Origin of the sequence: Nocardia sp. NPDC051750 (genome assembly GCF_044453135.1) — a bacterium.
Taxonomy (GTDB): domain Bacteria; phylum Actinomycetota; class Actinomycetes; order Mycobacteriales; family Mycobacteriaceae; genus Nocardia.
Genome location: NZ_JBITCK010000006.1, coordinates 173,015 through 288,357 on the forward strand (window position 1 = coordinate 173,015; position 115,343 = coordinate 288,357).

A 115,343-nucleotide genomic window follows, 5' to 3' on the forward strand; every position below is an offset into this window, starting at 1 on the left:
GCGCGGTGGGCGCGACCAGCGTGAATGCGGACGGCCGCGGCTATTGCGCCACCCGCGCCGCCACCGGCGGGTTTGCGATCACCTCGATTCGAATGCTCGGCGCAGGCACCGCACCTCGGCCGTCAGGGGTAGCGCACGAGGTGCGAGCCGCGGCAGGTCAGTCGGACAGTCCCTCCACGAGCCGGGCCAGGCCCGGCAGGACCTTGTCACGCCATCCGGGACCCATCCGCCCGTAGGCGTCGCGGCTCTTGTGCTCGTCGAGGTCGAAGCCGGAGTGGTCGAGATGCAGCAGTGTTCCGTCCCCTTCGGGTGTCAGCTGCCAGGCGAGGGTCCAGTTCTCGTTGAAGGTGTAGACGAAACGGCGCTCCGGTTCGACCTCGACGACCTCGCAAGGGATAGAACCCCAACCCGGCATGTCCAGATGGAAGCGGTGGCCGACGGTCGCGGCGATATCACCGGGAGCCCACCACCTGCCATGCAGTTCCGGGTCGGTGAGCGCCCGCCACACCTTCGCGGGCGGGGCGGCGACGAATTGGTCCAGCGAGATGGTCGCGAGATCGGCGTCGGAACTTGTCACGGGGTTCTCCTCCACGAGGTCGGCAAGGGTACGCAACCGGCTGCGCCAGAAACGTTCGAACGGGTGGACCCACGCGCTGACCTCGGCGAGCGGGCCCGCGGTCAGGTGGTAGTGCCGGTGCCGGCCGGACGCTTCGTCCCGCACGAGCCCGGCTCGGCGCAGTACCTGGAGATGCTCGGCCACGGCCGGACGGCTCAGGTCGAACAGGCCGGCCAGGCTCCCGGCGGTCCGCGGCCCGTCGGCGAGGACCTCCAGCAGCCGCCGGCGTACCGGGTTGGACAACGCGAGAAACACCTCATCGTGGGCCACGACCCCAATTATGTCGGAAGTACCCGACATGTCAACTTTCCCCGACGCATTCCCCGATGACGACAGAACACCCGCACGAATGCAGCGGAGCGCGGGGGTCCGGGCCGAACGCACGGTCGACGCGGCAACCCGACCGTGCGTTTCGGCCGGCGCCGGCAGCCCGGATCTCGTGTATCACCGGCACAAGGGCAGCTCGACCACGAATCGCGCACCCCCCGACGCCTCATCCTCGACGCGGATCACGCCACCGTGGCGTTCGACGACATCGCGCACGATGGCCAAGCCCAGGCCGGCACCTCCCTCGTCGCGGCTGCGCGCATCATCGAGCCGCACGAAACGCCGGAATATCCGATCCCGGTCCTCCGCCGGCACGCCGGGGCCGTCGTCCGCGACCACCAGGACGGCCCGGCCGGCCGTCTGCCCGAGTGTCACCCGTACCACCGTCGCCGCGTGGCGCTGTGCATTGTCGACGAGATTGCCCAGCACGCGGGCGATCTGGGTACCGCTACCGGTGATGAGGAGCGGTTCCCCCGCCGGCTCGGATTCGACCGGGACCCGGTCGCCCACACGCCGGGCGAGCTCACCGGCGATCAGGGCCGCGAGGTCCATCCGCTCGGCCCGGGGCTTCTCCCCGGCGTCGAGCCGGGCCAACAGCAGCAGATCGGCCGCCAGATGTTCCAGGCGGACGGTGTCGCCGAGTAATCCGTCCAGCTCCAGCAGTCCCGGATGCGCCTGCGCGACTTCCAGCTGGGTCCGCAGGCTGGCGATGGGGCTGCGCAGCTCGTGCGCGGCGTCGGCGATGAACCGGCGCTGCCGTTCCGACGTTTCCTCCAGCGCCGCCAGCGTGTCGTTGGTCGTCGCGGCGAGTCTGGCGATCTCGTCCCGCGAGGCCGGTTCGGGTACCCGCCGGGACAGATCACCGTGCATGATTTCGGCGAGTTCGCTCCGGATGGCCTCGACCGGCCGCAGTGCGCGGCGGGTGACCAGCCAGGTCACCGCGGCCACCACGACGAGAAGCGGCAGCAGTCCGAGGAGCATGGCCTGCCGGGCGTCGGCGACCGCGCTCTCGGCCGTGTCGAGGGAGGCAGCGGCATAGATGGTGACCGGCCGGCCGTCGGGGGCAGTGCTCGCGAGCGCGGCGACCCGGTAGTTCTCCGGAGTCGACGCATCACCGACGGTCAGCCGCGCATCGCCGAGGATCGCCTCGGTGCTCGACGGTGCCGGGGTGGCGGTGTCACCTGCTGTCGGTGCGGTAGCTGTATGCGCTGTGCCGGCACCGGCCGCGGGCGCGTCCGCGTTGTTCTCACCGGCTTCGACTTCCTCGTCGTCGTCCTCGTCGTCCTCTGCGTCGTCGTCTTCGCCGTCTTCGTCCTCCTCGCCGCTGTCCGCTGCGGTCGAATAGGGTCCGAAGTCCGCTATCGGTTCCCGGCCGAGCAGTTCGCTCTCGGCCGCGAGCACGTGCCCCTCCGTGGCGACGATCTGTACCGGTTCGTCGTCTGGGTCGGGGAAACGCAGTGCCGTGAGGTCGGTGCCGCGTTCCAATTGACCGGCGATCTGACGGGCGGTGTTCTCGGCCTGGACGCCGGCACTGTCGACGAGGTTGTGCCGGAGTGAGGTGAGCACGAGCAGACCCGCGGCGGTCAACGCCACGGCCACCACGGCGGTGGCCGAGGTGGTGGTGCGGGCCCGGACCGAACTCCACCGTGATCGCGCACGGCGGGTTCGGTCAGCCACGATCGCCCGCCAATCGATAGCCCGCTCCGCGAACGGTCAGAATACTGCGCCGGCCGAACGGCGCGTCGATCTTGCGGCGCAAGGTACTGATGTACACCTCGACGATGTTCGGGTCGCCGTCGTAGGCGAAATCCCAGACATGGCGCAGGATATCGGCCTTGGACACCACCTCGCCCGCCCGTACCGCCAAATGTTCGAGCACCGCGAACTCCTTGGCGGTGAGCGGGACATCGCAGTCGCCGCGGCGGCAGGTATGAGTGCCGGGGTCCACGATCAGATCGCCGACGCGCAGCGTCCGGGCACCGCCGCGAGTTCGCCGGCGCAGCAGCGCGTGGATACGGGCCAGCAGCACCACATACGAAAACGGTTTGCGCAGATAGTCGTCCGCGCCGGTGTCCAGTCCCTCGGCCTCGTCGTACTCGCCGTCTTTGGCCGTGAGCATCAGGACCGGGGTCTCGTCGCCCGCCGCGCGCAGGGTGGAGCACACGCGATAGCCGTTCATTCCGGGCAGCATGATGTCGAGAATGATCAGGTCGTAGTCGGAGCTGGTGGCGCGGTGCAGCCCCGTGACCCCGTCGTGCACGACATCGACGGCGAAACCTTCGGCGGACAGGCCTTTTGCCAGGGTGAGAGCGAGACGCTTCTCGTCCTCCACGATCAGCAGACGCATCGTCCCAGAGTGACAGAACTTTGCTGAAACGATCTTCAGGTGGCTTCAGGTCGCCTTCAGTGTCGCCCTGCGACAGTGGTGAACACATCCGGAACACCCACCTACACAGGAGTTTTCACCATGGGAACAATTCTTCGCAATGCGGCAGCCGGGCTGCGCTGGCTTCTCGTCGGCGTCGCGGTCGCGGCCGTCGTGGCCGGCTCCTGCCTCGCGGTCTCGCGCGTCGCCCTCGGTGCGGGAACGCACGAGCGTATCGACGCGGCCGACCGTCCGGCGGTGGAGTGGTCGCTGGTATCGGCTCCCGGAATCGACCGGCAGCGGGCCATGGACGCGGCGGTGGCCGCAGTTCCCGGTAGCCGGGCCGTGTCGGCGGAATTCGATACGGAGCACCGGGGGGCGGTCTGGGAGGTCGAGGTCGTGACACCGGAGGGGATGGAGGTCGACGTGACCATCGACGCCGGCACCGGTGAAGTTCTCGGCACCGTCGACCACGACTGACCGGCACCGGGCCGCCCGGCCCGGGCTCGCCGCTGATCCACCTATCGAGCGCGGACCACCAGCCGGCCGGCTCGAAGGTCGGGTTCGGGCCCGCCGGCGGACCGGAGCGTCGCGGCCACCGGGTTGTAGCGACCGGCACCCGACCGCACCGCTCGGCCCACCGGTCGAGCGGTGCGGCTCCGCCTACCGGCGGGCGTAGCGGGCCGGCTCGCTGCCCGGTACCGGGTCGACCGAGTCGCGTGCGACCAGGTGCCGCAGGTGCGCTGCCGCCTCCGACAGCGCCATGCTCTTCGCCATCGGCGACAGTTCCGCCCATGGCTTGTACCACTGCATGCGCTCGGCCACCTGCCACACGGTGAGCCGATCGTCACCGAAGGCCTTGTACAAGTGTTCCAGTCGCTGTTCATGGTGTTCGATCAATTCGGCGGCGCGACCCGTCACGTCACCGATGGGGAGTCCGTGAGCGCCCAGGCCCCGGGTGACGTTCATCGATTGCACTCGGCGCAGCGAATCCATGAACTGGGCCAGAGGGTCGCGCTCCTCGAGTGGGTAGATGTAATTGCCGATGTGCGGTGTGGTCTTCTGCAGAACGTGGTCGCCGGTGAACATCACATCGGCGTCCTCGAGATAGAAGCACACGTGCCCGGGAGTGTGGCCCGGGGTGTACACCGCACGCAGGTCGCGACCGGTCAACGCGATGCGTTCATCGTCGGTCAGAGTGCGATCCGGGGCCGAGTCCGGTCCTACCGGAATCTCCCCCGTCTCGGCGTGCCGGTATGCCTCCAGGTCGGCCTGGTCGGCGCCGGCGCGGGCCATGTTCGCGACCTGAAGGTCCATCCAGGCGGCGTCCCGGTCGGCCGACATCTGCGCGAACAGTTCGTGATCGGCTTCGTGCATCGCAATCCACGCGCCCGAGGCGTCCCGGACGCGGCCGCACAAACCGCTGTGGTCCGGGTGGAAATGGGTGAGAACCACGCCTTCCACGTCGGCCACCGAATGGCCGATCGCCGCGAGCCCCGAGGTGAGCCCCTCCCAGGCGTTGTCGTCATGCCAGCCCGCATCCACGAGCACCAGACCACCCGGCGACTCCAGCGCATACACCAGGGTGTGCCCGAGGGGGTTGTCCGTGATCGGAACCTGGATCTGGAAGATGCCGTCACCGACAGAAATCGCGCTGTTCACCCCTACCACCTTAGTTCCTTAGGTAGGGCAATCACTTCTCGCATCCGGTAGCCGGGCGCAGCTCACGGGCGCAGCGCTCGACCTCCAGCAGTCCCGGCGACCTGCCGATCCGCCACCGAACGGCCGGGGCCGGCTGCGTTCGGTTCGGGACACTCCACGTCACTCTTGACCTGGAGCGCTCTCCAGGCCGTAGCGTATGAGCGACCGATCACCCACCATCACAAGGGGATGACGTATGGAACTCGGCTTCCATGTACCGATATTCGAGATCGACGGTGGCACCACTGCCATTGCCGGGGAGCTCGCCCGTGTGGGCGCGGCGGCGGAGCAGGCCGGGGCCACCTGGCTGTCGTTCATGGATCATTTCTTCCAGATCGAGCCGACCGGCCTGCCCGCGGAAGCGAACATGCTGGAGGGCTACACCAGTCTCGGGTTCATGGCCGCGCACACGTCCAGTATCGAGCTGGGCCTGCTGGTGACCGGGGTGACCTACCGGCATCCCGGGTTGCTCGCCAAGATCGTCACCACCCTCGACGTGCTGTCCGGAGGGCGCGCGGCACTGGGGATCGGTGCCGCCTGGTTCGAGCGTGAACACCAGGGGCTGGGGGTGCCGTATCCGCCGACCGGAGAACGGTTCGACCGGCTGGAGGAGACACTGCGGATCTGCGCGCAGATGTGGGATCCGGAGAACAACGGGCCGTTCGACGGGAAGTACTACCGGCTCGCCGAGACCCTGTGCTCGCCGCAGCCGCTCCACCGGCCGAAGGTGCTCATCGGCGGCGGGGGTGAGAAGCGGACTCTGCGGCTGGTGGCCCGGTACGGCGATGCCTGCAATCTGTTCGCCTCCACTACCGAGGAAGTCGCGCACAAACTCGATGTGCTGCGCCGCCACTGCGACGAGGTGGGCACCGATTACGAGCGGATCCGCAAAACCGTGCTGGCGGGTAGCCCGGACCCGGCCGGGCTCGACGACTTCGTCCGTCAGATGTCCGGATACGCGGAGCTGGGTGTGCACACCGCGATCGTGATGCCGCCCGGCGGATCCCCGGCCGCCTGGATCGACAGTGTGGCACCTGTCGTGCCCCGGCTCGCGGACCTCTGAAGGTGGTGATGCCGCCTGTGGTCCCGGGCGGCCGCTGAACGACGTCCGGGCGGGTGGGTCAGAATCGGGACCGGCGGAATCCGCCTTCGGAATCGATGACCTGGCCCACCACCCAGCGGCCGTCGTCGGATACGAGCCATTCGATGAGCCGCGCCGGATCATCGGGGGTGCCGGCGCGGCCGCGGGGGAAGGCGGCATGGACCGCGTCGATGAAGTCCGGTTCCAGATCGGTGGCGGCGGGGTCGAGGAAGCCGGTATCGACCGGGCCGGGATTCACGGTGTTGAGGACGATACCGCGTTCGATCAGTTCCGCCGCGACCGTCGCCGTCATCCCGGCCAGTACCGATTTGGCCGAACCGTAGGCGATTTCGGTGCGCATCGGGCCCAGATGCTGGCCGGAGGTCATCCAGATCACCCGGCCGCGGTCGGTGACCTCGCCCCGGTCGGGCCGGTATTGCTTCGCGAACGCCTGGGTGAGCAGGAGTACCGATCGAGCGTCGACCGCCCAGTGCCCGTCCAGGGTGGCCGCGTCGATCTCGAACAGCGTGCCGTCACCGCCGCTGCGGGCGTGGTTGGCGACCAGGATGTCGACGTGGCCGAATTCGGCGATCGCGGCATCGATGGTCTGGTGCCCGGCGGCAGGGTCGGCGAAATCGACACTCCGGTCGGCGAGGCGAGGCGCCGCGGCCAGGCCGCGCCGCACGAGGTCCAGATCGTCGGCGCCCCACGGTTGCGGTTCGTCGTGCGGGACCCAGTGGGTGAGGAACAGCTGCGCGCCGCGTGCGGCCAGCCGGCGGGCGACGGCGTAGCCGATACCTGCGCGGCGGCTGACGCCGGTGACCACTGCGACACGTCCGGTGAGATCACGTGGTGGATTCATCGCCCACCATTGCACCGCCCGTGGCCGGCCGGGAGCAACCGGATATCCCCACACCCCAGCAGGCCCGGCAAAGAGATCGCCGGTGGTCGTCCGGCCGCCCCGGGGGCTGCGCTATCCGCTGCTGACCGGCAACGGCACCGGCTGGGCCGGGGTCGCGTCGGCGGCGAGGTCGCGGAAGATACCGTTACCGGCGCTGGTGCGGGAAAGGGCGTCGGCGGCCAGGATCACCGCGGCACCGGTCCAGGTGGTGCGTTCGACCGGCCAGCGTTTTCCGTCGGCGTAGACCAGCCCGGTCCAATAGGATCCGTCGGTTTCCCGGAGATGCTGCATATTGGCGAACAACTGGTGGGCCCGGTCGCGATCGCCGAGAGCGTCCAGGGACAGCACCAGTTCGCAGGTTTCGGCGCCGGTCACCCAGGGCCGGTCCGAGACACAGCGGATACCGATATTGCCGACCACGAAGGTGTCCCAGCGTTCGGCGATCCGCGCCTGTCCGGCGGGCCCGCGTAACGCGCCGCCCAGGACCGGGTAGTACCAGTCCATCGAGTACCGGTCCTTCTCGGTGAACACCTCGGGATGCGCACGCAACGCGGTGCCGAGCCGGGCCCGGGCCTGTTCCCATTCCGGGTGCGGGTCACCCAGGTGACGCGCCAATTCCAGGGCGGCGCCGATACTGTGATACATGCTGGCCGAACCGGTCACCAGCGCTTCGGGCAGGACATCGGTGCCGTCGCGTAACCAGTAGATCTGACCCTGCTCGCCCTGGCAGTCGAGGACGAGGTCGATCGCCGCGCGGACCACGGGCCACATATCGGCCGCGAACGTGGTGTCACCGGTGACGGCGAGGTAGTGCCATATCCCGGTGGCGATATAGGCGCAGAAGTTGACGTCGGTGGCGGCGTTCTCGATCTCGCCGTCCCGGAACTGCATCGGCCATGACCCGTCGGGCCGCTGGGTGCGGGCCGACCAGGTGTAGGCGGCGACGGCCTCGTCGCGGAGCCCGGCGACGGTGAGCGCCATCGCGGATTCGATGTGATCCCACGGGTCGGTGTGGCCGCCGGAGAACCACGGGATGGCTCCCGAGGGTTCCTGTTCGGCGGCGATGGATTGTGCGGTCTGCAGACACTGGCGGCGGGTGAGAACCGAAGGTACCGACGGTAGATCAACCGGCGGCACGGGTCACCGCCGGTTTGCTGAAGTACAGGGCCACGCTCTTACCGATCAGCGGGTCGAGTGCCTTCTCGGCGGTCCGGGTGAGCAGCGGTTGTTTCATCATGTCCCACACCAGCATCCGATGATAGGCGCGGACCAGCGGATGATCCGGTTTGTGCACGCCGACCGCGCATTTGATCCACCAGTACGGCGAGTGCAGGGCGTGCACATGGGTGCGATGCGTATGCCGCAACCCGTGCGCGGTGATCTTGTCACGCAACTCGTCGGCCTTGTAGATGCGGATATGCCCGCCCTCGTTCGCGTGATACTCGTCCGACAGCGCCCAGCACACCCGTTCGGGCAGCCAGCGCGGCACGGTGACCACCAGCACGCCGCCCGGGCGCAACACCCGGACGAGTTCGGTGATGGCGGCATCGTCGGGCGGCACATGCTCCAGGATCTCCGAGGCGATGACGACATCGAATTCGCCCGCACCGTAGGGCAGGTCCAGGGCGTCGCCGTGCACGGCTTCGGCTTTCGCGCCCGCCGGGGCCTCACCCACCTTCGCCATGGCTTCGAACATGGTGGCGACACCCTCGAGTTCGGGAGCGTCCTGGTCGAAGGCGACCACATCGGCGCCGCGCCGATACGCCTCGAACGAATGCCGGCCGGCGCCGCAGCCCACATCGATCACCCGGGTTCCGGGCCCGATCCCGGCGCGGTCGAAATCGACGGTCAGCACGGTGCGCCTCCTGTGGTGGTGAGCTGGGCGGGTGTGCCCATCCGGCGGCCGGCGAACCGGTCGATCGCGTTCTGGTACACCTGCACGGTCTGCGCGGCCACCGATTCCCAGCTGAACACCGAGACGGCGCGGTCGCGGGCGGCGGCCTGCATCCGCTGCCGGATCTGCGGGGAGTCGAGCAGGCGGCCGATCACCCGGGCCAGTTCCGCGGAGTCGCCGGGCGGGGTCAGTTCCGCGCAGACACCGGCCTCGCCCACCACTTCCGGGAGGGCGCCGGTGCGGCTCACCACCAGCGGTGTCCCCGAGGCCATGGCTTCCACCGCGGGCAGCGAGAACCCCTCGTACAGGGACGGGATGCAGGCGATCTCGGCCGACGCGAGCAGTTCGGCGAGCTCGGTATCGGTCAGCCCGGAGCGGACGGTGACGATATCGGACAGCCCGAGTTCGGCGATCTGCTTCTCCGTGGGCCCGTTCGGTTCCAGTTTCGCGACCAGCTGCAGTTCCACCTTGTGGGTGACGCGCAACCGGGTGAGGGCCTGCAGCAGGTGCGTGATGCCCTTGAGGGGTTTGTCGGCGCTGGCCACGGCGACGATCCGGCCCGGGGCCCGCGGCCCGCGCGGCGCGAACAGGTCGGTGTCCACACCGAGCGGGACCACCTTCAACTGCGCCGGGTCGACACCGAAATCGTCGGCGATATCGGTCGCCGACGACGAGGACACGGTGAGCAGATCGGGGATCCGCCGGGCGATGCGCTGCTGCATGCCGAGGAATCCGTACCAGCGGCGCACCAGCGGTTTGCGCCGCCAGATCGCGGCCGCCAGATCGACCTCACGGTCCTTGGTGATGGGATGGTGCACGGTGGCCACCAGCGGCAGCCGCTGCGCGATATCGAGCAGCCCGCTGCCGAGGCACTGGTTGTCGTGCACCACGTCGAAATCCTGCAGCCGGTCCCGCAGCAGGCGGGCCGCGCGCAGGCTGAACGTGCGCGGTTCGGGGAATCCGGCCGTCCACATGGTGGCCAGTTCCAGGAGATCGATCCGGTCGCGGATTTCGCGCGGCCGGGGGGTGCGGAACGGGTCGTCCTCACGGTAGAGGTCGAGGCTGGGCACCTCGGTCAGAGTCACACGCGGGTCGAGGTCGGCCGGATAGGGCTGGCCGGAGAACACCTCCACCTCGTGGCCGAGTTCGGCCAGTCCGGCGCTGAGCCGGCGCACGTAAACCCCCTGCCCACCGCAATGAGGCTTGCTGCGGTAGGACAACAAGGCAATTCGCACGGCTAGCTGACCTCACGGGTGATCGAATTCATGCCCTGCAGTTTGCCAGCCAGCCGTTCGAGGTAGGCACGCACCTCCGGTTCCGGCTTATCGGGCAATCCGTACAGCACATCGGTCACCCCGTCGGCGGCCCAGGCGGCCAGCCGGTCGGCGTCGGGTTTGAAGTCCAGCGCCACCACCCGGGGGGCGCCGTCGCGGCCGGCGTCGGCCCAAGCCTTCTTCAGCGTCGCCAGACTGGCGGAGATGTCGTTCTCGCCCGGTGTGGTGATCCAGCCGTCGGCATGCTTCGCGATCCACGCGCAGGTGCGTTCGGTGCCCGCCGCGCCGATCAGCACCGGGACGGTGCGGTCGACCGGTTTGGGCCAGGCCCAGCTCGGCCCGAAGGTCACGAAGTCGCCGTCGTAGGAGGCTTCGTCCTCGCGCCACAGGGCGCGCATGGCCTCCAGGTATTCGCGCAGGGCCGTGCGCCGTTTGTTGCCGGGGATGCCGTGGTCGGCGAGTTCGTCGGTGTTCCAGCCGAAGCCGGCGCCGAGGGTGACCCGGCCGCCGGAGAGGTGGTCGAGGGAGGCGATGGTTTTGGCGAGGGTGATCGGATCGTGTTCCACCGGCAGCGCGACCGCGGTCGCGAGTTCGATGCGTTCGGTGACGGCGGCGGCCATGGCGAGCGCGACCCACGGGTCGAGGGTGCGCATATAGCGGTCGTCGGGGAGCGAGGCGTCACCGGTCTGCGGGTGCGCGGCTTCGCGTTTCACCGGGATATGGGTGTGTTCGGGGACGTAGAACGAGGAGAACCCGTGGTCCTCGGCCGCGCGGGCGGCCGCGGCGGGGGTGATCCCGCGATCACTGGTGAACAGAACGATGCCGAAACGCATACCTGTGCCTTGTCTGTGGTGGGTCGATCGGGCCGCGGTGGGGCGTCCCGGCGGATGTGGTGGTCAGCGACCGTTCCGGTCGGCTTTCTTCGCGGCCTTGGCGTGCTGGTCGATCTGGGCGCCGATCACGTGGTCGAGCGAGGTGCCCGCGGGCCAGCCGACGTAGTGGCACAGGAACAGGGAGATCTCGCGCAGCGCGGCGTCGTCGAGTTCGCCGTTTTTCAGCGCGGCGCCGATCTGGATTCCGGCGACGTCGAAGAGGCCCTGCGCGGTGAGCGCGCCGAGCAGCAGCAGCCGCCGGTCCCGCAGGGACAGCCCCGGGCGGGACCAGATATCGGCGAAGAGATGGTCGGCGGTGACGGCGAAATGGTCGCCGGGGCCGTCCTGGAATTCCCAGCCGTAGACTTCCGTCATCTTGGCCAGCCCGCGTTCGCGCACGGTAGGTTCGCTCGCCGCCTGGGGGGTGGGATCGCTCATGGTGCTCCTTCGGGCGCCGCAACAGCCGGCGAATGTGTCTGGACAGGTGTACGGAATATAATTCGGACGGTCTCCGCCACGCAAGAACGTGTTCTCGTCGGCCGGGTCGGATGACGGAAGACGCGCCGCTGGGGGCGCCATTCGCAAAATGCCCCGAACTTCGTGTCGGCTCTGGAAAAATCGCTGAATCGTTGTCGGACACACCTGTCAGTGGTAGCGTCCAGACACATGTCCAGCTATGTGTCTTCCCGAAGGGTTCGCGGTATGCGAACCGGGAAGAACTCGTTCTCGCTACGGGCGGGATCGCGACCGGCCGGAAGCGCGGCGAACCGGTCCCCCGGCGCCCGCCGGGTACTGCCGGATCCGGCGGCGCGGCCGCGGCACGCCCGCCCCGGACCCCGCCGCGACCGCGAGACCGGTACCGCGGCGCGCACCGCACACACGATGCCGAGGGAGCACACACCATGAAGATCGTGGCCGATATGGACCTGTGTCAGGGGCATGCCGTCTGCGCGGCCGAAGCGCCGGACATCTTCTCCGTACCCAAACGCGGTCAGGTCGAAATTCTCGATCCGGACCCGGGACCGGAGCACAAAGCCGACGTCGAGAGCGCCGTCCGCTACTGCCCCACCCAGGCGCTCCTGCTCGTTGCCGACAATTCGACCGACTGAACCACAGCCCACCAGGTTCTTTTCGAAAGGGAACAACACCGATGACAGGTTTCGACCGCGCCGAACTCGACGAGATGGTGCGCCGCTGGATCGCCGAGAACGAGCGCTGCGAAAAGCTGGGTGACTGGAAGCCACTGGCCGAGATGTACACCGAGGACGCCACCTACGGCTGGAACTACGGTCCCAAGGACGAGTTCATGGCGGTCGGCCGCGACGAGATCCGCGATCTGGCCCTCGGCCAGGAAATGGAAGGACTCGAAGGCTGGGAGTACCCCTACCAGCAGTTCGTGATCGATGAGCGCAGCGGCGACTGTATCGGCTTCTGGAAGCAGATGTACACCACCACCCCGCGCGAAGACGGCAGCCTCTACACGGTGAACGGGATCGGCGGCAGCTGGTTCCGGTACGGCGGCAACTACCAGTGGTCGTGGCAGCGCGACTTCTTCGATTTCGGGAACGTCTCGGCACTGTTCCTGGAGATGATGACGAACAAGGCGATGTCGGAGGGAATGAACCAGCGGATCGCGAAATCCACCGCGAGCCGGCTGCCCGGCTGGTACCGGATCGGCACCTCGCCGGCCTCTCTGTGGTGACCCCGATGACCGTACCCACCAGCCGGTTCCACGCACTGAGCCGGGACGCCCTGGCCGCGCTGGTCCCCGAGCTGCTGCTGTGCGGGCAGCTCATCGACCGGTCCGGGATGGCGCACTGTATCTCCGCCTTCGGCCGCGAGGGGATGGGCGAGGTCGCGATCGAGGAATGGCAGCTGGCCAGCCCGGTCTACACCCGCCGCATGCAACAGGCGCTCGGCTACACCGGTGACGATATCGTCACCATCTTCAAGGGCCTGCAGCTCGATATCGGGGCGCCGCCGCAGTTCATGGACTTCCGGTTCCGGGTCGACGACCCGAAACACGGCGAGTTCTGGCTCGACCACTGCGGCGCCCTCGCCGATGTGGAGCCTATGGGCGTGGACTACGTGAAAACCATGTGCCACGACATCGAAGACCCCACCTTCGACGCGACCGCACTGGCCACCAACAAGTACGCCCAGGTACGCCCGATCCACCGGCCGCCCCGCGAACCCGCCGGCCGGAATCCGGCGTGCGCGTGGACGGTGATCATCGACGAATCGCATACACCGCCGCAGGTTCCGCGCAACGCGCCGCTGGTCGCGGAGTCGGTGGCGGCACGGCTTCCGCTCGCCGATATAGATCCCGGCGACGAGGGCCGGGGTGACTACGGGGGGCCGCTGCTCAGCGATCTGCGGTTTCCCGATTTCTCCCACTCGGCACTGGTGCGGATCGCGGAAGAGGTGTGCCTGCAGCAGCATCTGCTGGTTCTCGGGTTCATGGTCGCGGTGCACGACCGCACCGACGACGATGCGGCACTGGAGATCGGGCGTAAACAGTTCACCGGGATCGCGGGGGTCGCCTCCGAACGGATCCGGGCCTGTTTGGGGCTCGGTGACGATATCGAGTCGCTCGCGCAGGTGCTGCGCGTCCATCCGGCGCTCAATCCCCTGCACTACACCGCTGTCGACGTCGAGTCCGGCAGTGGTGTCCTGCGGGTGCGGTTCCCCGGTGCCAGCGGTGCCCTCACCGATCGCAGCTGGATGTCGATGATCGACCCGGATCATCTCGGCCCGCTGGATTCCCTGGTCCGGGGCGTGAACCCGCGCTTCCGGAGCCGGGTCACCCAGAGCGGTCCGGACGGCTGGACCGCCGAGATCACCGCGGCCGACGAGCCCTTCAAGGAGGCCCCCGAGGTCGCGATCACCCGGTTCAGCACCGGGGTCGACTTCCACTTCACCGATCGCGGAATACCGCTTCCCCTCACTGTTCTCTGACTCTCCCGGCCCGGGAGAATCCGCCGGCACCGCAGGATTGATATGGCCAATAATTTCGCCGACCTGTTCGAACACTCCGTCGACGCCATGCCCGACCGAATCGCGCTGATCGAACAGGGCCGGCGCATCACCTACCGGGAACTGGACGAGCGGGCCAACCGGCTCGCTCACCATCTGGCGTCTGCAGGCGTCCGACGGGGCACCCACGTCGGGTTCCAGATGCACAACAGCATCGACACGATGCAGACACTGATCGCCTGCTTCAAACTGGCCGCCGTACCGATCAATATCAACTTCCGGTACGGGCCGAGCGAACTCGCCTACCTCTACGACAATGCCGACCTCGAACATCTCGTGTACCACGCCTGTTACGGGGACGCGGTCCGCGCGGCGGCGCAGCAGTCGCCGCGGCTGAAATACCTGCTGTGCGCGGCAGACGACCGGACCGCGGCGGATCCGGGGGTGGACTGCCTGGCCGAGGTCACCGCCGCCGCTCCCGCGACCCGGCCCGATATCGCCCGCACCGCCGACGATCTCTTCGTCATGTACACCGGCGGCACCACCGGTATGCCGAAAGGCGTGCTGTGGCGGCAGGAGGATATGTGGCGGGTCCTCGGCGGCGGTATCGACTTCTACAGCAACGAACCCGTCGCCGACGAATACCAGCAGTCGCGTACCGGCGCGGCCGGTGAACCGTCCATCTGGATGATCCTGCCGCCGCTGATGCATCTGGCCGCCATGATGCCGACATTCATCGCGCTGTGGTCCGGCAACTGTGTGATCTTCGAACCGCATTTCGACGCGGCCACGGTCTGGCAGACGGTGGCCGCCGAACGCCCAGGGGTCATGGTGATCACCGGTGACGCCATGGCCCGCCCGCTCATCGACTCCTACCGCGCCGACCCGGTCGACGCGACCGGCCTGTTCATGATCGCCTCCGGCGCGGCGCTGCTCACCCAGCCGACCAAGAACGCCCTGCTGGACCTGATGCCGAACCTGTTCGTCTCCGATTCCATCGGCTCCTCCGAAACAGGTTTCGGCGGAATCGGTTTCGCGCAGCGCGACGACGACCCATCCCGGAAGCCCCGGGTGTCGATCGGCCGCGGCGCGGTGGTGGTCGACGACGACGGGCGACCGGTGCAGCCCGGCGACGAGGGCTGGCTGGCGAAAACCGGGTCGGTGCCGCTCGGCTACTACAAGGACGAAGCGAAGACCGCGAAACTGTTCAAAGTGGTCGACGGGCAGCGGATCGTGGTCACCGACGACCGGGCGCGGCTGGAGGACGACGGCACCATCAGCTTGATCGGCCGCGGCAATATGGTGATCAACACCGGCGGGGAGAAGGTGTTCGCCGAGGAGGTCGAAGGCGTCGTGAAATCCCATGCCGCCGTGTACGACGCCACCGTGATCGGAGTGGATCATCCGCGCTGGGGCCAGCAGGTGGCCGCGGTCGTGAGCCTGTCCGCGGATGCGGGCGGGGTGCTGGATCTGCCCGATCTGCAATCCCATATCCGCCGCCACCTCGCGGGGTACAAGGTACCGCGCGCGATCTGGGTCACCGCGACGATCACCCGGTCGCCCAGCGGCAAACCCGACTACACGTGGGCCCGGAAGTACGCCGCGGAACGCGCACCCGACTACCGCGCCGACTGACCGGCCGGCGGCTTCACGGAGCCGGCACATCCGGGGCCGCGGCCGCCCCGGCCGCCCGCAGTCGCCGCGCCAGGATATGACAGCGGGTGGCCAGCTCCGGCGGGTCGAGCACCTCGAAATCGTGTCCCAGCAGGAGCATATGCATGAGTACGGGATCGAGGTCGGCGGCGCCGCTGAGTACCTCGCAGCGTTCAGCGCCGCGCGGCCGGACAACGGCCGCGGTTGCCGGTATCTGGGCGCGGACGGTGTCCGCGGCCGCGTGCACGAGAAAACGGGCACGCTGCGGGTAGACCCGGCTCGCCACCCCCTCCTGCACATACGGCGCCGCGTCCGGCGCCGGGCGCGGGCGGAAACGCCAGGTCCGGGAGGCGACGCCGGTCATCCGGTCGACGCGGAAGGTGCGCCAGTCGTCGCGATCGAGGTCGTAGGCGAGCAGATACCAGCGCCGGTCGGAGGCGACCAGACGGTACGGCTCGACCCGCCGGCGTTGTGTCCGATTCCCGGACGGGTAGTCGAAGCCCGCCTCGACCTCGTCGCGGCACGCCCGGGCCAGCGTCATGAGGGCCTCGGAGTCGACCGGCTGATGGCCGGTGCCGAACGCCTCCACCGAACCGGCCAGTGCGCGCACCTCGTGCCGCAGCCGCGCGGGCAGCACCCGGTCGAGTTTGGTCAGCGCCCGCAGGGCGGCGTCGCCGGTGACCGCGCCCCCCGCACCCATGAGCAGCGAGACCGCGGTGGCGATCGCTTCCTCGTCGTCGAACAGCAGTGGCGGCAGATCCTGTCCCGGACCCAGCCGGTAACCGCCGCCGACGCCCTGACCCGCGTACACCGGATAGCCGAGTGCGCGCAGCCGCTCGACATCACGCCGGATCGTGCGCGGCGTGACCCGGAGCCGGCCGGCGAGCTCGGGTCCGGTCCACACCCGCCGCTGCTGCAGCAGGCCCAGCAGGGTCAGCACCCGTTCGGTCGTACCCCGCTCGTCACCGTCTCCCGCGTCCACATCGCCCAGCCTGCCAGAGATAGCGGACCGATCCTGTCCGCCAGGGATGCCAGGGTGAGGTTATGGATACCGACGAACTCGATTGGAACCGGACCTTGCGCGAGCAGGTCGAGTTCCACTGGAACCATCAGGTCCGCGAGCGGCTGCACGGCCTCACCGACGACGAGTACTTCTGGTCCCCGGTACCGGAGCCGTGGAGCGTGTGGCCGCGCGGCACCTCGACCGCGCCGATACAGGGCGGCGCCGGCGACTTCACAATCGACTTCGCCTTCCCGGAACCGGTGCCCACGCCGTTCACCACGATCGCCTGGCGACTGGGCCATGTGATCGTCGGCGTGCTCGCCATGCGCAACGCGGCGCATTTCGGCGCGCCCGCCGCCTCGTACGAGAGTTGGGAGTACGCCGGCGATGCGGCCACCGCGCTGGACCAGCTCGACACCCAGCTCGGCATCTGGCTGGCGGGGGTGCGCGCCCTCGGCGACGCCGGGCTGCGGGTTCCGGTAGGCCCGAAGGAGCCCTACCCCGAAGCATCCACGGCGGATCTGGTGCTACATATTCACCGCGAACTGATCCACCATCTGTCCGAGGTCTGCCTGCTGCGCGATCTGTACCTGCACACGCACCCCGTCACGAACGGAGAAACCCGATGAGCCGCCCTGTCCAGATCACTTTCGACGCCCACGACCCGAAGGCACTGTCGACCTTCTGGCGCGATGTCCTCGGCTACGTCCATCCCGGTCCGCCCGGAGTCGACCTGCCCGCGGACGCCGACCCGCTGGCCGCGTGGGATGAGTTCCTCGCCGGTATCGGGGTGCCGCCCGAACAGCGGAATACGCGGTCGGCCATCGAGGATCCGGAGGGAAACGGGCCGCGACTGTTCTTCCAGCAGGTGCCGGAGGACAAGATCGCCAAGAACCGCGTCCACCTCGACGTCCGCGCGGCTCCGGGTTTGCAGGGCGATGAGCGGATGGTGGCACTGGAGGAGGAATGTGCCCGGCTGGTTGCGCTGGGAGCGACCCGGGTCCGCCGTTTCGAGCCTGCCCCGCCGATGGAGGCCGGCTTCATCGTGATGACCGATCCCGAGGGCAACGAGTTCTGCCTGGACTGACTCCGGCCGGGCCGGGCGCCGGTATACGCCCCGTCCGGTCCGGTGCCACCGGTCAGTCTTCGGAGGACTCGGCAATCCGTTCGAGTATGCGCAGCGAACTGGTCACCGAGACCTCGCGGAATTCGCCGCTGTCGAGGGCCCGGCGGTAGATGCCGTAGGGCGCCTGGCCGCCGTCGGCGGGGTCGGGGAACACATCGTGGATGGCGAGGCCGCCACCGGGGACGACCCATTTCGCCCAGCCGCGGTAGTCGCGGTCGGCGGCTTCCTCGGTGTGCCCGCCGTCGATGAACAGGAACTCGATCGGGGTGCGCCAGCTGGCGGCGACCTGCGCGGAGGCGCCGACGACGGCGATCACGGTATCGCTGAGTCCGGCGGTGTCGATGGTGTGCCGGAACCGGGGCAGCGTGTCGAACCGGCCGGTGACCGGGTCGACCAGGGTGGTGTCGTGGTACTCCCAGCCGGGCTGGTGTTCCTCGGAGCCGTGGTGGTGATCGACGGTGAACACGACCCCGCCCGTCGCGCGGGCGGCGGCGCCGAGCAGGACGGCAGATTTACCGCAGTAGGTGCCGATCTCGGTGATCACGCCGCCGCGGCAGTACTTCACGGCGGCGGCGTGCAGGGCGCGGCCCTCCTCCTCGGGCATGAATCCGGTGGCGCGGCGGGCATGGTCGAACAACTGCTCGTCGGTCAGCGGCTGAGTGGGGGCTGGCAAGGGCATCGAGCATCCTTCGAAAACAGGTATATGGGGTCCGCGGCGGCCGCAGCGAAGGCGGAGTACCGCATCGTCGCAGTGCGGTACCTCTTCCCGAAATCACCTCCGGCCTGACGGTGATCGACACTACTCGACGGGCCGTGGGCTGCTGGTCGGTTGATCCGGCACGGTACCGACACTACTATCTAGACACATGTCCGAAGGCGATTCCAGAATTCTCGAGGCCACCCGGCGCCGGCTGAGCGGAAAGCAGGCGGACACCGTCGACAAGCTCACCAAGGCCGCCATGGAAGTTCTGGCGCGGGAGGGCTTCGCCGGACTGACGATACGGATGGTCGCCGGCGCGGCCGGCGTCGGCACCGCCACCGCGTACACCTACTTCTCCTCGAAAGAACACCTGGTCGCGGAGATCTTCTGGCGTCGCCTCCGATCCTCGGAAACCCCGGTCAGTGCAGACGCCGACCCCACGGTGCGGGTGCTCGCCGAACTGCGCGGTATCGCGCTGCTGGTCGCCGACGAACAGGAACTGTCCGGGGCGGTCACCAGTGCGCTGCTGGGCCGCGACCCCGACGTTCAGCATCTGCGCACCCGGATAGGGATCGAGATCCGCGAACGCCTCACCCGCGCCCTGGCACCCGAAACCGATCCCGACACCGTCGAATCGCTGGAACTGCTGTACGCGGGGGCGCTGGTGCGCGCCGGGATGGGCTACGAATCCTATGCCGATATCGCCGACCGGCTGGAAAGCGCCGCGTTGCTCGTCCTGAAATAACACCCACTGCCCGGAAACGACGGCGAACTAACCGTCGGTGGCCGGAGGCCGCACATGGGAGTAGACCAGGCGGGCGTATTCGCCGAGCAACTGCTCCAGGCGCACCTGCTGGCCGGCCGCCACCATCTGCTGATATCCGATCAGCATCGCCATCCCCAGTTCCGTATCGACCGCGGCGATCGCCTCGTCCCCGACCACACCCAGGATGGTCCGGTGCACGGTCCGCCGGCGCGATTCGTCGACCCGCTTCAGCGCCACACCCACCGATTCGTCGTTCGCCGCCCACGCCCGGATCGCGGCCTCGGCCCGATGATGCAGGCCCAGCGTCAGCTCCGACAGCGCCCGGATCGCCCGGTCAGGGGTGGACGGGTCGAACCGCAGCGAACGCAGGATCAGCACCTGCCGGTTCTCCCAATGTTCCAGCAGCGCATCCACATACGACTGCCAGCTACCGAAATGGTGGTAGAACGAGCCACTGGTCACCCCCAGCCGGCGGCACAGCACACCGATATTCAGATGCCGGAAACCGAGGTCGGACAGAACCTCCAGGCCGGTGTCGAAATAGTTGTCCTTACTCACGATACGAGACATACGGCGCCGATCTGCTCGATGAACGGGTGAGGATCTCGAGCATCGAACAGTACCCCATCGGCGAAACGGGGCCATCGGTCGTTGTGACGGTTCACGGTTCGGAAGCGGCCGTGAAAGGTACTGCGCCCGAACCGGCATGAGCGAGTCAGGCCCGGAGGCGGCAATGCGATACTCCGCCTGCACTTCGGCCTCCGCCGGGCGATTCCGGTGTCGGTCAACGCCGTCCGGTCGGGTCGGCGGGGACGATCGCGGTCGACACCAGGCGTAGATGAGGACGCCGCCCATCATGATGGGCTCCAGGAAGAGCGGTGGCGCCGACAGCAGGCCGGAGGTGGTGTGTTGACCGGTCACCGGTCTCGTTCATGCTGCATCGACACCGCATGAACGGGTCAGATCAGGCGCACACCGAGCAGGGCGTCGACGGCGGTGGCGATCTCCGCGCCAGCAGCCGGGTCGCTGCCGCCGTATTCGAGGGTGTCGCGCACCCACGCGTCGACCGCGGCGAGCGCGCGCGGCGTATCGAGATCGTCGGCCAGATGGGTGCGCAGCCGGGCAACGGTATCGCCCGCTGCCGGCGCTGCCCGGACCGCGACCGCGCGCCGCCAGCGGTCCAGGCGGGCCTCCGCGTCGGCGAGGACACTGTCGGTCCACATCCGGTCGGCGCGGTAGTGGCCCGCGAACAAGCCCAACCGGATCGCCGCCGGATCCACACCCGCGGCCCGCAGCTTCGACACCAGCACCAGATTGCCCTTGGACTTCGACATCTTCTCGCCGTCCAAACCGATCATCCCGGTGTGCACATAGTGGCGGGCGAACCGGCGGCCGGCCACCAGCGCCTCACCGTGCGCGGCCGAATACTCGTGATGGGGGTAGATCAGATCACTGCCGCCACCCTGGATATCGAACTCGGTACCCAGCCGGTTCACCGCGATCGCCGCGCATTCGATATGCCATCCGGGCCGGCCCGCACCGAACGGCGCCGGCCAGGACGGTTCGCCCTCGCGTTCGGCCCGCCACAGCAGCGCGTCCAGCGGGTCACGTTTACCGGGGCGGTCCGGGTCGCCACCACGTTCGGCGAACAGCCGCGCCATGGTGTCGCGGTCGTAGCCCGATTCGTACCCGAACTGCTCGGTGGCGTCGGTCCGGAAATAGATATCCGGGAACTCCGGATCCTCCACGGTGTAGGCGGCGCCCGACGCCAGCAGTTTGCGCACCAGCTCGACCACCTCGTCCACCGATTCGATGGCGCCCACGTACTCGCGCGGCGGCAACACCCGCAGCGCCGCCATATCCTCCCGGAACAGTTCGATCTCGCCGGTCCCCAGATCCCGCCAGTCGACACCGTCGCGGGCGGCGCGTTCGAACAGCGGATCGTCGACATCGGTGACGTTCTGTACGTAGTGCACCTCGTGCCCGGCATCACGAAGCAGCCGGTTCACCACATCGAAGGTCAGATAGGTGGCGGCGTGGCCGAGATGGGTGGCGTCGTAGGGGGTGATACCGCAGACGTACATGGTCGCCGTCGCACCGGGGGTCACCGGCCGGATACAGGAGTCGGCAGTGTCGTGCAAACGTAACGGTGGCCCTGCTCCGGGGACCGCGGGAATCGGGGTGTCGGACCAGGACTGCATACCTTCGAGAGTAGAGGTCGGTACCGGCCGGGCCCCGCCCGGCCCGGTACCACCGCCCGTACCGCGGGCGGCGGCAGGCTGCGGACCTGCACGAATCGGGCGGTGCGGGGAAGGCAACCGTTGCCGTCAGGCCGAGCGAATCATCGGATGAACCGCTCGGACCGGATTCAGAACGCCGGCCACGGAATGGGGCGCGAGGTGGCCGGTAACGGCATCACCGGATCGTCGAGCAACCGTTTGGCACGACGCAGCAGCGCGTCGATCTCGGTATCGGTCAGGTGCTCCGCCAGCCGGTCGGCCGGATCCCCGGGCAGGGTGTCGGTGAAGGCACCGATATCGGCGAGCAGATCCGCCGGGATCGGTTCACCCGCCCACCCCCACAGGACGGTGCGCAGTTTGTTCTCCCGGTGCAGGCAGATGCCGTGGTCGACGCCGTACACACCGCCGTCGACCCCCTCCAGCGCATGGCCGCCCTTACGGTCGGCATTGTTCAGCAGCACGTCCAGCACCGCCATCCGCAGCAGCCGCGGATCGTCGGCGTGCACCAGCGAGACCTCGTCTCCGGCGCCGTCGTAGGCGCGCAGGATCTCCCGGTAACCGTCCGGCACCAACCCCGCCGGGCACAGATCCACCAGGTCCAGCCGGGTACTGCCCGGTTCGGCGGGCTCGCGGCTGGTGATCCAGCGCTGCACCATCCCGGGACCGTACGGCCCGTCCCGCAACACCGTTTCCGGGATCACCGGCCACCCCAGTGCGGTGGCGATCAGATACGACGCCACCTCCCGGCCCGCCAGCGTGCCGTCGGGAAAATCCCACAGCGGCTGCTCGCCACGCACCGGCTTGTACACCACCCGCACGGCACCGTCACCGGCGTCCAGATCGCACACCAGGGTCACGTTGCTGGCGACACCCACCCGGCCCAGCACCGTCAGTTCACCGGCGGACAGCGCGTCCCCGGGATCGGGCACGCTCACTCCTCCAGGTCATTCGCGCCGAACAGTTCACCGCGCTTGTACCCGTTGGTGCGGACACACATATGCCCGCGCGCGGACAGCGGTTCCCCGCACAGCGGGCACGGCGGCCGGCCGGCGGCGATGACCCGGGTGGACCGCAGCGCGAACTCCCGCGCCTGATCCGGGGTGAGGAACACCCGCACGGCGTCGGGGCCTTCCTCGGTGTCGTCGAGAACCACCGATTCGTCGACCTCGGTCTCGGTGATCGCCAGCAACTCCACCACCACGGCGTTCGCGTCGGCATCCCAGCCCAGGCCCATTGTGCCGACCCGGAATTCGGCGTCGATCGGGGTCACCAGCGGATCGTTGTCGCCGACCTGCTCGGCCTGCGGCGGCACCTCGGCCCCGAACCGGCGCGCCACCTCGTCCAGCAGCAGACCCATCCGGTCGGCGAGCACCTTCACCTGCTGCTTCTCCAGCAGGACGCTCACCACCCGGGGTTCCTCCACTGCCTGCAGGTAGAACGCGCGATCGCCCGGCTCACCGACAGTTCCGGCGACGAAACGTTCGGGGGTGCGGAATACATGGATGGCTCGTGACACATGCACCTCCTGATACGTGACCCTGTTCGGCTGCGGTGCTCCGCTGTACCGGTTCCCGGCACACACGCCGATTCGCCCGACGCCGCCGAGCGGTGGCACATCCGCCGGTATCGGGCATACCCATTATCCGTCTTTCCTTCCCGCCCCGATCTCGCCGCCCGGCACCGGGCCGGAAGTCCCGGATTCGGCGGCCGGCGCGGGCGCCAGACCGGAAAGATCCGAACCGGTGTCGTTCATCCGTGCGACGAACGGCGCGGTCCGGGTATAGCGGACAACACTGAGTGACGCGGGTTCGACCATGATCCGCTGGAACCCGTCGAGATGGATCCCGAGCGCATCGGCCAGCACCGCTTTGATCACATCACCGTGGGTACACGCCACCCACAGCCGATCCCCGTCGTGCAACTCCGCCAGCGCACGATCGTGTTCCCGGATCGCCGATACGGCACGCGCCTGTACCTGCGCCAGCCCCTCCCCGCCGGGGAAAACCGCCGCCGACGCGTGCCGCTGCACGACCTGCCACAGCGGCTCCTGCAGCAGATCCTTGATCTTGCGTGCGGTCCACTCGCCGTAGTCGACTTCCGCGAGCCGGTCGTCGACCACCGCTTCCAGTTCCAGATCGGCTGCCAGCGGCGACACCGTGCGCTGGCAGCGCAGCATCGGCGAGGTCACGATCCGGGTGATCGGCAGACTCCCGAGCCGCGCGGCCACCGCCCGGGCCTGTTCGCTGCCCCGGTCGGTGAGTTCCACCCCCGGACTGCGTCCCGCGAGAGTGCCGGCGGTATTGGACGTCGACACACCGTGTCGCAGCAGGATCACCGTCATGCTGCCAGCCTAATGGCCGCCGCCGGGTACCCGGCGGCGGCGAACCCGCCCGCGATCCCGATCCGGGCCACCCGATCCGCAGCGATCATGTCGCCGACACGACCCCACCGGCGAGCAAACCGATGATCACGAAGCCCAGCACGATCCGATACCCGACGAACCAGTAGAACGAATGTTTCTCCACGAACCGCAGCAGCCATGCCACCGACGCATATCCGACCACGAACGAGATCAGCGTCGCCACCAGCAGTTGCGGGCCCGACGCGTTCAATCCCTCACCGGCCGGCTCGAACGCGTCCGGCAGACTGAACAATCCCGACGCGGTCACCGCGGGAATCGCCAGCAGGAACGAGAACCGCACCGCAGCCTCCCGTTTCAACCCGAGGAACAGGCCCGCGCTGGAGGTCGCGCCCGACCGCGAGACACCCGGAATCAACGCCAGGCACTGCGCGAAACCCATCACCAGACCGTCCCGGGTGGTGAGCTGCTCCAGCGGGCGCTCTTTCGGGCCGAAATGCTCCGCGGCCGCGATCACCAAGGCGAAAACGATCAACATGATCGCCACCAGCCACAAATTGCGTGCGCCCGTGCGGATCTCGTCCTTGAACACGAAACCCAGCACCCCGATCGGGATGGTGGCGATGATCACATACCAGCCCATCCGGTAATCGAGTTCACGCTGAGCCTCGGCCTCGGGGTCGTACCCGAACGGCCCGGATCCCGTAACGACCGGAAGTTTCGTGGTGACCTGCTCACTCACCGGCACCGTCTCCCGGGAACGCGCCGTCAGCTTCTCGAACACCGTCGCGAACCACACGCACACGATGCGCCAGATGTCCTTGGCGAAGAACAACAGCACCGCCGCTTCGGTACCGAGCTGGGTGACCGCAGTGAACGACGCACCCGCATCCTCACCGAAGAACACCGACGACACGATCCGCAGATGCCCCGACGACGAAACCGGCAGGAATTCCGTCAAACCCTGCACCAAACCGAGCACCAATGCCTGCAACCAGGTCATCGCCTCGCCAACCACACATCCTCCTGAACCACGCCGAAAACCCGCTCCGCCTTCGCGCTTACGCCAACCCAGCCCACTGCACGGTCCACCGGCGATCGACCGCAGCGACCCTACAACGCCGGCCCCGGACCGTGCGCGGCGACCGGGCCCGCCGGGGACACGCCGCGCCTACGGTTCGCCGCGAACGGTCACCGAGTGGTCACGCTCTAGGCTGGGCGCCGTGAGGAAATGTCGAAGTCTATCGGGCATGAGCGAGGGCCCTGTGTGGCCATCTACCGCCTCCCGGCCCGACGCGCTCATACCATCCGTACCGGACACGGAGACCCGGTGATGGAACAGCGCACCGTCGGCCGCAGCGGGCTGCGGGTCTCCCGGATCGGCCTGGCCACCCACACCTGGGGCAGCCACACCGACGCCGATACCGCCGCAGCGCAACTGATCGCGTTCGCCGAAGCCGGTGGCACCCTCGTCGACACCTCCCCCGCCTACGGCGGCGGAGCCGCCCAGCGCATACTGGCTGACCTGCTCGGCGATCTGGTGTCCCGCGACGAACTCGTCCTGTGCGCCGGGGCCGGACAGGTACCGCACCTACCGGCCGTCCCCGCCGGCAGCGAGCCCCCGGCGCAGGCGCGGATCACCGTCGACTGCTCGCGCCGCACGCTGCTGCGCCAACTCGACCGCACCCTGCTGGAACTGGGCACCGACCACCTCGACCTGTGGCAGGTCACCGCGTGGGATCCGCGCACACCACTCGACGAGATCGCCGGCACCCTCCAGTACGCGATACGGTCCGGTCGCGTCCGCTACGCCGGGGTGCGCGGCTTCACCGCATGGCAGCTGGCGAGCCTGGCTGCCGTCGCCCCGATCACCTCGGTCCAGGCACCGTATTCGCTGCTCACCCGCAGCGCGGAAGACGATACCGTGCCCGCCGCCACCCACCACGGTGCCGGGATCGTCGCCACCGCGCCGCTGGCCGCCGGCATTCTCACCGGCAAATACCGCGACGGTGTGCCCGCCGATTCCCGCGCCGCCGACGAATCCACCGCCGCCGAAATCCGCGGGCGCCTCGACGACGACCGCGCCACCGCCGTCGTCGACGCCCTCGTCACCGCCGCCGACGGTCTGGCTACCTCGCCGCTGGCGGTGGCGCTGGCCTGGGTGCGCGACCGGCCCGGAGTCGCCAGCATGTTCGTCGGAGCCCGCGATATGGGTCAGCTGACCGGGGTGTTGGCCGCCGAAACACTCGAACTTCCGCGGGCGATCGCCGCCGCCCTCGACGATGTGAGCTCCACCCTGTAGTCGGGGGCGCGCGCGATGCCCGCACACCGGTACGGATTAGCCTTGCCTTCATGAGCTATCCCCGGGCCCGAATCGGACGGGCGCGTGCACTGCTGGCCGGCCTCGCGGCCGGCCTCCTCGTTCTCACCGCCGCCTGTGACAGTCCCGAACCCGCCGGCGCAGCCGGACAGCAGGGCCCGGCCACCGCAGTTCTGGACAATCTGGACCCGGCACCGCTCACTCCGCCACCGACCCCCGCATTACCCGCCACTGTCCGGTCCTTCGACGGTGCCGACGTCACCGTCACCGACGCGAGCCGGATCGTGGCCGCCGACCGCTACGGCACCCTCGCGCAGACCGTGTACGCGCTCGGACTGGGCGAGAACCTGGTCGGCCGCAGTACCGCCGCATCGTTCCCGGCGGTGGCGCACCTGCCGAACGTCACCGGCGGTAACGGCGCATTGAACGTCGAATCCATCCTTGCGCTACGGCCCAGCGTGTTCCTCACCGACACCACCAGCGCCGCACCGGCGGTGCGCGAACAACTCCGGGCCACCGGGATCACCGTCGTCTACTTCGATCCGCAACGCTCCATGGACGGTGTCGTGCCGATGATCGAGGCCGTCGCGGGCGCGCTCGGCGTACCGGAACGCGGACAGCAACTGGCGCAGCGCACCCAGGACGAGATCGCGGCCGCCTCCGCCGCGGTCCCCGCCCAGGAACCGCCGCTGCGCATCGCGTTCCTCTACCTGCGATCCAGTGCCATCACCATGCTCGCCGGACCCGGTTCGGGCGCGGACGCGCTCATCGCCGCTCTCGGCGCCCGCGACGCCGGACAGGAAGCCGGGGTCACCGAACCGTTCACCGCCATCACCAGCGAAGCGATGATCGCGGCCGCCCCCGACGTCCTGCTGGTCATGACCGACGGAATGAAATCGGTCGGCGGGGTCGACGGCATCCTCCAAATCCCCGGTATCGCCCAGACCCCGGCCGGCCGCAACAAACGAATCGTCGATATGTCCGATTCCGTAGTGCTGTCGTTCGGCCCCAACACCGGTCGCGTCATCACTGCACTGTCCGACGCCATCTACGGCCATACCGGCGCATGAGCAAGTCAGGCCCGGAGGCGGTAGCGAAGCGTCACCACGCAGGGCCCTCGTCCATGCGCCATCGACACAGCATGAGCGAGTCAGGCCCGATCGGCACCGGCACGACCGAGCCGGGCATGGGGGCGGTATGACCGCAGACCTGGACGAGAAACCCACCGCCCAGCACCTCGGTCACCCCCGCCGGGCCGTCCTCACGTTCACCGTCGCCGCGCTGGCTCTGCTGGCGCTCGCGATCGCCTCCGCCGCGATCGGGCAGGTCCCCACCAGCCCCGCCGAGGTGGCCGGCAGTATCGCCCACCGGATCGGCCTGGATTGGGGACCACTGCCCGCTCATCCGGCCGGCGAGGTCACCCTGTGGGAGGTCCGGTTCCCGCGTGTCCTGCTCGCAATCCTGGTCGGCGCCGCCCTGGCCACGGCCGGGGCACTGCTGCAGGGCGTATTCGCCAACCCGCTCGCCGAACCCGGTGTGATCGGGGTGTCTTCCGGGGCCGCGGTCGGCGCGGGAACGGTCATCGTGTTCGGGGGCGCGTTCGTGGCCGCCTGGTCGGTGGCCGCCGCCGCCTTCGCGGCGGGTCTGATCACCACCGTCCTGGTATACGTACTGTCCCGGTCCAACGGTCGTACCGAGGTCGTGACCCTGGTCCTCACCGGTGTCGCGATCAACGCGTTTGCCGGCGGCCTCATCGCTTTCCTGCTGTTCATCGCCTCCCCCGCCGCCCGCGATCAGATCGTGTTCTGGCAGCTCGGCAGTCTCAACGGCGCCACCTGGGACGCGGTCGCCGTCGTCGCACCCCTCGCGGCCGCCGGGATCACCGCCGCGATCTTCGTCGCGCCCCGGCTGGACCTGCTGGCCCTCGGCGAATCCGCCGCCCGCCACCTCGGGGTGGATGTGGAGCGACTCCGGCGCTTCGTGATCGTGATCGTCGCCGTCCTCACCACTGCCGGTGTCGCGTTCTCCGGGATCATCCTGTTCGTCGGACTCATCGTCCCGCATGTGGTCCGCATGATCGTCGGCCCCGGGCATCGCGCGCTGATCCCGATCAGCGCCGTCACCGGCGCCGTCGTCCTGCTCGCCGCCGATGTCGCCGCCCGTTCCCTGGTCGACAACGCCGACCTGCCGCTGGGCATGCTCACCTCCCTCATCGGCGGCCCCTTCTTCTTCTGGCTGCTGCGCCGCACGCGCGCCCGCTCGGGAGGCTGGGCATGAGCGAGTCAGGCCCGGAGGCGGCAGCGCAGCGTCACGACGCAGGGCCCTCGTCCGTGCCCCATCGGCGCGGCATGAGCGAACCGGACACGGACGCCCCCGCGGAACATGACCACGCAGGGTCCGCACACCTGCCCGATCAGCACCGGAGTACGGCACTGAAGCGCGGGCTCACCGGTCTGCTGCAGCGCGCCCACAACCTGCCCGGCCCGGCGGAACCGGGCACCGTCACGCTGCGCGCCCGCGGGGTGACCCTCGACCGGCACGGCGGCGGAGGCGGCACCCGCCGTGTCCTCGATTCCATCGATTTCGAAGTCATAGCCGGTGAAGTGGTGGCCCTGGCCGGACCCAACGGCGCCGGTAAATCGACCCTGCTCGCCGTCCTGGCCGGCGAACTCGAACCCGGGCACGGCAGCGTCGACCTCGACGGCCGGCCACTCGCCCACTGGACTCCCATCGATATGGCGCGCCGCCGCGCCGTCCTGCCGCAATCCCACACCGTCGGGTTTCCGTTCACCGCCGCCGAGGTCATCGCGATGGGCCGCGCCCCCTGGCAGCGCACCCCGCGCGCCGACCGGGACCGGGAGGTCATCGCGGCCGCCATGGCCGCGACCGACTGCGCCCATCTGGCCGGGCGGTCGTTCCCCAGCCTCTCCGGCGGCGAACGGGCCCGGGTCGCCCTGGCGCGGGTACTGGCCCAGGACACCGCAACCTTGCTGCTGGACGAGCCGACCGCCGCACTCGACCTCGGACACCAGGAAGCGGTCCTGACCCTGGCCGCCGACCGGGCCGCCGCGGGCGCCGCCGTGGTCGTGGTGCTGCACGATCTGGCGTCCGCCGCCGCCTACGCCGACCGGGTCGCCGTACTCGACGCCGGACGTCTCGCCGCGGTCGGCGCACCCCGCGAAGTCCTCACCGGTGAACTGCTCAGCCGCGTCTACCGCTACCCGGTCGAGGTGCTCGACCATCCGGACACCGGCGCGCAACTGGTCCTGCCCGCCCGCCCCGCGCGCACCTGACGGTCCGGCCTCACGCGCGTGGACCGGTACCGGGCGCCACCGGTTCCGGATCGGGCCGGGCCACGGCCTCGGCGCCGGATCGTTTCGGCCGCCAGATCAGTTTGAGCACCGCGGGGGTGAGCAGCATCCGGATCACCGTGGCGTCCAGGACCAGCGCCGCGATCATCCCGTAGGCGATGTATTTCATCATCACCAGTTCCGAGAAACCGAATGCGCCCGTGACCACGATCAGGATCGCCGCCGCCGAGGTGATCACGCCACCGGTGTGCGCGATGCCGTACCGGATCGACTCCGGCGGGTCCGCGCCGCCCGCCCGCGCCTCCGACACCCGCGACAGCAGGAACACCTCGTAGTCGGTGGACAACCCGAACACCACCGTCACGATCAGCACCAGTACCGCGAACATCAACGGGCCCGGCGTGAAATCGAACAGTTCCGCGCCGTGACCCTCCACGAAGATCCAGGTCAGGATGCCGAGGGTCGCGCCCAGGCTCAGCGCCGACATCGCGACCGCCTTCACCGCCAGGATCAGCGACCGGAACGCCGCGTACATCAGCGCCAGCGCCGCCAGCACCAGCAGCAACGCCAGCAGCGGCAGGCCCTCCAGCAAACCGTGAATGCTGTCGCGTTCCAGCGCGGGCACCCCCGCGACCATCACCCGGACACCGTCCGGTTCGTCGATACCGCGCAGCACCGCGATCGCGGTATCCGCGGCCCGCTCGTCGACCAGGCCCGCCTCCAGCACGTTGATGCCGTCGCGGGTGGGCGCCGCCGGCTCGAACGGACCCGTCAGGCCGGGTGTCACATTCGCCTGCAGCCGGATATCGCTCAACTGCGCGGGATCCGCACCCGTGACCACCAGCCGCAACGGTTCGGTGCGGAACCCGGGGAACAGGGCATCGAACTGCTCCTGGGCCACCCGTGCCGGGTTGTCCTGGGCCAGATATTTCTCGCTCAGCCCACCGAACTCGATATGCCGGAACGGGATCATGAGCACCAGCAGGCCCAGCACCACCGGCACGATCACCGCCCACGGCCGCGCCATCGCCCACACCGCCAGCCGGGAGAAGACCCCCCGATCGATCTCGGCCTCGGTGCTGGCCCGGGCGAAGCGGCGCCACTGCCACAGGTCGATCCGGGGGCCCACGATCGCCAGCATCGCCGGTAGCGCGGTCACCGACAGCACGGCGGCCAGCAACACCGAACTGATCCCGCCGTACGGCACCGAACGCAGCACCCCGTTCGGATAGATGAACAACGCCCCCAGGCTCACCGCGATGATCGCCGCCGAGAACACCACGGTCCGCCCGGCGGTAGCCACTGTCCGCGCGACCGCATCCTCCACGCTGCTGTGTCCATTGCGCCTGAGCGAGGGCCCTGCGTGGTCACGCTGCGCTACCGCCTCCGGGCCTGACTCGCTCAGGCGACCGGCAGCCAGCTCCTCACGGAACCGGGTCACCGTGAACAACCCGTAGTCGATCGCCAAACCCAGGCTCACCAGGGTCACCACCGCGCTGGCGAATACGTTCACCTCGATGAGACCCGTCAGCATCCGCATGATTCCCTGCGTGCCCAGGATCGTCATACCGCCGACCAGCACCGGCAGCAATGCCGCCACCACCCCGCCGAACACGAAATACAGCAGCAGCGCCACCAGCGGCAGCGCGATCATCTCCGCCCGCCGGATATCGTCCTGCATCCCGGTGTTGATGCCCTCCACCACCGGCTGCAATCCGGCCAGCTGCACCGTCGTCCCGGCCGGGCCCGCACCGGGTGTGCCCGCGTCCAGGTCCCCGGCGATCGCCATGTAGTTGTCGACCGTCACCGAACCCTCGCCGCGTAACCCGATACTCGCGAAGGCATGCGTCCGGGAATCGTCGGCGAACTGCCCCGACAGTGCGCTGTCCCAATAACTGTCGATCCGCAGCACCCGGTCCGGATGGTCCCGCAGCAAGCCGTCCAGCTGCGCGGTCACCGCCGCCCGCACCCCGGGATCGTCCACGGTCGTCCCCGCCGGCGCCGTGTACAGGGCGACCACATCGCTGTCGGTATCGCGGCCGAACGTAGCGTCGGCCAGCTTGGACGCCGCCACCGACTCGCTCGACTCGTCGAACCAGCCGTCCTGGGTCAGCCGATCCGCGAGATCCTGTCCGAACAGCCCGGACAATCCGACCACGAACAGCGAAACCACGAGCACCGCGACCCGGTGCCGGTACACGAAACGACCCCACCGATGGGTCCCCGCAGTGAACATCTGTGCGGCCCGCGCCCTATCCGCAGGCCGGGGTGCGGTAGTCGGCCGACCGCAGGATCCCGCACAGATCCGTCCGCGACAGCTTCCACTGACCGTCCAGGTAGATGAAGTGCACCACCGTCGTCCGGACCGCGGTCCCCGAACCGTCCTTGTCCAGCCGCAACGTCGCGGTCACCGTACCGTCGTGGTTGTCGAACACCGGATCGGTCACCCCGTAGACCGCCCGCGGATTGTCCTGCAACGCCTTGTACATATCCGGGATCGCGTCCTGGAACGCTTCCCCGTCCTCGATGAGCGCCGTGCGCTCCGCATCGGGCAGTGCCGGGTCCAGTGCCTGCTTGATCTGCGCGTCCAGCTCCGCCGCGGTCGGCAGCGACCGCGCCGCCAGCTCCCGCGATGTCGCCGCCGCCGACGACGACAACGCCGCCTTCGCCGACGACCGGGCCGCCGACACCGCATCCTCGTCCACACCGGTCCCGCAGCCGGTGATCAGCAGCACCACCGCCGCCACCGCGACCGCCGCGCCGACACGCATCCGCCGGAAAACAGGTGTGCACCGCATCACGTCCTGCATACCACTCACTGCCTACCTTCGATAACCGACCCGATACGCGCCAGCAACGCCCGCACCGTCGGAACATTACGGCCCCCGGGCGGGGGCGCGGCGGTCGGCAGCAGATCCCGCACCAACGCCACCACACTGCGGGCGTCGTCGAGATCGATATCGGTGACCTGGGTTTCGGCCACAGCCACCACGTCCTCCGGCCCCGGCACCACCGAATCCGGGTCGGATCGGTAGATCTCCAATTGCAGGGTCGCCCGGACCGTGCGGAACGCGAACGACCGCCCGTCACCGGTACGGCCGAATCCGTGCGCGAACGGACCCGTGGTCACCTCGTCGGCGGAAAAACCCGGCACCTCGTGCATCGTCAACTCCTGACCTCCGCACCATCCGACCCGTACGGTAACCCGCCCCGCGGGCCTCCCGCCGCAGACACCCCCACACCCCGCTGCCACGCAGGTATACCCGGTCGTGGTCAGATAATCGAATGCAGTATCGGCCGTTTCCGGACCCAGCGAGACGAATCCGACGTCGGCAACCACGCGGTACCGTCGCCGTCGTGCTGCTGGCCGCCGCCCTGCTGGCGGGCTGCTCCGGCGATTCGGAAACCGGTGCCGGAGACGCACCGACCCGCGAACCGGCGACCCCCGCGGCCTCGCCACCGGCGAACACCGCCCCGGCCGGTGAGGTCCACCCGGTCCCCACGCCGCTCACCGCCCTCGTCAGCGACCCCGGCAGCGGAAACCTGGCCGGCCTCGACTCCGCCGGCACCACCCTCACCCTGCTCGATCCCGCCACCCGGCCGCCCACCAGCCACCAGGTGCGACTGCCCGCACCTGCCGTCTCGGTCGCCGCCGGGATCCCGGGCGAATTCCTCGCCGCCGGTGACGGGATGATCCTGCGCGTCGACGCCGGCACTCGCGCCGTCGACGAAATCCCGGTCGACGGCGACCTGCGCAGCGTCCGGTCCCGCCCGGACAGCACCCTGATCGCCGGAACCGCCGACGGCCGTGTCCTCGTCCTCGGCCGAGACGGCGTCGTCCAGCGCACCGTCACCGGGCTCGCCTCCGCAGACGCCCTCGCGCTCACCGGCGACACCCTGGCGGTACTGGACCGCCGCCAGACCCTGCTCACCGAGATAGCCTCCGGCGAGGAAAGCCTGGGGCTGGCACTACGCGCCGGAACCGGCGCCGCGAACCTCGTCGAAGCATCCTTCGACCGGGTCGTCGTCACCGACCCCGACAGCGGTCAGCTCCTGGTGTACACGACCGATCCACTCGTCCTCCGGCAGCGCTACCCGGTAGGATCGTCGCCTTACGCACTTGCCTATGACCGGCGTTCCGACACCGTCTGGGTGACGTGCACGCAGAGCAACGAGATCGTCGGCTACGACCTGTCGACGGGTATACCGCGTGAGGTGGGCCGCTACCCCACCGTCCGGCAGCCGAACGCGGTCACCGTCGACGCGGACACCGGCGATCTCTACATCGGCTCCGCCACCGAACCAGGTCTCCAGCGGATCTCCGCGGACCAGCGCGAGAGAGGGCAGTGATGGCATCCACTCACCGTGGCGCGGCTTCGCGGGCAAAACTTCCGGCCGGCTGGGAAACCACCGGGGACGACTACGAGTACATCCCGCTGCGGCTGCCGCCCGATGTCACCCGGGTCACCGCGTCCATGCGGCTGGCGATCCAGGCCGAATTCGGCGGCTGGGAACTGTCCCGGGTCCGCGCCTACACCGACGGTAGCCGCCGCGTCCTGCTGCGCCGCCGCAAAACCGCGCTGAACAGCCCGGCAGGGCATACCACGGAGCTATGAACGTGCTGTACCGATTACTGCTACGCCTGATGTTCCTGGTGCCGCCGGAACGGATCCACCGCCTCGTCTTCGGTGTCATCCGCGCGGCGACCGCCTTCGCCCCCACCCGGGCGTTGCTGCACCGGTTCTTCGCCACCCCCGACCCGATCCTGCGGACCAGCGTCTTCGGCGTCGACTTCGCCGCGCCGCTCGGCATGGCGGCCGGCTTCGACAAAGACGCCACCGGCGTGAACGCCTGGGGTGCCCTGGGTTTCGGGTTCGCCGAGATCGGTACCGTCACCGCGCAGGCCCAGCCGGGTAATCCGCAACCCCGCCTGTTCCGGCTGCCCGCCGACCGCGCCCTGATCAACCGGATGGGCTTCAACAATCACGGCGCCGCCGCGGCGGCCGCCCGCCTGCACGGCCGGGTTCCCACGGTGCCGATCGGGGCGAATATCGGCAAAACCAAGGTCGTGGCGGCCGATCAGGCCGCCGCCGACTATGCGACCAGCGCGCGCCTGCTCGGCCCGCACGCCGATTTCGTGGTCGTCAACGTCAGTTCCCCCAATACCCCCGGGCTGCGGGATCTGCAGGCCGTGCAGTCGCTGCGGCCTGTCCTCACCGCCGTCCTCGACAGTGTGCGGGTGCCGGTGCTGGTGAAAATCGCGCCGGACCTGTCCGACGAGGACGTCGATGCAGTCGCCGACCTGGCCGTGGAACTCGGCCTGGCCGGAATCGTCGCCACCAACACCACCATCGGACGCGACGGCCTGCGCAGCGACGCCGGGGAAGTATCCGCCCTCGGTGCGGGCGGATTGTCCGGGCCGCCGGTGGCCGACCGATCACTGGAGATACTGCGGCGGCTGTACGCCCGGGTCGGTGAGCGGCTCGTCCTGATCTCGGTCGGCGGTATCGAAACCCCCGACCAAGCCTGGGAACGTATTCTCGCCGGCGCCTCCCTGCTCCAGGGATACACCGGGTTCATCTACGGCGGGCCGCTGTGGACGCGGCGCATACACCGGGAGATCGCCGCGCGATTGCGCGCCGGCGGCTACGGCAGCCTGGCCGACGCCGTGGGCGCCGGCCACGCCGCACACCGCTGAATCACGGCCGCCGGATCATGCGGCCGAGCCGCTCCGGATGGCTCCGGGGTCGTCCCGGTACGGGGCGGGCTCGGTACCCGGGTGGTCCAGCAGGATCTGTGCCTCCATCAATCGCGCCTCGACGCGGTTGGCGAGCAGATAGACCACCTGCTCCCACACCAGTCCCACCAGTTCCACCTGCTGCTGGGCGCGGGTCAGCGCCGCGGTGTCGTGCACCAGTCGCGGATCGGACAGAATCTCGTCGAGTTCCATTGCCGCATAGGCCTGTTCGAACGACAGCGACCGTTGCGGCAACCAGCTCAACAGCCACGACGATCCGTGACGGGTCTGCACACGTTCGGCGAATTCGGGGGAGATACCACTGGTCATCAACCAGTCGGTGATATGGATAGCCACAGCTGCCTCCTCAGGGGGCTCGGCACCGAGACCGAGCCGGGCCAACCGGCCGGCGCGGCATCACTGCCGTCGGGTAAGGGCGGACCGGCGCGCTCGGCGCGCCGTCGCGGAGGACGCCTCCGGATCCGTCCCGGCACAGGCGACGCGTCGACGTGCTGGATAACGGTGTCCGCGGAACCGGGCTGTCGTCATTGTCATCACCAGGCCCTCCCGTTCCTCTGATTCGAGGGAAAACGCTGATTCAAGTGTGTCATTTGACAGTTCCGCGAGTCAATCCAATGTCAAACGCCGTCCTGCACTATGGTTATTGCCGATACTGACCGGGTCGAAACCCCTCGGCGACGGCGAAACACCAAGAAAGGTGTGCGGTATGGCCCCCACCGACGACACCGCCATCGTCGCCATCCGCAATATCCTGACCCGGCTCTGCAAACGCTCCGGACTCAGCCCCGACCGCCTCAGCACCACCGAAATCGATATCACCCCCCTCCTGGACCTCCCGGTCATCCGGCGGTACGCCGCGGCGCACAGCACCACCCCCAGCGCCGCCGTCCTCCCGGTCGTTCGCGAACTCGCGCGCCGGCTTCCACCGACCTACCGCGTGATCACCGACGCCGAACTCTCCCTCGGCCTGCTCCGCGGAACCGAAACCACCGGTATCGACCCCGACGACCTCTACTCCCAGGACCTGGGCGACCGCCGCGAATACCTCTCCGCACACTGGCGCCGGCTCCACGAAATCGCCGATGCCGACTCCATCCCCCCAGCCCCCACCGTGCGCTCCCTGCGCGCCACCCCCGAACGTCGCGCCTTCACCGCCCTGGCCGCACTTCTGGTCACCGGCAACGTCTACACCGACTCCCGATTCGCCCGCGCCACCACGCAGCACCGGACCGGCGGCAGGATCGACGGCAAGGTCGGCACTCTCACCGTCGTAGGCGACGCCGTGATCGACCACGTCTACCAGGTCGACGAAATCCCCGACGCCCGCGGCTTCGCCCGCGGCCGATTCACCGACAACCCCGGCGGCAAAGGACTCGACCGCGCCGTCGCCGCCGCACGCCTCGGTATCGACGTCCGGCTGATCAGCGCGGTCGGCGACGACGAAGCCGGTCACCGCATCCTCGACTACCTCCGCGCCGAGAAGGTCGACACCTCACTCGTCACGGTCGTTCCCGACGTCAGCACCCCCTTGACGGCGCTCATCGTCACCAGAACCGGCGTCGCGGGCACCATCATCTGCCAAGACGACCGCATCCGGTTGACCGCCGCCGAGCTCACCGGCCCGGAGGTCCGCGCCGCACTCACCGAAACCGACGCCGTGCTGGCCACCCTCGAACCACCACTGCCCGCAATCGAATACGTCCTGGCGACCCTGCACACCCTCACGCAACGGCCGACCCTCCTGCTCACCGCGGGCGAAGTCGAGCAACCCCAGATCCTCTACCGCTACCTCTCCACCGTCGACTACCTCATCGGATCCACCCAGGAACTCGACGGCATGGTTCCCGATATCCCCGCCCAATCCGGCGCCCATATCGCCCAGCAACTCCAGATGCTGGGCACCCGCGCCGTCTGCGTCGTCGAAGATTTCGGCTGCACCGTCCGATCCGACCGGCTCGCTCTCGATATCCCCCGCTTTCAAGCGGCGGCCCTCACCGACGTCCCCGGCTCGCGTGGCGCGTTCTCCGCCGCGCTCGTCTACCGGCTGCTCTCCCGCCCACCGGCCGCAGCCGACGACAGTGGTCCCGCCCGCCGGGTGGCGGACGAACAGGACTACACGTGGGCGACCGCAGCCATGGTGGCGACTCAGTCGTTCGCCGGCGACGTCCCGGGGGCCATGCCGACCGCCGGCGAAGTGGACCGGATAATCCGGCTCACCGCCGAAAGGCACTGACCGGTGCCCGGAGCGGCCCGGACACCGGTTCGCGGACCTCACCGACGCGCGGTACACAAAGTGCGTGTCGACGCAGGCAGGCGTAATGTCGACTACCGGCCCGCCATCGCACGGGAACGATGTCCCCGATCGGCGGGCCGAGCTCTGCGGTAGCTCGGCCCCACCCTCATTGCGGTACCGAACACACCACCGAAGGAGCATCGACCTTGACCGCAGCCGCGGAGACCTCCGCCGTCGACACCGGGCACCGATTCACCCGCAACGGCCACGAATCCCAGGTTCGGGTATTCGCCGTCGACGACAATCCGGACCTCGGCCATGTTCTGGTCTTCGGAGACCCGGTCGACGGGTGCCTCGTGCGCATCCACTCCCGGTGCCTCTACGGCGAGGCGCTGGACTCCCAGGACTGCGACTGCGGCCCGGAACTCCGCAAATCCCTCGATCTCATCCAGCAAGCCGGCTCCGGCGTCCTGGTCTACCTCGAACAGGAAGGGCGCGGCGCCGGACTCATCGCCAAGGCGCTCGGCTACCGGGAAGCCGAACGCACCGGCTCCGACACCTTCACCGCCTACCGCAATCTCGGCATCCCGGTGGATTCCCGTGGATACCAGCACGCGGCGAAGAGCCTGCAGGATCTCCGGCTCTCCCGGGTGCGGCTCCTGACCAACAACCCCGACAAGGTCGCCGCTCTCGTTCGCGCCGGGATCGAAGTGAAAGCCGAGCCGCTCTACACACCGCCGCTCAGCGCCCGCGCGGCCGCCTACCTGGAAGCCAAGCGCCGCCGGCGGGGGCACTGGATCCCCACGAGCGAACCCGAGCCGGCGCCGGCGTTCACCGCCGAATGGACCGTGGACCCGCAGATCGCCGCCAGTATCCACTGACCCAGACAGAACCTTCCCACCGTTTCCGTTCTCCGGATACCATGAGTGATCCGCGTCACTAACGTGGCGCCGGTCGTCGGCAGATGACCGGCGCCCGTCACCACCGGTGAGTCCGCGGACCCCCACACCCCGGGAACGGACCATGACAACAGATATCTCCTACACCCACCGCACCGGCACCACCGTCCGCACGGTGCCCGCGGCCTTCCAGCAGACCCTCACCCTCCGGCCCGACGCCGTTGCCCTGCGCACCGTCGGCGGCACCCAGGAGATCACCTGGCGCGAATACGGCGAACGGGTCCGCGGCCTCGCCGCCGGCCTGTCCGCGCTGGGCCTGTCCCGCGGCGACACCGTCGGCATCATGCTCACCAACCGGCCGGAATTCAACTTGCTCGACACCGCCGCACTGCACCTCGGCGCCACCCCGTTCTCTGTCTACAACACCTGCTCCCCCGAACAGATCGCGCACGTCTTCACCAACGCAGGCACCACGATCGTCATCACCGAACAGCAGTTCCTCGACACCATCCGGGCCGCCGGGGTGGCCCTCGAACACCTGATCGTCATCGACGGCACCGCCGAAGGCACCACCACCCTCGCCGAGCTGGAAAGCAACCCGGACCCCGCATTCGACTTCGACGCCGCCTGGCAGGCCGTCGAACCCGGCGACCTCGCCACCCTCATCTACACCTCCGGCACCACCGGGCCCTCCAAAGGCGTGGAACTGACACACAGCAACGTGCTCGCCCAGATCGTCGCCCTCTGCAACGGCCCCCTCGACGTCGGTATGGACGACCGCGCACTGTCCTACCTGCCCGCCGCGCACGTCGCCGACCGGATCTCCGGACACGCCATCAACCTCGTCACCGGCATCCAGATCACCACCGTCCCCGACCCCCGGGAAATCGCCGCCGCCCTGCCTGATGCCCGGCCCACCGTCTTCTTCGGCGTCCCACGGGTCTGGCAGAAGATCAAAGGCGGTGTCGAAGCCCGGCTCGCCGCCGAAACCGGCGCGAAAAAAGCCATCGCCACCTGGGCCGTCGCCACCGGGATCGCCGCCGCGAAAGCCGATCTCGCCGGCACCGGACGCGGACCGCTCCTCACCATCCAGCACCGCCTCGCCGAAAAGCTGCTACTCGGCAAACTGCGCGCCGCACTCGGCCTGGACGCACTGCGCGTGGCCTCCTCCGGCGCGGCCCCCATCCCCCCGGAAACCCTCGAATTCTTCCTCGGACTCGGCTTCTGCGTCTCCGAGGTGTGGGGGATGTCGGAAACCAGCGGGGTCGCCACCTATACCGAACTCGACAAACCCCGCCCCGGATCCGTCGGCCGCCCCGTCGACGGACTCGAACTGCGACTAGCCGACGACGGCGAGGTCCTCGTCCGCGGCCCGATCATCACCCACGGCTACCGGGGCATGCCGGAGAAAACCGCCGAAGCCCTCGACGCGGACAACTGGCTGCACACCGGCGATGTCGGCACTCTCGACGCCGACGGCTACCTGCGGATCATCGATCGCAAGAAAGAGATCATCATCAACGAAGGCGGGAAGAACATCGCCCCGAGCAATATCGAAAACGCCGTCAAAGCAGCCTCGTCCCTGGCCGGACAGGTCGTCGCGCTCGGCGACGCCAAACCGTACATCACCGCCCTGATCATGCTGGACCCCGATATGGCCGCCGTCCGCGCGAAGGATATCGGCGCCACCGACGCCGATATCGCCACCCTCGCCCGCCACCCCCGCATCGTGGCGGACATCCGCGCCGCGGTCCAGGCCGGTAATGCGAAACTGTCCCGGGTCGAACAGATCAAGCGATTCACCATCGTCGACACCGTGTGGGAACCCGGCGGCGACGAACTCACCCCGAAGATGTCGCTCAAGCGCACCCCGATCGCCGAGAAATACGCCGCGCAGATCACCGCGCTGTACGCCGAACAGGTGACCGAAACCGTGATCGACGTACGCGGCTGAACCGGGCGCGGGCACAGTTCGCCACACACCGGAAAGCACTGTGGCCCCGGTATCATGCCGGGGCCACAGTCATCTCACGACAGTTACTTCTGCTCGTAGGTGCCCACCAGGGTCGCCCGTGCCACGGTGTGGGAGAACAGGTTGAACCCGAGGAACGCGGGACTCGCCTCCGGAGGAACCCCCAGCGACTCCACATCCACCGCGTGCACGACGATGAAATACCGGTGCGGGCCGTGTCCCGCGGGCGGCGCGGCACCCACATAACCCGCGAACCCGCCGTCGTTGCGCAACGTCACCGCCCCGGTGGGCAGCGAACCGCCCTCACTACCCGCGCCCGCGGGCAGTTCCGTTACCGAGGCCGGGATATCCGCGACCGCCCAGTGCCAGAACCCGGACGCCGTCGGCGCGTCCGGATCGTAGACCGTCACCGCGAAACTCTTGGTCTCCGCCGGAAAACCCGACCAGCTCAGCTGCGGGGACACATCCTTACCGCCCGCACCGAAAACACCACTGACCTGATCGTTGCCCAACGTCGCACCGTCGGACACATCCGCGGACATCACGGTGAACGACGGCACCGAAGGTAGCGCGTCATAAGGGTTGTCGGCCATGTTCTCCTCTTTCGAATCGGATCAGCTGTGCAACAGGAAGTGTTCCAGGACATCGGTGCCGAATTCGAGCGCGTCCACCGGGACCCGCTCGTCGACCCCGTGGAACAGGGCAGCGAAATCCAGCTCCGGCGGCAACCGGAGCGGCGCGAACCCGAAGCACCGGATACCCAGATGTGCGAAGGCCTTCGCATCGGTACCGCCCGAGAGCATGTACGGCACCGTACGCCCCTGCGGATCGTGCGCCAAGATCGCGTCGTTCATCGCGTCCACCAGATGGCCGTCGAAAGTCGTTTCGTACGAATCGAGTTTGGTGATCCACTCGCGCTCCACATCCGGCCCGATCAGCTCGTCCACTTCACGTTCGAACTCGGCTTGCCGGCCGGGTACCACCCGGCAGTCCACCACCGCCTCCGCGGTCTGCGGAATCACATTCGCCTTGTACCCGGCGTTGAGCATGGTGGGGTTCGCGGTATCCCGCAGGGTGGCGCCGATGATCCGGGAAATGGACCCGAGCTTCGCCAGCGTCCCCTCGATATCTTTACTGCCCGGGTCGAATGCCAGCCCGGTCTCCTCGGACACCGCCGCGAGGAACTCGGCCACCGAATCGGACAGCACCAGCGGAAAGGTGTGGGTCCCCAGCCGGGCCACCGCGGCCGCCAGGATGGTCACCGCGTTGTCCTCATGCAGGAACGAACCGTGCCCCGCACGCGCTTTCGCCCGCAACCGCATCCAGCCGAGCCCCTTCTCGGCGGTCTCCACCAGATACAGCCGCCGCTCCCCACCGTCCGGACGCGGCACCGTCAACGAGAATCCGCCGACCTCCCCCACTGCCTCGGTGACCCCGTCGAACAGATCCGGCCGATTCTCCACCAGCCACTGCGACCCCCACTTGCCGCCGTTCTCCTCGTCGGCAAGGAACGCGAACACCAGGTCCCGCGGCGGCACCGTACCCTCGATCTTGAACTGGCGGGCCACCGCCAGCATCATCCCCACCATATCCTTCATATCGATGGCGCCCCGGCCCCAGACGTATCCGTCCTGCACCGCACCGGAAAAGGGATGCACGCTCCAGTCGGCGGCCTCGGCCGGCACCACATCGAGATGCCCGTGCATCAGCAGGGCCCCCCGGCTGGAATCGGCCCCGGGCAGCCGCGCGAAAATATTTCCCCGTCCCGGCGCCCCGGACTCCACGTACTCCGTCGTGTAGCCGGCGTCCTCCAACTGTTGCGCGACCCACTCGGCACATTCCCGTTCCCCCTTGGTGGTGGCCGGGTCGCCGGTATTCGAGGTGTCGAAGCGGATCAGCGCGCTGACCAGCTCCACCACCTCCGACACGGCACGGGAACGAACGGAGCCAGAGTTATCACCTGTAGCGGCCACGCACCCTTCCTACCATCATGAGTGTCTTTGATTCCTTTTGGTGTTGTAGGCGTGCGGTGCGTCGTCGAAGCACCGCCACGTGGAGTTGGTATACATGTTTAGATGCGCATATCTACGTAGGACCATTTAAGGAAGGAGAATGAAGCTTTGCCCGGTAGGAATCGCCTCGATACGGTGTCACACAGCGTCGAGGAAACTCCACGCACAGACCTGTGGCCCCCGAATACAGTAGACATCACTGTGGCCCAGTGTTTTCCGCCCCTCCCCTACCCCGGCGGATGTCAGGCCCTGCGGCCGGACATCATGAGCCGCCCCGATCACTCGTCGGGCAGCTCGCTCAGCACGGTGCGCAGATAGTCGCGACTCTCGCCGGGCGTGGGAGCGATAACGCTGAGTTTGTTCATCACCGTCATGTACACCTCGACGTCCTGTTGCTTCTCGAGGTAGTGCGAGGTGGTGAGTTGCTCCATGTAGACCATGTCCGGCAGCTCGGGTTCCGGGAAGCGCAGAATGCTGAACGAACCACCGGCCGCGGGATGTCCGCCCACCGCGTACGGCAGGACCTGGATCTTCACATTCGGCCGCTCGGACACGGTGATGAGATGTTCGATCTGCCCGCGCAGGACCGGGTAGCCACCGACCGGGCGACGTAGCGCGTTCTCGTCCACTACCGCCCAGAGGGTCGGTGCCGCGACGCGGCTGAGAATGTCCTGGCGGCGCATCCGCATGCCCACCCGGCGTTCCGTGTCGTCGTCGTTGCCGAGCTTGATCACCGAACGCGCATAGGCCTCGGTCTGCAGCAGGCCCGGAACGAACTGCGCCTCATAGGTACGGATCGTGGTCGCGGCCTGTTCCAGGCCGATATAGACCTCGAACCAGTTGGGAAGCACATCGTTGAACGGATGCCACCATCCCGGATCGTTCGCCTTCTTCATCAGATCCAGGTAGACGGCGAGCTTCTCCGGATCGTCGACACCGTAGAGCTTCAGCAGGTCCAGGAGATCACGCTCACGGAATCTGGTGCGACCCAGCTCCAGCCGGCTGATCTTGGCGTGCGATCCGCGAATATGTTCGCCGGCATCCTCCCTGCTGATCCCGCACGCCTCACGCAGCCGGCGCAGGCGGCTACCGAGCGAAATACGCAATACGGTAGGCCCGCGGTCGGCTTCCGCCTGTTCCGGGATATCGGAATCGTCCTGCTCGTTTGTCATGATCGCCTCTGGCCAGTTCGTGCTGTGCTGCATCGTACGGCGCCCCCACCGACGACCCGCACCGGTCGGCACGCGATCCTACTCTGTGGAAAGCACATGTTTTCGATAACGCGCCCATACCGAGCGTAAGCCGGCATCTTCACGGCAACTCACCACCGCGAGCCCACCGTTCGAATTCTACAGCGCCACTTACACGTAGCATCTTGGGAGTTTGCACGCGCTATCGGGATTCCTTGCGTAAACTCCCCCACGACACGACGGTCCGGCCTCACAACCACGAAGACCTGGGGAGATGACACCGATGAGGGCACCGGAATCAGGAGCGGGTACCTCTGGTTCGGTACCCAGCATACTGGCTGCGCGCCCGAATCGCGAGAACCGGCCGGCCGGTTCGTACGCGTGTCACCCGGACTGCCCCATCGAGCGGTCCGCGAGCCCGGGAACGCCTGCGGAGCGTGAGCTGTCATCACGCACTCATCCCGCCGGAGACCCACCCCGTAGTGTCCGATCGATCCCGGGCGCTTGCGTAAAGGATTGGGCGACAACCCCTTCGCGGCGTTTCCGGACCTCGGGCTTGCCGCGCGCGATACCGGCGCGGACCGCTGGGCCGGCACGTTCCGGATCCTGTTCGAGCGCGGGTCGCGCGAGAGCGACCTGAACCCACCCGTTCCGGTGCGCAAACCATCGGCGTTCCGGAACCGAATCACCACCCGCACAACGAGTACAACTGGAGGGCCGAATGTCCGACGATGTCACCGCCACCGAAATCCGCAAAAAGCTCACCGAGGTCCTGAGCCATTCCAGCATCGATCTGGCGACCTCCAAGGACGGCGTCAACTGGGCCACCAGCGCCTTCTTCGCCAACCTCGACGAGGACCTCTTCCGGCTCACGTTCATTCTGGAGAACAGCGGGCGGACACTGGATCAGCTCCGGGCGAACCCCAACGTGGGTGTGAAGGTGGTGCCCGGTGGTCTCGCGGATCCGTTCGCGCAGGGGCTGGGCACGGTGACCCTGCTCGCGGACAACGACCGGGACGAGACCTTCCAGGCGCTGCGGCGCAAAGAACCACAGATCGAGCCGTTCTTCGCGACTCCGGTCACCGCCATCGTCGTCGATATCGACTGGTGGCGGGTCACCCATCTGGGCGGCGGCTGGCTGCCGGGCAAGGTTCTCGAACGCGGCGACGGAGCCTGAGCGCAGGCACCCGGTCGCGCGGTTCTACCATCGCCCTGTTCGATCGATAACGTAGAGAGAGGTTTTCATGGCCGAACCGGCTCCTCGGGCAGCGGGTCGCGAACCGGTCGGAGTGGACACCACCCGGCCGAGTATCGCGCGTGTGTACGACTACAGCCTCGGCGGCAAGGACAACTACGACGTCGACCGCACCGCCTTCGAACAGATCCTGCGTGTCGCGCCGCGACAGGGCGATGTATCCCGGATGAACCGGCGCTGGCTGCACCGGGTCGTGCGCTATCTGGCCGGTCCGGCCGGTGTCGATCAGTTCCTCGATATCGGCGCGGGCCTGCCGACCGTCGGCAACACCCATCAGATTGCGCAACAGGAGAATCCGGACGCCAGGGTTGTCTATGTCGACAACGACCCGGTGTGCAACGCGCACGGCCGGGTGTTGCTCGAACAGAACGAGAACACCCACTTCGTCTCCGGTGACGTACTCGAACAGGGCACGCTGCTGGAGAACAAGGAGGTTCTGCAGCACCTCGACCCGGACCGGCCGATCGCGATGATCCTGTGCGGGCTGCTGCACCACCTCGACGACGAACTCGACCCGCCCGGTGTGATGCGCGAGTACATCTCCCGCCTGCCGGTGGGGTCGTATGTGGCCATCACCAATTTCTTCGACCCGGGCGACGAGAATCCCGAACTGCACGCGCTGGCGAAGCAGCTGGAACGTGCCTTCACCGAAATGGGTCTCGGCTCCGGCTGGTACCGCACCCGTAAGGAACAGCTCGAGTATTTCGACGGGCTGGAGCTCCTCCCGCCGGGATTCACCGAACTCGAGGACTGGTGGCCCGCGGGGCCTCCCGCACGGGAACGGCTACCGGAAGAGCGGGTCGTGATCGGCGGTGTCGGCGTCAAACGTCCCGCCCCACCGCTGCGCAGCATCCCTGGCGGCGGATAGCCGATAGTCCGCTCACAATCCATTCGTCAGCAGCACCGCGCAGAGAGAGGTCGACATGACCGAACAGGGATCCCGGACCGGCGTTCGTAAACCTGTCGGGGTCGACACCACCCGAGCCAGCATCGCCCGCGTCTACGACTACAGCCTCGGCGGCAAGGACAACTACGACGTCGACCGGGCCGCCTACGAGCAGATCCTGGAAGTCGCACCGCGGCAGGGCGATGTGTCGATCATGAATCGCCGCTGGTTACATCGCGTGATCCGGTATCTGGCCGGTCCCGCCGGAATCGACCAGTTCCTCGATGTCGGTGCCGGCCTGCCCACGGTGGCCAATACGCACGAGGTCGCCCAGCAGCAGAACCCCGAGTCACGCGTCATCTATGTCGACAACGACCCGGTGTGCAACGCGCACGGCCGGGTGTTGCTCGAACAGAACGAGAACACCCACTTCGTTCCCGCCGATCTCCTCGACCCCGGCACACTGCTCGGCAAGGCCGATATCACCCGGTATCTGAATATGGACCGGCCCATCGGGCTCGTCCTGTGCGGGCTCCTCCACCATATCGACGAGGAGTTCGACCCCGTGGGTCTGATGCGCGAGTACGTCGAATTGCTGCCGCACGGGTCATATCTGGCGATCAGCCATTTCCACGATCCGGGGCCGGAGCATCCGGAACTGCATGCACTGGCCAAGGAACTCGAACGACGCTTCACCGAAAAAGGCCTGGGCTCAGGGTGGTACCGCACCTCCGAACAGATCCTCGAATACTTCGGCGGGCTCGAACTCGTTGCGCCGGGCCTGGTTCAGCTCGACGACTGGTGGCCCGCCGGCCCGCCACTGCGCGAGCGGTACCCCGAGGAGTGGGTCATGGTCGGCGGAATCGCCTACAAGCCCTAGGCCGGCGGAAGCCGATAACCCGCATCGGGCACCCCGCTGGGCCGAATTGCCCTGGCCCAGCGGGGTGTACCGCAGCTGGGGGCCACGTACGGCCCCGTTTCCCATAGAGTTCCCGCCGCTGCGGGGCCGAGATACCCGCAGAGCGGCGGCCCCGGCTGTACCCCTAGCCGTTGACCCGCTGGAATTCGGCGAGCACCCCCGCTGGGATACGGCCACGCGCCGAAACCTCGTGTCCGTTACGCTGTGCCCATTCCCGGATCACCCTCGCCGAGGGCGACCGGCCCGGCCGTTCCCGTTTGGTACGCCCCGCTCGCCCGGCCCGGCGGGCGAAGGGGGTCCATTTGCCGAAGACTGCGCGCAACTCCCCCGCGTTGGCTTCGGTCAGGTCGATCTCGTACGTCACGCCCTCTACAGCGAACACCACAGTCTCGGCCGCGGGTGATTCGCCGTCGAGGTCATCGATCAAACTGATGACGACCTTGCGCGCCATGGGCTTGCTCCTCCGATCCCCAAATACATTGCCACATATGACATCAACAACCCCGCGGCTGTGCGACATCGAACCTGTCGGCGGTGCGGAATTCCGAGCCCGCCCGCAGCACCGGCACAGCTACCTCTCCCGGGGGGTGTGAGCATACCGCCCTCGGTGACCGCGCTCACGCCGGGGCGGGGTCCACAGACGAGGGGCTACCGTCTCTGATAGTCGCGAAGGAGGAACCGCCGGATGAGCAGACAGCACACGGAGGAGCCCGAGATCCTCGAGTTCGGGTTGCCGCACCTGACGGTCACAGCCCTGGCCTGGGGTTCGCCGGAGGGCCGGCTCGCACTCTGCCTGCACGGTTTTCCGGACAGTGCGTGGACCTGGCGGCACCTCGGTCCGGCGCTCGCCGACCGGGGTTTCCGGGTGATCGCACCGTTCACTCGCGGGTATGCCCCGACTGCCGTACCCGCGGACGGTGACTACCACCTGGGCGCTCTCGCCTACGATGCCGGTGCGCTCCATCATGCGCTCGGCGCCCCGGACGATGCGGTGCTCATCGGCCACGATTGGGGCGCACTGACGGCCAATACGATTGCCGCCCACCCGGACTGCCCGTTCCGGCGGGTGGTGTCGCTGGCCGTCCCGCCGGTGCCGGCGATGCGACCGCGGCCCGCGACGGCCGCGCGTTCGGTGGGTGCGTATCTGCGGCAGCTCCGATACAGCTGGTACATCACGTTCAATCAGCTGCCCGGGGTCGCCGAACGCGCACTCGACCGTCTGGTCCCCCGGCTCTGGCACGACTGGTCCCCGGGATACCCGGCCGAGACCGATATCGCGTACGCCCTCGCCGCAATGCCGATGGGTGCGCATCGGACCGCCGCCCTGTCCTACTACCGCGCGTTCGTCCGGGTGGCGGGGAAGGTACCCGCGCCCTATGCCGAACCCCATCGATATTGGGATCAGGCCCCGCGAGTGCCGATGCTGTACCTGCACGGTTCGGCGGATACGACTCTTCATCCGATACTCACCGCGCGCGTGCCCGAGGTCATCGCGCCCGCCGGCGGTCGCGCCGAAACGCTGGCCGACGCCGGGCACTTCCTGCATCTGGAACAACCCGGCAGGGTCGCCGGCCTGATCGGCGACTTCCTGGCCGGCGATTCCGCCGGTCGCGACTGAACGGACTTCTTCGAACTCGCGAATGGACACCCGCTCGGATGTTCCGGCTCGCAGCGGTCGTGATGCACAGTTCCGACCTCCTATGGTTCCCATCACATACGCGATAATCCCGCTTCCGCGACTATCCCGGAATCGCATACCATCGCGCGGTGGCAAGTGAGGCGGAGACGAGCACACTGATCGAGCACTTCGTGCTCGCGGTCTGCGATCCAGGACGGTGGGAGGGGGTCGACCGGCTCGCCGAACTGGATCTGACCCTGGCCCAGGCCCGGGTGCTGTTCAGCGTCGTCCGGCACAGTGAGCCGCAGCCGATCCACACCATCGCAGGGGAACTCGGACTGTCGATGACCGCGGCCGGTCGCAATGTCGATCGGCTGGTACGCCTGGGTCTGCTCACCCGGGAGGAGAGCCCCACCGACCGGCGGGTCAAACTCGTCGGCCCCACCGAACACGGGCATCACCTCGCCTGGGATCAGATCGCAATACACCGCGCGACGATCGACCAGGTCGTCCACCGCCTGCCCGACGCATTGCGCGCGGACCTCCGTGAGGTCCTCACCGCCGTGCTCGAGTCCGGGGCCGTACACAACGTCGTGGCGTGCCCTCCAGCATCGTCAGGAGACAATTCGTGAACGCAAGCCCAGCCCCCGCGCCCGCCGCGGGGGCTCCGGAGAGAATCGACGCATCGGTCCTGAAACTGGCCGGTGTCGTGGTTCTCGGATCGATCATGTCCATTCTGGACATCACGGTCGTGAACGTCGCCATGCCGACGTTCCAGACCGAATTCGATGTCGCCAACTACTCCACGGTCGCGTGGACGGTCACCGCGTACACCCTCGCGCTGGCCACCGTGATCCCGCTGACCGGCTGGGCCGCCGACCGATTCGGCACCAAACGCCTCTACATGATGGCGCTGCTGCTGTTCACCGCCGGATCGGTGCTGTGCGCGCTGTCCTGGAACATCGGCGCGCTCATCGGCTTCCGGGTGATCCAGGGGCTCGGCGGCGGTATGCTCATGCCGCTCGGTATGACCATCCTGACCAAAGCCGCGGGACCGGAACGGATGGGCCGGCTCATGGCCATCCTGGGTGTTCCGATGCTGCTGGGCCCGATTCTCGGCCCGATCCTGGGCGGCTGGCTCATCGAGGACGCGTCCTGGCACTGGATCTTCCTGATCAACCTGCCGCTGGGCGCGATCGCCATCGCCTACGCCTGGTGGGCCCTGCCCAGGGACGAGGCACAGCCCACCGAACGGTTCGATTTCGTCGGCATGCTGATGCTCTCGCCGGGTCTGGCGCTGTTCCTGTACGGCATTTCCTCCATCCCGGAGGAGGGCACGATCAACACCCCGAAGGTGTGGGCCACCATGCTGGTGGGTGGCGCCTTGGTCGCCGCGTTCGTCGTCTACTCGTTCAAGCCGAAGAATCCGCTGCTGGATCTGCGGCTGTTCAAGAACCGCGACCTCACTGTCGCCACCATCACCATGTTCCTGTTCTCGGCCTCGTTCTTCGGTGGGCTGTTGCTGATCCCGACCTATTTCCAGCAGGTGCGAGGCGAAAGCGCGCTGATGGCGGGCCTGCTGGTGGCACCGCAGGGTATCGGGTCGCTGCTCACCATGCCGATCGCCGGCATGCTGGTGGACAAGGTCCCGGTGGGCCGGGTCGTACCGGTCGGTTTGGCGATTCTCGCCGCGACCATGTTCGGCCTGACCCAGATCGAGGCGGACAGTTCCTACTTCTATGTGCTCGGCGTGCTGTTCGTCATGGGCCTCGGCATGGGTCTGACCATGATGCCGCTGATGACCGCCGCGCTGCGCACGCTGAAGGAGGCGCAGGTGGCGCGCGGATCCACGCTGCTGAACATCATTCAGCAGATCGCCAGTTCGGTGGGTGTCGCGGTGATCTCGGTGGTGCTGACCAACCGGATGCAGGACTCGCAGGCGGTGTCGGCCGGCCAGGCGATGATGGAAGCAGAACGAACCGGCGGCCAGCCCGACCCCTCGGTGCTGCAGTACATCGCGAGCCTGGGCGACAAGTTCGAGGCCGTGATGCTGGGCGAGATGTCGGACGCCTACGCGAGCAGCTTCTGGGTGGCCTTCGTGCTGTGCCTGGTCACGGTCGGCTTCTCGCTGCTGTTGCCCCGCAAGGCGAGCGCTGTCGCGAAGACCGACTCGGATACACCCGCGCCGGTGCTCATGCACTGATCTCGCGTGAACGCGTCACACCGCCCGCCCGAACCAGCCGGTTCAGGCGGGCGGTGCCGTATTGCGGAACCAGTCGAGAATCTGCGGCAGCGCCGTGTTCACCGTGCTGCCGTGATCGGCGACGCCGAGATCGATGAGTTCGGCGTCCGCACCGAGTTCGGCCTTCAGGCACCGCTGGGAGTTCTCGAACGGAACGCTGCGGTCGGCGGAGGTGCCGTACAGCCGGACCGGTACGCCGGGATCCCAGTCGCAGACCGTATCGCTGTCGGCCATGGCGCGCAGGCCGGGGCCGGTGGGGTTGCGGGCCAGCTCGAGAAACTCGGGGGTCAGCAACTCCTGCGGTGTCCGCGGCAAGCCCGCGGAGATCGACAGCAGATCGTGGTGCCCGTCGAAAAGGTTCTCGACCCGCTGCGCGTACGGCGGCCGGAACGCGTCGGCGGGCCGGTCGTAGAGGTGGTAGATCCGGTTCATCGCGGTGATCCAGTAGGCGAGGAAGACCACCGCCTGCCGCGCCTCCACCCGGCCGTCCAGCGCGGCCGGGGCCTGCACCTCCTGGACCTCATAGGGTCCGCTGACCGCCGCCACGGCACCCGGGCTCAGCCCCTGGGCCCGGCCCGCAGACAGCTCCTTACCGAGCGCGAGGGCAGCCTGGCCGCCCTGGGAGAAGCCGGTGACCAGCGCCTCGGGATGGACTTCTCGCTCCTGTTGGGCGAGCAGAGTGCGCGCGGCCAGGAGCAGATCCACCGAGGCGGTGGCCTCCGACGGCGCGTGCGCATACGGATGTGCACCCGGACCTGTCCCCAGCCCGAGATAGTCCGGCGCCACGGCCAGATAACCCGCCGCGGCGAACATCGCCGTGCGGGCACGGTCGCTCCCGTCGGCGACGGAGGGTGCTTCGTCACGGCGCACCATGGTGCCGTGCGCGTAGGACACTGCGCGCAGTTGCGTGTTTCCGGTATCGGGGACAACGACCAGCCCACTGGCGGTGGTAGGGGCGCCATCGGGGCCGATCGTTCCGTACTCGACCCGGTACCCGCGCACGCCGTTCGCCTGCGCGACAGGGTAGTTCCACTCGGCAAGGTAACCGCTGGTCTGCGGGCCGTTCATCGCCATCACCTGCTCCGCCGTGACGAGTTCGCCACGGGCTGCCGGAGCGGCCGACGGACGCTCGACCGCGGCACCACAGGCAGCGACCGGTGCAACCAACGCGACGGCCAGCAGCATCAGCAGTACCCGGCCCACGTTCACCATTGCCTCCCGGCAGGTAGATCGACTGTGCGGTGGAGGCTACCGATGCCCGGCGGTGCCGGATGATCCGGTGCCGCCGCGCGGTGCCGTTGCCGTTCGCTCGCGTCGTGCTGCAGGGATGGCAGGCAGTACCCGGCCGAGGTTCCCCCGGCGAAACGACTCCCGGACCGCGAGCGATCACACAGTCGTGGACACGGAATTCATCCCGCCGGCCGAGCGGCGGGACATGGTGCGGCGCTTGCTCGCACTGTGTCATATCGCCAACGAACTCGTCGATCTCATCGAGGCCGAATCCGCATCCGGCGGTGCAGCTTCGGCCACCGTGCGCGGGCATTCCCAGCGCATCCAGACTGTCCTGCGCGATACGGTGGTGGACTTGGTGGCCAACGGCCGCGCCGGGCACTCCGACGCCGCCTGATACCGAACCCGCTGGTCGGGAATACCTTCCGACCCGTATTCCCAGTGGTGAACGCAGAAATACACTGGACTGATGGTCAAACCGACCCCGTGGGCCCAGAACACGGGCGCCGACCCGGCCGGTGCGGTATCCACCGCTGTCGCGTCCGCCCCGAGCAGCACAGCGACTACCGGCCGGACCACGTCCGGTGAACGGGCCGAGCGCCGGCTACGGCGGCGGGCGATGGCCGCCGCCCTCCTCCGGCGAACCCGGGACCGGGCCGAAACGATCCGCACATCACCCGCGCTGAGCGGTAAATGGGGTTATGTTTTCGCCGCGCTCGGGGGGATCGTCACCTTCATCCTGATGTTCCGGCACTGGATGGTGGCGCACGGGCCGGACGGGGTGGCGGCGGCCACGCCGTTCGGCCAGATCGACTCGACCACTCGCTACTTGACGGTGTGGTCGTCGCAAGGCCCGACACCCACCGCGAATCTCACCGGTTCGTGGGCGGTGACCGCCAGTGCCGCCATGGCCGTCACTGTTGCCGCGGTGGCGATCTATATCGTCACCGACTCACCGCGCTTCGCCCGGATCGCCACCGGCACATCCGTACTGACCGCGGTCCTCGTCGTGGCGAACCTGCTCTATCTGACCGCGCGCCAGAAAGAGCTCAAGACGATGACGAACCGCCGCTGGGATCTGGGCGGCCAGGTCGGTTCCTGGCTGAACTGGGCGTTCAACGACGGAACGAAGCCGGTCGCGGGTTTGAACGAGGTCGACTACGTCGCCACGAGTACCGTCACCGCGTCGGCGATCGCCGCGGTGATCATCGCCGCGGCCGCGGCCGTCATGGCGGTGGCGACGATGCCGCGCAGCCCGGAGGGTTCGACGTGGATTCCGTGGCGGATCAGCGTATCCCGCGCGACAACGGCGAATTATGTGGCCACGGGCAGCGAACGTACACCGGAGGCCGCCACTGCTCCCGCACCCGATGTTCCGGACACCGGACCGCAGGTCGAATCACGGACAGCAGAGCCCGGGCCGCCCGATAGCGGTGACCGGCCCGCGGACGGTCCGGAGTCGCCGCCGCGTTAGCACCGCACCTCTCGAGCCGCAGCGCTGAGTGGAAGCATGCCGCGTACCTCCGGGCAGTGTAGTGTCGCGCGCGTGCCGGATCAGTTGCGGCACAGGGAAGGTTCCGAAATTCCATCCAGCGGCCCGAGCGATCGCGAGGCATATGTTCCCGAACCAGATGTCCACCGACTATCCGATAGCCCCGATCCCCGACGAGGCCTACGGCCGCGGCGGGCCGATGCCGGTGCCCCGCCAGCACGATCTGGTGATCACCGCGCTGCTGTGGTTCCTGCTGGCGGCCCTGGCGATCGTCTCGGTCGTCATCTCCCCGTGGTTCCTGCTGGCAATGGGTGTCTGCGAAGGACGCACCGGGTGCACGACCGATCCCAGTACCGGTAACTGGGTCATCGTCCTGGGTGGCTGCTTCGGATTCCTGCTCGGCGCGGCCACCTCGATCAATGCGGCGCGCAGCGGCCGCGCGCTGTATCCGGGCGCGATCATCGGCGTGGCACTGGTACTCGCCGCATGGCTGGCCGGTTCGCTGTTGATGGGCTGAGCCGGCGGGCCGCGGGCCCGCCGGCAGCACCGGTCAGGACGTGGTCACCGCGAAACGGCGGTCGGTATAGCGGCGCAGGTTCGCCAGGAATCGGCGGAATGCCATGTTCATGAACGGTTTCGCCGCGAACGCGGTGAAACGGGCGGGTCCGGCCAGACGCTGCGCGAGGGTCCAGGTGAGCCGGCATCCCTCGGACGTGGCCACCACCCGATAGTCCTCCGCGAAGGCCGCGACGGCACCGGTGGAGCAACTGTTGAACCGGAAGGCCATCCGGGTGTTCGGCTCCCAGACGAGGAATTCCTCATCACCGGTCAGCCCGCCGCGCATATCGACCAGCCGGGTGGTACCGACTCCGCGTGGTTCGGGACTGGTCCAGGTGACCTTGGTGATGACGGTCGCCCAGTTCGGCCAGGATTCGGCGTCGGCCAGGACCTCGAACAGCTGCTCGGGGGTGATGGCCAGGTCCACGCTGTTGCTGAACCGCACAGGCGCGTTGTCGACGAATTCGACCCCGACCCGTTCACACGGACGCATCGCGCTCATCGCCGGCCACCACCGATCCCGCGCTCCGGCCCCCGGTCCGCACAGGTGTCCATGCTCATGTTCCTCTCGTCGCCCGGCACAGCCGCGAACTACCGGCTGTTCACCGATGGTGACACCTGTCCAGTCGGATGTCCATATCCGGCGGGGAGCGGCCGGGCACCGGAACGTGAGGGCCCGGGTTGGGACCGGTGGGAGGGAAATCCGGGCCGGGCTGGCCCGGATCACAGACTTCGGCGGAATACCGCTCGATACCCCACTGCGCGGAATAGCTTCCGGCGATGCGACACCTACGCCGCACGCACCGCACCCTGGTCGTCACCGTGGCCGCGCTCGCCCTCGCTTCCGCCACGCTCACGCCCGGATCCGCCGCGCCGCAGCCGGCGCCCCCGGGTGCTCCTGCACCACCGGCCCCGGGTCCGCAGGAGGCACGGACGACCGGCATCCGCGGCCTCGGGGGACGCGCACTGGAACTCGCGGTGTACTCGCCCGCGATGGGCCGGGTGATTCCCGTCCGGGTCCTGCCGGCGGCGGACCCCGGGACCGAGGCTCCGGTGTTGTATCTGCTCAACGGGATCACCGGGGGTGGCGACGGCGGGAATTGGTTCGACCGCACCGATATCGCCGATTTCTTCGCTGCGGAGCAGGTCACCGTCGTCAATCCGATCGGCGGCGCGGGCAGTTATTTCACCGACTGGCGGACCGACGACCCGATCCTCGGACGTCAGCGGTGGACGACATTCCTGACCGAGGAACTCCCGCCGCTGATCGACTCCACCTTCCGGGGCAGCGGCGCCGATGCGCTCGCGGGGGTGTCGATGGCCGCCGCCTCGGTGTTCCAGCTCGCACTCGCCGCGCCCGGCCGTTACCGGGCGCTGGGTTCCTACAGCGGCTGTGTGCGGACCAGTGATCCGCAGGGCCGGGCGGTCGTCGAGATGGTGGTGCGCAGCAACGGGGGCAATCCGGCGAATATGTGGGGGCCGCCGCAGGATCGGGCGTGGCACGACAACGATCCGTTCCTGCACGCCGAGGCCTTGCGCGGCCTCGTGCTGTACGTTTCCGCAGGCACCGGCGCTCCTGGCGCCCTGGACACCTTGGACGGCCCCGGAATTCGGCGCAATCCGGGCAAGCTGATCGACCAGCTGCTGGTCGGTGGCCTCCTGGAGACGGTGTCCGCGGGCTGCACCACCCGGCTGGGTGAGCGCTTGCAGGAACTCGGGATTCCGGCCACCGTGGCGTTGCGTCCCGACGGCACCCATTCCTGGGGGTACTGGCAACAGGAGTTACACGATTCGTGGCCGGTATTCGCAGCGGCGCTGCGGGACTGAGCGTGTAGCCCAGCGCGGGACGCAACCCTACTGGGCTACTTCACAATTGAGATCCTGACCGCTTGTGCGGTGACGGAAGGTTGTCCGGAAGCCATTCCAGACACCAGTTTTCGATCGGTAGCATCGGGCACATTGTCGTAGCGGCACCGGATATTTGCGACCCTTTGGCATCTCAGCCGGATATTCATCGCAACAGATGGTCCGGCGTGCGCGGCAAGCCCGCTGTCGGATCTTCGGCGGGAAAACCGCAGCTCACCCCGGATTCGGGAGGACACATAGATGTCGGACATTGCCATAGTCGGAATCGGCTGCCGATTCGGCGGGGGTATCGACTCCCCGGAATCGTTCTGGGAGTTCGTGGTCGACAAACGCGATGCCGTCGTCGAGATTCCCCCGGACCGCTGGGATTATCGCCGCTACTACGATCCCGAAAAACGCACCCCCGGCCGGAGTTACACCAAGCACGGCGCATTCCTGACCATCGATCCCTGGGAATTCGACCCCGATTTCTTCGGGATATCCCCGCGTGAGGCCACCGGCCTCGACCCGCAGCAGCGGCTACTCCTGGAAGTGACCTGGGAGGCCCTCGACGACGCCGGGGTTGCCGGTAAGGCCGCCGGGGAATCGGTCGGCGTCTATATCGGCGGTTTCGTGGTCGATCAGTCCGTGGTCGGTGTGGTGGGTCCCGCGCTGGCGCATGTCGATATGCACACCGCGGCGTCCGCCTCCTACACCATGCTCTCGAACCGGATCGCCTATGCGCTCAACCTGGTCGGGCCGGCGATCACCGTGGATACCGCCTGTTCCTCGTCGCTGGTGGCATTCCACCTGGCCTGCCAGGCGATCGAGAACGGCGACTGCACGACCGCGCTGGCCGGCGGGGTGAATGTGATGCTGCAGCCGGAAACCTTCGTCATGATGTGCAAGGGCGGATTCCTCGCGGTCGACGGGCGCTGTAAATCCTTCGACGCCGCCGGCGACGGGTACGGCCGCGGCGAGGGCGGCGGCATCGTCGTCCTGAAGAAACTCGACGACGCCCTGCGCGACGGCGACCGGGTGTACGCGGTGGTCAAGGCGACCGGGTCCAACCAGGACGGGCGTACCGCGGCCATCACCGTACCGAACGCCGATTCGCAGGAAGCCCTGGCCCGGACGGTATGCGAACGGTCGGGCCTGTCGCCCGAGCAGATCACCTATGTCGAGGCGCACGGAACCGGAACCCCGGTCGGCGACCCGATCGAACTGCGCGCCCTCGGCACGGTCTACGGCGCGGCCGCGACGCGGGCGACCTCGCTCGGTGTGGGCTCGCTGAAGGCCACCCTCGGGCACACCGAAGCGGCGTCGGGTATCGCCGGTGTCATCAAATCCGCGCTCGCCCTGCAGCATCGCACCATTCCGCCGCAGGGCTGGCTCGACGAACCCAACCCCGATATTCCCTTCGCCGATCTCAACCTGCATATCCAGCTCGAGGCCGAGCCGCTGCCCGCGGACGCGGGCCCGATGTCGATCGCGGTGAACGGATTCGGGTACGGCGGTACCAATGCGCACACCATCCTGCAGGAGTTCCGGCCCCCGGTGGCAGCACCGGATGAGCGGGAACGCGACCATCTCGGGGTGCTGCCGGTCTCGGCCCGCAGCGCCCCCGCGGTGCGGGCCATGGCCGGCCGGTTCGCCGACCTCCTCGCGGCCGGCGCGGACCCCGACCATCTCGCCGAAGCCGCCTGGACCCGGCTCGCCCACCACCAGTTCCGCACCGGGGTACCGCTGCGCGAACGCGGCGAGCTGATCGAGGAACTGCGGCAGTACGCGGTCGGCGAGGGTCGCGACGCCGTGCGCACCGTCGCCCAGCGCACTGACGAGCCGGTATTCGTGTTCTCCGGGATGGGACCCCAGTGGTGGGGTATGGCCCGCGAACTACTCACCGCCGACGGCGTATTCGCCGCCACCGCACGTACCGTCGACGCCGCGTTCCAGGAGGTGGCCGGCTGGTCGATCATCGCGGAACTCCTGCGCCCGGAAGAGGAGTCCCGGGTGGCCGCGACCGAGGTCGCCCAGCCGGCAAACTTCCTGGTCCAGGTCGGATTGGTGGCCGAACTGGCACAGTTCGGAATCACTCCGGCCCGGATCGTGGGCCACAGCGTGGGCGAGGTATCGGCCGCCTATGTCACCGGCATGCTGACCCTGCGCGAAGCCGTCACCGTGGCCTACCACCGGTCCCGGCTGCAGGCGACCACCGCGGGGATGGGCGGGATGCTCGCCGTCGGCACCGGCGCGGACAAGGTCCGCGAATATCTCGGTGCCGGCGACGCCGTGGATATCGCCGCGGTGAACAGCCCCGGATCGCTCACCCTGGCCGGCGATGTGGACCGGCTCGACGAGATCGCCGAGAAGCTCACCGAGGACGGTGCGTTCGCCCGGGCCCTGCGGGTCGAGGTGCCCTACCACAGCCGGTACATGGACCCGATCCTCGACGAATTGCGCACCGCCCTGGCTGATCTGGCGCCGCGGGCCCCGCGGATCCCGCTGGTCTCCACGGTGACCGCGCAGGCGGTGGTGGAAGCCGAGGACGGTTTCGACGCCGAGTACTGGTGCGCGAACGTCCGGCAACCGGTGCGTTTCGCCGACGCTGTCGCCGGTCTCGTCGCCGCCGGTCACCGCGTGTTCCTCGAGGTCGGACCGCATCCCGTCCTGTCCGGCAACATCCGCGAGATTCTGCTCGCCGCCGGCGAGAACGGGGCGACCGTCGCGACGCTGAACCGGAAGGAGCACGACGCCGAGAGCATCCGCCGCACGGTCGCCGGTGTGTACGCGGCCGGGGTCCTCGATATCGCGACCCTATTCCCCGCGGACCGGCCGGCCACCGAACATCTGCCGCTGCCCCGCTATCCGTGGCAGAACACCCGGCTGCACAATCCGCTGCCACTGTTCGAGCAGCTGCGGCTGGGCAGCCCCGATACCTACACGATGCTCGGGGACCCGGATATGGAAGGCCGGCCGGGCTGGATGCTGCAGGTCGGTACCGAGCTGCTGCCGTGGCTGCCCGATCATGTGGTGGGCGGGATGCGGATCATGCCGGGCGCGGCGTACCTGGACGCGGCCCTCAGCGCCGCCGCCACCCGCTCCGGTGACAGCCGGGTCGCGCTCGAGGATGTGCGGTTCGTAGCGCCGCTGGTAATGGCCCAGCCCGATGTGCCGTTCCTGGAACTCGGTATCGAGGACACCAGCGGGCGGTTCCTGATCCGGTCCCGCAGCGCCACCGGTTCGGTGTGGACGGTGCACTCCACCGGCCGCATCCTCAACGGCGCCTACGAGACCATCGTGAACACGGTGCCCGAACCGGAATCCGCGGTCGATTTCGAACCCGGATTGTTCTACGCCGCGCTGGCCTCCCGCGGCCTGCAGTACGGTCCCGCGTTCCGGCGGGTCACTTCGGTGCGGGCGGGCCGCGACGCCGTGGTGGCCACCGTCGATGGGACCGTCGCGGCCGATTCCGGGCATCTCGCGCATCCGGCCGTCGTCGACGCCGCCATGCAGACCGTGGCTCTGCTGTTCGCGCAGGACGGGCTCGGCGAGGGCGCCATGGTCCCGGTCGGGGTGTCCGCGGTCCGGTTGTACCGGCCGCTGCCCGCGGAGGTGACCGTGGTGGCGCGACGCGACCCGGAATCCGGTCATCTCGCGGATGTGCGCCTGCTCGGGTACGACGGCACTTTGTGCCTGCATCTGCTCGGGGTCCGGCTGGGTTCGCTCACGCCGGGCGGCAGCCCACTGCAGCGGATGGCCGATTTCTACTACGCGGACACCATGGAACAGGCCGATCCGATCGACCCGGCGGCGCTCGGAGATACCGGCACCGCCGCGACCGTGGTCCTCGCACTGGGCGAGAGCGATCGGGCCCGTGCCCTCGCCGACGCCCTCCCGCGCGCCCGGTACCGGCTCACCACCGGCGACGACCCCGAGCTCGAGGCCGAGCTCACCGAGCTCCTGCGCGCCGGAAGGGACAACACCGAGACGACCCGGGTGCATCTGGTGGTCGTCGCGGGCGGTATCGAGGACGATCTGGCCGACCTGTGGACGTTCAAACGGATCGCGGTCGCCGCCCACGAGTTCGTGGCACCCGGCGAGGGCGATACCCCGATGGTCGGGATCGGGGACGGTTCCTGCCATGTCACTGTGGTCACCGAACACGCTTTCACCCTGCCGGACACCGCGACCGCGCCGGATTCGCGCCAGGCCGCGCTGGCGGGCGCCCGGCGGGTGCTGCTCAACGAGCAACCCGCGCTGCGCTGGCGGCTGATCGATACCGAACCCGCTACCCCGATCGACGATCTCGTCACCGAGCTGTCGGTCCCCGGTGCGTTCCAGTACGACAACTCCGACGAAGTACTGCTCCGGGGCGGCGCCCGCTGGCTGCCGCGGATCACCGCACCGTTGCAGGAGCGGATCGACACGCTGGAGACGGCCGAACCGCTGACCGACCCGGACGCCGATTTCGCGCTCGAGATACCGAAATCCAAGTTGCTGTCCGCGCTGGCGTGGCGCCGGGCGCCGCGGCGTGACCCAGGACCGGGCGAAGTGGAGGTCGGGATGCGCATCATCGGCCTCAACTACAAGGACCCGCTCAAAGTCATGGGCATTCTCGGCGAACGCGAACTCGCCGACACGTTCTTCGGAACCAGCCCCGGTATGGAAGGTGTCGGTGCCGTCACCCGGATCGGGGACGGTATCACCGATCTCGCGGTCGGTGACGTGGTCGCACTCGCCGCGAAGGGCATGATGCGGCGCTACCACGTCGTGGACCGTGCCGCGGTCATCCCGCTGCCCGCCGGCACCGACCCCGCGGTGTGCACCAGCACCACCGCCTTCGGCACCGCCGAGTACTCCCTGCTCGATCTGGCGCGGCTGGAACCGGGTGAGACGGTCCTGATCCACGGCGCCGCCGGCGGTGTCGGGTCCGCGGCGATCCAGGTGGCGAAGGCCCGGGGAGCACGGATCATCGGCACCGCGAGTACGGCGGAGCGGCGCGCGCATATCCTCGAACTCGGTGCCGATCACGCCCTGAATTCCCGTTCGCTCAACTTCGCCGACGAGGTCCTGGGCCTCACCGGCGGCGCCGGGGTGGACGTGATCGTGAGCTCCGCGCCCGGCGAGGCCCTGCGCCAGAACTTCAAGGCGATCCGCGAATTCGGCCGCATCGTCGAGGTCGGCAAGGCTGATATCTACACCGGTGGCCTGCTCGAACTCGCCAACTTCGACAAGAACCTGTCCTACTTCTCCATGGACCTCGATCGGATGTGCCGGTATCGGCCGCTGCAGCTCGCGGATCTGCTGCGCCGGGTGGTGGAGAAAATCCGATCCGGTGAATACGAGCCGCTGCCCTACGAGCTCTACGGCACGCACGAAGTCGCCAAGGCATTCGACGACACCATCCGCTCGACCAAGATCGGCCGCATTGCCCTGTCGATGACCGATGCGGCACCGCCGGTCCGGCCGACGCTGCCCGACCTCGCCATCGACCCGGCCGGCACCTATCTCATCACCGGTGGATTCGGCGGCTTCGGCATGGCCACGGGCACCTGGCTCGTCGCCGAGGGTGCGCGCCGGCTCGTGCTGGTGGGCCGCAGCGGGGCCTCGACACCCGCCGCCAGGCAGCAGCTCGCCGCCTGGCGGGCCGCCGACGTCACCGTAATCGAGGAACGTGCCGATATTGCCGAGCCGGAAGCCGTCGCCGCGCTGGTCAGCCGGGCGCACGACCCGGACCATCCGCTGCGGGGTGTCTTCCACGCCGCGGGTGCGGTGGCCGACAACCGGGTCGAGCAGATGGACGCCGAACAGCTGGCCCGGGTCTACCGATCCAAGGTCCACGGTGCGCGGGTGCTGCACGACGCCGTCACCGGCGCCGGAGCCGAACTCGATATGTTCGTCCTGTACTCCTCCGGTGGCTCCATGTTCGGGATCTTCGGCCAGTACAACTACACCGCCGCGAATCTCGCGGTGGAAGCGCTCGCCGAGGAATGGGCCCGGGCCGGGGAGCGGGTGCTGTGTGTGGGCTGGGGACATATGTCCGGTGCGGCCGGCGGTATGGCCGCCGACGACAAGGTCGCGAAGTACCTGGAACTGGCCGGCTTCGGTCCCATCGATATGGCCGACGGCACGGTCTACCTGGAACAGGCCCTGCGGCTCGGTGTGACTCGCGCCTCCGTTATTCCCACCGACTGGTCGAAACTCACCGCCGCGTTCCCGCAGATGAGCCGCACGGGACGGCTCACCGCGCTCGTCGCGGCCTCGGTGCAGGACAACTCGATGCTGGCCAAGCTGAAAGCCGACCTGGCCGCACTGGACGAGGGCAAACGCGGGCAGGTCATGGCCCGCATGCTCGCCGACCAGCTCGCGGTCGTCATGGGGGTGCAACCCGACACCATCGACCTGACCGTGCCGGTCACCGAGCTGGGCCTGGATTCGCTGATGGCCGTCGAATTCGGTTCCCGGGTCAGCAAACAACTCGGTATCGAGCTCATGTCGCTGCAGATGGGCCGATCGTTCACCCTGGAGCAGGCGGGACCGAAAGTGGCCGAATTGATCCTGGCCACCGACCCGGCCGCGGGCTTCGCGGCCGCCCTGCCCGCCGCGGCAACCGGGGCCACAGCAACGGGGGGCGCAGGAGGGACGACCGGGACCGATGGCGCCGGAGGGACGACAGCGGCCGGCGGGGACGGATCCTCCGGTGATGTACCGCCCACCGCGGCCGATGGCAACGGTGCCGCCCACGAAGCCGACGACGATCGACAGGAGCCGAGCTCGACGGCGGAGTCCACCGCCCCGGCGGGAAACGGTAGCGAGCGGGCCGCGCGTCCCGCCGACGCCGTGCTACTCGGCGGCAAGGCGCATTCGTGATACCGGGTGTGATCGCCACCGCCCGGGCCGTTGCCGGCCCGGGCGCCTGGGTGGCCTTCGCCGGGTGCCTGCTCTCGGTGTTCATGCAGATGATCGATGTGACGATTGTCAACACCGCGCTACCCGAGATCACCACCGACCTGCAGGCAAGTTCCGCGCAGCAGTTGCTCATCGTCTCCGGGTATTCCCTGGCCTTCGCGTGCACCCTCCTGCCCGCCGCCCGGCTCGGCGCCCGGATCGGCCGGCGGCGGATGTTCCTGCTCGCGGTGGTCGCCTTCACCGCCGCCTCGGTGTGGTGCGGGACCGCGGACAGCGGGAACGAACTGGTGCTCGCCCGTATCGTGCAGGGCGTCGCCGGGGCGGGGATGGCGGCGCAGACCATCGCGATTCTCACCGCCCTGTTCCCGCGCGAGCTGCACACCCATGTCTTCGCTCTCTACGGCGCCACGTCGGGTTTCGCGGGTCTGCTCGGTCCGATCCTGGGCGGGGCCCTGGTCACCGCGGATATCGGCGGGTTCGGCTGGCACAGCATCTTCCTGATGAACCTGCCGCTCGGTATGGTCACGTTTGCTCTGGCCTGGCGATTCCTCCGGCTCGAGGTGCCGCCGCAGCGGGCGCCGATGGATTTCACCGGCGTATTCCTCTCCGTCGCAACGCTGTTCGCTCTGCTCTATGCGCTCTCGGAGATCCACCTGCGCGGCTGGCGTCCCATGCCGTGCCTGATCATCGCCGTGGCACTCGCGCTGGGCGCGCTCACCCTGCTGCACGAGCGACGCGCGACCCGGCGCGGCACCGGGCCGCTGCTGCGGCTGGACCTGTTCGCCGACCGCGGTTTCGCGGTCGGCTCCGTGGTGATCACCGGATTCTTCGGCCTGTTCACGGCGTTCGTCTTCGCCATCTCCATCACCCTGCAGGATGTCCTGCAATTCTCCCCGCTGCGCACCGGGATCGCGATGACCCCGTTCGCCCTCGGTGCCGGCGCGGGCGCGCTGCTGTCGCCGCTGCTGGTGAAGCGGTGGGGTGCGCGGGTACTCGCCGGCGGTCTCGTACTGTATGCGGCCTGTGTACTGACGGGCGTCGCGTATATCAACATCACCGACGGCCGGGTGAACATGCTGCTGTGCGCCGTACCGGTTTTCCTGTGCGGGTTCGGCGCCGGTGTCTTCGCGGTGCCGCTGCAACCCATCATGCTCGCCGGCCTGGACGACTCTCAGATGGCGGAGGCGTCGGGTCTGCTGCCCACGATCGAGCAGATCGGCAACGGTGTCGGTCTCGCGCTGCTGGCGACCGCGTTCTTCCGCGCCCATACGCTCGGCGGCAGCACCGTCATGCTGTCCGCGATCGCGGTGGTCGCGCTCGTCCTGGCCACCGTCACCCTGGCCCTTCCCGACCCGGCCACGCCGGACAACTCCGCTCCGGCGCCCGCGCCGGCGGTGAACTGAGGAACGAGAGATGGTCGATTTCGGACTCATCGATGAATGGAATCCGGCACCCGGACGGGTGATCAGCTGGGAGGCGACGCCCGCCGCCCGTGAGGCAGCCGCCGGGGCGCCTGTGCACAGCGCGCCCCCGTCGCATCAGCAGGAGCATTATCTGCGGCAGGTTCACCGCGCTGCCGGCGCCGGCTACCGGACCTCCGGACTGTGCCTGGTCAGTGCGGAAGTCCCGGCCGTTCTCGACCGGGCGGCGATGACCCGGGCGGTCAACGAATTCCTCGTCCGGCACGACACCTTCCGCAGCTGGTTCGCCCTGGAGCCCGACGGCACGCTCCGGCGCCACCTCCTCGAACCCGGCGATATCGAGTTCGCGCCCGTCGACCACGGCCCGGTCGGTGACGCCACGGCGATCCGTGATCTCGCGCAATCGCGCACCCCGGCGCCCACCCAGTGGAACTGCTTCACCTTCTGGGCGATCGAACACGACGAATCGACCACCGTGTTCATGGCGATCGACCATCTGCACACCGACGGTGTGGGGCAGCACATCTCCTCCTTCGAACTGGCCTGCCTGTACGCGAAACACGCCTGGGATCAGACACCGCCCATCCCCCAGCCGGCCAGCTACACCGAGTACTGCGCCCGGGAACGCGCGGCCTCGGCCCGGCTGTCGCTCGCTTCCCCCGAGGTCGGCACCTGGTTGCGGCTGCTGCGCGGCAACGACGGCGAGCTGCCTTCCTTCCCCCTGGATCTCGGTCTTCGCGGTGGCGACACGCACCGCAGTGCGCATCGCACGGTCACATTGTTCGACGAAGACGCGGCGGCACGTTTCGAGAAGGTCTGCCGGGACAACGGCGGCGAATTCGCCGGCGGGGTGTTCGCGGCCGCGGCCTTGGCCGAACGCGAACTCGTCGACAGCGATTACTACTTCGGCATCACACCGCTCAACACTCGCGGCACCTTCGAGGAGATGACCTCGATCGGCTGGTACGTAGCCCTCGTCCCGGTGGCTTTCCCGATCGGGATCCGTGCCTCGTTCGAACGGACGGTGGCGCGGGCCCAGCGCGCGTACGAGAACGGTATGCGGCTGAAAACCACCACCATCCACCGCGTGCTCGAACTGGCACCACCCGACAGCGGTATCGCGGTCGGCCCGAACTGGTCCAATCCGATGATCTCCTATGTCGACGCCCGTGATTTCGCCGGTAGCGAGTTCTTCGATATCGCCCGTGGCGGCCTGTACGGGAATCGGGCGGCCAGCGAGGAAGCTCTCGTCTGGATCAACAGGTTGCCGAACGAGACGGCGATCAGCGTGATCTACCCGGACAACCCGATCGCCCACGAATCGGTGCAGCGCTACCTCGACACCCTGGGGCGGATCATCCGGACCGCCGCGGCCGAACACGACTGAGCCCCGCCGGTCAGTCGACCGCGAGCGCCTCGACGATCGGCATCCGTGCCGCGCGCAGTGCCGGCGGTACGGAACCGAGCAGCGCCAATGCCAGCGCCACCGCTCCGTACACCACCAGCAGCGGGCTCGGCGCGTAGACGACGTCGATGGTCATCGCATGACCGATGGCGGCCGCGGACAGGTACTGCACCGCGGCGCCGGCGAGCAACCCGAGCACGGCACCGACCAGCCCGATTCCTGCGGCCTCGGCAAGTACCGAGCGCAGCAGGAAGCGGCGGCTGGTGCCCATCGCGCGCAGCACCCCGATCTCGCGACGGCGATACAGCACCGACAGCATCAGGGTGTTCAGCAGGGCGATCGTCGCGACCAGCACCACGATCCACAGAATGTTCGTGGACAGTGCGGTGCCCTGGCGCAAGCTCCCGGCGGTGGCGGCGACAGCTTCCCGGCCGGAATCGATGAAGAGATCCGCGGGTACCACTCGCCGCAATTCGCTCCGTACGGTCTCCGGATCCGCGCCGGGGGCGAGGTCCACGGCCAGCGTGGTTTCGCCCGGGCGCTGGTACCAGCCGCGCATCCGGTCGAGGTCCATCATGATGACGCCGGCTATCGCCGAGAAGTACGGGATCACCTGCAGAACGCGCACCTCGTGCCGGCCGGTCGGGGTCGGCAGGGTGAGCGTATCCCCCGCCGACACCCGCAGCGAACGGGCTACGTCGCGGGAGATCACGACGCCCTGACCGGTGACCAGTAGCCGCCCGACCTCCGGGCTCATCGCCGAACTCAGCCGGGAACCATCGGAATTCGCCGGAAACCCCTGCAGCAGTACCCGCCCGGCACCGACACTGGCGAACGCCAGTTGCGCCGGGTTCACCGCCGCCACCCCCGGTACCGCCGCCAGCTGTTCCGCCAGACCGTCGGGTAGCAGCGGGCCGGTGGGGAACTGCGCCATGGACCCCGGGGTGACCCAGAAATCGGTGGCCGCCAAATGCTCGAAGCTCGCACTCGCCGAATCGACCACATTGCGGGTCGCGCTGCCGGTGGACACCACGGCGGCCACACCGATGAGCACCGTCATCGCGGTGGCCCACACCCGTCGGGGCGCCCGTTCCAAGGTGGTGGCGCCCAGCGCCCCGGGACCACCGAACCAGCGGGCGATCGCACCGGCAGTGCGCACGATCGGCCCGGTCGCCGCGAAACACAGCACGATCGCCGCGCCGAAGGACAGCGAGATCGATGCCAGGGACCACAATCCGAAATCCGTTTCCGCGAGGTAGATCGCCGCACCCGCCATGGCGATTCCCAGGACGACCGCCGCCCAGCGCGCCACCGGACGCACCGTATCGGTGACCGTCGCGCCCACCGGTACCAGCGCCTCGATCGGCTCGACCCGGTACACCGCGCGCGCCGCGAATGCGCAGGCCGCGACACTGGCCAGCACGCACAGCGCGATCGCAACCGGTATTGCACAGCCCGGCACCTGGTATTCGGTGCGCGCCTCCACCGATTGCAGGATGGCGGCGGGCAACTGGCCGATGGCGATCCGGCCCATCAGGATTCCGGCGCCCGCGCCGAGGAATCCGCCGAGCACCCCGACCAGCACCGCTTCGGCCAGTAGATCGCGCACCATCGGCGCGCGGCGGCCGCCGATCGCCCGCAGCAGGGACAGGACCGGGCGACGCTGGGTTATCGCCATGGCCATGGCGTTGTAGATCAGGAAGGCCGAGACCACCAGGGCCGCGGCGGCCGCCATCAGGGTGGAGTAGCGGATGATGGTCACGGCACCGCCCGCCTGGGCGGCCCGGAATCCGGGGTCGGCGACGACCGCCCGCCCGGCCACGGTGTCGGTCAGCGCCGAGCGCAGGCTGCCGATATCGGTACCGGGTTCGGCGATGACCTGGATCGAATCCAGTTGCCCCGGCCGGCCGGTGAGCTTCTGCGCGGTCGCCAGGGTGGTGGCGATCAGATGGCCGCCGTTGAGTTGTCCGGCGTCGTCGGCATCGAGCACACCCGCCACGGTCGCGGTACCGGTGCCGAGGGGGAACGTGTCCCCCTCCCGGTATCCCAGGGCGGCACCGGTCAGCACACCATTGGGCACCATCAATACCTTCGCCGCCTCGGGGCCCAGCGATCCGGTGAGCGAACTGCCCAGTTCGGCGATCCGGGCGTCCGCGCCCACCAGCAGGGCCCGGTCGGCATCGGCACTCGTTTGTGCGCGCACCATCGGCACAGCCGTCCGCACGCCGGGGGTGGCAGCGGCCGGGCCCAGCAGGTCCTGGCCGAATCCGGAATCGGTGATACCGCTGATCTCGAGCTGGGCGTTGCCGCCGAGGCCGGTGACCAGTGTGTCCACCGACCCGGTGACCGATCCGGAAATACTGAACACCGCCACCAGCAGGGCCGCCGACACCGCCATCACGGTCAGCGACATCAGCGTCCGGCCACGGTGGATCAGCAGGTCACCAATATTGAAGAGCCGGAACCGATCCCATCCGGCGGTCATCGGGGACTCCGCTCACCGCGCGATAATGCCGCCCGCACAGCCCTGTTCCGCATTGGGTCCACCATCACAGCCCCCGATCCCGCCCCGCCTCGGCGTTTCCTGATTCCGTCCATCCTGGTGTATCTGCCCGGATCGCGCCATCCCTCGCCGGATCATCCGGCAACCGGGGCCACGGTAGGTCCGCGGAGACTCAGCCGACGCGGGCCCAGAGCCAGGAGTCACCGCGCGGCGCGCCGCTATTCGAGTTCGGGCCGGGCGAACATCTCCAGGTGGCCGCACCGGTTGCACCGGAACGCGTCGACCGCGCGCCGCGGCCGGCCGAATCGTTTGGCGCCACCGAAGATTCCCCGTTCGAGCGCACCTTCGATCCAGCGCACATGCCCTCTCGAACCTTCGCCGCGATCTTCCAGAAAACCCGGTTCCAGCCCCGTTCCGGCGCAGTAGGTGCACCGCAGTTCCGTCATGCCACCATGATCGCTGATCCGGCCCGGGTTCCGCAGCGTCAGGCGCCGATGGCGCGCGCGAGGTGGGGCCAGGAATCGTGCAGGTCGTATTCGAACTGACCCCATGTATGCGCACCGGCCGGTCGATCGATATGTACGGCGCCGATACCCAGTTGCGCCAGGCGACCGGCGAATGCCGAGGTACAGGCACTGGCGATGGCCTCGACGGGCGGGAAACCCCAGCCCCGGTCGATGGCGCCGGGGATACCCGAGGCCGCGGACAGATACACCGTTTTACCCGCCAGCCGCGGCGCCTGCGCGAAGGCATCGTGTGCCTGCCAGCCGGCGCCGCCGGGGACGCCCCACATATTGCCCGGATTCGCCCCGCCCCGCAGTACTTGGGCGCTCACCATCGCGACCCCGGCGGAGTCCGCCGACCACGGGCACCCGCTGTAGGACGCGACCGCCTGATAGCGCCCGGGCGCCTGGATCGCCAGATCCACCGCCGAACCTCCGCTCATGGACACTCCGGCGACGGCGTTGCGCCCGGTGGTCGCGAACCGTGCGTCCACCACCGTCGGCAGCTCGGTGGTCAGGTAGGTCTGCCAGCGCGCACGGCCGAGGGCCGGGTCATCGGCCTGCCAGTCGGTGTACATGGTGTACGCGCCACCGATCGGCATCACCACGTTCACGTTCTTGTCGGCGAAGAACCGGCGGACATCGGTATCGTCCCACCAGGAGATACCGTCGGTCCCGCCGCCGATACCGGTCAGCAGGTACACCGTGGGAGCGGGGCCACCACCGGCCGCCGGAATGACCCGGTTGGTGACCACCTTGTTCATTGCCGGCGAGAAGACATCCAGCTGGACGGCCCGGCCCCCGAGCGACCTTTCCGCGTCCACCCGGGGTCCCGGCGCGGCGACGGCGGGGACCGGGGCGAACAGTGCCATCGCGGCGAAGATCGCCGCGCTCGAAACCACGAACAGATATTTGAACCGCACTTCTCCCTTGTACCCGTCCGCCCAGCCGGCCCGCATCGCCGCAGCTGACCGCTTCCGTTGTGCGCGAAGTGTTCTCGGTCCCACCAGAGGGCACCGGTACCCCGGTCACGGCTCCGCCGGTGCGTCGCAGGGGAGGCTCCCGCCCCGTCCGGCAGGAGCCGGGCCGGGACCGCGGGGCGGATCGCCGGCAACGGGTACCGGCCGGCGGGCGCGCAGGCCGCGTAAGCGGGCGCCACGCGCGGCATCGGCGGGTCCGCGCACACGGCGCGGAGGCCACCCGGTAGAAAAGAACATAGGCCTCACCTGTGTTCGTGAGCGAACCGCACCTGCTCGCGGCATCAGTGCGACGGCCGTAACTGTTGGAACCGTCGAAGGAAAGAGCAGGTTCATGGCGTCCTCCACAGCGCGTGCCCAGATCGGGGTCACCGGCCTGGCGGTGATGGGCAGCAATATCGCCCGTAACTTCGCCAAGCACGGCTACACCGTGGCCCTGCACAATCGCAGCGTCGCCAAAACCGACGCCCTGCTCGCCGCGCACAGCGGCGACGGCGATTTCGTCCGCACCGAGACCATCGCCGAGTTCGTCGCGGCGCTGGAGAAACCCCGCCGGGTCCTCATCATGGTGAAGGCCGGTGACGCCACCGACGCGGTGATCTCCGAACTGGCCGATGCCATGGAACCCGGCGATATCATCATCGACGGCGGTAACGCCCTCTACACCGACACCATCCGCCGCGAGGCGGCGATGCGGGAGCGCGGCCTGAACTTCGTCGGCGCCGGTATCTCCGGCGGTGAGGAAGGCGCGCTCAACGGGCCCTCCATCATGCCCGGTGGACCCGTTGAGTCCTACGCATCGCTGGGACCGCTGCTGGAGTCGATCGCCGCCCAGGTGGACGGAACCCCCTGCTGCACCCATATCGGACCCGACGGTTCCGGGCATTTCGTGAAAATGGTCCACAACGGGATCGAATACGCGGATATGCAGCTGATCGGCGAGGCCTATCACCTGTTCCGGGCCGCGCTGGACCTGGACCCGAAGCAGATCGCCGATATCTTCACCCAGTGGAACTCCGGTGATCTGGAGAGCTATCTGGTGGAGATCACCGCCGAGGTGCTCGGGCAGGTGGACGCCAAGACCGGTAAACCCCTGGTCGACGTGATCGTCGATGCGGCCGAGCAGAAGGGCACCGGGCGCTGGACGGTGAAGTCGGCGCTCGATCTCGGCATCCCGGTCACCGGTATCGCCGAGGCGGTTTTCGCTCGGGCGCTCTCGGGGTCGCGCGGGCAGCGCGCGGCCGCCAAGGACCTGGCCTCCGGCCGGCTGGCGGCGAAGCCCACCGATATCGCACAGTTCACCGAGGATATCCGGCAGGCGCTCTACGCATCCAAGGTTGTCGCCTATGCCCAGGGCTTCGATCAGATCGCCGCGGGCAGCGCGGAATACGGGTGGGATCTCACGCCCGGCGATATGGCCACCATCTGGCGCGGCGGCTGCATCATCCGGGCGCGCTTCCTGAACCGGATCAAAGAGGCCTACGAAACCGATCCGGCGCTGCCGAGCCTGATCCTGGACCCGTATTTCCGCACCGCGATCGAAACCGCGATCGACAGCTGGCGCCGCGTGGTCGCCACCGCGACGCTGCTGGGTATCCCGGTGCCGGCGTTCGCGTCCTCGCTGTCGTACTACGACGCCCTGCGCGCCGAGCGGCTGCCGGCCGCGCTTACCCAGGCCCAGCGCGATTTCTTCGGCGCGCACACCTACGAGCGGGTGGACGCCGAAGGCAAGTACCACACGCTGTGGAGCGAGGACCGGTCCGAGGTCCGGACCAGCTGAACCACCGGCGCCGGGCGGGGTGCCCGCCCGGCGCCGCCCTCCCCTTGACTCCGGTCACGTGACCAGTTGCAATGGGGTTGTGAGCTACGACACGATCATCAGAGGCGGCCGCTGGTTCGACGGGACCGGGGCGCCCTCCGCGGTGCGGCATCTGGGACTGCGCGGCGACCGGGTCGTGACCGTCTCGGAAACGCCGCTCGACGAGACCGGCTGCCCTGATGTGGTGGACGCCCACGGCAAATGGGTACTGCCGGGGATGATCGATATCCACACCCACTACGACATCGAAGTGCTGAAAACGCCCTCGCTGTCGGAATCGGTACGGCACGGAATCACCACCGTGTTGCTCGGCTCGTGTTCGCTGTCCACCGTCCATATCGACCCCACGGGCGCGGGCGATATCTTCGGCCGGGTGGAGGCGATCCCCCGCAGCCACGTCATCGACACCCTCGAGGACACCAAGACCTGGAGTTCGGCGCGCGAATACATCACCGCACTCGAACACCTACCACTGGGCCCGAATATCGCGGCCATGCTGGGCCATTCCGATATCCGCACCGCACGGATGGGCCTGGATCGCGCCACCCGCGCGGATGTGCGGCCCACCCGCGCGGAGCTGGCGGATATGGAAGCAGCGCTGACCGAGGCGCTCGATGCCGGGTTCGTCGGCCTGTCGGCCCAGCAACTGCTGTTCGACAAGGTCGACGGCGAGACCTGCCGCTCCCGCACCCTGCCCTCGACCTACGCGAAGGCCCGCGAACGCCGCCGGCTCAACGCCATCCTGCGCCGGCGCGGGCGGATCCTGCAGGGCGGTCCGGATATCACCTCGCCACGCAGTCTCGGTGCCATGATCTTCAGCAGCCTCGGCATCGTGCGCAAACGGTTGAAGACCACGCTGCTCTCCGCGGCCGATATCAAGGCCAACCCGTTCGCGGTGGTTCTCATCGGCTCGCTCGCGCGCCTGGTCAACGCGCTCGGTGCGGATTTCCGGTGGCAACATCTGCCGGTGCCGTTCGAGGTGTACGCCGACGGCATCGACCTGGTGATATTCGAGGAGTTCGGGTCCGGTGCCGCGGCGCTGCACCTGGCCGAACAGGTGGAACGCGACGCCCTGCTCGCCGATGAGGGCTACCGGCGCCGGTTCCGTAAGGACTACGACGCGAAGTTCGGCCTGCGGGTCTGGCATCGCGATTTCTTCGACGCCGAGATCGTCGATTGCCCCGACGCCGCGGTCATCGGGAAAACCTTCGGTCAGGCCGGGGTCGACCGGGGCGGCGTGCATCCCGTCGACGCCTTCCTCGACCTGGTCCTCGAGCACGGGACGAAACTGCGCTGGCGCACCACCATTTCCAATCACCGCCCCGAGATTCTGAACCGTTTCGCCGCACATCCCGGAATCCAGCTCGGCTTCTCCGACGCGGGCGCGCACCTGCGGAACATGGCCTTCTACAACTTCGGCCTGCGGTTCCTGCGCCGCATGTACACGGCCGAACAGGCAGGAGCGCCGGTGATTCCGCTCGAACGGGCAGTGCACCGGCTCACCGGAGAACTCGCCGACTGGTACGACATCGATGCCGGGCACCTCCGAGAGGGCGACCGCGCCGATCTGGTGATCATCGACCCCGCCGGACTCGACGATTCGGTGGACGCCTACGCCGAGAGCCCGGTCGCCCAGTACGGGAACCTGTCGCGGATGGTGAACCGCAACGACGCCGCGGTCACCGCCGTGTACATCGGTGGTCGTTTCGTTTTCGGCGACGGCACCGCGGACCCCGCCCTCGGCACCGAACGCACCGGCCGGTTCCTGCGGGTCCGGCAACACTGAGCGGCCCGGCTCAGCGCCGGTCCGCGGGGACCGCGAAGGATTCGAGCCCGAAACCGCGCAAGGCGCGAATCAGCTTCTCGTACCGGAATCGGTTGTAGGCCAAGGGCTGCAGCAGGAGCCGGTCGGGCAGATTCCGCCAGGCCCACTGCAGCAACCAGATATAGAGCGCGAATTCCTGATCGTGGCGCGGTTTCAGTTCGAAACCCGTCAGTTCCTGCACCCGCGGATGCAGCGCCTTGGACGAGCACACCTGGATCACATGGCCCGCGATCGGCCGGACCACCAGCCACAGCGGCGTCAGCGCGCGCCGCGCCGGCTGGGGCAGGCCCAGGGTGGGCAGGGGCAGTTTCGTGAGCCCGGCGAATTTCTCCACGAGGAAGGGATTGGCGTGCAGCTCCTCGTTCGCCATGGTGTCGTAATACTCGCGGGCCTCGGCGAGATCGACCGGCAGCCTCCCCGCGGCGCTGGGCAGTTCGAGATCGGCGAAGGCCTCGCACAGCTGCCGGTAGGCCGCTTCTTCCTCCTCCGGCCGCAATTCGGTGCCGGTGCAGTAGGTGAAGGTGTTGAGTACCACGAAGATTCCGCTCACCGCGATCCACTTCCAGGCGGCCGGGTTCAGCGCGCTGTACTTGACGTCCTGGAAATCCGCGGTGCCGGTGCCGCGCACGTCACGGTGGCGCAATTTGAGCCATTCGGACTCGGCGCGGCGATCGTCGGAATCACCCCACAGCGCGATCATCGCCGAGGCTCCGCTGCGTACCCCGCGGTCGGCGAAGTTGGCCTCGAATCGGCCGGTGCGGTCGACGGCGGCCGCCACCGGCACCAGGGCGACCTGATCGAAGGCCGCGCCGGCGAAGACTCCGGCCAGGATGCTGCCGGAGTGTTTGCGGAATTCGCGCAGGACTTCCGGCCGGATCCGCTGGTCGGCGGACTGGTCGGCGGTGCGCACCGTTGCGTTGTTCGCCATCTCGTCACCTCGGACTGAACGGAGAAATGATAGTTTGACCACCCTTAGACTATCACCGATTGAATTCCGAGCACCACGGGGCACATCCGCGCCGCCGCGTCATCTTTGCCGGCCAACGGGCCGGTAGGCTGGTGCGAATGGAGACCGCCGCTGCGCCCTGGGCCGAACTGCAGCAGCTGGACACCAGATCCCGCGGTATCGTCGACGCCGCCCGCGAATGTTTCGCCGCCCACGGATTCGACGACACCACCATGGTCCGGATCGCCGAAACGGCCGGCGTCGGGGTCGCGACGGTGTATCGGCGCTTCGGGACCAAATCCGCGATCCTGCGCTACGCGCTGATGGCCGAATCCCAGCGGGTGTCCATGATCGTCGGCGACGCCATGCACCGCTCGGCCGGGCCGGTGGGTGCCCTCGCCGATATGTTCGCCGTCTTCGTCAGCGAGGCCACCGCCCCGCGCCTGCTCACCCGCAGCCTGCGCGCCACGGGCGCGTCCGGGCAGCTCGCCGATTTCCTCACCGGCGACGATGCCGTCGCCCAGGGCCGGGAGCTGGTGGCGCGGTTCCTCGCCTACTGGCAGCAACGCGGCGAGCTGGGCAGTTTCGACCCCGAGGTGGTGGCCGAACTGTTCGTCCGGCTCACCATCTCCTTCATCGCCAACCCGCGCGGTGTGCTGCCGCTCGGTGACGCCGAGGCCGCCCGCGAATTCGCCCGCCGCTACCTCGCGCCGCTCATGTTCCCCCACCCCGTCGGCGGCTGATCCGGCGGCAGACGGGCGTCGGGCCCGCGGGTGGATCAGGCAGGTGTCAGCGAGACCGGGACTCCGTTGAAAACGGCATTGCCCGAGGGGATGTCGAGCACCGAATCATCGGTCAGCGTATTGGCGTTCACGCCGGGGTGTTCGGCCGCCACCTGCTGGGCGCTTCCGGAATGTCCCCACCCGTGCGGCAGACTCACCACCCCGGGCATGATCGAATCGGTGGGCTCCAGCGGGACGGTCAGTGAACCGGCGGCGGATTTTACGATCGCGTAGTCACCGAGACCGAGGCGGGAGATATCGTCGGGGTGGATCTGCAGGGTGCAGCGGTTGGTACCGCCGACGAGGCGTTCCATATTGTGCATCCAGCTGTTGTTGGAACGCAGGTGACGTCGCCCGATGAGCACCAGATCCGCCGGTTCGGTAGCCGAACCCGCCCGCAGACGTTCGATATCGGTCATCAGTAGTTCGGGCGCCAGCTCGACCTTTCCGGAGGCGGTCCGCAACACCTCGGGCAGCCGGGGCCGCAGCGGACCGAGATCGATGCCGTGCGGATTGTCCAGCAGGGTCTGCAGGCTCAGCTCGCCACCGTTCCACGCACCGTAGGGACCGAGCCGCAGCATCAGATCCACCCGCTGTTCGGTGGTGGTGCTGCCGAGCAGTTCCGGACGGCGCTGCGCAAGTCCCGCGCGCTGCAGCGTATCGCCGATGACGAATTCGTCGAACGCCGTCAGCGGGTCGAAATCCCCACGGGGATTGTGCGGTTGCCCGCTCACGGCCGCGCCCAGCCGGACATAGAGCGCGGCTTCGGAGGGCCGATCCCCCAGCGGTACCAGCGGCGGCGAATACCGTGCGTAATTGCGGACCGCGAACTGCAGCAGCGCGAAATCGTAGTGCGGGGATTGCACCGGGCGGGGCGGCGGGAGGATCACATCGGCGTGCCGGGTGGTCTCGTTGAGGTAGCGATCGATGCTCACCATGAAGTCGAGACCGGCGAACGCTCCGTCCAACCGGGGTCCACTGGGCGCCGACAGCACCGGATTACCCGCCACCGTGATCAGAGCGCGGACCTGCCCCTCGCCCGGAGTGGTGATCTCGTCGACGAGCGTGGCGACAGGCAGCTCCCCCATCGCCTCCGGCAGCTGCCGTACCCGGCTGCGCCAGCGGCCCGGGCGGAACGGTTTGGTGCGGACGATCCCGCGGGCCGCGGCGGTGGCGAACATGACCCCACCCGGCCGGTCGAGATTGCCGGTGAGGATATTGAGCACATCGACCAGCCATTGCGTCAAAGTCCCGAACTCGGCCGTGCAGGTCCCGATCCGGGCGTACACCGCGGCAGTGGGGGCCGCGGCGAGCTCACGCGCGAGGCGGCGGACGGTATCGGCGGGTACGCCGGTGCGTTCGGCGACCAGCTCCGGAGTGAAGTCCGACGCCGCGGCACGGACCTCCTCCAGCCCGGCGGTCTCGATGCCGATGCGGGTGAGCCCCTCGGCGAAGAGCGTGTGCACCATCCCGAAGAGCAGGTAGGCGTCGGTGCCGGGCCGGACGAAGAGATGTTCGTCGGCGAGGGCGGCGGTCCGGGTCCGCCGCGGGTCGACCACCACCAGCCGGCCCCCACGCTCCCGCAGTGCCCGCAGCCGGCCGGGGAAATCCGGGGCCGTACAGACCGAACCGTTGGATTCGAGCGGATTGGCGCCCAGCATCAGCAGGAAATCGGTGCGATCGAGGTCGGGAACCGGAACGGCCAGCGGGTCACCGTAGAGCAGCCCGCAGGCCAGCTGTTTGGGCATCTGGTCGGCGGTGCTCGCGGAGTAGAGGTTCTTGGTACCGAGGGCGCGGATCAACGCCGACGCGTACAGGGTGCCCGCGACGGTATGCGCGTTCGGATTTCCCAGATAGAGCGCGACCGATTGATTACCGTGCGCGGACTTGATCGCCGGGATGCGCTCGGCGATCAGATCGAAGGCCTCGTCCCAGCCCGCGGTCCGCCAGGTGCCGGTCGCGCGGTCCCGGATCATCGGCTCGGTGAGACGATCGGGGTCGCCGTCGAGCCGGCCGAAGCTGGCGCCCTTCGGGCAGAGGAATCCCGCGCTGAACGGGTCCTGTTTGTCGCCGCGGACCGCGGTCACCCGATCCTCGCCGTCCAGAGTCAGCTCGAGGCCGCAGACCGCCTCGCACAGCGGGCAGGTGCGCAGCAGATTCCGGGAGCCGGCAGCGGAATCAATAGGAGACGTAGGTCTGGCCATGACTCCATCATGGCCCGGCGGGACGGCACTCGGGAAGGGTTCGGCGGTATTCGGCCGAATAACTGCGGTAATCCGCCCTCAGTTGTCCATTACGACCGACACCGGGCCTGGACCCACCGGACAAACGACTGCCGGTCACCGAGCCCGGTGCGCACCCCGCCGCCGGTCGACTTCTCGACCGGCCCGCGCGCCGGGGACCCACTCCCTGAGTTCTGTCGCGTCAGATGCGCATCACGGTCTCCGACGCGGCCGATTCGCGGGCCGCCTCCAGGACCCGCAGACCCGTCAGGGCATCGACGGGATCCACCGGAACCGGTGCGCCGTCGAGTATCGCCGCGGCCAGGGCACTGTAGAAGGCGAGGTAGTCGCCCGGCAGGGTGGGAAATGCCGCCGCCTCCGGGTCGGCGCCGAGAATTCCGTACCGGTCGGGAGCCACTGTCCCCCAGGATTTTCCGTCACCGGGACGCCTGCCTTCCCGTAACGCCGCCTCCTGCGGGTCCATCCCGTGGACCTCATAGCCGGCCTTCTCCCCCAGCACGCGGAACCGGGGGCCGAGGCGCGGCGCCACCGCGCTGGCCCACAGATGGGAGCGGACACCGCCGGGGTGGGTCAGGGCAAGGAACATATCGTCGTCGGTACTCACCCCGGGGCGGCGGGAATCGAGTTCGCAGTAGACCGCAGTCGGTGGGCCGAACAAGGCCAGCGCCTGATCGACGAGGTGGCTGCCCAGGTCGTAGAGGATGCCGGCGGCGTCAGCGGTGGTGCCCGACTCCCGCCAGCCGCTCTTCGGCACCGGGCGCCAGCGCTCGAACCGGGATTCGAACCGGCGCACCGCCCCCAGCCGGCCCTCGTCGAGGAGCCGGCCGATGGTGCGGAAATCACCGTCCCAGCGCCGGTTGTGGAACACCGTCAGGACCCGGCCGGCGTCCGCCGCGTACCGGATCACCGCGGCGGCTTCGGCGGTGGTCACCGCGAACGGTTTGTCCACCACCACGGCGAGGCCCGCGCCGAGCGCCCGCAGCGCCAGTTCGGCGTGGGTGCGGTTCGGCGCGGCGACGACCACCACATCGATCCCGGCCGGATCGGCGAACAGCGCGTCGGCGTCCGGTACGACGCGAACTCCCGGATGGTCGCGCCGGGCCTGCTCGGCCCGCTCGGCCGAGCCCGTCACCACCGCCACCACCTGCAGGCGTGGCTCCGCGGCGATCAACGGTGCGTGGAACACCGCGCCCGCCAAGCCGTACCCGATGACTGCGACGCCGAGACTGCTCATGCAGGCGACGTTACCCGGGCGCGGCACTCACCCCGCGGAGGTCAAGAACGACAACCGCACCTGCCGATCGGGGTTGTCGACATTCACATCGACCAGGGCGATGGACTGCCATGTCCCCAGGGCGATTTCGCCGTCCACCACGGGAACGGTCGCGTACGGTGCGATGAGGGCGGGCATCACATGCGAGCGCCCGTGCCCACGCGACCCGTGTGCGTGCCGCCAGCGGTCGTCGGCGGGCAGCAGATCGCGCAACGCGGCCAGCAGATCGTCGTCGCTGTAGGCACCCAGTTCGATCACCGCGACCCCGGCGGTGGCGTGCGGGACGAAAATATGGAGTAGCCCGTCGCCACCTGCCGCCCGCACGAATTCCGAGCATTCACCGGTGATGTCCCGGACGGTTTCGGCGCTCCCCGTACGTACCGCGATCAGTGTGCTCCGCATACTGCGCAGGGTACGCGCGCCGGTGGGTCCGGTCCGGCAGCCGCTGAGGTCGCGGTGCGGCAGCGTGATACCTGCTCATCGGTCGGTGCGGCGATTTCCGAAGCGCTCCGCGAGACCCGACAGAATCGGCGAGCAGCCCGCATGGACAGCGCGGGCGGCCAGACTGTCGCTGCGGGTCGGCCCCCGATTGACGATCAGCACTGTGCCGCCGCGGCGAGCGACCCGGTGGACGAAGCGGCGGCCCGACAGCACCGTCAGGCTCGACCCCGCGATCAGGATCACCTCGGCCGAGTCCACCAGCGCGTAGGCGGCCGCGACCCGGTCCGGCGGCACGTTCTCCCCGAAATAGACGATATCCGGCTTCAGCAGTCCCCCGCAGTGCGCGCAATCCACCATGCGGAAACCCTCGATATCCTCGACCACCGCGTCCGCATCGGGCGCGACCTCCAGTCCGGTCACCGAGGCGGCCGCGAAACCGGGGTTGATCAGTTCCAGGTGGTCGGCCAGGGTCATCCGCGACATCCGGGTACCGCAGTCGAGGCACCGGACCTGGGCGTAACTGCCGTGGAGGTCGATCACCTGCCGACTACCCGCTTTGGTGTGCAGCAGGTCGACATTCTGGGTGATCACACCGGCCACCACGCCGAGGCGCTCGAGTTCGGCCAGGGCCCGATGACCGGCGTTCGGGCGCGCGGCGTCCATGTACCGCCATCCGACGTGATTACGCGCCCAGTATCGTCTGCGGAACTCCGGGTCGCCGATGAACTGCTGGTACGTCATCGGGGTACGCGGCGGGGAATCGGGTCCGCGGTAGTCGGGAATTCCGCTGTCGGTCGAGATCCCGGCGCCGGTGAGTACGACCATCCGCCGGTTACCGATCAGCTCGCACAGATCGTCGACGGGATCCGCACAGCGCACGGGATGGTCATCGCTGAGCAGCACCGTATCGGACATGTTCCGAGGGTACGTCCCGAACACCGGGCACCTGCCCTACGGCCCGGGTGGGCTCGCTCTATCCGACCGAGCCCACAGCCGATCCGGCGTCAGGTCTGAAGACCGGCGAGTTTGCCCGCCTCCGCATCGAGACCGAGCATGGCCAGCAGATTCTGGCAGTCGACAGCATCGGTGGAGTGTCCCGCAACGATGCGGGCGGCGACGGCGCTGCGGCGGGCGACCTCGGCCCGTTCGGCACTGCGAATCTCGGCGAACTCCGCCAGTTCGGCGTCGGGGAGATCGTGGTCGACGGGGGTGTGGCGGCTGGATGTGCCAGGCATGGGTCTCCTTCGAGTTGTCCGAAGCCTACGCCGACGGCCGGTCGTGCACACCTCAACCGGAAAACATCGGGCGCGGCCCGCCGGGGCCATCCGGTCGCCGAGCGCGAGGCACTCGCATCCGGCGGGCACCGGACCGGCCCTTCCGCGCCCGGTCCGCCGGAGGTACGGTGCGGCTGTATTCGGCAGCCGCACCCCGGAATTGCTGCGGCACCGAGGAGTGCCGATCGATAGCGGGAAGCCGTACCGGCGGTCGTGGCGCCGCCCGCGCCATCACACCGACGCGGACTTCGCGCCGGGTTGGCGCATATGCGCCGATGTCCTTTCAGTAGCCCTTGTTTTTTACAGGATATCTCCTCTAAATTCACTCCCTGCACGTTCACGTTCTGGAATGCTCGCGTTCCGCTGTTGCGGGGTCGGTGTTCCATCCAGCGAGGAGGTCCCCTGGTGGAGATCGACCACTTCAGCCATGGCTGGCTCACCCCCGTGGTCGCATACGTCATGTCGTTCACCGGTTCGTTGCTCGGACTGCGGTGTATGAGCCGTGTCCGCAGCGGCTCGATCTTCGACGGCTGGCTCATCGCCGCGTCCGTCGCCATCGGCGGCACCGGTATCTGGGTGATGCATTTCGTCGCCATGCTCGGGTTCCGGATCGACGGCGCGGCCATAAAATTCGATGTGCCCATCACCCTGGTCAGCGCCCTGATCGCCATGGTCGTCGTCTGGCTCGGCCTATGCCTGGCCCAGCAGCGCAAGCTGGGCACCCAGGGCCTGCTCGTCGGCGGCGTGGTCACCGGAATCGGTGTCGGCGCCATGCATTACGCCGGCATGTACGCCATGAAGACCGATGCGGACATCGGATACGACTGGCCGACCGTGGCTCTGTCCATGGTTATCGCGGTGATCGCCGCGACCGCCGCGCTGTGGTTCACCCTCAATGTGCGCGGTACGCTCGCCACCCTCGGCGCCGCGCTGGTGATGGGCGTGGCCGTCGCCGGTATGCATTACACGGGAATGTTCGCCATGCATATCGGCGATCATCAGCACCAGCTGCCGCCCTCGGGAGCCGGTGCCGCCCAATTGCTCACACCGCTCGTCGTGAGCGTCAGCCTGGTAACGGTCGGCATGCTCTTCCATCTGGGTCTCACCGAGGTCGGCGGCAGCACACCACTGACCCGCAGACCCGCCACCGACAACTACTGGCCCACCCGGGACTGAACCACCGCATCGGCCTGACCCAAACGCGTCACGTGACGCGACCGCGCCGCGCCCCTCCCGGGACGCGGCATGGGTGGCGATCGGCCCCGGTCGTGGCAGCCTCGTTACGCTCGGGTCATGCGGCAGCGGATCATCATGGACGTGGATACCGGCGTGGACGATTCCCTCGCCCTGCTGTATCTGCTCGCCAGCCCGGAAGCCGAGATCACCGGAATCGCCGCCACCGCCGGAAATGTGCCGGCCGCCCAGGTGGCGATCAACAACCTCGCCTGGCTGGAACTGGCCGGTGCGCCCGATATCGAGGTCGCACTGGGCGCCGTCGAGCCACTCGAGGTGCCGCTGCGTACCACCGAGGACACCCACGGGCCACAGGGCGTCGGTTACGCCGAACTCCCTGCTCCGACCCGGCAGATCTCCGCCCGCAGCGCCGCGGATCTGTGGGTCGCGTCGGCGCGCGAGCACCCGGGCGAACTCATCGGCCTGTGCACCGGCCCCCTCACCAACCTCGCCCTCGCCCTGCGCGCGGAGCCCGAACTCCCCCGGCTGCTCCGCCGCCTGGTGATCATGGGCGGAGCGTTCAACCATCCGGGGAACACCACCCCCACCAACGAGTGGAATATCCACGTCGACCCCGAAGCTGCGAAAATCGTTTTCGACGCCTTCTCCGCCGCACCCGCGGATCGCCGGCCGATCGTCTGCGCGCTCGATATCACCGAAACTATCGAAATGCGGCCCGCCCACCTGACGCGGCTGGCCGAACGCGCCGGAAGCCTGCCGATCGAGACGGTGTCCCCGGACGATCCGCCCGGGGCCCGATCCGCAGCGGACAACCCGATCATCCGGCACGTCACCGACGCTGTCCGCTTCTATTTCGATTTCCACCAGGCCTACGACCTCGGCTACCTGGCCCATATGCACGACCCGTTCGCCGCGGCCGTGGCCCTCGACCCCGCGCTGGCCTGCACCCGGCCCGCGACGGTCGACGTCGAACTCGCCGGAACACTCACCCGCGCCACCACCGTCGCCGACTGGGCCGGTATGTGGGGGCGCCCGCCCAACGCCGATATCGTCGTCGCCACCGACCCCGACCGGTTCTTCGACCGGCTCATCGCCCGTATCGGCGACTTCGCCCGCGCTCGCATCCCCGGCGACTCCGCCCCGGACCGGGTCGCCGCCGAACCCGGCTGACCCGGCCCGCCCCGTCATCCGCATCGACCCAGGAGACCCAGTGACCGCATCCGGAGAATCCGAGATCCCGGCCGACGAGGCGTATCTGGCGCAGTTCCGGCAGCGACTCGGCCTGCCGGGGATGATCGACGTCCATACCCATTTCATGCCGCATCGGGTGCTGCGGAAGGTCTGGGCCTATTTCGATGCCGCCGGTCCGCTCACCGGACGCCCGTGGCCGATCACCTACCGCGACGAGGAACCGGTCCGCCTCGACGCCTTGCGCCGGTTCGGGATTCGCGCCTTCACCGCGCTGGTGTATCCGCACCGCCCGGATATGGCAGCCTGGCTCAACGACTGGACCGCGAAATTCGCCGCCGAGGTGCCCGACTGCCTGCACACCGCGACATTCTTTCCCGAGCCCGCCGCCGCTGGCTACGTTCCGGCCGCGCTCGACGCGGGCGCGCGGGTGTTCAAGGCACATATCCAGGTCGGCGCCTACGATCCGCGCGATCCGCTGCTGGAACCTGTCTGGGGCGCGCTGAGCGACGCGGCGGTCCCGACCGTCGTCCACTGCGGCTCCGGCCCGACGCCCGGTGTGTTCACCGGTCCGGGACCGATCACCGAGGTGCTGCGTCGGTTTCCCCAGCTGCGCCTCATCGTCGCCCATATGGGCATGCCGGAGTACCGGGAATTCCTCGATCTCGCCGACCGCTATCCCGGCGTCCACCTCGATACGACCATGGCCTTCACCGATTTCGCCGAGGCCAGTACCCCGTTCCCGCCGGCCGACCTGCGGCGGCTGGCCGATCACGGCGACCGGATCATGTTCGGCAGCGATTTCCCGAATATCCCGTACCCGTACCGCCATGCCGTCCAGGCACTGGAACGCCTGGACCTCGGCGACGACTGGTTGCGGGCGGTCTGTTACTCCACCGCGGCCCAACTCTTCGGCGTGGACCGGACACCCAGCTGATCGGCTGTCCCGGCTACGCGTGGTCGGCACCTTCGAATCTAATAGTCAGATGCGCATATCTACATTTCTTCATTGTAAAGAGGTGGCCGCCCGCGCAGACCCGGATACACATCCGGCGAGGATAGCGCGTGTTTCCGCAGCGGCCCGGCGATCAGCTGTCGAAGGCGTCCAGCAGCTGCCCAGCGGCCAGCGCGGCGGTGAGACTGCCGTCCCGCACCTGCGCCTCCACTCCCCCGCGTATCTCCTTGACCTTCGGATTGTCGGCGAGACGGCGCAGCAATTGGTCGTGCACCATCGTCCAGGTCCAGTCGACCTGTTGCCGGCGGCGCTTCTCGGCGAACTCCCCCGCATCGGTGAGCACTCGCCGGTGGTCCAGGACGGTCTGCCAGAATTTCTCCAGCCCCGTCCCTTCCAGACCACTCATGGTGAGCACCGGCGGTTTCCACAGCGCATCGTGCGGATGGATGAGCCGCAACGCCCCGGCCAGCTCCCGGGCCGCGCCCTTGGCTTCGATCTCGTGCTTACCGTCGGCCTTGTTCACCGCGACCAGATCGGCCAGCTCCAGCACACCCTTCTTGATGCCCTGCAACTGGTCGCCGGTACGGGCCAGGGTGAGGAAACAGAACACATCGACCATATTGGCGACCGTCACCTCGGACTGGCCGACGCCGACGGTCTCCACCAGGATCACGTCGTATCCGGCCGCCTCCAGCAGCACAATGGTCTCGCGCGTCGCCTTCGCGACCCCGCCGAGCGTCCCGGCGGTCGGCGAGGGGCGGATGAAGGCGTTCGCCTCCACCGACAGCCGCGCCATCCGGGTCTTGTCACCGAGAATCGAACCGCCGGTGCGGGTGGACGAGGGATCCACCGCCAGCACCGCGACCCGGTGCCCCTGCGCGATCAGGTTCATCCCGAGCGCGTCGATGAACGTCGATTTCCCGACCCCGGGAACACCGGTGATCCCGACCCGGTTCGACAGTGCCGCACCGGGTTCCGGTGTCACCCGCAGCAGCAGCTGCTGCGCCTGTTCCCGGTGATCCGACCGGGTGGATTCGACCAGGGTGATCGCCCGGGCGAGGGCGGCCCGCTCACCGGAGCGGACCGCCTGCGCGAGCGCGTCGATATCGATGGCGCGCGCACTCATCCCTGGGTATTCGCCTCGGATCCGGCGGTACCGGCACCGAGCTCGTGGCCGAGCACGGCACCGAGCTTACGCAGCAGATCGATCGCGGCGTCCGCGATCACCGTGCCGGGCGGGAAGATCGCCGCGGCACCCGCCTCGTAGAGCTCGTCGAAGTCACCGGGCGGGATGACGCCGCCGACGATGACCATGATGTCGGGCCTGCCGACATCGGCCAGTGCCTGCCGCAGGGCGGGCACCAGCGTGAGGTGACCGGCCGCCAGCGAGGACACACCGACGACGTGCACGTCGTTGTCCGCGGCCTGACGCGCCACCTCTTCGGGGGTCTGGAACAGCGGGCCCACATCGACGTCGAAACCGAGATCGGCAAACGCCGTGGCGATCACCTTCTGTCCCCGGTCGTGGCCGTCCTGCCCCATCTTCGCGACCAGGATGCGCGGCCGGCGCCCTTCGGCCTCGGCAAATTCGGCGACCAGATCGCTCGCGGTGGTGATATTGGTGACCTTCCCGGCTTCGTCGCGATACACACCGGACAGGGTACGGATCTCGGCCTGATGCCGGCCGTAGACCTTCTCCAGGGCATCGGAGATCTCACCGACGGTGGCCTTCGCGCGGGCGGCATCGATGGCCAGCGCGAGCAGATTGTTCGCCATACCGCCTTCGGACGAGGCGGCGGCCCTGGACAATTCGGCCAGTGCGCGCTCCACGGCAGCGGTGTCGCGGCCGGCGCGCAGCTGCTGCAGTTTCTCGATCTGTTCCGCGCGCACCCGCGAATTCTCGACCTTGAGGACTTCGACTTCGTGATCCTCGGCGACCTGATACTTGTTGACACCGATCACCGGCTGCTGCCCCGTGTCGATCCGCGCCTGAGTGCGGGCGGCCGCCTCCTCGATCCGCAGTTTCGGGATACCCTCGCCGATGGCCTGCGCCATTCCGCCGTGCGCCTCCACCTCGGCGATATGCGCGCGAGCGCGTTCCGCGAGCTGGTGGGTCAGCCATTCCACGTAATACGAGCCACCCCACGGGTCGATCGGCCGCGTGGTGTTCGATTCCTGCTGGATGAGCAGCTGGGTGTTGCGCGCGATCCGGGCCGAGAAATCGGTCGGTAGCGCGAGCGCCTCGTCCAGGGCGTTGGTGTGCAGGGACTGTGTGTGGCCCTGGGTGGCCGCCATCGCCTCGATACAGGTGCGGGCGACATTGTTGTAGGCGTCCTGCGCGGTCAGCGACCAGCCCGAGGTCTGCGAATGGGTACGCAGCGACAGTGATTTGGGATTCTTCGGGTCGAATTTCGCGACCAGTTCGCTCCACAGCAGCCGGCCCGCACGGAGTTTGGCGACCTCCATGAAGAAGTTCATCCCGATGGCCCAGAAGAACGAGAGCCGGGGGGCGAACTTATCGATTTCCATTCCCGCGTCGATACCGGCCCGCAGATATTCCACGCCGTCGGCGAGGGTATAGGCGAGTTCCAGATCGGCGGTCGCACCGGCTTCCTGGATGTGGTAGCCGGAAATGGAGATGGAATTGAATTTCGGCATCTTCGCACTGGTGTAGGCGAAGATATCGGAGATGATCCGCATCGACGGTTTCGGCGGATAGATATAGGTGTTGCGGACCATGAACTCTTTCAGAATATCGTTCTGAATGGTCCCGGCCAGCTGCTCGGGCGCCACACCCTGTTCCTCCGCGGCCACCACATACAGCGCGAGGATCGGCAGCACCGCGCCGTTCATGGTCATCGACACGCTGACCTGATCGAGCGGGATCTGATCGAACAGCTGGCGCATATCGAGGATGGAATCGATGGCGACGCCGGCCATCCCGACATCACCCTGCACTCGCGGGTGATCGGAGTCGTAGCCGCGATGCGTGGCCAGGTCGAACGCCACCGACAGGCCCTTCTGCCCCGCCTGCAGATTGCGGCGGTAGAAGGCGTTGGAATCCGCTGCCGTGGAGAACCCCGCGTACTGGCGGATGGTCCACGGCTGGTTCACATACATCGTCGGATACGGTCCGCGCACGAACGGCGCGACACCCGGAACGCTGTCGAGCGGGAACCCGGCCGCTGCCACCGCATCCCGGTCGGCCTTGGTGAAGACCGGCGGGACGTCGATCCCCTCGGGCGTCGACCACACCAGCTGTTCGGGGGCGTAGTTGTTGGCCGCCGCGGACGCCGCGACGAAGGCATCACGCGCGCTGTCGCCGGCCGGTTCCGGGGTGAAACCCGGCTCGGTGAGCGGTACTTCGGCGAAACTGCCGATCACCTGCTCGATTCGCTGAGTTGTCATCAGGCTCCCACCTTCTCCAGCAGGGCGGTCAGGGCGGCGACCGCGTCGATGCGCGCCGCCAGGAACCCGTCCGGACGCCGGGCCTCGTCGAGCGTGGCCAGTACCTTCTCCGGTCCGGCGAGCAGAACGGTGCTCACCTCCGCGCTGCGCAGTTGTTCCACCGCGGCGGCGGCATCGGTGCCGTAGCGGGCATCGGTACCGCACAGGACCGCGATGGCCGCACCGGAATCCCGGGCCGCCGTCGCGATCTCGTCACCGGCGAGCGGGCCCGGATTGATCGATTCGATACCGCCGGACGCCAGCAGATTGGCGATGAAGGTGACGCGCACATTGTGCTCGGCGACGGTGCCCAGCGGTACGAGCAACGCCTGCGGGCGCGCACCGTGTGCCGCCAGATACGCATCCGACCGATCGCGCAGCGCTTCGAACGCCGCCCCGTAGCGCTGTCCCGGCCCCGCGGCGCGGGCGCCTTCCGAAAGCGGCGCCTCCGCGAGATTCGGGAATTCGTTGACCCCGGTGACCGCGGTGCGGCGATGGGCGATATCGGCCTGTCGCCGGGTACCGGTCTCCTCGATCTTCGCGGCGAGCAGACCGGAGTCCAGTGCCGTCCGATAGCCACCGGCCGCTTCGATCTCCTGCATGAATTCCCAGGCGGTGGCGGCGAGGTCGGTGGTGAAGCTTTCGACGTACCAGGAACCCGCCGCCGGATCCTGCACATGGCCGAGATGGGACTCCTCGAGCAGCAGCAGCTGTGTGTTGCGGGCCATCCGTTGTGCGAACGCCGCCGAAACGCCGAGCTCCCCCGGGGGCAGGGCCGAATCGAAGGGCAGCACCGTCACGGTATCTGCCCCGCCCACTCCGGCACCGAAGGCGGCCAGGGTGGTGCGCAACAGGTTCACCCACGGGTCGCGACGGCTCATCATGGCCGCCGAGGTCACCGCATGCTGCGGGGCAGCGCCTTCGGACGGCGCGCCGAGCGCGTGCGCGACCCGGGCCCACAGGCGCCGGGCGGCCCGGAACTTGGCGAGGGTGGCGAACTGGTCGTCGGTGGCGGCGAAGCGGAACTCCAGCTGGCGCAGCGCCTCGGGCACCGGCAGCTCCGCGGACAGCACCCGCAGGTACTCGAGCCCGGCGGCTACCGCCGCGCCCACTTCCTGGGCGTCCGAGGCGCCGGCGTCATGAAAGACCGTTCCGTCCACGGTGATCGCGCGCAGAGTTTCGGGGCGCTGTGCCGCGCGGCCGGCCAGGCGCACCGTCTCGTCCACGCCGATATCCTCGGCGCCGGAGAACGCACTGGTCAGGGGTGCGGCACCGAAGGAGACCCGGATATCCGCCCGGTCGGTCGCCGAATAGTTGTCGAGGACGGCGAGCACGGCGTCCGCGGCGTCCGCTGTCGCCGGTCCGGCCCGCAGGCTCAGCGGTGCCAGGTCGAAGAGCACGCCGTCGAGCGCGGTCGCGAGGCCGCTCACCGGCAGACCGCCGGCACCGACGGTCAATTCGACGGCGCTCAGGCCGTTCTCCAGCCCGGCGACGATCTCCTGGTTGGCGGCGGCGGGATCGGCCGCCCCGATCCGGGCGTTCACGAACCAGCCGCGCTGGACATCACGCGTGCCGTCGCCGCCGCGAACAAACGGGTAGGCGCCGGGCAGCGGCCCCTCGGGTACTTCGTCGCGGCGCGTGTACAGCGGCGCGATACTCAGCCCATCGTAGGTGGACTGGGCCAGGAGCTTCTCGGGTTCCGCACCGAGTTCGGCAGCATCGACCTTGCGGGCCTTGGCCAGCACACCCGCCACACCTTTGCGCCAGGCGGGATATTCGGGCACCGCGGACGAGGACGGATCAGCCCCGGCCGCGGGCTCTGCAGCAATCGGCATACCCTGTTCCCTCTTGTCGTTCCAGTACAAGCGCACCACCTGCGTGCGCGCGTACCTTGGCATCCGCCCAGCTCAGCGAACACTTTGGTTAACGGGCATTCAGCCCGCCCCTCCGATGCTAGCCGGGGGGCCGGAGCCGACCGCCCGGGGCCTCCGCTACCAATGAGTAACCTGGCCGGAATTCGCCGCCGTACCAGCCACGTCCACCGGCACGCCGTCGTTCGCGCCGATGCCCACCGGGCGCACCCGGCGTGGGCGGCAGGACCGGTCGCCGCATCATGCCTATCCCGACGCCGGAAACGGCCCGCGCCGACCTCGATCACCGGCCAGCCCCCGCACCCGATCACCCGACCAGCCCCGATACCGGACGGTGCGACCCCGACAGCACCCGGTAATCTCGCCGCGGTGCCCCGTATCCTCCGCGACCGACGGCTGGTCCTCCTGCTGTGCCTCGCCGCGGCCCTCTGCGCGGCGGCACTGCTGACCCCCCTGCCCGACCCGCGGCAGATCCAGGAGTGGGCCGAACAAGCCGGACCGTATTTCCCGCTTCTGTTCTTCGCCGCGCACACCGTGATCACCATCGCGCCTGTGCCGCGCACCGTGTTCACGGTCGCATCGGGTCTGCTGTTCGGCCCCGTTGCCGGACTCGCGGTGGCGGTCACCGCCTCGGTCCTCAGCGCCGCGGCCGCGTTTCTCCTGGTACGCGCGTTCGGCCGCGATCGGGTCTCCCCCTATCTGGACCATCCCACGGTGCGGCTCGTCGATGAACGACTGCGCCGCCGCGGATGGCTCGCCGTGGGTGCGCTCCGCCTCATCGCCTTCGCGCCGTTCTCGGTGGTGAACTATTCGTGCGCGTTGTCCTCGATTCGTTTCTGGCCCTACCTCGGCGCCACGCTCATCGGGATCCTGCCCGGCACGGCGGCCACTGTGGTTCTCGCCGACGCGCTGACCGGCGGCACCCACCCGCTCATGGTGGTGATTTCACTCGCCTGTATCGCCGCCGGTTCGGCCGGCCTGTTCATCGACCAGCGCTGGAAGCCGGTCACTGCCGGCTCCGCCTCCACCCTCGGCAAGGGTCCGGCTATGGGCCCGGACCAGGACGCGCCGGTGATCGCTGCCGACCGGTAACCGTGAAACGCTACCGATCAGAGGCCGGTATCTCCGGACTCGTCCGGGGCCCGCAACGGCATGGGGCGGCGGAGGCGCGCCACCCCGCCGTGACGCCGCGTCCGCGGCGGCACCCGCGAGGGCCGCGCGACTGTACAGGCGCGAAGCCTGGTAGCCGGCCAGCGCCCGCTGCCACTCGGACAGGGCACCTCGGGGTTCGCCGCGCGCCCAGCACAGCGCGCCGTTCAGTTCCTGGACCAGCGCCCGGTCCGGAGTCTGCCCGGTTGCTTGCGGCTACCCGCCGGGCTGCTCCGGCGGGAGCGCCGCCTGCGGAGGCCGGTTCCGGGGGTCCGGCTTCGTGGTCGAGACCGGCGCCGAGGTATCCACCGGCGTCCGGGCGACCGATTCCGCGGCCCGGACCGCGCGCTCGACGGCCGGGTCGGTGCTGGTGTCGAACCAGTCCGCCACCTCGTCGGAGTCGTCCTCGGGTTTGCCGGGGGTCTCGTCCTCGGCCGGCGGTTCGTAACGGAAAACACCGTCCTCGCCGCGGGTGGCGAAATTCTTCGCGAAACCCTCCAGCGCCTTGCCGAAATCGCTGGGCACCAGCCACACCTTGTTGGCATCGCCCCGCGCGACCATGGGCAGTGTCTGCATGTACTGGTAGGCCAGCAGCTCCGGAGTGGGCTTCCCGGATTTGATTGCGGCGAAAACCTTTTCGATCGCTTTCGCCTGGCCCTGCGCTTGCAGGTAGGAGGCGGCACGTTCGCCCTGCGCCCGCAGGATCCGGCTCTGACGTTCCCCCTCGGCGGACAGGATCGCCGACTGTTTGGCACCCTCGGCGGCGAGGATCTGGGCCTGTTTGGCGCCCTCGGCCGTCTTGATCTGCGATTCCCGGGTGCCCTCGGCGTTGAGGATCATGGCGCGCTTTTCCCGGTCCGCCTTCATCTGCTTCTCCATCGATTCCTGGATCGACGGCGGCGGATCGATGGACTTGAGCTCGACTCGCGCCACCCGCAGACCCCAGCGTCCGGTGGCTTCGTCGAGAACGCCGCGCAGCTGACTGTTGATCTGATCACGGGAGGTCAGCGTCTCCTCCAAGGTCATCCCGCCGACCACATTGCGCAGGGTGGTCACGGTGAGCTGTTCCACCGCGGCGATGTAGTTGGAGATCTCGTAGACCGCCGCCTGCGGCTGCATCACCTGGAAGTACACGACGGAGTCGATCTGCAGCGTCAGATTGTCCTGGGTGATCACCGGCTGCGGCGGGAAGGACACCACCCGTTCGCGCAGGTCGACCTTGGCGCGAATCCGGTCGGCGAACGGCACCAGGAATGTCAGCTGGCCCGAAACCGTGCGCGAATACCTGCCCAGCCGTTCGATCACCGCGGCTTCGGCCTGCGGCACCAGCGCGATCGACTTGAACACCACCACCGCCGCGAGCAGCACCAGGGCGATCACGAGAATCAATGCAGCCATTACGGCCCTTTCCAGACGACAGCGGTCGCCCCGTCGATCTTCATCACGTATACCGTCGCACCCGCCGGATACTCCTCCCCCGGATCCAGGGACCGGGCGCTCCACACCTCGCCGCTCAATTTCACCCGGCCGTCGTGTTCACCCACCGGCTCCAGAACCACCGCGGACTTACCGGTCAGCGCATCCACATTGGTCGGCGTCGGCGGCGGAGTCCCGAAGCGCCGCAACAGGGTCGGCCGGACGCCGATCAGCAGCACCACGGCGGCGACGGCGAAGACCACGCCGTCCACGACAACAGGGGCATCGGTCAGAAAGCTCACCCCGGCCGTCAGCAGCGCGGCGGAACCGAGCATCAGCAGCGTCAGTTCGCCCACGAACATTTCGGCAGCCGCCAGCAGTACGCCGGCGACCAGCCAGACAACAGCGGCCACGTCGCCCAGCCTAATGGACGTGGCCGGATGTGCGACCGGGAACAAGCGACGTGAACACGGAGGTACGCCCGGTGGGATATCCCACCGGGCGGAAGCCGGACAGGCGACACCCCGGCTCGGCAGCGCCCGCGGATCCCGCCGATACGCTACTTTCGGCCCGGTGAGCGATCGATACGGCGATATTTTCTCCGGCCATCCGCGCACCGCCCAGCGGGCCGTCCCGCGGGTGGAAGCCGGTCCCGATCTCGTGGTGGAAGACGCGGCCAGCGGGTTCTGCGGCGCGGTGGTCGGATTCGACCGAACCTACGACGGCGATTTCGTGAAATTGGCGGATGCCCGTGGTGCCGTACGCCTTTTCGCGCTCCGCGAAGCCGCATTCCTGATCGACGGTGAGCCGGTGACACTGGTCCGGCCGAAGAAGACGGCACCGGCGAAACCGGTGCGCTCTGCCTCCGGATCGACCAGGGTCGACGGATTACGCGCCAAAGTCGCCGCGCCCAGCCGGATCTGGGTCGAGGGGGTGCACGACGCCGCCCTCGTGGAACGGGTCTGGGGCCACGATCTGCGGGTCGAGGGGGTGGTGGTGGAACATCTGGAGGGCCTCGACAACCTCGCCGCCCGGCTGACCGAATTCGGTCCCGGCCCCGGTAAACGCGTCGGTGTGCTGGTGGACCATTTGGTGACCGGGTCCAAGGAATCACATCTCACCACGGGTCTCGGCGACTACGTTCTGGTCACCGGGCATCCGTTCGTCGATATCTGGCAGGCGGTGAAACCGGCGGCGGTAGGAATTACAGAATGGCCACGGGTCCCGCGCGGCGAGGATTGGAAAACCGGTGTCTGCGGGCGACTGGGCTGGGGCACACCGCAGGACGGCTGGCGCCGGGTGTATTCGGCGGTGAATTCGTTCCGGGATCTGGAGGCGCCGCTACTCGGCGCGGTGGAACGCCTGATCGATTTCGTCACCGAACCGGGGCAACAATTCTAACGCGTGCGAACAGCCTGCGCAGACGCTGCCCGCGGGTTGCCGACACCCTTTATGCTCGATGATTATGTGCTCTCCCAGTGCCACCCTCACGCTGTGGGCCGGATCGTGGCTCGCGGGTCGCAGCGCGCCCGACGACGTCCTCGAGGCGCTGCATGCGTGGGCACCCCGGCACACCCTCGCGGCCGGTGATCCGGTGGCCGGTGGGCGCACCGATCTGCCGTGGACCGCGCTCGGGGAGCCGTCCGGGACGGCAGTGATGCCGCTGCTCAAGATGATTCGCGAGGGCCTCGCCGTACCGGGGTCGGAGTTGCGACTGGTGCTGCCGGTGCCCGGCGATGTCCGCGGCCTGCCGATCGGCACCGCCTTCGCCACCGACGCGGTCGAGGCGGGCGAAGGAATCCTCATCGGGGTCCCCGGGACCGAGGGCACCGGGCTCATCCCGTACCACACTGACGAGTCGGCCCTGCAGTGGACGGTCTACACCGTCCCGATGCCACCGGCCGCGGGCCCCGATATGTCGCTGGGCGAGGCCGAGTACGCGATGCGCGAGGCCGTGCGCGACGCCGCCGACGCGCTCATGCGCCTGCACACCACGGGGCTGGGCGCCGGCGATGCCGACCCCCGCGAACTCATCGAGGCCGAACTGGCCGACTATTCCCGGCACACCTATCCCGACTACGTCCCGCTGCGGGCCAAACGCATCCTCGATACCGCCGACCATGTGGCGGCTATCCTGACCGTCGCCCAGCGTGAGCCGGCCTCCGCGCCGACCTCGGCGACGGCCGCCACCGCCCACGAATCGCTGTTGCGCCCGCTGTGGGACGCGATCCGCGCCGCCCGGCTCGTCGCCGTGCATACCGCGGCGCCGCAGACGCGCTGAGACCACCGCCGGTCGCCGGTGCCGGGGATTCCGGTTCCGTACTCCTAGAGGTCGGCCGGTAGCCGAACGCCGAGCCGGCAGCGCTGTGCCCCGCCACCGCGACGATCTGACCACCGGGGTCGGGCCGACAGGACACCGGCCTCCGGCCACCCGCGGGAATTGGACCGGCTGCCGACGCGACCGACGATGATCGCCCGGACGGCCCGCGGCCGCCACCCGCGCAGCCAATCGACTCGCCTCCCGAGCGAACTACCGGGAGGGACGTCGCACGGGTGCACAGCAATCGACGGCGCAGGGTGCGCCGTCGACCGTGCATCCGTAACCCGGTACCGCGCCGAGACGGCGCGCCTCGGCCCCCCGGACATGCTCCCCGATCAGCTCGACCACCATTTCGGCGAATCGGCCGTCGGTGCCCGGTGTCGCCGCCCGCGCGAAGGCGAGATCGAGTTCGGCGGCCCTCGCGGCGGCTTCGTTGTCGAGGTCCCAGATCACCTCGAGGTGGTCGGAGACGAACCCCACCGGGCAGACGATAACGGCATCGAAACCCTTGTCCGGCAAGGTTTCCAGATGGTCGACGATATCCGGCTCCAGCCACGGCACCTGCGGCGGACCCGACCGCGACTGCCAGACCACGTCATAGTCGCCGAAACCGGTGGCGGCAGCGCATAACCGGGCCGCTTCGGCGACCTGGCGGCTGTAGAGGCGGCCGCCGTCACCCGGCGGACCGGCCGCGTTATCGGCCGACACCGGCACCGAATGTGCGGTGAACACCAGCCGGGTGCTCTCGGCCCGGTCCGCGGGAAGCGACGCCCGGGCCGCGCGGACGGCGTCGGCGAACGCCGCGATCAACAGTGGATGATCGAAATACTGCCGCAGTTTCACCAGTTCCGGGGCGCCGGGCCCCACGGCCGCACGCGCCCGGAGGATGTCCTCGTCGTACTGGCGGCAACCCGAGTACCCACCCCAGGCGGACGTCGGGAACACCAGCGCCGAGCGCACGCCCTCGGCGGCCATCCGGGCCACAGTGTCCTCCACCATGGGATCCCAGTTGCGATTGCCGAAATACACCGGCAGATCCAGGCCGGTACGCGCCAGCTCACGCTCGACCGCCGCGATGATCGCGCGGTTGCAGGCATTGATCGGTGACACCCCGCCGAAATGCAGATAGTGCTCGGCAACCTCGGCCAGGCGTTCGGGTGGGACACCGCGCCCGCGGGTGACGTTCTCCAGAAACGGCAGCACATCCTCGGGACCTTCCGGTCCGCCGAAGGACAGCAACAGTAACGCGTCGGCCGCGCGGGCCACGGCGCCTCCTCCTCGGTCGGGTGATCAGTCCAGCGGCATGTTCTCGGGGAACCAGGTGTTGTGGCTGGCCCCGCCGTCGACGTAGATGATCGACCCCGTGGTCGCCGGCAGCCAGTCCGACAGCAGCGCGACGATCGACTTACCGACCACCTCGGCACCGCCGTCCCAGCCGATGGGCGAGGCGCCGTCCCAATAGGTATCCAGCTGCTTCAGCTGTTTGGCGTCGTCGGTTGCGGTTCCGGCGATGGCCTTGGCTGCGAGCGTTTTGACCGGCCCGGCGGCCACCAGGTTCGACCGGATCTTCTTCGCGTAGCCGACCTCCCGCGCCACGTACCGGTTCACGGATTCCAGCGCGGCCTTCGCCACACCCATCCAGTTGTAGTACGGCATCGCGGTCCGGGGATCGAAATCCATTCCGACGATCGACCCGCCCTCGTTCATCACCGGCAGCACCGCACGCGCCAGCGCCGCATAGCTCCACGCGGAGATCTCGAAGGATTTCGCGGCGTCCGCGCTGGGGCCGTCGAGGAACGGCACCGCGTCCGGGCCCATCAGCGTCTTCGGGGCGAAGGCGATCGAATGCAGGACACCGTCGATGCCCTCGGGCGCGAGCCGGCGGAGCTCGTCCGGGAGTTTCGCCAGATCGTCGGCACTGGTGACGTCGAGCCCGATGGCCGGCGGCACCTCCTCGGGCAGTCGCTTGGCGATCCGGTCGATCAACCGCAGCCGCTCGGTGATGCCGGTGATGATCACCTTGGCACCCTCCTTCTGCGCGATCGCCGCCGCGTGGAACGCGATGGAGGCATCGGTGATGATGCCGGTGACGAGGATCGTCTTGCCTTCGAGCAATCCGCCCATGAGTTGTCGCTTCTCCTGATGTGTGGTGGTGTATCGCGTCCGGCCGGAGCGGATACTGCGCTCACAGTGCCGGCGGCGCGGCTTTCGAAGTGTGCTCGGTGAACTGCGGGCGGGTCAGTGCCCCATACCCATACCGCCGTCGACCGGGATCACCGCGCCGGAGACATACGCCGAGTCCTCCGAGGCCAGGAAGCTGATCACCGCCGCGACATCCTCGGGCTTACCGACCCGCTGGAGCGGGATGAACTTCTCGGCCATCTCCCGCAGATTGTCCGGCAGGTCCTTGGTCATATCGGTCTCGATGAAACCCGGCGCAACGACGTTGGCGGTGATCGACCGCGAGCCGAGCTCACGAGTGATCGAACGCGCCAGCCCGACGACACCGGCCTTCGAGGCGGCGTAGTTGATCTGCCCGGCCTGACCCGCGAGCCCGACCACCGATCCGAGGAAGATCATCCGGCCCCACCGGGCGCGCAGCATGGCCCGGTTGGCCCGCTTGGCACACCGGAAGGCACCGGCCAGGTTGGCGTCGACGACTTTGGTGAACTGCTCTTCGGTCATCCGCATGAGCAGGGTGTCATCGGTGATTCCGGCATTGGCCACCAGCACCTCCACCGGGCCCTGCTGGGCCTCGACTTCGGCGAAGGCCCGATCCACCGATTCACTGTCGGTGACATCGCATTTCACTCCGAGCAGACCCTCGGGTGCGCCCGAACCACGATGGGTCACGGCCACCTTGTGACCGTCGGCATGCAGGCGCTGCGCGACCGCGAGCCCGATGCCGCGGTTACCGCCGGTCACCAGGACCGAACGTGCTGTGAAGTTCGACATGTGGACAACCTACCTGGCCGAGTGGCGGCCACTCTCATGGGACGTCCACCGGAATTCTCCCGGTGGACTTGTGCATCTTCGACAAAACGGAAGGGAAAGAAGCGGGCCGGGTTCGGCAGTGAACCCGGCCCGCGAAACTCCCGGCGCCCGGATCCGACCCGGCCCGGCCCGGCCGTCCCGTTACGGCAACCGCTGACGCAGAACCAGGGCCACCACGACACCGGCGAGGGTGGCCAGCAGGCCGAGCAGCCACCACGGCCGACTCGCATCGCCTCTGGTCACCTCGTACCCGATCTGTTCCTCCAGGGTGTCGTAGACACCGGACAGCTCTTGCAGGCTGGAGGCCGTATAGAACTCCCCACCCGACAATTGCGCGATCTCCTGCATTGCCTCGTCGTCCACCGGAACATCGACCTGGTCGGCGCCACCGTCCTCCCGGGGTATCTCGACGACACCCCATTTCGTACCGAAGGAGATCGTCGACACCGGGATCTTCTTGGTTTTCGCCAGCCGGGCCGCCACGAATTCGTGGCGCGGATTGTCGAAATCCTCGAAATCCGGGACCGTCTGCTTACCGTCGGACATCAGCACGATCCGCGCCGGCGGCGGCGTTTCCGAACCGCCGAGTACCGAAGCCAGTGTCTCGATCGACTGCAGTGCGGTGAAAATCCCCTCGCCCGTCGCGGTGCGTTCGGCGAGCTTGATGTTGTCGATCGCGGCCTTGACCGATCCCCGGTCGGTGGTGGGCGAGACCAGTACCGACGCGGTACCCGCGTAGGTCACCAGGCCCAGGTTGATCCCGGGGGTCAGGCCCTCGGCGAAATTCTTGGCCGCCTCCTGGGCGACCTGCAGCCGGTTCGGCGAGACATCGGTGGCCTCCATGGACAGCGAGACGTCCATGACGAGCACCACCGTGGCCCGGTTGCGCGGTACCTTCTGCTCGGCGGTCGGTCCGGCCGCGCCGATCGTGGAGAACACCATGCCCACGATCAGCAGCACGATCGGCACATGACGCCAGAAGCTCGGCCGGTTGGGAGCGACCTTCTCGAGCTGCTCCATATTGGCGAACCGCAGCATATGCCGGTGCTTACTGCGCTGGGCCAGCAGATATCCCAGTGCGAGCAGCAGGACGACGGCAAGGAACCCGAGCCAGATCGGGGCGGCGAAATTCGAAATACTCACTGGCGTGGCACCCGGGGTGTCGAGGCGCCGAGGCTGTGGCGCCGAGTGGAGACGAACCGGACCACATCGGCGATCCAGTCCCGGTCGGTCTGCAGGGTCAGCACCGGGGCTCCGCAACTGCGCAGGGTCTGCTCGACCTCCTCCCGGTGGCGTTGCGCGGCCGCCGCGTAGTCGGCGCGCAACTGGGGCGTGACGCTGAATTCGCGGGTGCGCCCGGTTTCCGGATCGTGCAGCACCACATCACCGATATCGGGCAACGCGGTATCCCGCGGATCGAGCACCTCGACGGCCAGCAGATCGTGCCGCGCGGAAATGGCGCGCAACGACCGCTGCCAGCCGATCTCGCCGAGAAAATCGCTGATGACCACGGCGAGGCCGCGTTTACGTTGCGGGCGGCGCAGGGATTCGATCGCGCCGTGCAGATCGCCGCGCACCCCGTCCCGAGGATGCGGTGTGGTGGCGATACTGCGCAGCAGCGATTGCGCGTGCACCCGGCCGCTGCGCGCCGGAATGCGGAGCAACTGCTCACCGGTGGCCACCACGGCCCCGATCCGGTTCCCGCCGCCCATCGTCAGATGGGTGATCGCGGCCGCGGCGGCGACCACCAGATCGCGTTTCTGGCAGGAACCGGTACCGAAATCCAGGCTGGCGGACAGGTCCACCACCATCCATGTCTCCAGTTCCCGGTCCGCGATCATCTGGCGGACATGCGGATGGGTGGTGCGGGCGGTGACCGACCAGTCCATCTGCCGGACATCGTCGCCGGGTTGATACGCGCGCGCCTCCCCCGGCTCCGAACCCGGTCCGGGGATCAGGCCGAGATGGTCACCGTGCAGGACACCGTCGAGCCGGCGGCGCACAGTGAGCTCCAGCGTTTTCAGCGCCGCGGTCAGATGCGGATCGGTCAGCTCGCCCGACCGGAACGAGGGTGGCGCGTGATCGGCCATGGGCACTCGGGCACGGGGGTCCGGGGGCCGGGTCACCGGTTCTGGTTCGTGCCGGCGGTCTGCGGTACCTGGGGCGCCCCGGCGGGCTGCGGCGGGGCGGACCGGCCGTTGCCGTTCTCCGCGGCCGGCGGCGCACCGGGCGCAACCGCCTGCGGCGCGACCTGCGGCATGCCCACGGTCTGCAGCACCCGCTGGATCACATCCTCGGGGCTGATCTCGTCGGCGAGCGCGTCGTAGGACAGCACCAGGCGATGCCGGAGGACATCCGGGATCACCTCGATCACATCCTGCGGAACCACATAGTCACGTCCGCGGATGAGTGCCACGGCGCGGGCGGCGGCGATGATGCCGAGGCTGGCCCGGGGCGAGGCACCGTAGGAGATCCAGTTCGCCACATCGTGCATACCGAATTCGGCCGGCGTGCGGGTGGCCGAGATCACCCGGACCACGTAGTCGACCAGCGCGTGGTGCACGAAGGTGCTCGCCGCCAACTTCTGCAGTCGCAGCAGTTCCGTCGGCTCGAGGATCTGCCCGGGTTCCGGCGGCGAAACCCCCATCCGGTAGATGATCTCGCGCTCCTCCTCGACCGAGGGATAGTCGACGACCACCTTGAACAGGAAGCGGTCGCGCTGCGCCTCCGGCAGCGGGTACACGCCCTCGCTCTCGATCGGGTTCTGGGTGGCCATCACCAGGAACGGATCGGGCATGGGGTAGGTCTTGCCGCCGATGGACACATGCCGTTCGGCCATCACCTCGAGCAGGGCCGACTGCACCTTCGCCGGTGCGCGGTTGATCTCGTCGGCGAGGACGAAGTTCGCCACGACAGGGCCGAGTTCTGTATCGAACTCCTCCCGGCCCTGGCGATAGATCCGGGTGCCGACCAGGTCGGTAGGGACCAGGTCCGGGGTGAACTGGACGCGGGAGAACGAACCGCCGACCACCTTGGCGAAGGTCTCCACCGCGAGCGTCTTGGCGATACCGGGCACACCTTCCAGCAGGACATGTCCCCGCGCGAGCACCCCGACCAGCAGCCGCTCGACCAGCCGGTCCTGCCCGACAATTACTCGTTTGACCTCGTATATCGCCTTTTCCAGGGTCTGGACGTCGCGTTCGAGGGTGCTCGAAGCAGGCGTCGGCGGTTCTTTCGCCAAATCCGCCCCTTTGACACCGTCCGTCGAAGTCACCAACATCCCCGCTTTCGCCTCGGTCCTGTGCGTGCTGTCACAACTATTCCAGGTGATGGCCGTATCCGCCGCAACCGGCTCCACTGTCGCGATATTCGGCGCATCCGGATACGGTGACCGGCCGCGTAGTCGAGCCACGGCCGCTGCTATCGCCCGTTGCTGTCGACCATACGTACCGATACGGCATCATGCCCGCCTCGCGGGCTGCCGAAACCTCGGCCGTGTCGGGGATCCGGGGCCGGCCCGATGCGGCAACCGGCCCCCGCACCGGATAGGCCGCTATCGCGACACCGGTTCGCGCACCGGCTCCGCTCCGGGCACCGGCGTACTGCGGCGCCGTGATTTGACCCAGTACAACCCACCGATCGCGAGGACGAGCCCGGCGAGCAGCACCGAGGTGATCTCGGTCCAGTTCACCATCGGAGCCTGTTCGAGGCGGTGCACCAGGATCTGCGCAGCCTCCTCGCTGTCGCCCCCCTTGAACTTCGCCTTGTCCTCGGCCCACTCCAACCGCACCCGGCTGATCGAATCGCTGGTGGTGCCGATCCAGTCGTCGCTGAAGACCGCGACCGTGCCGTGCTGGAATCCGGCGACTTCGGTGGCGAGGTCACGCAGCTCCGAATCGTGGCCCGGGTTGCCGTGCATCACGACGATGCTCAGATCGATACCCTCGGCCCGCGCATCGGCCACGATTGCGGCCAGTTCGCTCTGGTCGTCGCCGTCGGGTGCGGACACCCCGTTGTCGGCGAGATCGGACCGGACTTCCTGCATGGTGTCCGAGTCGAATTCGTCCGGCAGCTTGGTGGCCTTGAGGGAGAAGGCCGAAGTGTGGGTGACGGTCATCTTCCATCCGGTCTTGGTCGAGGCCGCATCGATAGGCGAGGCGACGGGGAATCCGATACTGGTCACGAATTGCGGGAGTACCCGAAGGTACGCCCCGGCAACCCGGACCAGCTCGAGAGCAGATTACGCGACGCGGGAACGGTTGACCTACACCCGCCACGCCCGATGGTTGCCGGGCCGACCGGCGGTGGCGCCGTCGGCCCCGGAAATTTCACAGGACAAGCGTACTGTTAGGGTTGGGAATCGCGGGGAACCGGCGCCATCCCGGGCCGGCACCTCATACCAGAGACGTACCGCCGCCGGCACAGCCCCGCCGGCGGCGCCCACACCCGACAAGTGGAGCTGACGTGACCAAAAGTATCGATACTTTCGGCGCCAAGGGCAACCTCGAGGTCGGAAGCAACTCCTACGAGATCTTCCGCCTCTCGGCCGTGCCCGGCACCGAGAAACTCCCGTACGCACTGAAGGTCCTCGCCGAAAATCTGCTGCGGACCGAGGACGGCGCCAACATTACCGCGGACCATATCCGCGCCCTGGCGAACTGGGACCACGACGCCCAGCCCAGTATCGAGATCCAGTTCACCCCCGCACGCGTGGTGATGCAGGACTTCACCGGCGTGCCCTGCGTGGTCGACCTGGCCACCATGCGCGAGGCGGTTTCCGCGCTCGGTGGCGACCCGGAGAAGGTCAACCCGCTCTCCCCCGCCGAGATGGTCATCGACCACTCGCTCATCCTCGACGTCTTCGGCCGCGCCGATGCCTTCGAGCGCAATGTCGAACTCGAATACGAGCGCAACGGCGAGCGCTACCAGTTCCTGCGCTGGGGCCAGGGCGCGTTCGACGATTTCAAGGTCGTCCCCCCCGGCACCGGCATCGTGCACCAGGTGAACATCGAGTACCTGGCCCGTACCGTCATGGTCCGTAACGGCCAGGCCTACCCGGACACTTGCGTCGGTACCGACTCGCACACCACCATGGTCAACGGCCTGGGTGTGCTGGGCTGGGGCGTCGGCGGTATCGAGGCCGAGGCCGCCATGCTGGGCCAGCCGGTCTCCATGCTGATCCCGCGCGTGGTGGGCTTCAAGCTCACCGGTGAGATCAAACCGGGCGTCACCGCCACCGACGTGGTGCTCACCGTCACCGATATGCTGCGCAAGCACGGTGTGGTCGGCAAGTTCGTCGAGTTCTACGGTCAGGGCGTCGCCGAGGTGCCGCTGGCCAACCGCGCCACCCTGGGCAATATGAGCCCCGAGTTCGGCTCCACCGCGGCGATCTTCCCGATCGACGAGGAGACCATCAACTACCTGCGCCTGACCGGCCGCACCGAGGAGCAGCTGGCGCTCGTCGAGGCCTACGCCAAGGAACAGGGCATGTGGCACGATCCGGCCGCCGAACCCACCTACTCGGAGTACCTCGAGCTCGACCTGAGCACCGTGGTGCCCTCCATCGCCGGCCCCAAGCGCCCGCAGGACCGGATCGCGCTGAGCGAATCGAAGATCGCGTTCCGCAAAGACATCCACAACTACGTCGAGGACCAGCACCCGACGCCGCATTCCCAGCTGGACGAGGCCGTCGAGGAATCGTTCCCGGCCTCCGATCCGGCCACGCTGTCCTTCGCCGACGACGGCGCCGTCGACGTGCTGTCCGCGGCGGTCAACTCCCAGGGCCGGCCCTCCAAGCCGGTGCGGGTCGTCAGCGAGGAGCGCGGTGAGTTCATCCTGGACCACGGCGCGGTCGCGGTCGCGGGTATCACCTCCTGCACCAACACCTCGAACCCGTCGGTCATGATCGGCGCGGCGCTGCTCGCCCGTAACGCGGTCGAGAAGGGCCTGACCAGTAAGCCGTGGGTGAAGACCAATATGGCCCCGGGCTCGCAGGTCGTCACCGATTACTACAACAAGGCCGGTCTGTGGCCGTACCTGGAGAAACTCGGCTTCTACCTGGGCGGTTACGGCTGCACCACCTGCATCGGCAACACCGGTCCGCTGCCGGAGGAGATCTCCAAGGCGGTCAACGACAACGACCTCACCGTCACGGCGGTGCTGTCGGGTAACCGCAACTTCGAGGGACGCATTTCCCCCGACGTGAAGATGAACTACCTGGCCTCGCCGCCGCTGGTCATCGCCTACGCGCTCGCGGGCACCATGGACTTCGACTTCGAGAACGATGCGCTGGGCAAGGACACTCAGGGCAACCCGGTGTTCCTGAAGGACATCTGGCCCTCGGCGCAGGAGATCGACGACACCATCAAGTCGGCGATCAGCCAGGAGATGTTCACCAAGTCCTACGCCGACGTCTTCAAGGGCGACGAGCGGTGGCGCAGCCTGCCCACCCCGGAGGGCAACACGTTCGAGTGGAGCGACGATTCCACCTACGTGCGCAAGGCGCCCTACTTCGACGGTATGGGCATGGAGCCGGAGCCGGTTGCCGATATCAAGGGCGCCCGAGTACTGGCCCTGCTGGGCGATTCGGTGACCACCGACCACATCTCGCCCGCCGGTGCCATCAAACCGGGCACCCCGGCCGCCGATTACCTCGATGCCCACGGCGTGGCGCGCAAGGACTACAACTCCCTGGGCTCGCGGCGCGGTAACCACGAGGTGATGATCCGCGGTACCTTCGCCAATATCCGGCTGCGCAACCAGCTCCTCGACGATGTCTCGGGCGGTTACACCCGCGACTTCACCCAGGAGGGCGCCCCGCAGGCGTTCATCTACGACGCCTCGCAGAACTACCAGAAGGCCGGTATCCCGCTGGTCGTGCTGGGCGGCAAGGAATACGGCTCCGGCTCGTCCCGCGACTGGGCCGCGAAGGGCACCCGGCTGCTGGGCGTCAAGGCCGTCATCACCGAATCGTTCGAGCGTATCCACCGGTCGAACCTGATCGGTATGGGTGTGATCCCGCTGCAGTTCCCGGCGGGCGAATCGGCGAAATCGCTGGGCCTCACGGGCACCGAGGTCTTCGATATCGCCGGTATCGAGGAACTCAACTCGGGTACCACCCCGTCGACCGTCCATGTCACCGCGACCAAGGTCGACGGCCAGAAGGTGGAATTCGACGCCGTGGTCCGGATCGACACCCCCGGTGAGGCGGATTACTACCGCAACGGTGGCATTCTGCAGTACGTGCTGCGGAATATGATCCGAGGCTGATCGACCCGCGGCGGTAGGGCATTACCGGCCCCGCGCGCCGACCCTCGGGATGCGAGCCTCCGGCTCATCCGATTCCGAGGGTCCGGCGAGCGGGCGCCGGAGCCGGATGCCACATCGTCCGCGCGAGATCACCCAGTAGACACCGGGATTCCCCGCCTCGGTCTCGGCCGCGGCGGGGTTGCGCATATCTGTGACCATCGCCCGTGTTTCGTATCCAGCCCCTCTGTGGAGGAGAGTTCATGCCCAAGGTCAGCGATGATCATCTGGCCGCCCGGCGTACACAGATACTCGACGGCGCGCGCCGCTGTTTCGCCGAGTTCGGGTACGAAGGCGCCACGGTGCGCCGCCTCGAGGAAGGTATCGGCCTGTCCCGCGGCGCGATCTTCCATCATTTCCGCGATAAGGACGCGCTTTTCCTGGCGCTGGCCCAAGAGGATGCCGAGCGGATGGCCGACGTCGCGGCCAACCAGGGCATTGTGCAGGTGATGCGGAATATGCTCGCCGACCCGCAGGAGTACAACTGGCTGGGCACCCGGCTCGAGATCGCCCGGCGGCTCCGCACCGATCCGGAGTTCCGGGCCGGCTGGACGCAGCGTTCGGCCGAGCTCACCGCCGCGACCCTGGCCCGGCTGGAACGCCGCAAAGCCGCCGGCGCGTTGCGCGACGATGTGCCCACCGATGTCCTGCTGGGCTACCTCGATCTGGTGCTCGACGGCCTCATCGCCCGTATCGCTTCGGGGCATACCAACGAAAACCTCACCGCCGTCCTGGATCTGGTGGAGGCTTCGGTGCGGCGCCGCCCGTGAGTGCGGCGCCGAGCGCCCGCCGGACGGCCGTCAGCCGCCGGATTCGAGTGCGGTGAGCAGCTTTCCGGCGATCCGGTCCAACTCCCGGCGTTCGGCCGCGGTCAAGGCCGACAGCATCCGCGTCTCGTTGGCGGTGTGGTCGGTCACCACCGTATCGACGAGTTCCTGTCCCGCGGCCGTCAGGGCGACCCGCACCGCGCGCCGATCGCCGGTGTCGGCGATCCGCCGCACGTAGCCCGCCAACTCCAGGCGGTCCAACCGTCCTGTCATTCCCGCCCGCGACAGCATGAGGGTTTCCGCGAGCCCGGAGGGGTTGAGTTCGAAGGGGGCCCCGGCCCGCCGCAGTGCGGCCAGCACGTCGAATTCGCCGCGTCGCAGGCCGTGCGCGAGGAACACCGCCTCTATTTCGCGTTCGGCGACGATCGCCAGCCGTCCGAGGCGGGCGAAGACCACCATCGCCGCCAAGTCCAGGTCGGGACGTTCGCGTCGCCATTGCCGCTCGATGGCATCGATCGCATCGGATTCGGTCATGGACATGATTCTATTCGCTGACATATAGTTCGGTAGCGAATTATATGTCAGCGAATTACCAGGAGGAGCCGTGCCCACCACCCCCACCGCCGCGATCCAGCAGGCCGGCGACGCCGAGACGCTGCGCACCGAATCGGTCACCATGCGGCTACTCATCGACGCCGAACAGGCACACGGCTCGGTGAGCACCCTCGAGGTCACCATGGAGCGCGGCGCCGACGGTGCCGCACCGCATTTCCACACGCTGTCCGACGAACTGTTCTATGTCGCAGAGGGCGAACTGCAACTCCTGGCCGGCGACCGCCTCGTCACGATCGGCGCAGGCGGCTCGGCCGTCGTTCCGAAGACGACCACCCACGCCTTCGGCGCGACACCGGACACCGGCGCCCGCATCCTGATCGCACTCATGCCCGGCGTACAACGGTTCGGCTACTTCCGGCTGCTCGAACGCATCGCCCGCGGCGAGGCGACACTGGAGGAACTCGCCGCGTCCCAGGAGGAATACGACAACCACTTCGTCGACGAGCCCCGGTGGTGGCAGGAGCGGAACGCCCAGCGACGCTGAAACGGGAACAACGGCGACGGCCCGCGGGTTCGCACCGGCATGACCTTCTCCGTCCCCGTGACCGTCCGCGGTTACGAACTCGATGTCCAGGGCCATGTCAATCAGGCGGTCTACCTGCAGTACGCCGAACACGCCCGCTGGGAGTGCCTGCTGGCCGCCGGCCTGCAGCCGGACAAACTGGTGGCGGCCCGGATAGGGCCGGTAGTCCTGGAGACCACCATCAAGTACCGGCGTGAGCTGCGCGGCGGGGACGAATTCCGGGTGACGTGCGCATTCGAATGGGGCACCGGCAAGACCTATCGCGTCCGGCAGGAGATGATCCGCGTCGACGGCACTCTCGCGGCCGAGGTGGTGGGGGTCGGCGGCCTGCTCGATCTGGACGCCCGGCGATTGCTCGACGATCCGGCCGCGCGGTTACGTGGATTGGCGGAAAAGCCGGAACTGCTCGGCGGCTGACCCGCTCCGGCGGGTTCCGGCAAACATTTTTCCGGTCCGGACGTCCAGTGGGGTTACCGGAAATCTTCCGCCACAGGAAATTTTCCGGAGACAAGATCAGTACTCAGGACGGGCAAATGCGGCGATATCGGGGCCCCTGTCTCCGTACGGCGTTATGATCCGGACGCGCTCGGGTCGTGGCACACTGCGAGCTAGATCGGAGAATCAGATGACCGATGCCCTCCAACCCCTCGGCACAACGCATTCCGAGGCCGTCGCCACCCTCACGGGTGTTGTCGTCGGCGAATCGGACCGCGATATCCGGGTACGGGTTGCTGATGGGACATGGACCTTCCACCGTCGCGATGTGCTCGCCATCCGGGAGCACGACAGCAGGGCCGCCACGCCCGCGGTCCTGATCGATATCCGGCCCGGTGCGACGGCGGATTTCACTCGCCGGCTGCGTATCGATGTGGGGGAACGACCTATGACACTGGCGGCACCACCGTCACCCGCCTTCGGTGACGCCCAGCTGCGCCGGCTGACCGAAACCTGGGCGGCACAACTCGACCTCACCGGCGCTCCGGTGCATCCGGCCACGTTCACCCGCGCGCAGACCAGGTCAGGTGATGGTATCCACGCCGACAGCCTCGACTGAGCGGTCGGCTCGATGACCACCCGGCCGGGGCCGGTCCTGATCGTCTCCGAATCCGACGATCTGCATGCGGCCGCGATGCAGGCCACCCTGCGAGAACGCCACGGAATCAATCCACTACGGCTCGACCTGCGCGATTTTCCGCACGAAGCGGGAACGTTCCGGCTCGGCCGCTCCGGTCCGGCACGCGCGCTGGGGGGCCTGACCGGACTCGACAACGTCCGCGCGGTGTGGTGGCGCCGGCCGCATCCGAGCCGGGTGCCGGCCGGTGTCCGGGCGGACGACGATGCCTTCCGGCAGGCCGAATGCGACGGTTTCGTGCAGGGTCTGCTGTGGTCGCTGCCCGCGCGATGGGTCAACGATCCCGGTCACGACCGGATCGCCCACCGCAAGATCGTGCAACTGGAGACGGCTCGGCTCGCCGGCTGCGCGATCCCGGAGACACTGATCACCAACGACCCCGACGAGGCCCGGGAATTCATCGAAACCTGCGGGGCGCCCGTTGTTTTCAAACGGACGGGAACGTCCCGCGCGGAGTTCAGCGAAACCCGGCTCGTCGAGCCCGCCGATCTGCACCGGCTGTCCGCGATCCGCTGGGCACCGACCACTTTCCAGCGCTATATCGAGCCGGAATGCGATCTGCGGGTGGTGTGGGTGGAGGGGCAGGAGTGGGCGGTGCGGATCGACTCCCCTGCCGGTGCGGGCCGGGTCGATTCCCGGCTGGATATCTCCGTCGATTTCTCCCCGGTGCGGCTACCCGCATCGGTCAGCAAATCTTTGGCTATCCTGATGGGCACGCTGGGACTCAGTTTCGGCGTCCTCGATCTACGGATCGGCGCCGACGGCGAGCACTATTTCCTCGAGGTCAACCCGCAGGGGCAGTTCGCCTATCTGGAGATCAAGACCGGATTGCCGATCTTCGCCAGCCTGGCCGGTCTCCTGGTACACGGCGACGGTGCCGTATCCGGGTGGTGAACGCCCACCGTAGCCACATTCCGGCGCACCGAAAACCGCGCCGCCGGTCGATGCCCGGCGGCGGGGCCTGCGAATACGGTGCGGCTAGCGGGATTTACGGCGATTCGCGCCACCACGGCTGCGGAGTTGCACATGCGACTCCGTGAGCACGTTGTGGATGAATCCGTAGGAACGTCCGGTCGCTCGTGCCAGCGACCTGATGCTCGCCCCTGCTTCGTATTGCTTCTTCAACTGGGTCTGCAGGCGGTCGCGTGACTTTCCCGTGACGCGAGTGCCTTTACCCAATGTGCTCTTGCTCTGTACCGGCCTGTCGCCCATGGCTTCCTCCGAGTCGCCGAGCAGCGTCTCTCTCAGGCTAAGCATTCGGCGAGCATCCGGCAATGAGTTCTTGTGATGAAACTCACGCGAGCTGAATCAATTCCAGGTACTCGGCCGACCAATGGTCCTCGGTGCCGTCCGGAAGCAGGATCACCCGCTCCGGGTTCAGCGCCTCGGCGGCGCCCGGATCGTGGGTCACCAGGACGACCGCGCCCGCGTAGGTACGCAGGGCGTCGAGGACCTGCTCGCGCGAAATCGGGTCCAGGTTGTTGGTCGGTTCGTCGAGCAACAGGACGTTGGCGGCGGAGGACACCAGGCCCGCCAGCGCCAGCCGGGTCTTCTCACCACCGGACAGCGTTCCGGCGGGCTGGTCGAGCTGCGGCCCGGTGAACATGAAGGCACCCAGCAGTCCGCGCAGTTCCTGCTCGCCCGCATCCGGTGCCGCATGCCGGATGTTCTCCCACACACTCGCCGAATCGTCGAGAGTGTCGTGTTCCTGCGCGAAATAGCCGATCTTCAGCCCGTGACCGGGAACGAGCCCGCCCGCGGTGGGCTGCTCGGCACCGGCCAGCAGCCGCAGCAGCGTCGTCTTTCCCGCGCCGTTGAGGCCCAGCACCACGACGCGGCTGCCGCGATCGATGGCCAGGTCCACACCGGTGAAGATCTCCAGCGAGCCGTAGACCTTGGTCAGGTTCTCCGCCATCAGCGGGGTCTTACCGCAGGCCGCGGGTTCGGGGAACTTGATCCGGGCGACCTTGTCCGCGACGCGTACCTCGTCCAGTTCGGCCATCAGCCGATCGGCGCGTTTGGCCATATTCTGGGCGGCAACGGCTTTCGTGGCCTTCGCGCCGAGCTTGGCGGCCTGCGAACGCAGCGCCGACGCCTTCTTCTCGGCGTTGGCCCGTTCCCGGCGGCGGCGCTGTTCGTCGGTGGCGCGCGCGTCGAGGTATTTGGTCCAGCCCATGTTGTAGACATCGGCCTCACCGCGGACCGCGTCCAGGAACCAGACCTTGTTGACCACATCGGCGAGCAGGTCGACATCGTGGCTGATCACGATGAGGCCGCCGTCGTGGTTCTGCAGGAAGCCACGCAGCCAGGTGATCGAATCCGCGTCGAGGTGGTTGGTGGGCTCGTCCAGCAGCAGGGTCGTGTCGGAGCGGCCGCCGCTACCGTCGGAGGCCGCGAACAGAATGCGCGCCAGTTCGATTCGCCGGCGCTGACCGCCGGAGAGCGTGCGCAGCGACTGATCCAGTACCCGGTCGGGCAGACCCAGGCTGTTACAGATCCGGGCAGCCTCACTTTCGGCCACGTACCCGCCGAGCGCCGAGAACCGGTCCTCGAGCCGGCCGTATTTGCGGACGGCCCGTTCGCGCTCGGTCTCATCGGCCAGTTCGGCCATCAGCGCCTGTTGTTTCTCCATATCCCGGATCAGCGCGTCCAGGCCGCGGGCGGAGAGCACCCGGTCACGCGCGAGAACGTCCAGATTTCCCTCACGCGGATCCTGCGGGAGATAGCCGATATCGGTCGACCGCATGATCGTTCCGGCGTACGGTTCGCCCTCACCGGCCAGGATGCGCAGGGTGGTGGTCTTCCCGGCGCCGTTACGCCCGACCAGGCCGATCCGGTCACCGGCCTGCACCCGCAGCGCCGGGCCCGGCGCGGACAGCAGGGTACGGACGCCGGCCCGGACCTCGAGGTCGGTCGCGGTGATCACAGATATCTCCTAGGAGCAGGGTCGGGGGCATGGATCCGGTGCCTTCGGCGGAAGGTGTTCCACCCATGATCGGCGGTGACCGGACACGGAACCACCGATTTTACCCGGTGCACGCGGATGCCCGCCCGCACCGGCCGTCCGAGCGGTCCGCCGACGACCGGGAAGCGGGCGCGGCACGGTAGCCTGCCCGGATATGAGCACCGATCTGTTGGGTAAGAGCGCGCTGGTCTCCGGGGCCAGCCGGGGTATCGGCTACGCGGTGGCCGCGGAGCTGCTGGGCCGGGGCGCGAACGTGCTGATCACCGCGCGCAAACCCGAACCGCTGGACAAGGCGGCCGCCGAACTGCGCGGGTTGGGGCATCAGGGCGAGGTCGTCGCGGTGGCCGGGAACTCCGGTGACGGCGAGGCCCGGACCGCCGCCGTACAGCGTGCGGTCACCGAATTCGGATCGCTGGACATCCTGATCAACAACACCGGGATCAACCCGGTGTACGGCGCGCTGATGGAAGCCGATCTGGATGCCGTCCGCAAGATCTTCGATGTGAACGTCGTCGCCGCCCTGGGCTACATCCAGGAGGCGTACAAGGCGTGGATGGGCGAGCACGGGGGCGCGGTGGTCAACGTGGCCAGCGTCGCGGGGCTGCGCTCGACCGGTGTGATCGCTGCCTATGGGGCGTCCAAGGCGGCACTGATCCGGCTCACCGACGAATTGGCCTGGCAGCTGGGTCCGAAGATCCGCGTCAACGCGGTCGCGCCCGGCGTGGTGAAGACCAGTTTCGCGGACGCGCTGTATTCGGCCGACGAGGAAGCGGCCGCGCAGGTCTATCCGATGAAGCGGCTGGGGTCGCCGGAGGATGTGGCGCGGCTGATCGCTTTCCTGGCCTCCGACCAGGCGGAATGGATCACCGGCGAAACGGTCCGGGTCGACGGCGGTCTGCTGTCGACCGGCGGTCTCTGAATACGAACGACGCGAGACGGGCCGCACCCGGCGCACAGGCGGCCGGCGCGGCCCGTCTCGTTTCCGGCCGCAGGGGTCGCGGGAGGGGAAATCAAGACCGGTGCGGCAGATTCTGCAACCGCACCTGACCGCGAGCGACCAGGCGTCCGTCGGCGTCGGTGACCACGACCTGCCAGAGCTGCTGCATCCCGCCGCGGTGGATCGGGGTGGCCTCGGCGGTGAGCTTCCCGTCGCGCACCGCGCGGAGGAAATCGGTGGAGTTGTTGACCCCGACGACGACTCCCCGATCGCCGTACCAGGCGGCACCGCCGGTGCTGGCCAGGGTTTCGACGACGGTGCACAGCACGCCACCGTTCTGGATTCCGGCGGGCTGGTGGTGCTGGGGTGTGACGACCCATTCGCCGGCCACCCGGTCCGGTCCCAGTTCGGTCATCCGCAGACCGAGCAGGTCCGCGAAGGTGCCCTTGTTGATCTCGTTCATTTCCTCGGCGGTGAGATCGGCCATCGACTCCGGGAGCCGGGTGTGCTGTTCCGTCATGGATCAACAATCGCATGTGGGGCCGAGGCGGGATGAGCCGGTCGCGCCGGAGGCCGGAAAAGAAGCGGCGGGCCTCATCGGATGATGAGGCCCGCCGCGCGTAGTGGATCGGGGGTCACCGCAGCCCTCGGGACTCTCGCGCGATCCGTACGCCGCCTCCAAGTATAGGTCAGGCTTACCTAACTAGGCAACACGTTGGGCCCGGCGAATCGCGAGCCCGCGATCCTCGAGCGCCATCAGCAGTCCCTGGCCGCGGCGCGCACCCGCCACCGGATCGGCACCGGCCAGCTCCGGAACGTAGGTCGTAGCGCCGGAGACGGATTCGGCAACCAGCGCCCAGAAACGCCGCGGACTCAGTCCCGCGCATCGGGCCAGTGCACCCTGGACCAGCAACAGGGACGGTTCGCAGCGATACGCGAGCCATACCCACATCGCCCGTTCGCACGGCAGCGTCACCACACCGGGCGAGCCCGCCAGCCGATCACCGTCGACCACGCGAATGGTCGTATCCGTCAAACCGGCCCAGTCGATACCACCGTCGTTATCGGTGTGGATCCAGATGTTCTCCAGCCCCGGATCCCAGGCGCGGCCGTCCGCGATCCACAGTGCGGCAACCCGGCCCACCACCGCGTGGATCAGTGCCGTGGCCACCACCTCCGCGGCAGCCGACGCACTGATCATTTCGGTCGCGTGCCGCCGGTACATCAGATCGATCCGCCCTTCGCGCAGACCGGTGGACAGCGCCCACCAGCGCCGCTTGCCCTGATCGGCCATGGCCGCGGCCGCATAGACGCGAGGATGTTCCGGTTGCAGCGCGCGCAGCCGGGAACACGCCGAACCGAACGCCTCGTCGTAGGGACGGGGGATGCGCACAGTGGCCAGTTCGGACATTCGAACCTCCTCGAGATCAGCGTTCGCAGCAACAACTGTGATCGAAAGATAGGTTAGCCTAACCAGACCTAGCAAGTATTTCGCGCGAACGAGGAAGAAACCCTTCCGCACGGCCCGCGCTGTCTGCGCACGCCCGGACCGAGCCCCTCTCCCGGGTGGTACAAGCGCGCAGAATTCCGTGAAGGCGGCACCTTCGACCCGCCACCGAAGCGGGCGAACTGTGAGCTATGACCAATCCCACGCAGGTACGACACCCTGTAGTACGCCCAAGCGTCGTTGAAGTCGTAAAATCGAGAGATGGCTGGACTTGGTGAACTCGAGAAAGCGGTTATGGACCAGTTGTGGTCGACCGATGAACCACAAACGGTCCGGCAGGTGCACGAGGCCCTGTCGGCGCGTCGCGAACTCGCGTACACCACGGTGATGACGGTGCTACAGCGGCTGGCGAAGAAGAATCTCGTGGTGCAGCGGCGGGACGATCGCGCGCACCGGTACGCTCCGGTACACAGCCGCGACGAGCTGGTCGCCGGACTTATGATGGATGCACTGCAGCAAGCAGACGAGGCCGGCAGCCGGGCGGCGGCCCTGGTGCACTTCGTGGAGCAGGTCGGGAAGGACGAGGCCGCGGCTCTGCGGGATGCGCTCGCTAAGCTCGAAGCAACCGAGGACACCGCACCGCCGCAGTGAGCTCGGACCCTGGCCCCACAACGCAGTGAGCAGAGTCGATGAACGCAGCAGCACCGGCCTTCGCCGTACTTGCCTTGCTTCTCGCCGGTCCCGTCCCGGAGGCGCTCAGTCGCGCCACCTGGACCTACCGTGTGCCACGTGCCGCTCTCGTCCTCTGGCAGGCCATCGCCCTGGCTGCGGTACTCAGCGCCTTCAGCTCCGGGCTCGCCATCGCCGCCGAGCTCCTGGTCCCCGGCCACGACGGCCGGCCCACCACCAAACCCACCGATGAGATCGATGCGCTCGGCCTGCCGCTGTGGCTGGCCTACGTCTCCGTCTTCATGCTCACCCTCATGATCGGCGGCCGGCTCGTCTACGCGTCGATCCGGGTCGGGATCCATACCCGCCGGCGGCGGGCCCGCCACCGCATGCTGGTGGACCTGCTCGATCAGAGCGGTCCGGTGCGCCGCGCCGCCGATATCCGCGTCCTCTCGGCCACCGAACCCATCGCCTACTGCCTGCCCGGCCTGCGGCGCCGGGTGGTGGTGAGCGCGGGAACGCTGGACAACCTGAACGAGCAGGAGCTGACCGCTATCCTCAGCCATGAGCGGTCGCATCTGCGGGCTCGCCACGACCTGGTGCTCGAGGCGTTCACCGCGGCCCACGAAGCCTTCCCTCGGTTCGTCCGCAGCAAATCGGCACTCGATTCGGTGAAGCTGCTCATCGAATTACTGGCCGACGATTCCGCGGTCAAGGTCACCGGCCCCAAACCGCTGGCCCGGGCGCTGGTGGCGTGCTCGAAATCGACCGCGCCGCAGGGCGCCCTCGCGGTGGGCGGACCCAGTACGCTCATCCGCATCCAGCGGCTGGCCGGTCCGCTGGGCGATTTCCGCATCGCCGGCGCCGCGTACCTCGCCTCGCTCGCCATCCTGGTGGTGCCGACGCTGGCCGTCGCGATTCCGTGGCTGGTCGAGCTGAGCCGGCTCTTCCGTGCCTGACCCCGCACCCCGGCACCCGCAACCGCCGGAATCCGCGACAACGCCCGCTCCGGCCGCCCGTCCCCCGTTCGCCCGCTTGGGCCTGCCGGTACTCACTGTCCAGGCCTTGCGCCGGGAAGGTCTCACCGATCCACTGCCCATCCAGGACGCGGCCGTTCCGGATGTGCTGGCGGGGCGCGATGTACTCGGTCGCGCACCGACCGGATCGGGGAAGACCCTCGCCTTCGGCCTGCCGATGCTGGCCCGTCTCGCTGGACGCCCGGCGATCCCCCGGGCCCCGCGCGGACTCGTCCTGGCGCCGACGCGCGAACTGGCGCTGCAGATCGAACGGGCACTCGAACCGTTCGCCCTCGGACTGCGGCTCGGCACCGCGGTCGGCGGCATACCCACGGCCCGGCAGACCGAAAGACTGCAGCGCGGAGTCGATCTGCTGATCGCCACACCCGGCCGGCTCACCGACCTGGTCGAGCAGGGTGCGGCGGTCCTGGATTCGGTGTCGATCACCACCATCGACGAAGCCGACCATATGGCCGATTTCGGTTTCCTCCCCCAGGTGACCCGGCTGCTGGACGCGACCCCCCGCGACGGACAACGGCTGCTGTTCTCAGCGACACTCGACGACCGATCCGTCCAGGATCTGGTCCGGCGGTACCTGCGGGATCCGGTCACCCACAGTGTGGCGCCCGAACCCGCGGCGGCGGTCGCGGTCCATCACCTGCTCTATGTCGAATCCGCGGACAAACCCGCCGTTCTGGCGCGGATCGCCGCGCGGGACGGACGCACGCTGCTGTTCGCGCGCACCCAGTACGGCGCGGAGAAGCTCACCCGCCGGTTGCGCGACCAGGGCATCGCGGTCGCGGCCCTGCACGGCGGCAAGGCGCAGAACCGGCGGATGCGCACCCTCGCGGCCTTCGCCGACGGTGCGGTGACAGCACTGGTCGCCACCGATATCGCCGCGCGCGGTATTCATGTGGACGCGGTGTCGCTGGTTGTCCACGCCGATCCACCGGCCGACGCCAAGTACTATGTCCATCGGGCCGGCCGGACCGCTCGGGCCGGCGCGACCGGCACCGTTGTCACCGTGGTAACCCCCGATCAGCGCGCCGAGGTCGCCGCACTGACGTCGGCCGCGGGAGTGGAGGTGGTGGCGCACACCGTCCGCCCCGAGGATCGGCAACTCGCGCAGCTGACGGGCGCCCGTGCACCCGCCGGCGCTCCGGCCGCACCTCCCGAACCCGCCGCCCGCGACCGCGCCCGGCCGCGGCGCGGCTCCGGCCGGCCGCACCGGGCCGCGGAGCGGGCGCCCGCCCGCCGCCCGCATCGTCGCCGGGCGAAGTAATCGGACGACTCATCCGAGCCACGGGCGATACTCACCCACTGCCGTAGCACGGCCATCGGCGCTCGCCGGCGTGCTGCAGCGCGATATCGCTCACCCCATGCCCGGCGCCTCCACCGGCGATGCAGCCCGCCGCGGCCCGCTCCCGATTACCATGGGTTCAGTGCAGTTTCTCCCCGGACAAACCCCGCCGTACGACCTGACCTACAACGACGTCTTCCTGGTTCCGAACCGCA

The 115,343-nt window shown here is 68.4% G+C and carries 106 protein-coding genes and 1 pseudogene (1 of these 107 cut by a window edge); 52 read left to right on the forward strand and 55 right to left on the reverse strand.

Translation table 11 applies throughout. The features are described from left to right. Positions 1-157: 157 nt before the first annotated feature. The 4 genes and pseudogenes from ACIA75_RS25605 to ACIA75_RS25620 all read right to left on the reverse strand — a co-directional run bounded on the left by ACIA75_RS25605 (position 158) and on the right by ACIA75_RS25620 (position 3,290). Positions 158-577: an SRPBCC domain-containing protein gene (locus ACIA75_RS25605; RefSeq protein WP_397109084.1), complete on the reverse strand. Its 420-nt coding sequence runs from the start codon at positions 575-577 to the stop codon at positions 158-160. Then, positions 578-916: pseudogene (locus ACIA75_RS25610) on the reverse strand (ArsR/SmtB family transcription factor); the annotation flags it as partial. It lies immediately after the preceding gene. A 144-nt stretch (positions 917-1,060) separates the two neighbouring features. Next, positions 1,061-2,620 carry a sensor histidine kinase gene (locus ACIA75_RS25615; RefSeq protein ID WP_397108242.1) on the reverse strand — a complete coding sequence of 520 codons (1,560 nt, stop codon included), beginning with the start codon at positions 2,618-2,620 and terminating at the stop codon, positions 1,061-1,063. After that, the gene (locus tag ACIA75_RS25620) at positions 2,613-3,290 is read right to left on the reverse strand and encodes a response regulator (RefSeq protein ID WP_397108244.1); all 678 of its coding nucleotides are present in this window, start codon (positions 3,288-3,290) and stop codon (positions 2,613-2,615) included. The genes ACIA75_RS25615 and ACIA75_RS25620 overlap by 8 nt, the downstream gene beginning before the upstream one ends. Positions 3,291-3,410: 120 nt before the next feature. Here ACIA75_RS25620 and ACIA75_RS25625 point away from each other — a divergent pair, with 120 nt between their 5' ends. After that, the gene (locus tag ACIA75_RS25625) at positions 3,411-3,788 is read left to right on the forward strand and encodes a PepSY domain-containing protein (protein WP_397108246.1); all 378 of its coding nucleotides are present in this window, start codon (positions 3,411-3,413) and stop codon (positions 3,786-3,788) included. Between the two features lie 183 nt (positions 3,789-3,971). On the opposite strand, the gene ACIA75_RS25630 is transcribed toward ACIA75_RS25625, so the two are convergent. Continuing rightward, entirely contained in the window at positions 3,972-4,970 is a 999-nt protein-coding gene (locus tag ACIA75_RS25630) for an MBL fold metallo-hydrolase (protein ID WP_397108248.1), read from the reverse strand. A gap of 235 nt (positions 4,971-5,205) precedes the next feature. On the opposite strand from ACIA75_RS25630, the gene ACIA75_RS25635 reads away from it, so the two are divergent. Then, entirely contained in the window at positions 5,206-6,072 is an 867-nt protein-coding gene (locus tag ACIA75_RS25635; protein WP_397108249.1) for an LLM class F420-dependent oxidoreductase, read from the forward strand. Between the two features lie 58 nt (positions 6,073-6,130). Here the strand turns inward: ACIA75_RS25635 and ACIA75_RS25640 are convergent, their stop codons facing one another. The 6 genes from ACIA75_RS25640 to ACIA75_RS25665 all read right to left on the reverse strand — a co-directional run bounded on the left by ACIA75_RS25640 (position 6,131) and on the right by ACIA75_RS25665 (position 11,469). After that, positions 6,131-6,952: an SDR family oxidoreductase gene (locus tag ACIA75_RS25640; protein WP_397108251.1), complete on the reverse strand. Its 822-nt coding sequence runs from the start codon at positions 6,950-6,952 to the stop codon at positions 6,131-6,133. A 111-nt stretch (positions 6,953-7,063) separates the two neighbouring features. Beyond that, positions 7,064-8,128 carry a prenyltransferase gene (locus ACIA75_RS25645; RefSeq protein ID WP_397108252.1) on the reverse strand — a complete coding sequence of 355 codons (1,065 nt, stop codon included), beginning with the start codon at positions 8,126-8,128 and terminating at the stop codon, positions 7,064-7,066. Beyond that, entirely contained in the window at positions 8,115-8,846 is a 732-nt protein-coding gene (locus ACIA75_RS25650) for a methyltransferase domain-containing protein (protein WP_397108255.1), read from the reverse strand. Before ACIA75_RS25650 ends, ACIA75_RS25645 begins: the two co-directional genes overlap by 14 nt. Continuing rightward, positions 8,840-10,120: a glycosyltransferase family 4 protein gene (locus tag ACIA75_RS25655; protein WP_397108257.1), complete on the reverse strand. Its 1,281-nt coding sequence runs from the start codon at positions 10,118-10,120 to the stop codon at positions 8,840-8,842. The genes ACIA75_RS25650 and ACIA75_RS25655 overlap by 7 nt, the downstream gene beginning before the upstream one ends. Positions 10,121-10,122: 2 nt before the next feature. Further along, complete coding sequence (locus ACIA75_RS25660; protein WP_397108259.1) at positions 10,123-10,992, reverse strand: LLM class F420-dependent oxidoreductase; 870 nt, start codon at positions 10,990-10,992, stop codon at positions 10,123-10,125. A gap of 63 nt (positions 10,993-11,055) precedes the next feature. After that, on the reverse strand, positions 11,056-11,469 hold the full coding sequence (locus ACIA75_RS25665; RefSeq protein WP_397108261.1) for a carboxymuconolactone decarboxylase family protein: 414 nt from the start codon (positions 11,467-11,469) through the stop codon (positions 11,056-11,058). Between the two features lie 464 nt (positions 11,470-11,933). Between ACIA75_RS25665 and ACIA75_RS25670 the strand changes: the two genes are divergently transcribed. From ACIA75_RS25670 to ACIA75_RS25685, 4 genes are read left to right on the forward strand one after another with little or no spacing between them, the layout of a single operon-like run. Continuing rightward, entirely contained in the window at positions 11,934-12,140 is a 207-nt protein-coding gene (locus ACIA75_RS25670) for a ferredoxin (RefSeq protein ID WP_397108263.1), read from the forward strand. Positions 12,141-12,181: 41 nt separating this feature from the next. Next, entirely contained in the window at positions 12,182-12,733 is a 552-nt protein-coding gene (locus tag ACIA75_RS25675) for a nuclear transport factor 2 family protein (protein WP_397108265.1), read from the forward strand. Positions 12,734-12,738: 5 nt separating this feature from the next. Next, on the forward strand, positions 12,739-13,989 hold the full coding sequence (locus ACIA75_RS25680; protein ID WP_397108267.1) for a hypothetical protein: 1,251 nt from the start codon (positions 12,739-12,741) through the stop codon (positions 13,987-13,989). Positions 13,990-14,031: 42 nt separating this feature from the next. Next, positions 14,032-15,642, forward strand: coding sequence for an acyl-CoA synthetase (locus ACIA75_RS25685; protein ID WP_397108269.1), 1,611 nt, complete (start codon positions 14,032-14,034; stop codon positions 15,640-15,642). A 13-nt stretch (positions 15,643-15,655) separates the two neighbouring features. Here ACIA75_RS25685 and ACIA75_RS25690 read toward each other — a convergent pair whose 3' ends face one another. Beyond that, the gene (locus tag ACIA75_RS25690) at positions 15,656-16,642 is read right to left on the reverse strand and encodes a helix-turn-helix transcriptional regulator (RefSeq protein WP_397108271.1); all 987 of its coding nucleotides are present in this window, start codon (positions 16,640-16,642) and stop codon (positions 15,656-15,658) included. Positions 16,643-16,704: 62 nt separating this feature from the next. Between ACIA75_RS25690 and ACIA75_RS25695 the strand changes: the two genes are divergently transcribed. Then, on the forward strand, positions 16,705-17,292 hold the full coding sequence (locus tag ACIA75_RS25695; RefSeq protein ID WP_397108273.1) for a DinB family protein: 588 nt from the start codon (positions 16,705-16,707) through the stop codon (positions 17,290-17,292). Next, entirely contained in the window at positions 17,289-17,750 is a 462-nt protein-coding gene (locus tag ACIA75_RS25700; RefSeq protein WP_397108275.1) for a VOC family protein, read from the forward strand. The genes ACIA75_RS25695 and ACIA75_RS25700 overlap by 4 nt, the downstream gene beginning before the upstream one ends. Positions 17,751-17,802: 52 nt before the next feature. Here the strand turns inward: ACIA75_RS25700 and ACIA75_RS25705 are convergent, their stop codons facing one another. Then, the gene (locus tag ACIA75_RS25705) at positions 17,803-18,468 is read right to left on the reverse strand and encodes a class I SAM-dependent methyltransferase (RefSeq protein WP_397108277.1); all 666 of its coding nucleotides are present in this window, start codon (positions 18,466-18,468) and stop codon (positions 17,803-17,805) included. Between the two features lie 187 nt (positions 18,469-18,655). On the opposite strand from ACIA75_RS25705, the gene ACIA75_RS25710 reads away from it, so the two are divergent. Beyond that, positions 18,656-19,234 (forward strand): TetR/AcrR family transcriptional regulator, encoded by a 579-nt coding sequence (locus ACIA75_RS25710; RefSeq protein WP_397108279.1) that lies wholly within the window; start codon positions 18,656-18,658, stop codon positions 19,232-19,234. 27 nt (positions 19,235-19,261) lie between these two features. Here ACIA75_RS25710 and ACIA75_RS25715 read toward each other — a convergent pair whose 3' ends face one another. The 6 genes from ACIA75_RS25715 to ACIA75_RS25740 all read right to left on the reverse strand — a co-directional run bounded on the left by ACIA75_RS25715 (position 19,262) and on the right by ACIA75_RS25740 (position 24,857). Then, complete coding sequence (locus ACIA75_RS25715) at positions 19,262-19,825, reverse strand: TetR/AcrR family transcriptional regulator (RefSeq protein ID WP_397108281.1); 564 nt, start codon at positions 19,823-19,825, stop codon at positions 19,262-19,264. A 389-nt stretch (positions 19,826-20,214) separates the two neighbouring features. After that, positions 20,215-21,456, reverse strand: a complete 1,242-nt coding sequence (mshC, locus tag ACIA75_RS25720) for a cysteine--1-D-myo-inosityl 2-amino-2-deoxy-alpha-D-glucopyranoside ligase (RefSeq protein ID WP_397108283.1) — start codon at positions 21,454-21,456, stop codon at positions 20,215-20,217. A 167-nt stretch (positions 21,457-21,623) separates the two neighbouring features. Beyond that, positions 21,624-22,430, reverse strand: coding sequence for an SCO1664 family protein (locus tag ACIA75_RS25725; RefSeq protein ID WP_397108285.1), 807 nt, complete (start codon positions 22,428-22,430; stop codon positions 21,624-21,626). Beyond that, the gene (locus ACIA75_RS25730; RefSeq protein ID WP_397108287.1) at positions 22,427-23,011 is read right to left on the reverse strand and encodes a DUF3090 domain-containing protein; all 585 of its coding nucleotides are present in this window, start codon (positions 23,009-23,011) and stop codon (positions 22,427-22,429) included. Before ACIA75_RS25730 ends, ACIA75_RS25725 begins: the two co-directional genes overlap by 4 nt. 123 nt (positions 23,012-23,134) lie before the next feature. Beyond that, entirely contained in the window at positions 23,135-23,836 is a 702-nt protein-coding gene (locus tag ACIA75_RS25735) for a histidine phosphatase family protein (protein ID WP_397108289.1), read from the reverse strand. Positions 23,837-23,921: 85 nt separating this feature from the next. Next, complete coding sequence (locus tag ACIA75_RS25740) at positions 23,922-24,857, reverse strand: undecaprenyl-diphosphate phosphatase (RefSeq protein ID WP_397109086.1); 936 nt, start codon at positions 24,855-24,857, stop codon at positions 23,922-23,924. A gap of 330 nt (positions 24,858-25,187) precedes the next feature. Between ACIA75_RS25740 and ACIA75_RS25745 the strand changes: the two genes are divergently transcribed. From ACIA75_RS25745 to ACIA75_RS25760, 4 genes are all read left to right on the forward strand, one after another. Further along, positions 25,188-26,156 (forward strand): aldo/keto reductase, encoded by a 969-nt coding sequence (locus ACIA75_RS25745; protein WP_397108291.1) that lies wholly within the window; start codon positions 25,188-25,190, stop codon positions 26,154-26,156. Positions 26,157-26,206: 50 nt separating this feature from the next. Continuing rightward, positions 26,207-27,244, forward strand: a complete 1,038-nt coding sequence (locus tag ACIA75_RS25750; protein WP_397108293.1) for a hemin ABC transporter substrate-binding protein — start codon at positions 26,207-26,209, stop codon at positions 27,242-27,244. Positions 27,245-27,371: 127 nt separating this feature from the next. Then, positions 27,372-28,451 (forward strand): FecCD family ABC transporter permease, encoded by a 1,080-nt coding sequence (locus ACIA75_RS25755; protein ID WP_397108295.1) that lies wholly within the window; start codon positions 27,372-27,374, stop codon positions 28,449-28,451. Positions 28,452-28,522: 71 nt separating this feature from the next. Beyond that, positions 28,523-29,467 carry a heme ABC transporter ATP-binding protein gene (locus ACIA75_RS25760; protein ID WP_397108297.1) on the forward strand — a complete coding sequence of 315 codons (945 nt, stop codon included), beginning with the start codon at positions 28,523-28,525 and terminating at the stop codon, positions 29,465-29,467. A gap of 10 nt (positions 29,468-29,477) precedes the next feature. Here the strand turns inward: ACIA75_RS25760 and ACIA75_RS25765 are convergent, their stop codons facing one another. The 3 genes from ACIA75_RS25765 to ACIA75_RS25775 are packed head-to-tail and all read right to left on the reverse strand — an operon-like array spanning position 29,478 to position 32,648. After that, positions 29,478-31,721: an MMPL family transporter gene (locus ACIA75_RS25765; RefSeq protein ID WP_397108299.1), complete on the reverse strand. Its 2,244-nt coding sequence runs from the start codon at positions 31,719-31,721 to the stop codon at positions 29,478-29,480. A 16-nt stretch (positions 31,722-31,737) separates the two neighbouring features. Beyond that, entirely contained in the window at positions 31,738-32,295 is a 558-nt protein-coding gene (locus ACIA75_RS25770) for a hypothetical protein (RefSeq protein WP_397109088.1), read from the reverse strand. Between the two features lie 5 nt (positions 32,296-32,300). Next, complete coding sequence (locus ACIA75_RS25775) at positions 32,301-32,648, reverse strand: hypothetical protein (protein ID WP_397108301.1); 348 nt, start codon at positions 32,646-32,648, stop codon at positions 32,301-32,303. A 194-nt stretch (positions 32,649-32,842) separates the two neighbouring features. Here ACIA75_RS25775 and ACIA75_RS25780 point away from each other — a divergent pair, with 194 nt between their 5' ends. From ACIA75_RS25780 to ACIA75_RS25790, 3 genes are read left to right on the forward strand one after another with little or no spacing between them, the layout of a single operon-like run. Further along, a complete protein-coding gene (locus ACIA75_RS25780; RefSeq protein ID WP_397108303.1) occupies positions 32,843-33,835 on the forward strand; it encodes a YncE family protein in 993 nt (330 codons plus the stop codon). Beyond that, on the forward strand, positions 33,835-34,101 hold the full coding sequence (locus tag ACIA75_RS25785; protein ID WP_397108305.1) for a DUF5703 family protein: 267 nt from the start codon (positions 33,835-33,837) through the stop codon (positions 34,099-34,101). Before ACIA75_RS25780 ends, ACIA75_RS25785 begins: the two co-directional genes overlap by 1 nt. A gap of 5 nt (positions 34,102-34,106) precedes the next feature. After that, positions 34,107-35,183 carry a quinone-dependent dihydroorotate dehydrogenase gene (locus ACIA75_RS25790; protein ID WP_397109090.1) on the forward strand — a complete coding sequence of 359 codons (1,077 nt, stop codon included), beginning with the start codon at positions 34,107-34,109 and terminating at the stop codon, positions 35,181-35,183. Between the two features lie 15 nt (positions 35,184-35,198). Here the strand turns inward: ACIA75_RS25790 and ACIA75_RS25795 are convergent, their stop codons facing one another. Then, complete coding sequence (locus ACIA75_RS25795; RefSeq protein ID WP_397108307.1) at positions 35,199-35,579, reverse strand: hypothetical protein; 381 nt, start codon at positions 35,577-35,579, stop codon at positions 35,199-35,201. Positions 35,580-35,949: 370 nt separating this feature from the next. Here ACIA75_RS25795 and ACIA75_RS25800 point away from each other — a divergent pair, with 370 nt between their 5' ends. The 3 genes from ACIA75_RS25800 (at position 35,950) to ACIA75_RS25810 (ending at position 40,329) form a co-directional block, all read left to right on the forward strand. Next, positions 35,950-37,476, forward strand: coding sequence for a carbohydrate kinase family protein (locus ACIA75_RS25800; protein WP_397108309.1), 1,527 nt, complete (start codon positions 35,950-35,952; stop codon positions 37,474-37,476). A 206-nt stretch (positions 37,477-37,682) separates the two neighbouring features. Next, entirely contained in the window at positions 37,683-38,357 is a 675-nt protein-coding gene (locus tag ACIA75_RS25805; protein WP_397108311.1) for a GTP cyclohydrolase II, read from the forward strand. A gap of 142 nt (positions 38,358-38,499) precedes the next feature. Further along, positions 38,500-40,329 carry an AMP-dependent synthetase/ligase gene (locus tag ACIA75_RS25810; RefSeq protein WP_397108313.1) on the forward strand — a complete coding sequence of 610 codons (1,830 nt, stop codon included), beginning with the start codon at positions 38,500-38,502 and terminating at the stop codon, positions 40,327-40,329. Between the two features lie 83 nt (positions 40,330-40,412). On the opposite strand, the gene ACIA75_RS25815 is transcribed toward ACIA75_RS25810, so the two are convergent. From ACIA75_RS25815 to ACIA75_RS25825, 3 genes are all read right to left on the reverse strand, one after another. Further along, complete coding sequence (locus tag ACIA75_RS25815) at positions 40,413-40,940, reverse strand: YbhB/YbcL family Raf kinase inhibitor-like protein (protein WP_397108315.1); 528 nt, start codon at positions 40,938-40,940, stop codon at positions 40,413-40,415. Positions 40,941-40,961: 21 nt separating this feature from the next. Beyond that, a complete protein-coding gene (locus ACIA75_RS25820) occupies positions 40,962-42,320 on the reverse strand; it encodes a M20/M25/M40 family metallo-hydrolase (RefSeq protein WP_397108317.1) in 1,359 nt (452 codons plus the stop codon). 317 nt (positions 42,321-42,637) lie between these two features. Continuing rightward, the gene (locus tag ACIA75_RS25825; RefSeq protein WP_397108319.1) at positions 42,638-43,531 is read right to left on the reverse strand and encodes a helix-turn-helix domain-containing protein; all 894 of its coding nucleotides are present in this window, start codon (positions 43,529-43,531) and stop codon (positions 42,638-42,640) included. 739 nt (positions 43,532-44,270) lie between these two features. Between ACIA75_RS25825 and ACIA75_RS25830 the strand changes: the two genes are divergently transcribed. The 3 genes from ACIA75_RS25830 to ACIA75_RS25840 all read left to right on the forward strand — a co-directional run bounded on the left by ACIA75_RS25830 (position 44,271) and on the right by ACIA75_RS25840 (position 46,570). Beyond that, the gene (locus ACIA75_RS25830) at positions 44,271-44,726 is read left to right on the forward strand and encodes a hypothetical protein (protein WP_397108321.1); all 456 of its coding nucleotides are present in this window, start codon (positions 44,271-44,273) and stop codon (positions 44,724-44,726) included. A 67-nt stretch (positions 44,727-44,793) separates the two neighbouring features. Next, positions 44,794-45,672 carry an SAM-dependent methyltransferase gene (locus tag ACIA75_RS25835; protein WP_397108323.1) on the forward strand — a complete coding sequence of 293 codons (879 nt, stop codon included), beginning with the start codon at positions 44,794-44,796 and terminating at the stop codon, positions 45,670-45,672. Positions 45,673-45,727: 55 nt separating this feature from the next. Further along, the gene (locus ACIA75_RS25840) at positions 45,728-46,570 is read left to right on the forward strand and encodes an SAM-dependent methyltransferase (protein ID WP_397108325.1); all 843 of its coding nucleotides are present in this window, start codon (positions 45,728-45,730) and stop codon (positions 46,568-46,570) included. A gap of 163 nt (positions 46,571-46,733) precedes the next feature. On the opposite strand, the gene ACIA75_RS25845 is transcribed toward ACIA75_RS25840, so the two are convergent. Beyond that, a complete protein-coding gene (locus ACIA75_RS25845; protein WP_397108327.1) occupies positions 46,734-47,060 on the reverse strand; it encodes an Lsr2 family protein in 327 nt (108 codons plus the stop codon). 234 nt (positions 47,061-47,294) lie between these two features. Here ACIA75_RS25845 and ACIA75_RS25850 point away from each other — a divergent pair, with 234 nt between their 5' ends. The 3 genes from ACIA75_RS25850 to ACIA75_RS25860 all read left to right on the forward strand — a co-directional run bounded on the left by ACIA75_RS25850 (position 47,295) and on the right by ACIA75_RS25860 (position 50,430). After that, complete coding sequence (locus ACIA75_RS25850) at positions 47,295-48,227, forward strand: alpha/beta fold hydrolase (RefSeq protein ID WP_397108329.1); 933 nt, start codon at positions 47,295-47,297, stop codon at positions 48,225-48,227. Positions 48,228-48,376: 149 nt separating this feature from the next. Next, complete coding sequence (locus ACIA75_RS25855; RefSeq protein ID WP_397108331.1) at positions 48,377-48,859, forward strand: MarR family winged helix-turn-helix transcriptional regulator; 483 nt, start codon at positions 48,377-48,379, stop codon at positions 48,857-48,859. Further along, positions 48,856-50,430 (forward strand): DHA2 family efflux MFS transporter permease subunit, encoded by a 1,575-nt coding sequence (locus ACIA75_RS25860; protein WP_397108333.1) that lies wholly within the window; start codon positions 48,856-48,858, stop codon positions 50,428-50,430. The genes ACIA75_RS25855 and ACIA75_RS25860 overlap by 4 nt, the downstream gene beginning before the upstream one ends. A 42-nt stretch (positions 50,431-50,472) precedes the next feature. Here the strand turns inward: ACIA75_RS25860 and ACIA75_RS25865 are convergent, their stop codons facing one another. Further along, positions 50,473-51,681 carry an alpha/beta hydrolase family protein gene (locus tag ACIA75_RS25865; RefSeq protein ID WP_397108335.1) on the reverse strand — a complete coding sequence of 403 codons (1,209 nt, stop codon included), beginning with the start codon at positions 51,679-51,681 and terminating at the stop codon, positions 50,473-50,475. Positions 51,682-51,865: 184 nt separating this feature from the next. On the opposite strand from ACIA75_RS25865, the gene ACIA75_RS25870 reads away from it, so the two are divergent. From ACIA75_RS25870 to ACIA75_RS25880, 3 genes are all read left to right on the forward strand, one after another. After that, on the forward strand, positions 51,866-52,096 hold the full coding sequence (locus ACIA75_RS25870) for a hypothetical protein (RefSeq protein WP_397108337.1): 231 nt from the start codon (positions 51,866-51,868) through the stop codon (positions 52,094-52,096). A gap of 72 nt (positions 52,097-52,168) precedes the next feature. Then, positions 52,169-53,173, forward strand: a complete 1,005-nt coding sequence (locus ACIA75_RS25875) for a hypothetical protein (RefSeq protein WP_397108339.1) — start codon at positions 52,169-52,171, stop codon at positions 53,171-53,173. Between the two features lie 157 nt (positions 53,174-53,330). After that, on the forward strand, positions 53,331-53,708 hold the full coding sequence (locus ACIA75_RS25880) for a hypothetical protein (protein ID WP_397108341.1): 378 nt from the start codon (positions 53,331-53,333) through the stop codon (positions 53,706-53,708). A 33-nt stretch (positions 53,709-53,741) separates the two neighbouring features. Here ACIA75_RS25880 and ACIA75_RS25885 read toward each other — a convergent pair whose 3' ends face one another. Beyond that, on the reverse strand, positions 53,742-54,242 hold the full coding sequence (locus ACIA75_RS25885) for an SRPBCC family protein (protein ID WP_397109092.1): 501 nt from the start codon (positions 54,240-54,242) through the stop codon (positions 53,742-53,744). A 287-nt stretch (positions 54,243-54,529) separates the two neighbouring features. Here ACIA75_RS25885 and ACIA75_RS25890 point away from each other — a divergent pair, with 287 nt between their 5' ends. The 4 genes from ACIA75_RS25890 (at position 54,530) to ACIA75_RS25905 (ending at position 65,314) form a co-directional block, all read left to right on the forward strand. Beyond that, positions 54,530-55,576, forward strand: coding sequence for an alpha/beta hydrolase (locus tag ACIA75_RS25890; RefSeq protein ID WP_397108343.1), 1,047 nt, complete (start codon positions 54,530-54,532; stop codon positions 55,574-55,576). A gap of 279 nt (positions 55,577-55,855) precedes the next feature. Then, a complete protein-coding gene (locus ACIA75_RS25895; protein WP_397108345.1) occupies positions 55,856-62,467 on the forward strand; it encodes a type I polyketide synthase in 6,612 nt (2,203 codons plus the stop codon). Further along, complete coding sequence (locus ACIA75_RS25900) at positions 62,464-63,909, forward strand: MFS transporter (protein WP_397108347.1); 1,446 nt, start codon at positions 62,464-62,466, stop codon at positions 63,907-63,909. The genes ACIA75_RS25895 and ACIA75_RS25900 overlap by 4 nt, the downstream gene beginning before the upstream one ends. A gap of 10 nt (positions 63,910-63,919) precedes the next feature. Next, positions 63,920-65,314 carry a condensation domain-containing protein gene (locus tag ACIA75_RS25905; RefSeq protein ID WP_397108349.1) on the forward strand — a complete coding sequence of 465 codons (1,395 nt, stop codon included), beginning with the start codon at positions 63,920-63,922 and terminating at the stop codon, positions 65,312-65,314. Positions 65,315-65,324: 10 nt separating this feature from the next. On the opposite strand, the gene ACIA75_RS25910 is transcribed toward ACIA75_RS25905, so the two are convergent. The 3 genes from ACIA75_RS25910 to ACIA75_RS25920 all read right to left on the reverse strand — a co-directional run bounded on the left by ACIA75_RS25910 (position 65,325) and on the right by ACIA75_RS25920 (position 69,210). Further along, positions 65,325-67,817 carry an FtsX-like permease family protein gene (locus tag ACIA75_RS25910; RefSeq protein WP_397108351.1) on the reverse strand — a complete coding sequence of 831 codons (2,493 nt, stop codon included), beginning with the start codon at positions 67,815-67,817 and terminating at the stop codon, positions 65,325-65,327. Between the two features lie 236 nt (positions 67,818-68,053). Continuing rightward, positions 68,054-68,281 (reverse strand): hypothetical protein, encoded by a 228-nt coding sequence (locus ACIA75_RS25915; RefSeq protein ID WP_397108353.1) that lies wholly within the window; start codon positions 68,279-68,281, stop codon positions 68,054-68,056. Between the two features lie 38 nt (positions 68,282-68,319). Beyond that, positions 68,320-69,210 carry an alpha/beta hydrolase gene (locus ACIA75_RS25920; protein WP_397109094.1) on the reverse strand — a complete coding sequence of 297 codons (891 nt, stop codon included), beginning with the start codon at positions 69,208-69,210 and terminating at the stop codon, positions 68,320-68,322. A 439-nt stretch (positions 69,211-69,649) separates the two neighbouring features. Here ACIA75_RS25920 and gndA point away from each other — a divergent pair, with 439 nt between their 5' ends. After that, complete coding sequence (gndA, locus tag ACIA75_RS25925; RefSeq protein WP_397108355.1) at positions 69,650-71,095, forward strand: NADP-dependent phosphogluconate dehydrogenase; 1,446 nt, start codon at positions 69,650-69,652, stop codon at positions 71,093-71,095. A gap of 79 nt (positions 71,096-71,174) precedes the next feature. Next, entirely contained in the window at positions 71,175-72,920 is a 1,746-nt protein-coding gene (locus ACIA75_RS25930; protein ID WP_397108357.1) for an amidohydrolase family protein, read from the forward strand. Between the two features lie 10 nt (positions 72,921-72,930). On the opposite strand, the gene ACIA75_RS25935 is transcribed toward ACIA75_RS25930, so the two are convergent. Next, positions 72,931-73,887: an oxygenase MpaB family protein gene (locus ACIA75_RS25935; protein ID WP_397108359.1), complete on the reverse strand. Its 957-nt coding sequence runs from the start codon at positions 73,885-73,887 to the stop codon at positions 72,931-72,933. A gap of 137 nt (positions 73,888-74,024) precedes the next feature. Here ACIA75_RS25935 and ACIA75_RS25940 point away from each other — a divergent pair, with 137 nt between their 5' ends. Next, positions 74,025-74,648: a TetR/AcrR family transcriptional regulator gene (locus ACIA75_RS25940; RefSeq protein ID WP_397108361.1), complete on the forward strand. Its 624-nt coding sequence runs from the start codon at positions 74,025-74,027 to the stop codon at positions 74,646-74,648. Between the two features lie 35 nt (positions 74,649-74,683). Here the strand turns inward: ACIA75_RS25940 and ACIA75_RS25945 are convergent, their stop codons facing one another. From ACIA75_RS25945 to ACIA75_RS25965, 5 genes are all read right to left on the reverse strand, one after another. After that, entirely contained in the window at positions 74,684-76,891 is a 2,208-nt protein-coding gene (locus ACIA75_RS25945; RefSeq protein WP_397108363.1) for a molybdopterin-dependent oxidoreductase, read from the reverse strand. 220 nt (positions 76,892-77,111) lie between these two features. After that, positions 77,112-78,164 (reverse strand): Gfo/Idh/MocA family oxidoreductase, encoded by a 1,053-nt coding sequence (locus tag ACIA75_RS25950; protein ID WP_397108365.1) that lies wholly within the window; start codon positions 78,162-78,164, stop codon positions 77,112-77,114. A gap of 27 nt (positions 78,165-78,191) precedes the next feature. After that, entirely contained in the window at positions 78,192-78,605 is a 414-nt protein-coding gene (locus tag ACIA75_RS25955) for a YjbQ family protein (RefSeq protein WP_397108367.1), read from the reverse strand. A 75-nt stretch (positions 78,606-78,680) separates the two neighbouring features. Then, positions 78,681-79,469 carry a Sir2 family NAD-dependent protein deacetylase gene (locus tag ACIA75_RS25960; RefSeq protein ID WP_397109096.1) on the reverse strand — a complete coding sequence of 263 codons (789 nt, stop codon included), beginning with the start codon at positions 79,467-79,469 and terminating at the stop codon, positions 78,681-78,683. 179 nt (positions 79,470-79,648) lie between these two features. After that, positions 79,649-79,879, reverse strand: coding sequence for a hypothetical protein (locus ACIA75_RS25965; RefSeq protein WP_397108369.1), 231 nt, complete (start codon positions 79,877-79,879; stop codon positions 79,649-79,651). A gap of 444 nt (positions 79,880-80,323) precedes the next feature. Between ACIA75_RS25965 and ACIA75_RS25970 the strand changes: the two genes are divergently transcribed. The 3 genes from ACIA75_RS25970 (at position 80,324) to ACIA75_RS25980 (ending at position 83,237) form a co-directional block, all read left to right on the forward strand. Continuing rightward, the gene (locus ACIA75_RS25970; protein WP_397108371.1) at positions 80,324-81,094 is read left to right on the forward strand and encodes an MHYT domain-containing protein; all 771 of its coding nucleotides are present in this window, start codon (positions 80,324-80,326) and stop codon (positions 81,092-81,094) included. Between the two features lie 117 nt (positions 81,095-81,211). After that, positions 81,212-82,282, forward strand: coding sequence for a nucleoside hydrolase (locus ACIA75_RS25975; RefSeq protein ID WP_397108373.1), 1,071 nt, complete (start codon positions 81,212-81,214; stop codon positions 82,280-82,282). 121 nt (positions 82,283-82,403) lie between these two features. Beyond that, the gene (locus tag ACIA75_RS25980) at positions 82,404-83,237 is read left to right on the forward strand and encodes an amidohydrolase family protein (RefSeq protein WP_397109098.1); all 834 of its coding nucleotides are present in this window, start codon (positions 82,404-82,406) and stop codon (positions 83,235-83,237) included. A 151-nt stretch (positions 83,238-83,388) separates the two neighbouring features. Here the strand turns inward: ACIA75_RS25980 and meaB are convergent, their stop codons facing one another. The 3 genes from meaB to ACIA75_RS25995 are packed head-to-tail and all read right to left on the reverse strand — an operon-like array spanning position 83,389 to position 88,537. Then, complete coding sequence (meaB, locus tag ACIA75_RS25985) at positions 83,389-84,381, reverse strand: methylmalonyl Co-A mutase-associated GTPase MeaB (protein ID WP_397108375.1); 993 nt, start codon at positions 84,379-84,381, stop codon at positions 83,389-83,391. Continuing rightward, entirely contained in the window at positions 84,378-86,663 is a 2,286-nt protein-coding gene (gene scpA / locus ACIA75_RS25990) for a methylmalonyl-CoA mutase (protein WP_397108377.1), read from the reverse strand. The genes meaB and scpA overlap by 4 nt, the downstream gene beginning before the upstream one ends. Continuing rightward, on the reverse strand, positions 86,663-88,537 hold the full coding sequence (locus ACIA75_RS25995) for a methylmalonyl-CoA mutase family protein (protein ID WP_397108379.1): 1,875 nt from the start codon (positions 88,535-88,537) through the stop codon (positions 86,663-86,665). The genes scpA and ACIA75_RS25995 overlap by 1 nt, the downstream gene beginning before the upstream one ends. A 405-nt stretch (positions 88,538-88,942) precedes the next feature. Between ACIA75_RS25995 and ACIA75_RS26000 the strand changes: the two genes are divergently transcribed. Further along, positions 88,943-89,665: a TVP38/TMEM64 family protein gene (locus ACIA75_RS26000; RefSeq protein ID WP_397108381.1), complete on the forward strand. Its 723-nt coding sequence runs from the start codon at positions 88,943-88,945 to the stop codon at positions 89,663-89,665. 273 nt (positions 89,666-89,938) lie between these two features. Here the strand turns inward: ACIA75_RS26000 and ACIA75_RS26005 are convergent, their stop codons facing one another. Further along, a complete protein-coding gene (locus ACIA75_RS26005) occupies positions 89,939-91,120 on the reverse strand; it encodes an SPFH domain-containing protein (RefSeq protein WP_397108383.1) in 1,182 nt (393 codons plus the stop codon). Further along, the gene (locus tag ACIA75_RS26010) at positions 91,120-91,551 is read right to left on the reverse strand and encodes an NfeD family protein (protein ID WP_397108385.1); all 432 of its coding nucleotides are present in this window, start codon (positions 91,549-91,551) and stop codon (positions 91,120-91,122) included. Before ACIA75_RS26010 ends, ACIA75_RS26005 begins: the two co-directional genes overlap by 1 nt. A gap of 160 nt (positions 91,552-91,711) precedes the next feature. Between ACIA75_RS26010 and ACIA75_RS26015 the strand changes: the two genes are divergently transcribed. Next, complete coding sequence (locus tag ACIA75_RS26015; protein WP_397108387.1) at positions 91,712-92,539, forward strand: DUF3097 domain-containing protein; 828 nt, start codon at positions 91,712-91,714, stop codon at positions 92,537-92,539. A gap of 64 nt (positions 92,540-92,603) precedes the next feature. Continuing rightward, a complete protein-coding gene (locus tag ACIA75_RS26020; protein ID WP_397108389.1) occupies positions 92,604-93,419 on the forward strand; it encodes a hypothetical protein in 816 nt (271 codons plus the stop codon). Between the two features lie 249 nt (positions 93,420-93,668). Here the strand turns inward: ACIA75_RS26020 and ACIA75_RS26025 are convergent, their stop codons facing one another. The 7 genes from ACIA75_RS26025 to ACIA75_RS26055 all read right to left on the reverse strand — a co-directional run bounded on the left by ACIA75_RS26025 (position 93,669) and on the right by ACIA75_RS26055 (position 100,635). Then, positions 93,669-94,724 (reverse strand): ferrochelatase, encoded by a 1,056-nt coding sequence (locus ACIA75_RS26025; protein ID WP_397108391.1) that lies wholly within the window; start codon positions 94,722-94,724, stop codon positions 93,669-93,671. A 24-nt stretch (positions 94,725-94,748) separates the two neighbouring features. Continuing rightward, positions 94,749-95,582, reverse strand: coding sequence for an NADH-dependent enoyl-ACP reductase InhA (gene inhA / locus ACIA75_RS26030; protein WP_397108393.1), 834 nt, complete (start codon positions 95,580-95,582; stop codon positions 94,749-94,751). 114 nt (positions 95,583-95,696) lie between these two features. Then, positions 95,697-96,413 carry a 3-oxoacyl-ACP reductase FabG1 gene (fabG1, locus tag ACIA75_RS26035; RefSeq protein WP_397108395.1) on the reverse strand — a complete coding sequence of 239 codons (717 nt, stop codon included), beginning with the start codon at positions 96,411-96,413 and terminating at the stop codon, positions 95,697-95,699. Positions 96,414-96,593: 180 nt separating this feature from the next. Next, entirely contained in the window at positions 96,594-97,595 is a 1,002-nt protein-coding gene (locus ACIA75_RS26040) for a VWA domain-containing protein (RefSeq protein ID WP_397108397.1), read from the reverse strand. Then, the gene (locus ACIA75_RS26045) at positions 97,592-98,542 is read right to left on the reverse strand and encodes a DUF58 domain-containing protein (RefSeq protein ID WP_397108399.1); all 951 of its coding nucleotides are present in this window, start codon (positions 98,540-98,542) and stop codon (positions 97,592-97,594) included. The genes ACIA75_RS26040 and ACIA75_RS26045 overlap by 4 nt, the downstream gene beginning before the upstream one ends. Before the next feature lie 32 nt (positions 98,543-98,574). After that, a complete protein-coding gene (locus tag ACIA75_RS26050; protein ID WP_397108401.1) occupies positions 98,575-99,732 on the reverse strand; it encodes an AAA family ATPase in 1,158 nt (385 codons plus the stop codon). Between the two features lie 273 nt (positions 99,733-100,005). Next, positions 100,006-100,635 (reverse strand): DUF6676 family protein, encoded by a 630-nt coding sequence (locus ACIA75_RS26055; RefSeq protein ID WP_397108403.1) that lies wholly within the window; start codon positions 100,633-100,635, stop codon positions 100,006-100,008. Between the two features lie 281 nt (positions 100,636-100,916). Here ACIA75_RS26055 and ACIA75_RS26060 point away from each other — a divergent pair, with 281 nt between their 5' ends. Both ACIA75_RS26060 and ACIA75_RS26065 read left to right on the forward strand, forming a co-directional pair. Continuing rightward, positions 100,917-103,721 carry an aconitate hydratase gene (locus tag ACIA75_RS26060; protein ID WP_397108405.1) on the forward strand — a complete coding sequence of 935 codons (2,805 nt, stop codon included), beginning with the start codon at positions 100,917-100,919 and terminating at the stop codon, positions 103,719-103,721. A gap of 239 nt (positions 103,722-103,960) precedes the next feature. Further along, positions 103,961-104,527, forward strand: a complete 567-nt coding sequence (locus ACIA75_RS26065; protein WP_357233461.1) for a helix-turn-helix domain-containing protein — start codon at positions 103,961-103,963, stop codon at positions 104,525-104,527. Between the two features lie 30 nt (positions 104,528-104,557). Here ACIA75_RS26065 and ACIA75_RS26070 read toward each other — a convergent pair whose 3' ends face one another. Then, a complete protein-coding gene (locus tag ACIA75_RS26070; RefSeq protein WP_397108408.1) occupies positions 104,558-105,058 on the reverse strand; it encodes a MarR family winged helix-turn-helix transcriptional regulator in 501 nt (166 codons plus the stop codon). Between the two features lie 142 nt (positions 105,059-105,200). Here ACIA75_RS26070 and ACIA75_RS26075 point away from each other — a divergent pair, with 142 nt between their 5' ends. The 4 genes from ACIA75_RS26075 (at position 105,201) to ACIA75_RS26090 (ending at position 107,688) form a co-directional block, all read left to right on the forward strand. Then, positions 105,201-105,623: a cupin domain-containing protein gene (locus ACIA75_RS26075; RefSeq protein WP_397109100.1), complete on the forward strand. Its 423-nt coding sequence runs from the start codon at positions 105,201-105,203 to the stop codon at positions 105,621-105,623. Positions 105,624-105,662: 39 nt separating this feature from the next. Then, positions 105,663-106,079, forward strand: coding sequence for an acyl-CoA thioesterase (locus ACIA75_RS26080; protein WP_397108410.1), 417 nt, complete (start codon positions 105,663-105,665; stop codon positions 106,077-106,079). 208 nt (positions 106,080-106,287) lie between these two features. Next, positions 106,288-106,716, forward strand: a complete 429-nt coding sequence (locus tag ACIA75_RS26085; RefSeq protein ID WP_397108412.1) for a hypothetical protein — start codon at positions 106,288-106,290, stop codon at positions 106,714-106,716. 12 nt (positions 106,717-106,728) lie between these two features. After that, positions 106,729-107,688: a hypothetical protein gene (locus ACIA75_RS26090; protein ID WP_397108414.1), complete on the forward strand. Its 960-nt coding sequence runs from the start codon at positions 106,729-106,731 to the stop codon at positions 107,686-107,688. 84 nt (positions 107,689-107,772) lie between these two features. Here the strand turns inward: ACIA75_RS26090 and ACIA75_RS26095 are convergent, their stop codons facing one another. Both ACIA75_RS26095 and ACIA75_RS26100 read right to left on the reverse strand, forming a co-directional pair. Continuing rightward, the gene (locus ACIA75_RS26095; protein ID WP_030520514.1) at positions 107,773-108,006 is read right to left on the reverse strand and encodes a helix-turn-helix domain-containing protein; all 234 of its coding nucleotides are present in this window, start codon (positions 108,004-108,006) and stop codon (positions 107,773-107,775) included. Between the two features lie 82 nt (positions 108,007-108,088). After that, positions 108,089-109,720, reverse strand: coding sequence for an ABC-F family ATP-binding cassette domain-containing protein (locus ACIA75_RS26100; RefSeq protein ID WP_397108416.1), 1,632 nt, complete (start codon positions 109,718-109,720; stop codon positions 108,089-108,091). A gap of 193 nt (positions 109,721-109,913) precedes the next feature. Here ACIA75_RS26100 and ACIA75_RS26105 point away from each other — a divergent pair, with 193 nt between their 5' ends. Beyond that, on the forward strand, positions 109,914-110,678 hold the full coding sequence (locus ACIA75_RS26105; RefSeq protein WP_397108418.1) for an SDR family oxidoreductase: 765 nt from the start codon (positions 109,914-109,916) through the stop codon (positions 110,676-110,678). A 91-nt stretch (positions 110,679-110,769) separates the two neighbouring features. Here the strand turns inward: ACIA75_RS26105 and ACIA75_RS26110 are convergent, their stop codons facing one another. Together ACIA75_RS26110 and ACIA75_RS26115 are read right to left on the reverse strand one after the other, a co-directional pair. Next, positions 110,770-111,216 (reverse strand): PaaI family thioesterase, encoded by a 447-nt coding sequence (locus ACIA75_RS26110; RefSeq protein WP_397108420.1) that lies wholly within the window; start codon positions 111,214-111,216, stop codon positions 110,770-110,772. A gap of 183 nt (positions 111,217-111,399) precedes the next feature. Next, positions 111,400-112,107 carry a hypothetical protein gene (locus ACIA75_RS26115; protein ID WP_397108422.1) on the reverse strand — a complete coding sequence of 236 codons (708 nt, stop codon included), beginning with the start codon at positions 112,105-112,107 and terminating at the stop codon, positions 111,400-111,402. Positions 112,108-112,404: 297 nt separating this feature from the next. On the opposite strand from ACIA75_RS26115, the gene ACIA75_RS26120 reads away from it, so the two are divergent. The 4 genes from ACIA75_RS26120 to ACIA75_RS26135 all read left to right on the forward strand — a co-directional run. Continuing rightward, positions 112,405-112,794 (forward strand): BlaI/MecI/CopY family transcriptional regulator, encoded by a 390-nt coding sequence (locus ACIA75_RS26120; protein WP_195053987.1) that lies wholly within the window; start codon positions 112,405-112,407, stop codon positions 112,792-112,794. A 38-nt stretch (positions 112,795-112,832) separates the two neighbouring features. Then, complete coding sequence (locus ACIA75_RS26125) at positions 112,833-113,771, forward strand: M56 family metallopeptidase (RefSeq protein WP_397108425.1); 939 nt, start codon at positions 112,833-112,835, stop codon at positions 113,769-113,771. Further along, a complete protein-coding gene (locus ACIA75_RS26130; RefSeq protein WP_397108426.1) occupies positions 113,764-115,110 on the forward strand; it encodes a DEAD/DEAH box helicase in 1,347 nt (448 codons plus the stop codon). The genes ACIA75_RS26125 and ACIA75_RS26130 overlap by 8 nt, the downstream gene beginning before the upstream one ends. A 160-nt stretch (positions 115,111-115,270) precedes the next feature. Further along, positions 115,271-115,343 carry the 5' portion of a GuaB1 family IMP dehydrogenase-related protein gene (locus ACIA75_RS26135; RefSeq protein ID WP_397108427.1) on the forward strand. Its footprint extends 1,364 nt past the window's final position, so the window shows 73 of its 1,437 coding nt (coding positions 1-73); the start codon lies at positions 115,271-115,273; its stop codon lies beyond the right edge, outside the window.

Coding starts and splice junctions, on each gene's coding strand:
- ACIA75_RS25620 (WP_397108244.1), bottom strand. CDS start 3,290: ATGCGTCTGCTGATCGTGGAGGACGAGAAGCGTCTCGCTCTCACCCTG.
- ACIA75_RS25625 (WP_397108246.1), top strand. CDS start 3,411: ATGGGAACAATTCTTCGCAATGCGGCAGCCGGGCTGCGCTGGCTTCTC.
- ACIA75_RS25635 (WP_397108249.1), top strand. CDS start 5,206: ATGGAACTCGGCTTCCATGTACCGATATTCGAGATCGACGGTGGCACC.
- ACIA75_RS25640 (WP_397108251.1), bottom strand. CDS start 6,952: ATGAATCCACCACGTGATCTCACCGGACGTGTCGCAGTGGTCACCGGC.
- ACIA75_RS25660 (WP_397108259.1), bottom strand. CDS start 10,992: ATGCGTTTCGGCATCGTTCTGTTCACCAGTGATCGCGGGATCACCCCC.
- ACIA75_RS25665 (WP_397108261.1), bottom strand. CDS start 11,469: ATGAGCGATCCCACCCCCCAGGCGGCGAGCGAACCTACCGTGCGCGAA.
- ACIA75_RS25670 (WP_397108263.1), top strand. CDS start 11,934: ATGAAGATCGTGGCCGATATGGACCTGTGTCAGGGGCATGCCGTCTGC.
- ACIA75_RS25675 (WP_397108265.1), top strand. CDS start 12,182: ATGACAGGTTTCGACCGCGCCGAACTCGACGAGATGGTGCGCCGCTGG.
- ACIA75_RS25680 (WP_397108267.1), top strand. CDS start 12,739: ATGACCGTACCCACCAGCCGGTTCCACGCACTGAGCCGGGACGCCCTG.
- ACIA75_RS25685 (WP_397108269.1), top strand. CDS start 14,032: ATGGCCAATAATTTCGCCGACCTGTTCGAACACTCCGTCGACGCCATG.
- ACIA75_RS25695 (WP_397108273.1), top strand. CDS start 16,705: ATGGATACCGACGAACTCGATTGGAACCGGACCTTGCGCGAGCAGGTC.
- ACIA75_RS25700 (WP_397108275.1), top strand. CDS start 17,289: ATGAGCCGCCCTGTCCAGATCACTTTCGACGCCCACGACCCGAAGGCA.
- ACIA75_RS25705 (WP_397108277.1), bottom strand. CDS start 18,468: ATGCCCTTGCCAGCCCCCACTCAGCCGCTGACCGACGAGCAGTTGTTC.
- ACIA75_RS25710 (WP_397108279.1), top strand. CDS start 18,656: ATGTCCGAAGGCGATTCCAGAATTCTCGAGGCCACCCGGCGCCGGCTG.
- ACIA75_RS25715 (WP_397108281.1), bottom strand. CDS start 19,825: ATGTCTCGTATCGTGAGTAAGGACAACTATTTCGACACCGGCCTGGAG.
- mshC (WP_397108283.1), bottom strand. CDS start 21,456: ATGCAGTCCTGGTCCGACACCCCGATTCCCGCGGTCCCCGGAGCAGGG.
- ACIA75_RS25735 (WP_397108289.1), bottom strand. CDS start 23,836: ATGACGGTGATCCTGCTGCGACACGGTGTGTCGACGTCCAATACCGCC.
- ACIA75_RS25740 (WP_397109086.1), bottom strand. CDS start 24,857: ATGACCTGGTTGCAGGCATTGGTGCTCGGTTTGGTGCAGGGTTTGACG.
- ACIA75_RS25745 (WP_397108291.1), top strand. CDS start 25,188: ATGGAACAGCGCACCGTCGGCCGCAGCGGGCTGCGGGTCTCCCGGATC.
- ACIA75_RS25750 (WP_397108293.1), top strand. CDS start 26,207: ATGAGCTATCCCCGGGCCCGAATCGGACGGGCGCGTGCACTGCTGGCC.
- ACIA75_RS25755 (WP_397108295.1), top strand. CDS start 27,372: ATGACCGCAGACCTGGACGAGAAACCCACCGCCCAGCACCTCGGTCAC.
- ACIA75_RS25760 (WP_397108297.1), top strand. CDS start 28,523: ATGAGCGAACCGGACACGGACGCCCCCGCGGAACATGACCACGCAGGG.
- ACIA75_RS25765 (WP_397108299.1), bottom strand. CDS start 31,721: ATGTTCACTGCGGGGACCCATCGGTGGGGTCGTTTCGTGTACCGGCAC.
- ACIA75_RS25770 (WP_397109088.1), bottom strand. CDS start 32,295: ATGCAGGACGTGATGCGGTGCACACCTGTTTTCCGGCGGATGCGTGTC.
- ACIA75_RS25775 (WP_397108301.1), bottom strand. CDS start 32,648: ATGCACGAGGTGCCGGGTTTTTCCGCCGACGAGGTGACCACGGGTCCG.
- ACIA75_RS25785 (WP_397108305.1), top strand. CDS start 33,835: ATGGCATCCACTCACCGTGGCGCGGCTTCGCGGGCAAAACTTCCGGCC.
- ACIA75_RS25800 (WP_397108309.1), top strand. CDS start 35,950: ATGGCCCCCACCGACGACACCGCCATCGTCGCCATCCGCAATATCCTG.
- ACIA75_RS25810 (WP_397108313.1), top strand. CDS start 38,500: ATGACAACAGATATCTCCTACACCCACCGCACCGGCACCACCGTCCGC.
- ACIA75_RS25815 (WP_397108315.1), bottom strand. CDS start 40,940: ATGGCCGACAACCCTTATGACGCGCTACCTTCGGTGCCGTCGTTCACC.
- ACIA75_RS25825 (WP_397108319.1), bottom strand. CDS start 43,531: ATGACAAACGAGCAGGACGATTCCGATATCCCGGAACAGGCGGAAGCC.
- ACIA75_RS25830 (WP_397108321.1), top strand. CDS start 44,271: ATGTCCGACGATGTCACCGCCACCGAAATCCGCAAAAAGCTCACCGAG.
- ACIA75_RS25835 (WP_397108323.1), top strand. CDS start 44,794: ATGGCCGAACCGGCTCCTCGGGCAGCGGGTCGCGAACCGGTCGGAGTG.
- ACIA75_RS25840 (WP_397108325.1), top strand. CDS start 45,728: ATGACCGAACAGGGATCCCGGACCGGCGTTCGTAAACCTGTCGGGGTC.
- ACIA75_RS25845 (WP_397108327.1), bottom strand. CDS start 47,060: ATGGCGCGCAAGGTCGTCATCAGTTTGATCGATGACCTCGACGGCGAA.
- ACIA75_RS25850 (WP_397108329.1), top strand. CDS start 47,295: ATGAGCAGACAGCACACGGAGGAGCCCGAGATCCTCGAGTTCGGGTTG.
- ACIA75_RS25865 (WP_397108335.1), bottom strand. CDS start 51,681: ATGGTGAACGTGGGCCGGGTACTGCTGATGCTGCTGGCCGTCGCGTTG.
- ACIA75_RS25875 (WP_397108339.1), top strand. CDS start 52,169: ATGGTCAAACCGACCCCGTGGGCCCAGAACACGGGCGCCGACCCGGCC.
- ACIA75_RS25880 (WP_397108341.1), top strand. CDS start 53,331: ATGTCCACCGACTATCCGATAGCCCCGATCCCCGACGAGGCCTACGGC.
- ACIA75_RS25885 (WP_397109092.1), bottom strand. CDS start 54,242: ATGCGTCCGTGTGAACGGGTCGGGGTCGAATTCGTCGACAACGCGCCT.
- ACIA75_RS25890 (WP_397108343.1), top strand. CDS start 54,530: ATGCGACACCTACGCCGCACGCACCGCACCCTGGTCGTCACCGTGGCC.
- ACIA75_RS25895 (WP_397108345.1), top strand. CDS start 55,856: ATGTCGGACATTGCCATAGTCGGAATCGGCTGCCGATTCGGCGGGGGT.
- ACIA75_RS25905 (WP_397108349.1), top strand. CDS start 63,920: ATGGTCGATTTCGGACTCATCGATGAATGGAATCCGGCACCCGGACGG.
- ACIA75_RS25910 (WP_397108351.1), bottom strand. CDS start 67,817: ATGACCGCCGGATGGGATCGGTTCCGGCTCTTCAATATTGGTGACCTG.
- ACIA75_RS25915 (WP_397108353.1), bottom strand. CDS start 68,281: ATGACGGAACTGCGGTGCACCTACTGCGCCGGAACGGGGCTGGAACCG.
- ACIA75_RS25920 (WP_397109094.1), bottom strand. CDS start 69,210: ATGGCACTGTTCGCCCCGGTCCCCGCCGTCGCCGCGCCGGGACCCCGG.
- gndA (WP_397108355.1), top strand. CDS start 69,650: ATGGCGTCCTCCACAGCGCGTGCCCAGATCGGGGTCACCGGCCTGGCG.
- ACIA75_RS25935 (WP_397108359.1), bottom strand. CDS start 73,887: ATGGCGAACAACGCAACGGTGCGCACCGCCGACCAGTCCGCCGACCAG.
- ACIA75_RS25940 (WP_397108361.1), top strand. CDS start 74,025: ATGGAGACCGCCGCTGCGCCCTGGGCCGAACTGCAGCAGCTGGACACC.
- ACIA75_RS25945 (WP_397108363.1), bottom strand. CDS start 76,891: ATGGCCAGACCTACGTCTCCTATTGATTCCGCTGCCGGCTCCCGGAAT.
- ACIA75_RS25950 (WP_397108365.1), bottom strand. CDS start 78,164: ATGAGCAGTCTCGGCGTCGCAGTCATCGGGTACGGCTTGGCGGGCGCG.
- ACIA75_RS25955 (WP_397108367.1), bottom strand. CDS start 78,605: ATGCGGAGCACACTGATCGCGGTACGTACGGGGAGCGCCGAAACCGTC.
- ACIA75_RS25960 (WP_397109096.1), bottom strand. CDS start 79,469: ATGGTCGTACTCACCGGCGCCGGGATCTCGACCGACAGCGGAATTCCC.
- ACIA75_RS25965 (WP_397108369.1), bottom strand. CDS start 79,879: ATGCCTGGCACATCCAGCCGCCACACCCCCGTCGACCACGATCTCCCC.
- ACIA75_RS25975 (WP_397108373.1), top strand. CDS start 81,212: ATGCGGCAGCGGATCATCATGGACGTGGATACCGGCGTGGACGATTCC.
- ACIA75_RS25980 (WP_397109098.1), top strand. CDS start 82,404: ATGATCGACGTCCATACCCATTTCATGCCGCATCGGGTGCTGCGGAAG.
- meaB (WP_397108375.1), bottom strand. CDS start 84,381: ATGAGTGCGCGCGCCATCGATATCGACGCGCTCGCGCAGGCGGTCCGC.
- scpA (WP_397108377.1), bottom strand. CDS start 86,663: ATGACAACTCAGCGAATCGAGCAGGTGATCGGCAGTTTCGCCGAAGTA.
- ACIA75_RS25995 (WP_397108379.1), bottom strand. CDS start 88,537: ATGCCGATTGCTGCAGAGCCCGCGGCCGGGGCTGATCCGTCCTCGTCC.
- ACIA75_RS26005 (WP_397108383.1), bottom strand. CDS start 91,120: ATGGCTGCATTGATTCTCGTGATCGCCCTGGTGCTGCTCGCGGCGGTG.
- ACIA75_RS26020 (WP_397108389.1), top strand. CDS start 92,604: ATGTGCTCTCCCAGTGCCACCCTCACGCTGTGGGCCGGATCGTGGCTC.
- inhA (WP_397108393.1), bottom strand. CDS start 95,582: ATGGGCGGATTGCTCGAAGGCAAGACGATCCTCGTCACCGGCATCATC.
- fabG1 (WP_397108395.1), bottom strand. CDS start 96,413: ATGTCGAACTTCACAGCACGTTCGGTCCTGGTGACCGGCGGTAACCGC.
- ACIA75_RS26045 (WP_397108399.1), bottom strand. CDS start 98,542: ATGGCCGATCACGCGCCACCCTCGTTCCGGTCGGGCGAGCTGACCGAT.
- ACIA75_RS26050 (WP_397108401.1), bottom strand. CDS start 99,732: ATGTTGGTGACTTCGACGGACGGTGTCAAAGGGGCGGATTTGGCGAAA.
- ACIA75_RS26065 (WP_357233461.1), top strand. CDS start 103,961: ATGCCCAAGGTCAGCGATGATCATCTGGCCGCCCGGCGTACACAGATA.
- ACIA75_RS26070 (WP_397108408.1), bottom strand. CDS start 105,058: ATGACCGAATCCGATGCGATCGATGCCATCGAGCGGCAATGGCGACGC.
- ACIA75_RS26075 (WP_397109100.1), top strand. CDS start 105,201: ATGCGGCTACTCATCGACGCCGAACAGGCACACGGCTCGGTGAGCACC.
- ACIA75_RS26080 (WP_397108410.1), top strand. CDS start 105,663: ATGACCTTCTCCGTCCCCGTGACCGTCCGCGGTTACGAACTCGATGTC.
- ACIA75_RS26085 (WP_397108412.1), top strand. CDS start 106,288: ATGACCGATGCCCTCCAACCCCTCGGCACAACGCATTCCGAGGCCGTC.
- ACIA75_RS26090 (WP_397108414.1), top strand. CDS start 106,729: ATGACCACCCGGCCGGGGCCGGTCCTGATCGTCTCCGAATCCGACGAT.
- ACIA75_RS26095 (WP_030520514.1), bottom strand. CDS start 108,006: ATGGGCGACAGGCCGGTACAGAGCAAGAGCACATTGGGTAAAGGCACT.
- ACIA75_RS26105 (WP_397108418.1), top strand. CDS start 109,914: ATGAGCACCGATCTGTTGGGTAAGAGCGCGCTGGTCTCCGGGGCCAGC.
- ACIA75_RS26110 (WP_397108420.1), bottom strand. CDS start 111,216: ATGACGGAACAGCACACCCGGCTCCCGGAGTCGATGGCCGATCTCACC.
- ACIA75_RS26115 (WP_397108422.1), bottom strand. CDS start 112,107: ATGTCCGAACTGGCCACTGTGCGCATCCCCCGTCCCTACGACGAGGCG.
- ACIA75_RS26120 (WP_195053987.1), top strand. CDS start 112,405: ATGGCTGGACTTGGTGAACTCGAGAAAGCGGTTATGGACCAGTTGTGG.
- ACIA75_RS26125 (WP_397108425.1), top strand. CDS start 112,833: ATGAACGCAGCAGCACCGGCCTTCGCCGTACTTGCCTTGCTTCTCGCC.